General features: G+C 42.8%; 99 protein-coding genes and 1 other annotated feature (1 of these 100 running past the window's edge). Of the genes, 61 read left to right on the forward strand and 38 right to left on the reverse strand.

What is annotated here, in order from left to right:
• Positions 1-553 precede the first annotated feature (553 nt).
• The 6 genes from rimO (at position 554) to DWW81_RS06420 (ending at position 7,680) form a co-directional block, all read left to right on the forward strand.
• A complete protein-coding gene (gene rimO / locus DWW81_RS06395) occupies positions 554-1,882 on the forward strand; it encodes a 30S ribosomal protein S12 methylthiotransferase RimO (RefSeq protein ID WP_117897076.1) in 1,329 nt (442 codons plus the stop codon).
• 16 nt (positions 1,883-1,898) lie between these two features.
• The gene (pgsA, locus tag DWW81_RS06400; protein WP_117863260.1) at positions 1,899-2,477 is read left to right on the forward strand and encodes a CDP-diacylglycerol--glycerol-3-phosphate 3-phosphatidyltransferase; all 579 of its coding nucleotides are present in this window, start codon (positions 1,899-1,901) and stop codon (positions 2,475-2,477) included.
• Positions 2,478-2,727: 250 nt separating this feature from the next.
• On the forward strand, positions 2,728-3,444 hold the full coding sequence (cysE, locus tag DWW81_RS06405) for a serine O-acetyltransferase (protein WP_325206966.1): 717 nt from the start codon (positions 2,728-2,730) through the stop codon (positions 3,442-3,444).
• A gap of 25 nt (positions 3,445-3,469) precedes the next feature.
• Positions 3,470-4,885: a cysteine--tRNA ligase gene (cysS, locus tag DWW81_RS06410; protein WP_117897075.1), complete on the forward strand. Its 1,416-nt coding sequence runs from the start codon at positions 3,470-3,472 to the stop codon at positions 4,883-4,885.
• Between the two features lie 11 nt (positions 4,886-4,896).
• The gene (locus DWW81_RS06415) at positions 4,897-5,778 is read left to right on the forward strand and encodes a peptidylprolyl isomerase (RefSeq protein ID WP_117897074.1); all 882 of its coding nucleotides are present in this window, start codon (positions 4,897-4,899) and stop codon (positions 5,776-5,778) included.
• A 465-nt stretch (positions 5,779-6,243) separates the two neighbouring features.
• The gene (locus DWW81_RS06420; protein WP_117897073.1) at positions 6,244-7,680 is read left to right on the forward strand and encodes a hypothetical protein; all 1,437 of its coding nucleotides are present in this window, start codon (positions 6,244-6,246) and stop codon (positions 7,678-7,680) included.
• 153 nt (positions 7,681-7,833) lie between these two features.
• On the opposite strand, the gene DWW81_RS06425 is transcribed toward DWW81_RS06420, so the two are convergent.
• The 8 genes from DWW81_RS06425 to DWW81_RS06460 form a co-directional block, all read right to left on the reverse strand.
• Positions 7,834-9,426 carry an FAD-dependent protein gene (locus DWW81_RS06425; protein ID WP_117897072.1) on the reverse strand — a complete coding sequence of 531 codons (1,593 nt, stop codon included), beginning with the start codon at positions 9,424-9,426 and terminating at the stop codon, positions 7,834-7,836.
• Between the two features lie 60 nt (positions 9,427-9,486).
• Entirely contained in the window at positions 9,487-10,758 is a 1,272-nt protein-coding gene (locus DWW81_RS06430; protein ID WP_046440777.1) for a CdaR family protein, read from the reverse strand.
• Positions 10,746-11,627 (reverse strand): diadenylate cyclase CdaA, encoded by an 882-nt coding sequence (gene cdaA / locus DWW81_RS06435; protein WP_117876473.1) that lies wholly within the window; start codon positions 11,625-11,627, stop codon positions 10,746-10,748. The genes DWW81_RS06430 and cdaA overlap by 13 nt, the downstream gene beginning before the upstream one ends.
• 164 nt (positions 11,628-11,791) lie before the next feature.
• Positions 11,792-12,652, reverse strand: a complete 861-nt coding sequence (locus tag DWW81_RS06440; protein WP_117897071.1) for a YitT family protein — start codon at positions 12,650-12,652, stop codon at positions 11,792-11,794.
• A 30-nt stretch (positions 12,653-12,682) separates the two neighbouring features.
• Positions 12,683-14,152: a DUF2130 domain-containing protein gene (locus DWW81_RS06445; RefSeq protein WP_117897070.1), complete on the reverse strand. Its 1,470-nt coding sequence runs from the start codon at positions 14,150-14,152 to the stop codon at positions 12,683-12,685.
• 283 nt (positions 14,153-14,435) lie between these two features.
• Positions 14,436-15,998, reverse strand: coding sequence for a hydroxylamine reductase (gene hcp / locus DWW81_RS06450; RefSeq protein WP_117897069.1), 1,563 nt, complete (start codon positions 15,996-15,998; stop codon positions 14,436-14,438).
• A 67-nt stretch (positions 15,999-16,065) separates the two neighbouring features.
• Positions 16,066-16,584 carry a nucleoside recognition domain-containing protein gene (locus DWW81_RS06455; RefSeq protein ID WP_041337233.1) on the reverse strand — a complete coding sequence of 173 codons (519 nt, stop codon included), beginning with the start codon at positions 16,582-16,584 and terminating at the stop codon, positions 16,066-16,068.
• Entirely contained in the window at positions 16,571-17,122 is a 552-nt protein-coding gene (locus tag DWW81_RS06460) for a nucleoside recognition domain-containing protein (protein ID WP_207661176.1), read from the reverse strand. Before DWW81_RS06460 ends, DWW81_RS06455 begins: the two co-directional genes overlap by 14 nt.
• A 227-nt stretch (positions 17,123-17,349) precedes the next feature.
• Here DWW81_RS06460 and DWW81_RS06465 point away from each other — a divergent pair, with 227 nt between their 5' ends.
• Positions 17,350-17,598 carry an AbrB/MazE/SpoVT family DNA-binding domain-containing protein gene (locus tag DWW81_RS06465; protein ID WP_022288275.1) on the forward strand — a complete coding sequence of 83 codons (249 nt, stop codon included), beginning with the start codon at positions 17,350-17,352 and terminating at the stop codon, positions 17,596-17,598.
• A gap of 112 nt (positions 17,599-17,710) precedes the next feature.
• On the opposite strand, the gene DWW81_RS06470 is transcribed toward DWW81_RS06465, so the two are convergent.
• The 10 genes from DWW81_RS06470 to DWW81_RS06515 all read right to left on the reverse strand — a co-directional run bounded on the left by DWW81_RS06470 (position 17,711) and on the right by DWW81_RS06515 (position 28,041).
• The gene (locus DWW81_RS06470; protein WP_117897067.1) at positions 17,711-18,574 is read right to left on the reverse strand and encodes a GH25 family lysozyme; all 864 of its coding nucleotides are present in this window, start codon (positions 18,572-18,574) and stop codon (positions 17,711-17,713) included.
• Entirely contained in the window at positions 18,546-19,004 is a 459-nt protein-coding gene (locus tag DWW81_RS06475) for an Rrf2 family transcriptional regulator (protein WP_022288277.1), read from the reverse strand. The genes DWW81_RS06470 and DWW81_RS06475 overlap by 29 nt, the downstream gene beginning before the upstream one ends.
• A 16-nt stretch (positions 19,005-19,020) precedes the next feature.
• Entirely contained in the window at positions 19,021-20,121 is a 1,101-nt protein-coding gene (gene rpoD, locus DWW81_RS06480) for an RNA polymerase sigma factor RpoD (protein ID WP_022288278.1), read from the reverse strand.
• Positions 20,122-20,163: 42 nt separating this feature from the next.
• Positions 20,164-21,927: a DNA primase gene (gene dnaG / locus DWW81_RS06485; RefSeq protein ID WP_181982685.1), complete on the reverse strand. Its 1,764-nt coding sequence runs from the start codon at positions 21,925-21,927 to the stop codon at positions 20,164-20,166.
• A gap of 23 nt (positions 21,928-21,950) precedes the next feature.
• The gene (locus DWW81_RS06490) at positions 21,951-22,946 is read right to left on the reverse strand and encodes a deoxyguanosinetriphosphate triphosphohydrolase (RefSeq protein ID WP_117897065.1); all 996 of its coding nucleotides are present in this window, start codon (positions 22,944-22,946) and stop codon (positions 21,951-21,953) included.
• Positions 22,947-23,065: 119 nt separating this feature from the next.
• Positions 23,066-23,686, reverse strand: coding sequence for a YigZ family protein (locus tag DWW81_RS06495; protein ID WP_117897064.1), 621 nt, complete (start codon positions 23,684-23,686; stop codon positions 23,066-23,068).
• 55 nt (positions 23,687-23,741) lie between these two features.
• Positions 23,742-23,942 carry a 50S ribosomal protein L31 gene (rpmE, locus tag DWW81_RS06500; RefSeq protein WP_022288282.1) on the reverse strand — a complete coding sequence of 67 codons (201 nt, stop codon included), beginning with the start codon at positions 23,940-23,942 and terminating at the stop codon, positions 23,742-23,744.
• 425 nt (positions 23,943-24,367) lie between these two features.
• The gene (gene pyrE, locus DWW81_RS06505; protein ID WP_117897063.1) at positions 24,368-25,030 is read right to left on the reverse strand and encodes an orotate phosphoribosyltransferase; all 663 of its coding nucleotides are present in this window, start codon (positions 25,028-25,030) and stop codon (positions 24,368-24,370) included.
• A 45-nt stretch (positions 25,031-25,075) separates the two neighbouring features.
• Complete coding sequence (locus DWW81_RS06510; protein ID WP_117897062.1) at positions 25,076-27,328, reverse strand: sialidase family protein; 2,253 nt, start codon at positions 27,326-27,328, stop codon at positions 25,076-25,078.
• Between the two features lie 11 nt (positions 27,329-27,339).
• Positions 27,340-28,041 carry an ABC transporter ATP-binding protein gene (locus DWW81_RS06515; RefSeq protein WP_181979656.1) on the reverse strand — a complete coding sequence of 234 codons (702 nt, stop codon included), beginning with the start codon at positions 28,039-28,041 and terminating at the stop codon, positions 27,340-27,342.
• Between the two features lie 149 nt (positions 28,042-28,190).
• Here DWW81_RS06515 and DWW81_RS06520 point away from each other — a divergent pair, with 149 nt between their 5' ends.
• On the forward strand, positions 28,191-28,727 hold the full coding sequence (locus tag DWW81_RS06520) for a nitroreductase family protein (RefSeq protein WP_117897061.1): 537 nt from the start codon (positions 28,191-28,193) through the stop codon (positions 28,725-28,727).
• A 210-nt stretch (positions 28,728-28,937) separates the two neighbouring features.
• Here DWW81_RS06520 and DWW81_RS06525 read toward each other — a convergent pair whose 3' ends face one another.
• The 3 genes from DWW81_RS06525 to glgB form a co-directional block, all read right to left on the reverse strand.
• Entirely contained in the window at positions 28,938-29,936 is a 999-nt protein-coding gene (locus DWW81_RS06525) for a GGGtGRT protein (RefSeq protein WP_022288287.1), read from the reverse strand.
• Between the two features lie 15 nt (positions 29,937-29,951).
• Positions 29,952-30,644, reverse strand: coding sequence for a hypothetical protein (locus DWW81_RS06530; RefSeq protein WP_022288288.1), 693 nt, complete (start codon positions 30,642-30,644; stop codon positions 29,952-29,954).
• Between the two features lie 119 nt (positions 30,645-30,763).
• Positions 30,764-32,548, reverse strand: a complete 1,785-nt coding sequence (glgB, locus tag DWW81_RS06535) for a 1,4-alpha-glucan branching protein GlgB (RefSeq protein ID WP_117897060.1) — start codon at positions 32,546-32,548, stop codon at positions 30,764-30,766.
• 187 nt (positions 32,549-32,735) lie between these two features.
• On the opposite strand from glgB, the gene DWW81_RS06540 reads away from it, so the two are divergent.
• Positions 32,736-33,296, forward strand: coding sequence for a TetR/AcrR family transcriptional regulator C-terminal domain-containing protein (locus tag DWW81_RS06540; RefSeq protein ID WP_022288290.1), 561 nt, complete (start codon positions 32,736-32,738; stop codon positions 33,294-33,296).
• 118 nt (positions 33,297-33,414) lie between these two features.
• Here the strand turns inward: DWW81_RS06540 and DWW81_RS06545 are convergent, their stop codons facing one another.
• The 3 genes from DWW81_RS06545 to galT form a co-directional block, all read right to left on the reverse strand.
• A complete protein-coding gene (locus tag DWW81_RS06545) occupies positions 33,415-35,934 on the reverse strand; it encodes a YfhO family protein (protein ID WP_117897059.1) in 2,520 nt (839 codons plus the stop codon).
• Positions 35,921-36,733 (reverse strand): PIG-L family deacetylase, encoded by an 813-nt coding sequence (locus tag DWW81_RS06550; protein ID WP_117897058.1) that lies wholly within the window; start codon positions 36,731-36,733, stop codon positions 35,921-35,923. The genes DWW81_RS06545 and DWW81_RS06550 overlap by 14 nt, the downstream gene beginning before the upstream one ends.
• A 62-nt stretch (positions 36,734-36,795) precedes the next feature.
• Positions 36,796-38,301 (reverse strand): UDP-glucose--hexose-1-phosphate uridylyltransferase, encoded by a 1,506-nt coding sequence (gene galT / locus DWW81_RS06555; protein WP_117897057.1) that lies wholly within the window; start codon positions 38,299-38,301, stop codon positions 36,796-36,798.
• 286 nt (positions 38,302-38,587) lie between these two features.
• Positions 38,588-38,821, forward strand: a binding site (T-box leader).
• A gap of 88 nt (positions 38,822-38,909) precedes the next feature.
• On the opposite strand from galT, the gene DWW81_RS06560 reads away from it, so the two are divergent.
• Entirely contained in the window at positions 38,910-40,580 is a 1,671-nt protein-coding gene (locus tag DWW81_RS06560; RefSeq protein ID WP_117897056.1) for a 2-isopropylmalate synthase, read from the forward strand.
• Positions 40,581-40,667: 87 nt separating this feature from the next.
• Here DWW81_RS06560 and ppk1 read toward each other — a convergent pair whose 3' ends face one another.
• Positions 40,668-42,812 carry a polyphosphate kinase 1 gene (ppk1, locus tag DWW81_RS06565; protein WP_117897055.1) on the reverse strand — a complete coding sequence of 715 codons (2,145 nt, stop codon included), beginning with the start codon at positions 42,810-42,812 and terminating at the stop codon, positions 40,668-40,670.
• A gap of 167 nt (positions 42,813-42,979) precedes the next feature.
• Positions 42,980-43,261 (reverse strand): hypothetical protein, encoded by a 282-nt coding sequence (locus tag DWW81_RS06570; protein WP_117897054.1) that lies wholly within the window; start codon positions 43,259-43,261, stop codon positions 42,980-42,982.
• Positions 43,262-43,571: 310 nt separating this feature from the next.
• Here DWW81_RS06570 and DWW81_RS06575 point away from each other — a divergent pair, with 310 nt between their 5' ends.
• From DWW81_RS06575 to DWW81_RS06620, 9 genes are all read left to right on the forward strand, one after another.
• The gene (locus DWW81_RS06575; protein WP_117897053.1) at positions 43,572-44,015 is read left to right on the forward strand and encodes a MarR family transcriptional regulator; all 444 of its coding nucleotides are present in this window, start codon (positions 43,572-43,574) and stop codon (positions 44,013-44,015) included.
• Between the two features lie 9 nt (positions 44,016-44,024).
• Positions 44,025-44,219 carry a DUF6472 family protein gene (locus tag DWW81_RS06580; RefSeq protein WP_022288298.1) on the forward strand — a complete coding sequence of 65 codons (195 nt, stop codon included), beginning with the start codon at positions 44,025-44,027 and terminating at the stop codon, positions 44,217-44,219.
• A gap of 516 nt (positions 44,220-44,735) precedes the next feature.
• Positions 44,736-44,972, forward strand: coding sequence for a hypothetical protein (locus tag DWW81_RS06590; protein ID WP_117897051.1), 237 nt, complete (start codon positions 44,736-44,738; stop codon positions 44,970-44,972).
• A complete protein-coding gene (lepB, locus tag DWW81_RS06595) occupies positions 44,959-45,561 on the forward strand; it encodes a signal peptidase I (protein WP_022288300.1) in 603 nt (200 codons plus the stop codon). Before DWW81_RS06590 ends, lepB begins: the two co-directional genes overlap by 14 nt.
• Positions 45,562-45,605: 44 nt before the next feature.
• Complete coding sequence (locus tag DWW81_RS06600) at positions 45,606-51,356, forward strand: Cna B-type domain-containing protein (protein WP_147338969.1); 5,751 nt, start codon at positions 45,606-45,608, stop codon at positions 51,354-51,356.
• Positions 51,357-51,384: 28 nt separating this feature from the next.
• Complete coding sequence (locus DWW81_RS06605) at positions 51,385-52,971, forward strand: isopeptide-forming domain-containing fimbrial protein (RefSeq protein ID WP_117897049.1); 1,587 nt, start codon at positions 51,385-51,387, stop codon at positions 52,969-52,971.
• 63 nt (positions 52,972-53,034) lie between these two features.
• Positions 53,035-53,958, forward strand: a complete 924-nt coding sequence (locus tag DWW81_RS06610) for a class C sortase (protein ID WP_046440730.1) — start codon at positions 53,035-53,037, stop codon at positions 53,956-53,958.
• On the forward strand, positions 53,948-54,928 hold the full coding sequence (locus DWW81_RS06615; RefSeq protein WP_181982686.1) for a Cna B-type domain-containing protein: 981 nt from the start codon (positions 53,948-53,950) through the stop codon (positions 54,926-54,928). The genes DWW81_RS06610 and DWW81_RS06615 overlap by 11 nt, the downstream gene beginning before the upstream one ends.
• A gap of 43 nt (positions 54,929-54,971) precedes the next feature.
• Entirely contained in the window at positions 54,972-55,607 is a 636-nt protein-coding gene (locus tag DWW81_RS06620; protein WP_117897047.1) for a sortase, read from the forward strand.
• A gap of 39 nt (positions 55,608-55,646) precedes the next feature.
• Here the strand turns inward: DWW81_RS06620 and DWW81_RS13235 are convergent, their stop codons facing one another.
• Entirely contained in the window at positions 55,647-55,823 is a 177-nt protein-coding gene (locus DWW81_RS13235) for a hypothetical protein (protein ID WP_181979829.1), read from the reverse strand.
• 349 nt (positions 55,824-56,172) lie between these two features.
• On the opposite strand from DWW81_RS13235, the gene DWW81_RS06625 reads away from it, so the two are divergent.
• Entirely contained in the window at positions 56,173-56,850 is a 678-nt protein-coding gene (locus DWW81_RS06625) for a VTT domain-containing protein (protein ID WP_117876498.1), read from the forward strand.
• Positions 56,851-56,896: 46 nt separating this feature from the next.
• Here the strand turns inward: DWW81_RS06625 and DWW81_RS06630 are convergent, their stop codons facing one another.
• The 3 genes from DWW81_RS06630 to DWW81_RS06640 are packed head-to-tail and all read right to left on the reverse strand — an operon-like array spanning position 56,897 to position 57,982.
• Positions 56,897-57,493: a manganese catalase family protein gene (locus tag DWW81_RS06630; RefSeq protein WP_041337261.1), complete on the reverse strand. Its 597-nt coding sequence runs from the start codon at positions 57,491-57,493 to the stop codon at positions 56,897-56,899.
• Complete coding sequence (locus DWW81_RS06635; RefSeq protein ID WP_041337262.1) at positions 57,493-57,756, reverse strand: spore coat protein CotJB; 264 nt, start codon at positions 57,754-57,756, stop codon at positions 57,493-57,495. Before DWW81_RS06635 ends, DWW81_RS06630 begins: the two co-directional genes overlap by 1 nt.
• Entirely contained in the window at positions 57,740-57,982 is a 243-nt protein-coding gene (locus DWW81_RS06640; protein ID WP_117897079.1) for a spore coat associated protein CotJA, read from the reverse strand. Before DWW81_RS06640 ends, DWW81_RS06635 begins: the two co-directional genes overlap by 17 nt.
• Positions 57,983-58,295: 313 nt before the next feature.
• On the opposite strand from DWW81_RS06640, the gene DWW81_RS06645 reads away from it, so the two are divergent.
• The 6 genes from DWW81_RS06645 to DWW81_RS06670 all read left to right on the forward strand — a co-directional run bounded on the left by DWW81_RS06645 (position 58,296) and on the right by DWW81_RS06670 (position 63,870).
• On the forward strand, positions 58,296-59,498 hold the full coding sequence (locus tag DWW81_RS06645) for an ABC transporter substrate-binding protein (RefSeq protein WP_117897046.1): 1,203 nt from the start codon (positions 58,296-58,298) through the stop codon (positions 59,496-59,498).
• 219 nt (positions 59,499-59,717) lie between these two features.
• The gene (locus tag DWW81_RS06650; protein ID WP_022286764.1) at positions 59,718-60,599 is read left to right on the forward strand and encodes a branched-chain amino acid ABC transporter permease; all 882 of its coding nucleotides are present in this window, start codon (positions 59,718-59,720) and stop codon (positions 60,597-60,599) included.
• A gap of 143 nt (positions 60,600-60,742) precedes the next feature.
• Positions 60,743-61,762: a branched-chain amino acid ABC transporter permease gene (locus tag DWW81_RS06655; protein WP_081856082.1), complete on the forward strand. Its 1,020-nt coding sequence runs from the start codon at positions 60,743-60,745 to the stop codon at positions 61,760-61,762.
• A gap of 1 nt (position 61,763) precedes the next feature.
• Positions 61,764-62,522, forward strand: coding sequence for an ABC transporter ATP-binding protein (locus DWW81_RS06660; protein ID WP_041337266.1), 759 nt, complete (start codon positions 61,764-61,766; stop codon positions 62,520-62,522).
• Positions 62,523-62,535: 13 nt separating this feature from the next.
• Positions 62,536-63,246: an ABC transporter ATP-binding protein gene (locus tag DWW81_RS06665; RefSeq protein WP_022286767.1), complete on the forward strand. Its 711-nt coding sequence runs from the start codon at positions 62,536-62,538 to the stop codon at positions 63,244-63,246.
• Positions 63,247-63,258: 12 nt separating this feature from the next.
• On the forward strand, positions 63,259-63,870 hold the full coding sequence (locus DWW81_RS06670) for a cytidylate kinase-like family protein (protein WP_117897045.1): 612 nt from the start codon (positions 63,259-63,261) through the stop codon (positions 63,868-63,870).
• A 57-nt stretch (positions 63,871-63,927) separates the two neighbouring features.
• Here DWW81_RS06670 and DWW81_RS06675 read toward each other — a convergent pair whose 3' ends face one another.
• The gene (locus DWW81_RS06675; protein WP_117897044.1) at positions 63,928-65,307 is read right to left on the reverse strand and encodes an NAD(P)/FAD-dependent oxidoreductase; all 1,380 of its coding nucleotides are present in this window, start codon (positions 65,305-65,307) and stop codon (positions 63,928-63,930) included.
• 105 nt (positions 65,308-65,412) lie between these two features.
• Complete coding sequence (mgtE, locus tag DWW81_RS06680; RefSeq protein ID WP_117897043.1) at positions 65,413-66,780, reverse strand: magnesium transporter; 1,368 nt, start codon at positions 66,778-66,780, stop codon at positions 65,413-65,415.
• Positions 66,781-67,215: 435 nt separating this feature from the next.
• Between mgtE and DWW81_RS06685 the strand changes: the two genes are divergently transcribed.
• Together DWW81_RS06685 and DWW81_RS06690 are read left to right on the forward strand one after the other, a co-directional pair.
• The gene (locus DWW81_RS06685; RefSeq protein WP_117897042.1) at positions 67,216-68,460 is read left to right on the forward strand and encodes an adenosylhomocysteinase; all 1,245 of its coding nucleotides are present in this window, start codon (positions 67,216-67,218) and stop codon (positions 68,458-68,460) included.
• A 152-nt stretch (positions 68,461-68,612) separates the two neighbouring features.
• Positions 68,613-69,059, forward strand: a complete 447-nt coding sequence (locus DWW81_RS06690; RefSeq protein ID WP_242989573.1) for a putative ABC transporter permease — start codon at positions 68,613-68,615, stop codon at positions 69,057-69,059.
• A 186-nt stretch (positions 69,060-69,245) separates the two neighbouring features.
• Here the strand turns inward: DWW81_RS06690 and DWW81_RS06695 are convergent, their stop codons facing one another.
• Positions 69,246-70,214 carry a hypothetical protein gene (locus DWW81_RS06695; RefSeq protein ID WP_117897041.1) on the reverse strand — a complete coding sequence of 323 codons (969 nt, stop codon included), beginning with the start codon at positions 70,212-70,214 and terminating at the stop codon, positions 69,246-69,248.
• A gap of 3 nt (positions 70,215-70,217) precedes the next feature.
• On the reverse strand, positions 70,218-71,069 hold the full coding sequence (locus tag DWW81_RS06700; protein ID WP_242989572.1) for a putative RNA methyltransferase: 852 nt from the start codon (positions 71,067-71,069) through the stop codon (positions 70,218-70,220).
• Between the two features lie 26 nt (positions 71,070-71,095).
• Here DWW81_RS06700 and DWW81_RS13395 point away from each other — a divergent pair, with 26 nt between their 5' ends.
• From DWW81_RS13395 to DWW81_RS06745, 10 genes are all read left to right on the forward strand, one after another.
• Positions 71,096-71,368, forward strand: coding sequence for a hypothetical protein (locus DWW81_RS13395; RefSeq protein WP_147339766.1), 273 nt, complete (start codon positions 71,096-71,098; stop codon positions 71,366-71,368).
• A gap of 54 nt (positions 71,369-71,422) precedes the next feature.
• Complete coding sequence (alaS, locus tag DWW81_RS06705) at positions 71,423-74,080, forward strand: alanine--tRNA ligase (protein ID WP_117897040.1); 2,658 nt, start codon at positions 71,423-71,425, stop codon at positions 74,078-74,080.
• Between the two features lie 62 nt (positions 74,081-74,142).
• On the forward strand, positions 74,143-74,484 hold the full coding sequence (locus DWW81_RS06710) for a histidine triad nucleotide-binding protein (protein WP_022286776.1): 342 nt from the start codon (positions 74,143-74,145) through the stop codon (positions 74,482-74,484).
• A 60-nt stretch (positions 74,485-74,544) separates the two neighbouring features.
• Complete coding sequence (locus tag DWW81_RS06715) at positions 74,545-76,545, forward strand: ComEC/Rec2 family competence protein (RefSeq protein ID WP_117897039.1); 2,001 nt, start codon at positions 74,545-74,547, stop codon at positions 76,543-76,545.
• The gene (gene holA, locus DWW81_RS06720) at positions 76,514-77,572 is read left to right on the forward strand and encodes a DNA polymerase III subunit delta (RefSeq protein WP_041337271.1); all 1,059 of its coding nucleotides are present in this window, start codon (positions 76,514-76,516) and stop codon (positions 77,570-77,572) included. Before DWW81_RS06715 ends, holA begins: the two co-directional genes overlap by 32 nt.
• Positions 77,573-77,575: 3 nt before the next feature.
• On the forward strand, positions 77,576-78,199 hold the full coding sequence (locus tag DWW81_RS06725; RefSeq protein WP_117897038.1) for a DUF4093 domain-containing protein: 624 nt from the start codon (positions 77,576-77,578) through the stop codon (positions 78,197-78,199).
• 34 nt (positions 78,200-78,233) lie between these two features.
• The gene (locus DWW81_RS06730) at positions 78,234-79,580 is read left to right on the forward strand and encodes an MBOAT family O-acyltransferase (protein WP_207661177.1); all 1,347 of its coding nucleotides are present in this window, start codon (positions 78,234-78,236) and stop codon (positions 79,578-79,580) included.
• A gap of 20 nt (positions 79,581-79,600) precedes the next feature.
• A complete protein-coding gene (locus DWW81_RS06735; RefSeq protein WP_117897036.1) occupies positions 79,601-80,698 on the forward strand; it encodes a DHHW family protein in 1,098 nt (365 codons plus the stop codon).
• 109 nt (positions 80,699-80,807) lie between these two features.
• Complete coding sequence (gene pyrB / locus DWW81_RS06740) at positions 80,808-81,896, forward strand: aspartate carbamoyltransferase (RefSeq protein WP_242989571.1); 1,089 nt, start codon at positions 80,808-80,810, stop codon at positions 81,894-81,896.
• A 210-nt stretch (positions 81,897-82,106) separates the two neighbouring features.
• On the forward strand, positions 82,107-83,117 hold the full coding sequence (locus tag DWW81_RS06745) for an N-acetylmuramoyl-L-alanine amidase (RefSeq protein ID WP_117897035.1): 1,011 nt from the start codon (positions 82,107-82,109) through the stop codon (positions 83,115-83,117).
• A 68-nt stretch (positions 83,118-83,185) separates the two neighbouring features.
• On the opposite strand, the gene DWW81_RS06750 is transcribed toward DWW81_RS06745, so the two are convergent.
• The gene (locus tag DWW81_RS06750; protein ID WP_242989570.1) at positions 83,186-83,485 is read right to left on the reverse strand and encodes a hypothetical protein; all 300 of its coding nucleotides are present in this window, start codon (positions 83,483-83,485) and stop codon (positions 83,186-83,188) included.
• 194 nt (positions 83,486-83,679) lie between these two features.
• On the opposite strand from DWW81_RS06750, the gene DWW81_RS06755 reads away from it, so the two are divergent.
• From DWW81_RS06755 to DWW81_RS06820, 15 genes are all read left to right on the forward strand, one after another.
• Positions 83,680-84,675: a LacI family DNA-binding transcriptional regulator gene (locus DWW81_RS06755; RefSeq protein WP_117876513.1), complete on the forward strand. Its 996-nt coding sequence runs from the start codon at positions 83,680-83,682 to the stop codon at positions 84,673-84,675.
• An 87-nt stretch (positions 84,676-84,762) separates the two neighbouring features.
• The gene (locus DWW81_RS06760) at positions 84,763-86,223 is read left to right on the forward strand and encodes a sodium:alanine symporter family protein (RefSeq protein ID WP_117897034.1); all 1,461 of its coding nucleotides are present in this window, start codon (positions 84,763-84,765) and stop codon (positions 86,221-86,223) included.
• Between the two features lie 236 nt (positions 86,224-86,459).
• Positions 86,460-87,887: an ABC transporter substrate-binding protein gene (locus tag DWW81_RS06765; RefSeq protein ID WP_117897033.1), complete on the forward strand. Its 1,428-nt coding sequence runs from the start codon at positions 86,460-86,462 to the stop codon at positions 87,885-87,887.
• Between the two features lie 175 nt (positions 87,888-88,062).
• Complete coding sequence (locus DWW81_RS06770; protein ID WP_117876516.1) at positions 88,063-88,770, forward strand: response regulator transcription factor; 708 nt, start codon at positions 88,063-88,065, stop codon at positions 88,768-88,770.
• Positions 88,745-91,213, forward strand: coding sequence for a HAMP domain-containing sensor histidine kinase (locus DWW81_RS06775; RefSeq protein ID WP_117897032.1), 2,469 nt, complete (start codon positions 88,745-88,747; stop codon positions 91,211-91,213). Before DWW81_RS06770 ends, DWW81_RS06775 begins: the two co-directional genes overlap by 26 nt.
• A gap of 168 nt (positions 91,214-91,381) precedes the next feature.
• Entirely contained in the window at positions 91,382-94,033 is a 2,652-nt protein-coding gene (gene cas3, locus DWW81_RS06780) for a CRISPR-associated helicase Cas3' (RefSeq protein WP_117897031.1), read from the forward strand.
• The gene (gene casA / locus DWW81_RS13695) at positions 94,030-94,443 is read left to right on the forward strand and encodes a type I-E CRISPR-associated protein Cse1/CasA (RefSeq protein ID WP_117897030.1); all 414 of its coding nucleotides are present in this window, start codon (positions 94,030-94,032) and stop codon (positions 94,441-94,443) included. The genes cas3 and casA overlap by 4 nt, the downstream gene beginning before the upstream one ends.
• A 34-nt stretch (positions 94,444-94,477) precedes the next feature.
• Positions 94,478-95,617 (forward strand): type I-E CRISPR-associated protein Cse1/CasA, encoded by a 1,140-nt coding sequence (locus tag DWW81_RS06790; protein ID WP_278307885.1) that lies wholly within the window; start codon positions 94,478-94,480, stop codon positions 95,615-95,617.
• A 24-nt stretch (positions 95,618-95,641) separates the two neighbouring features.
• Positions 95,642-95,800: a type I-E CRISPR-associated protein Cse2/CasB gene (locus DWW81_RS13245; RefSeq protein WP_181982689.1), complete on the forward strand. Its 159-nt coding sequence runs from the start codon at positions 95,642-95,644 to the stop codon at positions 95,798-95,800.
• A gap of 5 nt (positions 95,801-95,805) precedes the next feature.
• The gene (cas5e, locus tag DWW81_RS06795) at positions 95,806-96,558 is read left to right on the forward strand and encodes a type I-E CRISPR-associated protein Cas5/CasD (RefSeq protein WP_117897028.1); all 753 of its coding nucleotides are present in this window, start codon (positions 95,806-95,808) and stop codon (positions 96,556-96,558) included.
• 8 nt (positions 96,559-96,566) lie between these two features.
• On the forward strand, positions 96,567-97,190 hold the full coding sequence (gene cas6e, locus DWW81_RS06800; protein ID WP_117897027.1) for a type I-E CRISPR-associated protein Cas6/Cse3/CasE: 624 nt from the start codon (positions 96,567-96,569) through the stop codon (positions 97,188-97,190).
• Complete coding sequence (locus tag DWW81_RS06805) at positions 97,190-97,498, forward strand: hypothetical protein (RefSeq protein ID WP_117897026.1); 309 nt, start codon at positions 97,190-97,192, stop codon at positions 97,496-97,498. The genes cas6e and DWW81_RS06805 overlap by 1 nt, the downstream gene beginning before the upstream one ends.
• Before the next feature lie 134 nt (positions 97,499-97,632).
• Entirely contained in the window at positions 97,633-98,052 is a 420-nt protein-coding gene (locus DWW81_RS06810) for a hypothetical protein (RefSeq protein ID WP_117897025.1), read from the forward strand.
• Positions 98,053-98,085: 33 nt separating this feature from the next.
• Entirely contained in the window at positions 98,086-98,532 is a 447-nt protein-coding gene (locus DWW81_RS06815) for a DUF4869 domain-containing protein (RefSeq protein WP_117897024.1), read from the forward strand.
• Positions 98,532-98,969 (forward strand): hypothetical protein, encoded by a 438-nt coding sequence (locus DWW81_RS06820; protein WP_117897023.1) that lies wholly within the window; start codon positions 98,532-98,534, stop codon positions 98,967-98,969. Before DWW81_RS06815 ends, DWW81_RS06820 begins: the two co-directional genes overlap by 1 nt.
• A gap of 453 nt (positions 98,970-99,422) precedes the next feature.
• Here DWW81_RS06820 and DWW81_RS06825 read toward each other — a convergent pair whose 3' ends face one another.
• The 3 genes from DWW81_RS06825 to DWW81_RS06835 form a co-directional block, all read right to left on the reverse strand.
• A complete protein-coding gene (locus tag DWW81_RS06825) occupies positions 99,423-101,945 on the reverse strand; it encodes a heavy metal translocating P-type ATPase (protein WP_117897022.1) in 2,523 nt (840 codons plus the stop codon).
• A 14-nt stretch (positions 101,946-101,959) separates the two neighbouring features.
• Positions 101,960-102,289, reverse strand: coding sequence for a metal-sensing transcriptional repressor (locus DWW81_RS06830; protein ID WP_117897021.1), 330 nt, complete (start codon positions 102,287-102,289; stop codon positions 101,960-101,962).
• Positions 102,290-102,451: 162 nt separating this feature from the next.
• Positions 102,452-103,834 carry an LCP family protein gene (locus tag DWW81_RS06835; RefSeq protein ID WP_051706880.1) on the reverse strand — a complete coding sequence of 461 codons (1,383 nt, stop codon included), beginning with the start codon at positions 103,832-103,834 and terminating at the stop codon, positions 102,452-102,454.
• Between the two features lie 364 nt (positions 103,835-104,198).
• On the opposite strand from DWW81_RS06835, the gene DWW81_RS06840 reads away from it, so the two are divergent.
• The 8 genes from DWW81_RS06840 to DWW81_RS06875 form a co-directional block, all read left to right on the forward strand.
• Positions 104,199-105,827 (forward strand): CTP synthase, encoded by a 1,629-nt coding sequence (locus tag DWW81_RS06840; RefSeq protein WP_117897020.1) that lies wholly within the window; start codon positions 104,199-104,201, stop codon positions 105,825-105,827.
• A 150-nt stretch (positions 105,828-105,977) separates the two neighbouring features.
• Positions 105,978-106,517, forward strand: a complete 540-nt coding sequence (gene rbr / locus DWW81_RS06845) for a rubrerythrin (RefSeq protein WP_117897019.1) — start codon at positions 105,978-105,980, stop codon at positions 106,515-106,517.
• Positions 106,518-106,628: 111 nt separating this feature from the next.
• The gene (gene recG / locus DWW81_RS06850) at positions 106,629-108,707 is read left to right on the forward strand and encodes an ATP-dependent DNA helicase RecG (protein WP_347502991.1); all 2,079 of its coding nucleotides are present in this window, start codon (positions 106,629-106,631) and stop codon (positions 108,705-108,707) included.
• An 88-nt stretch (positions 108,708-108,795) separates the two neighbouring features.
• Entirely contained in the window at positions 108,796-109,362 is a 567-nt protein-coding gene (locus tag DWW81_RS06855; RefSeq protein ID WP_117897017.1) for a hypothetical protein, read from the forward strand.
• 287 nt (positions 109,363-109,649) lie between these two features.
• Positions 109,650-110,846: a type II secretion system F family protein gene (locus DWW81_RS06860; protein ID WP_117897016.1), complete on the forward strand. Its 1,197-nt coding sequence runs from the start codon at positions 109,650-109,652 to the stop codon at positions 110,844-110,846.
• A gap of 102 nt (positions 110,847-110,948) precedes the next feature.
• Entirely contained in the window at positions 110,949-112,433 is a 1,485-nt protein-coding gene (gene pilM / locus DWW81_RS06865) for a pilus assembly protein PilM (RefSeq protein WP_117876524.1), read from the forward strand.
• Between the two features lie 2 nt (positions 112,434-112,435).
• Positions 112,436-113,152: a type II secretion system protein GspM gene (gene gspM, locus DWW81_RS06870; RefSeq protein ID WP_117897015.1), complete on the forward strand. Its 717-nt coding sequence runs from the start codon at positions 112,436-112,438 to the stop codon at positions 113,150-113,152.
• Between the two features lie 147 nt (positions 113,153-113,299).
• A protein-coding gene (locus DWW81_RS06875) for a hypothetical protein (protein ID WP_117897014.1) crosses the window boundary here: on the forward strand, positions 113,300-115,343 show its 5' portion. The gene runs 152 nt beyond the window's last position; the window shows 2,044 of its 2,196 coding nt (coding positions 1-2,044); the start codon lies at positions 113,300-113,302; its stop codon lies beyond the right edge, outside the window.

Raw genomic sequence — 115,343 nt, forward strand, 5'->3', positions numbered from 1 at the left:
ATCTCTCTTTTCTTTTTTCTTAATTTTGTCCAATATCTATTGTAGCACTACAGAGAAGAAAAACTGACGGCGCAAAAGTGCTTGACAAAATAAATTGCGTGGTGTATAATATAGGTAACCACGAGATTGATTGTGTTCACAGTGACACACAAATGAAACCCCCGAAAGTTGCAGCTTTCGGGGGTTTCTCTTCGGGCTTGTCGGTACTATTTCTTTCTGCCAAACCACTTGGTAATTAGGTTACCAACCACACTACCCACGACAGAAAGCACGAGATCGATTATGTATATCACAGTTTCCACCTCCTCCCTGACGGAGAAGACCGACAAGCATATTATATCACATATTCTGCCTGACTTCAACATATTTTTACTAAATCAGGACGGGTTGACTGTAGGCTGCGGACTTTGTGGAAATTTCATAAATATTTTGATTTTTGTCATACAATAGTGACTAAAAGGGCTTGACAAAACTGTGTAAAAGTGAGATAATAAGATAGATTATTGTGATACTTTATGCCGTCCGTTGGCGGTGTAGGATTGGAGATTTTTTCATGGCAACTAGAGTGGGAATGGTTTCTCTCGGATGTCCTAAAAATCAGGTGGACGCTGAGCATATGCTCTATGATCTGCGCAAAGAGGGTTTTCAGATAGTTTCTGACGCAGCCCTTTCTGATGTGGTCATTATAAATACCTGTGGATTTATCGAGTCGGCTAAACAGGAGGCTATAGACACTATACTTGAGTTCTGTACTCTCAAGCAGGAGGGCAGGATAAAGGCGGTAATAGCTACGGGCTGTCTTGCTGAAAGATACCGTGACGAAATGAAAAAGGAGATCCCTGAGCTTGACGCTGTTGTGGGAATAGGCTCTAACGGAAAAATTTGCGATATTATAAGAGAGATACTGCTGGATAAGCAGGCGGTCTGTTCTTATGGCGCAAAAACTGAGCTTTCAATGGAGGGCGGAAGAATTATTTCTACTGAGCCTTTCTATGCGTATATAAAGATAGCCGAGGGTTGCAGCAACAACTGCACTTACTGCGCTATCCCGTCTATAAGAGGAAAATACAGAAGCAGACGCATGGAGGATATCGTCAAGGAAGCCAGATGGCTGGCTGAGAACGGCGTGACGGAGCTTGTAGTTGTGGCGCAGGATACAACACGCTATGGCGAGGATATATACGGCAAGTCTATGCTCCCTGAATTGCTCACGGCTCTTTGTGAGATAGACGGCTTCAAGTGGATAAGAACGCTTTATTGCTATCCAGAGAGGATAACGGATGAATTGCTGGACGTTATCGCTAAAGAGGACAAGCTTGTAAAGTATCTTGATATGCCTATACAGCACTGCGACAAGACCATACTTAAAAGAATGAACCGCCATGGGGACAGAGAGACCCTTACGGCGCTTATAAAGAAGATAAGAGAAAAGATACCGAACGTTACGCTGAGGACTACTCTTATCACAGGCTTCCCAGGGGAAACTAAGGAACAGTTCGAGGAGCTTTGCGAGTTTGTAAAGGAAATTCGCTTTGAAAGGCTCGGCTGTTTTGCTTACTCGCCTGAGGAGGGTACGCCTGCGGAGAAGTTTGAAGATCAGGTGCCTTTAAAGGACAGAGAGCGCAGAGCGGAGATAATAATGGAAGAACAGATGATTATTTCCGACAGCCTTAACGAGGCTGCTCTCGACAGCGAAGTCGAGGTGGTTTGCGAGGGCTTTGACAGATATGCCGAGTGTTACTACGGCAGAAGTCAGGCGGACGCACCTGAGATAGACGGAAAGATATTCTTCCTGAGCGAGGATAAAGTTAGGGTCGGCGAGTATGTCAAGGTAAAAATTGACGATACTATGGATTATGACCTTATCGGCTCAAAAATGTAGATGAAAGGAACTTGATATGAACCTGCCAAATAAACTTACAGTGCTTAGAGTAATATTGATACCGTTTTTTCTGCTGTTCGTGCTGCTTTTCAAGATACCGCATCACATGGTGTTTGCGCTTATCGTGTTCGCTGCGGCTTCAATTACAGACTGGTTTGACGGCAAGATAGCAAGAAAGCACAATCTTGTTACAACTTTCGGAAAGTTTCTTGACCCGCTTGCAGACAAGCTTCTTGTTATGACGGCGCTTATCTGCTTCACATTTGAACGTTGGATAGACCCTGTTGCGGTGGTACTGATACTTGCAAGAGAGTTTATGGTAACGGGTCTTAGACTTGTTGTGGCAAGCGAGGGCGTTGTGGTCGCTGCAGGAATATGGGGTAAGCTGAAAACGGCTTTCACAATGGTGGCACTTATTGCTATAATGGTTTTGCAGATCGTTAATCCTGCGGAAAAAGGAAGCCCTGATTTCACTTGGGGAACACCGATATTCCTTGTAAACGAGATACTCATTTGGATAGCTGTTGTGCTGACAGTCATTTCTGGCGCAGTTTATCTCAAGGGATACTGGAAGTATATAGATTCGGGCAAATAATGTGGCCTGCCGACGTGTTGCGGCATATGATAACTTAATATATAAATGCGTATCAGCAAGAGTAGCTGTGAGGTAATTTTCAGAGAGGAGCCGTTTGGTGCAAGGCTTCAAGGACTTTCAGTGAAGTGCGGCTGACAGCAGGGAGCGAACAACGGCGAAAGCTTAGTATTCCTCTTCGTAGGGTCTGCGTTAAAGATATTGAGCTGTACAAAATTTTGTACAGGAAATCGGAGTGGGACCGTAGATCATAATCTGCCTCCGGAGTGGTGAAACGCCATTCCGGAGGTTTTTTCTTAGAAAGGGAGAGATAGATATGACGATTTTGGAAAACATAAAGCATGATATTCAGACTATAAAGGACAGAGATCCTGCGGCAACTAGCACGCTGGAGATCCTCACATATTCGGGGCTTCACGCTGTGGCTTTTTATAGGGTGTCGCACTGGTTCTATGTTCACAAGCACAAGGTCATCGCAAGATGTATTTCGCAGTTTGCAAGAATGTTGACAGGTATCGAGATACACCCAGGTGCTAAGATAGGCAAGGGTCTGCTTATCGACCACGGCTCGGGTGTTGTTATAGGTGAGACCGCTGAGATAGGCGATTACTGCCTGCTGTATCAGGGCTGTACCCTTGGCGGAACAGGTAAAGACCACGGTAAAAGACACCCGACCCTTGGAAACAATGTTATGGTAGGCTGCGGTGCAAAGGTGCTTGGACCATTTACTGTGGGGGACAATGCAAAGATAGCCGCAAATGCGGTAGTTCTTGAGCCTGTGCCTGCAAACTCAACGGCTGTGGGCGTGCCTGCAAGGATAGTCAAGCAGAACGGCAAACGCACCTGCGACCTCGATCAGGTGCATATCCCTGATCCTGTGGCTCAGGAGCTTTGCCAGACAAGAATACAGATAGCTAAGCTGGAAAAGAGAGTGGCTGAGCTTGAAAAGATCGGAAAGAAAGAACAGTAAAATATAAGGAAAGAGGTAAAGATAAATGAACATTTATAACACGCTTACTCACAAGATAGAAAAATTTGTACCAAACGAGCCGGGCAAGGTGTCAATGTATACCTGCGGTCCTACAGTTTATCACTATGCCCATATCGGCAATCTGAGAAGCTATATAATGGAGGACGTTTTGGAAAAGTATCTCCGCTATGACGGTTATGACGTAAAGAGAGTAATGAACATCACTGACGTTGGTCATCTTACTTCTGACGGCGATACAGGCGATGATAAAATGCTCAAGGGCGCAAAGCGTGAGCATAAGACTGTTATGGAGATCGCAAAATTCTACACTGACGCTTTCTTTGAGGACTGCAAGAAGCTAAATATCAAAAGGCCTGACGTTGTTGAACCTGCAACGGGCTGTATTGGTGATTTTATCAAGGTGATATCTGCTCTTATGGACAAGGGCTATGCTTATGAGGCAGGTGGAAACATTTATTTTGATACTTCAAAGCTGAAGGAGTATTATGTTTTCCACAACTTTAATGAGGAAGATCTTGAGGTCGGCGTTCGTGATGGCGTTGAGGAGGACACAAACAAGCGCAACAAGGCTGACTTTGTACTGTGGTTCACAAAGTCTAAGTTCGATGATCAGGAGCTTAAGTGGGATTCCCCTTGGGGTGTGGGCTATCCTGGCTGGCATATCGAGTGCTCTTGCATTTCAATGAAACATCTTGGCGAAAGACTTGACATTCACTGCGGTGGTATCGACAACGCTTTCCCACACCACACAAACGAGATAGCACAGTCTGAGGCTTATCTTGGTCACAAGTGGTGCAACTACTGGTTCCATATCCTGCACCTTAACACAAACAGCGGAAAGATGTCAAAGTCAAAGGGCGAGTTCCTTACTGTTTCACTGCTGGAGTCAAAGGGCTATGACCCACTGGTATACAGATTTTTCTGCTTGCAGTCACACTACAGAAAGTCACTTGTTTTCACATATGAGAACCTTGACAATGCAAAGACAGCATACAACAAGCTCACTGCAAGGATAGCACAGCTTATGGCTGACAAGAAGCCTGACGAGGTGGTGGAGCTTGAGGATTTTGAGAAGTTCAAGGGTAGCTTCAAGGCGGCACTTGATGACGATATAAACACTTCAAATGCTATCACTGTTCTGTATGACGTTCTTAAAGCTGACACTAACAATGAAACAAAGCTTGCCCTTATCGAGGATTTTGACAAGGTGCTTTCACTTGGTCTGATAGAAGCTGCAAAGAAGCTCAGTGCTGACGGTGAAGAGGATATCCCTGAGGAGGTCAAGGTGCTTGTTGAGGAGCGTAAGGCTGCAAGAAAGGCAAAGGACTTTGCTAAGGCTGACGAGCTGAGAGATAAGATAGGCGAGCTTGGCTATATCGTTGAGGAAACAAGACAGGGCACAAAGATAAAGAAAAAGTAAAGGAGCGTTAAATGAGCAAAAATAAACAGGATCTGGGTCCATACCGCAGAAAACAGTTTCAGACGTATTTTCAGTTTTCACTTATAGCAATTTGCTTTGTTATAATCTTTGTTCTCTTTTACGCCTGCACCGGCAGCAGCAAGAACGATATAGACTATACTGACGCAAAGGTGATACAGATGGACGAACCTGCCGATGACAGCCCTGTGGTGGTTTTTGAAACAAACAAGGGAACTTTCAAGGCTGTGCTTTTCCCTGATGAAGCACCGAACTATTGCAAGTTTTTCACTGGACTTGTTGAAAAGGGCTATTATGACGGCACTTATGTGAGCATGGTGCAGGACGGTGTGTATTTTATAGGCGGAACAAAGCAGGCTGACGGTCAGACAACTTCTGACACTGACACTACCACTATCGAGGCGGAGTATTCAAAAAACCTGTGGCCTTTAAAAGGTGCGCTTTGTGCATACACGCAGGAGCAAGGTCACTTGTTCAGCAAGAAGAAGGTTTCAAACAGCTATCTTCTTTTTGTTGATAACTATGACCTTACCAAGGAGGAGCAGGCGGAGCTTGACAGCAAGCTTGCAGACAGCAACAATATCCCTGAGGATATCACCGATGCTTTTGAGAAATATGGCGGTGTGCTGAATTTCTCTCAGCAGTATACTGTTTTCGGTCAGGTATATGATGGCTTGGATATTTATGACGAGATATGCGGTGCTGATGTGGCTGATTCTGAGACGCTGAAGCCTAGGGAGGACATACAATTCACAAAGGTGTATATGTCTACCTACGGAGAGAATAAAAATAGCAATGCTTTTGCAGGCAGTGCGGATAGTTCTGAGGTTTCTGAGAGTGCGGTCGACAGTGCAGACACAAGCTCGGAGATGTAAATTAATCATATCAATTAAAGCGAACGGGTGGATGCCTGTTCGCTTTTTATATTCACTGAAAATTCATTGTTTATTTGTTTATTTCACTATAAATTTGTATTAAGCTCTGCTATACTACTCTTTAGAACATAAAGATTTTAACATTGTTTTTGTATGAGCCAAGGCTTAAAATCAGAAGATTTTATACTTAATATAAGAATATGAAACATGAATTTATTATATTAGGCATGACGGCTTATATTGTAAATTACATTAATAACGTTAGCCGAGCCACAGTTCTTGACTTTATGAGCCTATTGTGGTAAACTTAAAACCAAGTCAATGTGTGAAAAAATTCCGGCAGTGCTTAGCTTTTATGTGCGTTGAGCCGAGGGTTGAGCTTGCAAGGGTGTTGGACGATATTAACGAATTTTTTAGTAACAGAATAGGCAGGAAAGTCCTGTCTTTAAAATAGGAGGAAATTTTATGAGCGAATACAAGATCTATTCATTGCATATGGGTAAGGCAAAATGTGCTGTTGATTTGGGCGACGGCTCTGAGCGTGGAGAGTATGTAAATCAGGATTACATTCTTAACAAAATGGGCAGACCACACAGAAGCATAAGCCTTATGTACTGCTACTATCCGTTGGATAAGGAGTTCCCCGGAAGAATTTCTGAGGTAATGAAAGACGAAGATATTTCTTTTGCATGGGATTATCCATATGACGATTATTTCACATACAAGGGCGGTCTTGAGGGCAACACAGAGGGCGAGCCTTTTACCTTCATGAGAGATGTAAGACGTCATGGACAGGACGTTACACTCACACTCACAGTTGACCCACACGTTTCAGACGAACAGCTTATCGCTATCGCAAATGACCTTAGACCTTTCGGCAGACTTCTTCTTAGAATAAACCATGAAGCTACAGGCAACTGGTTCTCATTCAACAAGAGATGCACTTATCAGGAAGTTGCTGATTTCTACTGCCGTTTCAATAAGATACTTAAAGAGCATGCACCAAACGTTTCTACTATTCTTTGTATCGGTGGCATTGAAGATCTTAACAAGAAAGAGATAGAAAAGGAAGCAGAGTTTTCACAGGCTGTCAAGGAGACAGACATCTGGTCTGTTGACAAGTACATGGCTCTTCACTGGGGTTGGCCTTATGACGTTGCTGAAAGAGGCGGCACAAGCCACAGCAGAAGCAAGGTCAAGGACATATACAATATGACAAAGCGTTCTTTTGAGAGATTCAAGGAGATAAACGGCGGCGTTACAAAGCCAATGGTAATGAGCGAGTTCAACGCTGACGGTGATGTTACAGGTCCATACGATCAGGCAGCAATGGTAAAGGAATTCTGCGATATGCTCAAGGCTGACGGTGAGAATTGGTTCTCAGGATTTACTTTCTATCAGTTCAGAGACAGAGGTCGCCTTGGTCTTGAAATTCAGGACCCTAACTATGCTGACTGTGGTATCGAGCAGCCTGTTATGAAGACATACAAGGAGATTATCCACGATGATTTCTTCAAGCCTGCAATGACAAGAGGCGACGAGGTTACACTGCCATGCACGCTTCGTTGGGGCGGTTCTGAGGACGCTGAGGGTCTGGAGATCCCTCTCCACTTTGAAAAGAATCCACACTTCTGCGAGGTTACATTTGATGATGATTCAAACATCATGATGGAGATAAACGGCAAGTGGTTCTACAAGTCACCTGAGGCAAAGACGATCGACCTTATGGCAGCTTTCTTTGAGAAGCCGCTGGAGGGTGAGGCTGATCTGACTCTCAGACTTTTTGCTCCTCCTGCAAGCGGTGAGAACGATCTTTCTATTGAGGACGGACTTATGAACAGCTACACAGAGATCAAGAAGCTTCCTGATATCCGTATCAGATTCGAGCCTGTTGAGCTTTAATTTCAGACATAATTTAAGGGACGGTTTTGCCGTCCCTTTTTGGTTTATTGGGTGACAAATAATGCAAACGGGACGTCGGGGGCGCCGTCCCCTACAAAGTAAAAAGGTTGTATACTGTACAAAAAAGTGTACAGTATACAACCTTTGTCTTTGTTATTTATCGTAAGGAGCTTGTCTTGACATTATCTGCATTGCGGCTTTAAGACCGTCAACGGCGGCGGACATTATGCCTCCTGCATAGCCTGCACCCTCGCCGCAGGGATAGAGATTTTCCACTGAGAGAGATACCATATCTGCGTTTCGTGTAATGCGAACAGGGGAGCTGGTACGGGTTTCAGGCGCGGTGAGCATTGCACCTTTATCGCCGAAGCATTTCATTTTTCGTGAGAAATTCTGCAAGCCACCCTCCAGCATATCAGTCACGAATTTAGGGAATACATCACGAAGCTCTGTCGCCTTACAGCCAAGTGCGTAGGTGGGTGAAACTGTGCCTGCTATTTCAGGCTTGCCATCAAGAAATCCGCCAACTGTCGTGCCTGCGCCTTTATATGAGCCTGTGAGAGTATAAGTTTTTTGCTCTATAGACCGTGCGAAAGCCACTCCGTCAAGCGGGCAGTGACCAAAGTCGTCAGGGGTAACGGCCACGACAACTGCGGCGTTTGCGTTTTCACCGTCACGGGCAAACTCGCTCATGCCATTTGTGACAGTGCCTCCGCTTTCGGAAGCTGACGGTACAACTGTACCGCCCGGACACATACAAAAAGTGTAAACACCTCTGCCGTTTTTATCACGCCATGAAAGCTGATATTCACCCTTTGGAAGCAGTGGATTGCCTGCATGGTCACCGTATAAGCTTTCGTCAACAGCCGCCTGCTTATGTTCTATTCTTGCGCCAACAGAGAACGGCTTAGGCTCTAGGAAGATGTTTTTGCACTGCAAAAGCTCAAAAGTATCCCTTGCGGAATGACCAATAGCAAGTATAACGGCAGACACTTTTTCGTCCTTTTCACCTGCTGATATAGTCTGCACTTTGCCGTTAGCGATAGCCAGATCAGTGAGGGCAGTGTCAAATCTTACCTCGCCCCCAAGCTCTATTATCCTTTTTCGGATAGCCGTGACGATATTTCGCAGATTGTCAGTGCCGATATGCGGTTTAGCTTTTGTGAGGATCTCTTTCGGCGCACCGAAATCCACGAAGCGTTCAAGAACATATCTGCAAAGAGGGTCTTTTATTCGTGTGGTGAGCTTGCCGTCAGAAAATGTGCCTGCACCACCTTCACCGAATTGCACGTTGCAATTGGTGTCAAGCTCGCCTGTGAGCCAGAATTTCTGTACCGATGCAGTACGTTTATCCATTGAGCTGCCACGCTCTAAAATAATCGGTCTATATCCCTGCTCGGCAAGGGCAAGCCCTGCGAACATTCCTGCTGGTCCAAAACCTGCAATGACAACTTTGCCCTCTGCTTTTTCTGTGGATATGACAGGCTTGTAAACACTGCGCTCAACATAGGTCAGGGAAGTATTCTTCTCACAAAGATTCTTTTCAAGGTCGGCACTGTCAAGTGTCACGAAAACTGAGTGGACAAAGTGAATGTCGTTGCGCTTTCGTGCATCAAGAGAGCTTTTGTGTATCTCGCAGTCTATGGCGTGCTTTGAGGCACTGCCTAGCTTTTTCAGAGCGGTGGAGATAACTTCCTGCTCTGTTGCGTTAAGGGGGGAGCTTATTTGATTTACTATTATTGGCATATATCCTCCTGCGTTTTTACCGAAAAATCGGGACGAATATATCGTCCCGATAAAATTCTATTAGTCTGAAACAACTATCTGTATCTCGTTTTTGCCGAAACCCCAAACGTTGTTGTAGGTCGGTGAATAGATTATAGCCTCTCGAGCATAAGAACCAGAGTCAATTATGTCGCTGAGATTGACCTCAGCGTATAAGTCGCTGTCTTTAAGATTGTTTATCACATCTTCAGGACCGTAGACCTTGACGTTTGTGAGCTTTTTTGTTTCTATCTCAGTGGACTTGCCTGACGGCTTGCCCGTTGCGATGATATGGTCTGATGTTATGGTGAACTCCTTCGAGGTGTATCCCTCTGAGTCAAAGGATACACGAACGTTTTCATCGCCATTCATATTGATCTCACCTGAGTTGAGAGGGATCTTGAAGCTGAACACTTTTGCAAGGTTTATCTCTGAAAGTTTTATGGAGCCGATAGTGAGCGTTTCTGTATCTGAGTCGTCAAGATTTGGCGATACCACAGATATCTCTTCCTCGGAAAGCTTCAGTGGCAGTGAGCTGACATCAAAATTATCCGTACAATTAGAGATATCTACCTTTAGCTTTGCTGTCTTTTTCTTGTAGATAACAAAATTCACGTCAACAGACTTTGTATCCTTGACTTCTATTTTAGATGGATCAACAACGTTGTCGTCATCGTCATAGAATACGATATCCTGTGTGTTGATAGTCGTGTCCTCGGATATTTTCTTTGATTTTGAGATCTGTGCCACCGCTTTGCTTATGTTGTCAAGGTCATTTTTCGGACCTTCAACTGTTATCTCGCTTGGTGATGTGGTAGTTTCTTTAAGGATATAGCCCTCCTCAGCGCTTATGAGCGGGGCTTCTGCGGTGAGTGGGATAGTCTTTGTGGTAAGTCTGTCAAACTCCACAGAAACAGTGTCAGGGTTGACAGAAACTACAGTTACCTTGTCGGTGGAATGTGATGACTTGACATCAATGTCAAGGTCGTAGGTACCCTCTTTTGTTACGTCATCAAGATTGACAGTTGCCACAAGATCTGCGGCAGTATAGCTGCCTATCTCATAGTTCATGCCCTTTATCTCAACGTCTACGGAGATATCCTTATAGTTGAGTGCGGAAAGTCCTTTTTCTTTTGCCTGCGTTCCGTCAAGTGAGAACACAACAGGAACGTTTGTTATAGTCTTGTTTATTGTAGGATACTGAGTGATAGAAAGGGCGAACCATATTATTACAGCAATGATTATGGAAAGTATTCTCAGACCAAAGTCTGCACCATGGCGATTTTCTTTTTTAGCCTTTTTTACTTTTTCCATTTTGAAATCACCCTTCCTGCAAAAGAATTTTCTCTAATGGAATTAGCGTCCTTTTCAGGCAAAAGACGATTGTCCAGAAGTCTTTTCAGAGAGTCCTTTGAATATCCTCTGGTAAGCTCTCCGTTTTCGGCAACTGAGATGTTGCCTGTTTCCTCAGATACCACGACGACTATTGCGTCAGAGTTTTCGCTCATTCCGATAGCTGCACGGTGTCTTGAACCGAGTTGTTTGTTTATAAGTTCGTCTTTCTGCGGTCTTGGCAAGAAACAGCCTGCCGCAAGTATTATTCCGTCTCTGATTATTACAGCACCATCATGGAGCGGTGTATTCGGGAAGAATATGTTTCCGAATATTGCTGTTGACGGTATGCAGTTGAGTATCGTTCCTGTAGCTATCTGTTCCCCAAGCTTTGTCTTTCTCTCACAGATTATAAGCGCTCCTGTTTTGGTGGAAGAAAGACTTGCGGCAGAATCACATATAGCGTCAATAGCTTTTTTCCAATGTTCGGTGTTGTCGTCAGAGTCACTTGAGCTAAAGAAATTAAAGCCACCCAGACTTGTTCGTCCAACCTTTTCAAGAACACGTCTGAGTTCAGGCTGAAACATTATGATAAGAGCAAGGAAGCCCCACTGGAAGCAGATCTTCAGCAAAAATCTGATAGTTTGCAAATTAAAGAATACTGCAAGCAGGTAGCAACCTATAAGTATAAGGATACCTTTTGTGAGCTGCTGCGCCCTTGTTTCGCGAATAAGCTTTATGCCGTGGAATATCAGAAAGGAGAGGATAGCAATATCGACAATGTCATTAAGACCTATTGATGTAAAAACGCCCCAAATAGCGTTTATAACATAAGCGATACTGTCAAGCATAGTTCACACCCTTTCGATAATTTCTGTAAATGTAATGAAAAAAACAAAACAAATACAGATGATTTTATATATATTAATAGTATATCATATTTTTTCGCAAAGTACAAGGGTTGAACAAGATTTTTTTTTAATAAAAAGCGGACCTTTTTCAGTCCGCTTCTATATCAGCTCTCTTTTGGCAGATAAAATCTTCCTGAGAGTTTTTGTGTTTTTACTTCATTTATGAAGGCTTTCGGATCGGCTTCTTTTACAGCGTGTATGACCTTTTTGGTCTGTGCCGCTGATACTACTGAATAGACGATCTGTCTTTCGCAGTGTTCATAAGACCCTTCGCCGTCAAGTATGGTCGCGCCATGCTGGCTCACTGCATAAATAGCGTCTGCTATCTCTTTGGGCTTGTTTGTTACGATAAGCAAGGTGCTTTGCTGGAATTTTTTGTAGAGCATATGCAAAACGGTTGTTGAAGCATATTGAAAGATGATAGAATACAGTGCCTTGTCCCAGCCGAACATAAAGCCTGCAACGCACAATATGACCGCATTGAAGCCAAGTATAACATTGAAGGTGTCCATATTGCTTTTCTCTGAAAGATAAATGGATATAAAGTCCGTTCCACCTGATGTTGCACCACGATTAAGGCAGAGGCTAATGGCAACGCCGTTTATCATTCCTCCGAAGATGCTTATGAGAAGCACGTCCTGAGTGATTATGTGGTCGGGGATAAGGTCGGTGAAAAAGCTGTTGAGCAGTATCATCACGCAGGAAAAAGCCGTGAACTTTTTGCCGATAAATCTGAAACCGATATACACGGGGATTATGTTCAGAGTTATGTTTATGATGCTGAACGGAAGCATTATGCCTGCAAGCTGTTTCACTGCACGCTGTATGAGTATGGACATTCCTGTCATTCCGCCTGGGTAAAGACCGCCTGTGTTTACAAAGGTCTTTGTGTTTAGCGCCATTAGAAAGGCGGCGACAGTCACGGCGATAATTGTGAAAATGTCTTTTCTGATATCTTTTTTCATGGCTTTGCCACTCCTTTCATATGTCAGCAATTATTCTCCTTTAAGCTCGGCAAATTTTTTCTGCATGGTAGGGTTATTTTTGGTAAGGCTCTTGATAGTGAGAGCGTCAGCCTTTTTGTTAGCAAGGCGCAGATTGTTTTCTGATGAAATAAGATTTTCTTTTATCTTTGTGAGATGTGCTATAGACTTGTCTATTTCTGTGATAGCTTCCCCAAAACGTCTGCTTGCAAGTTCATAGTTTCGGGCAAAGCCCTCCTTGAAAGTGTTGATGTTTTGCTCAAACATTGTGATGTCGATATTCTCGTTGCGTACCTTTTCAAGCTCTTCCTTATAGGAAAGGGTATTCATGGCGGCATTTCTCAGTATGGTGATTATCGGTATAAAGCACTGAGGTCTGACTACATACATTTTATCATAAGCATATGAAACATCTGTGATGCCTGCGTTATAAAGCTCGCTGTCGCCTTCCAAAAGTGAAACAAGTACAGCGTATTCGCAATTTTTCTGATGTCTGTCCTTGTCAAGCTCTTTGAAGAAATGCTCGTTCTTTTTCTTGGTGGAGGTGGTGTCCTGCTCGTTTTTCATTTCAAACATTATGGATATTATCTCCACACCGTTTTCATCACATTCACGGTAGATAAAGTCGCCCTTGCTTCCTGAGCTTGCGTCGTTATCCTTGTCAAAATAAGCGTTTCTGAATGCGGTAGCTCTTATCTTGTTGAACTCGTTCATGCAGTGCTGTTCAAGACTCTCGCCCACCATTTTTGTAGACAGACGGCTTTTTAGGTCTTTGTAGTATGCGATAGCTTCGTCCTTGCTTTTTATCTGTGCATTAAGCTCTGCAATAGTGGAATTTTTCTCACTTTCCACTTTTGAAAGTGCAGTGGTAAGCTCCAAAGCCTTTTCAGTATCCTTATTTTTGATATCTGTTTCAAGACGAGTTATCTCCGCTTTATATTCATTTTCTGACTTTTGCATTTGCAGAGTATGCTCAGAATTGAGCTGCTGTATCTGCATATCACGCTGAGATATCTCCTGCCTGAGCTTATCCTTTTCACTGTTGAATTGCGATCTTGCTTTCTCCACAGCCATTGATATGGCAAGTTCTTTTTCTGTGGTCATAGATTTGGTCTGAGCGGTAAGCTGTGCAATAAGCTTTTCGTTTTGACTTATCTGCTCCTTTAGCTGCTCAAGCGTTTTTTCATACTCGGCTCTTGTGCTTTCCTGCGCCTTTGTGACTGCAAGTGTCTTTTCACTCTCACCGTTAGCCGCAGCCGCTTTCAGCTTTTGTATCTCCATATCCTTATCATTGACAGCCTTTGTATACTTGCTGTCAAAATCAAGCTTAGCAAGTTTCAAAGCCTTGTCTTTTTCATCAGCCACACGCTTGTCAAGCTCTTTATCAAACTCCGCAGTTTTTACCTGTGCCACGATAGCTGCATAGCCCTGTTCATCAACTTTGAATACTTCTCCGCAGTGGGGACATTTTATTTCAGACATTTTATGTACCTCCGATTTTTTTGTTTTTTCTTTAATATGATTATATCATATTTTATTCTCCTATACAAGAAATGAAGAAGATTTTTTTACGACAAAAAAGCAGGAACGTATTATCACGCTCCTGCCAATTTGTTGAAAAGCCCAATAGTTAGCGAGCGACCAAAGGTTGCCCCTACATAAAATAGCTACGTCATTTGTAGGGGACGGCGCCCTCGACGTCCCGCTTGCTTGTTTTTTTTCAGCACTCTCAGCAGGAACGTAAAAATCACGCTCCTGCGAAAATTTAGCCGAGTATTTTCTTTATATCTTCCTCTGGTGTGCTGATAGGTGTAAGCTGGAACTTATCCACCAAAACGTCAAGCACGCCCTTTGAAACGAATGCAGGGAGGGTCGGTCCGAGGTAGATGTTCTTTATGCCCAATGAAAGCAGGGTGAGAAGTATGCACACTGCCTTTTGCTCATACCATGAAAGCACAAGTGTCAGCGGCAGATCGTTCACTCCGCAGTCGAACGCCTCGGCGAGTGCAAGGGCTATCTTTATGGCTGAGTATGCGTCATTGCACTGTCCGCAGTCAAGTATCCTTGGTATGCCGTCGATAGTGCCAAGATCCATATCGTTTATGCGGTATTTTCCGCAGGCAAGAGTGAGGATAAGGCTGTCAGGCGGCGTAAGCCTTGCAAGGTCGGAATAGTAACTTCTGCTCGGTGACGCACCGTCACAGCCGCCTATGAGGAAGAAGTGCTTTATTCTGCCCTCTTTCACAAGGCTTATTATCTTTTCGGCATTTGACAGCACTGCGTTGTGTGCAAAGCCTGTTGTTACTGTGTGACCGCCGTTCATGCCTGTCATTTCTTTGTCCTCATCATAGCCGCCGCACTCAATGGCTTTTTCTATAACAGGCGTAAAATCCTTGTCGTCGCCAATGTGCACAAGCTCAGGATATGACACGATAGAGGTGGTGAAAACTCTGTCGCAGTAGCTTTGACGGACAGGCATTATGCAGTTTGTTGTGAAAAGTATCGGTGCAGGGATATTGTGAAATTCCGACTGCTGATTTTGCCAGCCTGTGCCGAAATTGCCCTTTAGTTGCGGATAGGCTTTGAGCTTTGGATAACCATGGGCAGGGAGCATTTCACTGTGAGTGTAGATATTCACTCCTTTATCTTTGGTCTGCTCAAGGAGAAGTTTCATATCGTGCAGGTCATGACCGCTCACGACGATAAAAGGCCCTTTTTCAATGGTCAGTGGAACTTCTGTAGGGACAGGGTCTCCGTATGCGTCAGTGTTTGCGGCATCGAGAAGCGCCATACATTTCAGGTTCACATTACCTGTTTCAAGCACCAGCCCCAACAGCTTTTCAGGGTCGTTCTCACTGCCTATGGCACGCAGAGCCTTGTAGAAAAAGCTTGTCACCTCGCTGTCAGTTTTGCCAAGTGCCTGTGCGTGATAAGCATACGCCGCCATACCCTTTATTCCGAAGAGGATAAGTGATTTCAGCGAGCGGATATCCTCATGATCGTTCCACAGTTTTTTCATGTCGTAGTCATCAAACTTCTGAGAGTTGATGCGGTTTCGCTCAATGTGTATCTCCTCTGTGAGCTGTTTTATGGTGACATTATTGAAGTTCACGTTCGTGATAGTCGTAAAAAGCCCTTTGAGTATGAGCATATCTGTTTTTTCAGTTGACGAGCCATTTTCTGCGGCGTTTGCAAGGGCGATAAGTGCACCGATAAGCTCGTCTTGATAAACTGCTGTGTCGGCTTTTTTGCCGCATACGCCTACTTTTCCGTCACAGCCTGTGTTGTGTGCAGTCTGCTGACACTGGAAACAAAACATATCTTTCATTGGTAAGACCTCCGTATATTTGTGATAGGTCTATTATGTACCGATATGTGAAATTTATTCCTGCGTTTTATGAGAAAAACAGCCTTACAGCCAGTGCAGAGAACACAAATCCCATAAGGTCTGAAAGGCACGCCGCCGCAAATACCGAGGGATAAGCCTTTTGTTTTATGGCTGAAAAATATACTGCTATGGTGTAGAATGTCGTTTCCGTTGACCCCATTAAAACGCTTGCCACACGTCCACTGTAGCTGTCAGGGGAAACGCTTGAAAGAATGGTTTCAAGGCAGGCGAGTGCGCCGCTCCCTGAAATGGGTCTGACTATGGCAAGGGGTATGCACTCTTCTGGAAAGCCTAGAAAAGTGGTCACAGGTCGGAGCAGTTTTGCTATAATATCAGCCGCACCTGACGAGGTGAACATTCCCACTGCTGTCATAAGCAGAATGAGCATTGGTATCAGCCCCACGGCGATTTTGAGGTTTTCAGTTGCACCCTCGCAGAACACATTCACTATATCCACCTTTTTCACAAGCCCATAGCAAAGTATAAAAACCATAAGCGCAGGCACGAAAATGTCACCGAAATTCATGGCGTTCGTCCTTTCTGAGGTTGAGGGCATAGACCATAAGACAGCCTGCGGTCACGGAGATAAGGGAGGAGAAAATGATAGCAGGCGTTACGTCAAAGGGGGATACTGCACCGTGTTCAAGGCGCATTGCCGCAATGGTGGAGGGAATAAGCTGAATGGAAGCTGTGTTAAGCACCACAAGCATAGAAATGCACTTCTTTCGTGCCGCAGGCGGAAGCTTCTGCATGGCTTTCACGGCGGCTATGCCTGAGGGTGTGGCGGCATTGCCTAATCCTAAAAGGTTTGCGGTCAGGTTCATTGTCACGGCATTCATGACCTCGGGGCAGTGTGCGGCATCTCTGAATAGTAGCCTTGTGACAGGGGATAGCATACGGGCAATGACCGCTGTTATGCCAGCCTTTTCACATATCTTCATAAGTCCGCCCCAAAGACACATCGAGCCACTCAAGTATATGACAAGCTCCACCGCTTTGTTACAGCCTTCAAGAGAAGCCACTGATACTGCTGTCATGTCGCCTTTAAGAAAACCGCATAACAAGGCGGATAGGGACAATATCACAATTATTACGCTTAATATAATTAACACTCCTTTCAATTAGTATTCATATCAAGTTAATATATAAAAAACTTTGACAATAAGTGTGAAATTTTGGTGATAACGCTTGACAAATGTAATTATGTTTGTTATAATATGTTTATCATAAGATTTATGTTAAATGAAATACTATTTTTGTGTTTCAAATTAATTTAAAGGGGATTGATTTTATGAAATCTACAGGAATTGTAAGAAAAGTTGACGAGCTTGGAAGAATAGTACTTCCTATCGAGCTCAGAAGAACCTATGACCTTGCTGTTAAGGACGCTATCGAGATCTATACAGATGATGACAAGATTATTCTGAAGAAGTTCCAGAGAACTTGTATCTTCTGCGGAAGCGGTGAAGAGTGCGTTGAATACAAGGGCAAGACAATTTGTGCAGCTTGTATGGCAGAGCTCAAGGGTGAAGCTAAGTAATTACATATTTGTAGTAATATTATGAAACAGACAGGACGGACATGAAAGTGTTTGTCCTGTTTAATTTTATGTATGAAAAAAAGCGTGTATGCAAAAAAACATACACGCTTTTTTATATTATAAGCTTTTTGAAATCATCTTCGCTGCCGTTGAACACAGTCATGTGAAGATATTCGCCGCTTTCATAGAATGAGAATTTTACACGGTTGGTATAAGTCCAAAACGTCCAATCCATATCCTCGTCAGGCTTTGAAAACAGGCTCTCATACCATATCTTGTCCTTGTTAAATCTGCTGTCTGAAGCAACGATGTTTTTGTACGTCCGTTCTGTGCAGTATATGACAGGTCTTACGCCGTATTGCTTTTCTATCCTGTCGCAGAAGTCTGCAAGGTTATCTGCGGCTTCGTAATAGTCAGGGGGCAGAAGTCTGTAAAGTCCTCTCAGTCTTACCTCCACTGCAGGGATAAGCCTGCCGCTTAGATCCTCGCCCACGGCATTTATGAAATGCTCTGCCTGCTTAGTGCCGTCAGTATCAAGCTCAAGCACATGATATGCTCCCACTGATATATCAGTGTCCTTTGAGCCGTTCCAGTTGTCACGGAAAGCGCCGTCCTCAAAGGTAGTGCCTTTGGTGGCTCTTATATAGGCGGTCTGGATATTCTGCTTAGCAAAACTCTTCCAGCGTATCTCGCCCATTGACTCTGTTACAACAGGTCCTCTTATTGGATAGTCACGCTTTTTCGGCTCATTGAACCACAGTCTGCCTGTATACAAAAGCACCGCAAGGTTTATCACAAGCACAACTGCACACAGTATTATCAGCCGTTTTACGAGCTTTTTCAGAAATCTGTGACGCGGCTTTTCTTCCTCGTAGACCTCGTAATTTGTGTAGTTTGAAAGGTCACGATCATCATACTCGTTGTCTATTTTGTTTATAGCTTCCTTGTCAAGCTTGAATTTCTTGCTGCGTTTCATTAGCAGTATCCTCTCGGTTAAATTCCTCAGAATTTGCGATAAGCTCCGCAAAGGTATATGTGTCAAGCTTGTTCCTTACCATTTCAGATATCTCGTTAAAAGCCTTCTGATAACAGCAGATACCGTCTGCACCTCTGTTGCAGGTGCAGTCTGGGGAAAGACATCTTGAAAAATAATATGTACCTTCTATGGCTTCAAGAACGTCTTTCAAGGTAAGCTGTGCAGGGTCTTTATTTATGATATAGCCCCCCTGCGTGCCTTTATATGACTTCACTATATCAGCCGCAACAAGCTTTCTCAGTATCTTCAGCGCAAATCGAAGTGTAACGCAGGCGTCATTGGAAATGGTCTTTGCGTCCATTTTGTCTTTTTCGCGGCATAGAACGGATACTATTCTTACTGCGTAATCCGCCTCAAGTGTTATAAACATTTATTTCCTCCGAAACTTAGTCAAGATAATCTCTTACCTTGTTGCTCCTGTTAGGGTGACGGAGCTTTCTGAGAGCCTTTGCCTCTATCTGACGTATTCTCTCACGGGTAACATTGAACTGCTGACCTACTTCTTCAAGAGTTCTTGAACGTCCGTCCTCAAGACCGAAACGCAGTCTGAGCACCTTTTCTTCTCTCTCTGTAAGAGTGGAAAGCACCTGATTTATCTGCTCTTTAAGAAGCACAAGTGAAGCGGCTTCTGCCGGAGCCGGAGCGTCATCATCAGGGATAAAGTCGCCAAGATGTGAGTCCTCCTCCTCACCGATAGGTGTTTCAAGAGAAACAGGATCCTGAGCGATACGCATTATCTCTCTTACTCTTTCAACGCTCATATCAAGCTCTTTTGCTATTTCCTCAGGTGACGGATCATGACCGTTCTTGTGGAGCAGCTGTGAGGATACTTTCTTTACCTTTGTGATAGTTTCTACCATGTGTACAGGTATTCTGATAGTTCTTGCCTGATCGGCGATCGCTCTTGTTATAGCCTGTCTTATCCACCATGTGGCATATGTGGAGAATTTGAAGCCCTTTGTATAGTCGAATTTTTCAACGGCTTTGATAAGACCCATGTTGCCTTCCTGGATAAGGTCAAGGAAGCTCATTCCTCTGCCCACATATTTCTTTGCGATAGAAACAACAAGTCTGAGGTTTGCTTCTGCAAGTCTTTTTCTTGCTTTTTTAGCGTCCTTTTCATTGCCGCTAGACATCTTTTCTGCTAGCTGTATCTCCTCCTCGGAGGTAAGAAGCGGCACTCTGCCTATTTCCTTAAGGTAGATCTTAACCGGGTCGTCGATAGCGATCCCGTCAGTTGAAAGGGAAATATCAACGCCGTCCTGATCCAGATCGTCTTCCGGGTTTACCATGTCAAGGCTGTCGTCGGTGATGATATCATCAATTATCTCAATGTTATTTGCGGCACAGCTATCATAGAAGCTGTCCATTTGCTCAACGTCATAGTCGAGCTTTTCAAGAGCGTCAGTTATCTCTTTTGTAGTGAGCTTGCCTGTAGTTTTGCCGTGTTCCATAAGGTTATCAAGTATCTGTTTCTTGTCTGTCATTTCAAACACTCCAATCTCAATTTTTACATCGGTTGATCTTTGCTAATTCTTTTTGCGCATTTCTTCAAACTTTTTGAAAAAGTCATCGTCGGATATATCCTCCTGTTTCTCCTTCGGCTTGTAGTTTAAAAGCACATTTATATAATCCTCAGCGACCTTGGCGTCAATGCCCAGTTCGCTGTATTTTTCCAGTATCTCCGTTATCTTACCCACTTCCTCGGGTGAAAATTCACCATTAAAAGATGATACAGAGCAATCCTGCAAATCGGTTATCTTGCTCGTCAGGCTTTCGTAAACACGCCTATTGAAGCTGGTAACGAATTTGTCGGGCGGAAGCCTTTTGAGAACATCTCCGCAGGCGTCATGATTATTGTAGAGATAATATATGATACCCGCTTCGGCGGCGGATTCTCGTCTGTGTTCATTGGCTTCGGGGTTTATGGTGTCACGTTTGTCAGCGAAAGTTATAGTGCGAGTCCATTCCTTTTTGCTATACTGGTAGCGACGGTTTTTAAGTATAGCATTAAGTTCTGCATTGACAGTTGTGATGCTCACATTCTGTTCAGCCGCCACCTTTTTTGCGTATATCTCACGCTCAGTAGGGGAGCTTATATCCGCAAGGACTTTATAGGCTTTTTTGAGATAATCTATCCTGCCTATATCAGTGTCCATATCAATGCCGTCTTTGCATTTGTCTAGCTCAAACTCTATTGCACCGTCTGATTTTTTCAGCAAATGGCGAAAGTGGTCTGCTCCGAATTTGTTTATGTACTCATCAGGGTCTTTTGCACCGTTCATTTTTATAACGGTGGTCTTGAGGCCAGTTTCACCTAGAATTTTTATTGCTCTCGTTGTGGCTTTCTGACCTGCGCCATCTGCGTCATAGCATATGACAACGTTGTCTGCATAGTTGGATATTATCTTCGCTTGCTCAGGGGTGAGCGCAGTTCCGCAGGAAGCTACGGCATTCTCAAAGCCTGCCTGATTAAGGGAAATAACGTCAAGGTTACCCTCGCACAGAAGAATGGTCTTATCTTTCACTGCGGCGTTTTTGGCGAAGTTCATGGAGAAAAGAAATCTGTTTTTTGAATACACAAGGGTATCTTTTGAGTTAAGGTATTTTCTCTTATCGTCAGGTGTGAGCGCTCTTCCGCCAAAGCCCACTATATGACCTGCAAGGTCGATAAAAGGGAACATTGCACGATTTACGAAGAAATCGAACGTATTTCGGGTATTCTTCTGTGAACGTGAGATAAGCGAGCCTTGCTCCAATTCTTCCTCGGTGAAGCCCTCAGAGAGCATATAGCTTTTCAAGGCAGACCAACTGTTTGGAGCAAAGCCCATTCCATATTTCTTTATGGTTTCAATACTGAGCTTACGTTTGTTTATAAGATAGTCAAGACATTCCTTGCCCTGTGGTGTCTTTAGCTGATGATAGAAAAACCTTGCGGCTGTTTTATTCATTTCATAGAAGCGCTTTCTGGTATCGGTTCGCTTGCTGTCATAGCCGTTATCCTCCGGAAGCGGCACTCCGCCACGTTCTGCAAGGAGCTTGACAGCTTCCCAATAGTCCAGATTATTGTACTTCATTGTAAAAGTGATAACATCTCCGCCTGCTCCGCAGCCAAAGCAGTGAAAATACTCTTTGTCAGGGTGAATATGGCAGGACGGGGTTTTTTCGTTGTGAAAAGGGCAGAGGCAAACATAATCTCTGCCTGTTCTTTTGAGGGTGACGTAGCTGCTCATGACCTCTGCGATAGGGTTGGCAGCTTTAAGTCTTTCTATAAAATCTATAGGCAGCGGCAAATTTCTTCCTCCTTGGGTATGCGCTAATACTTTGTCCACCCCAATGGGATAAACAGATTTTTAAAGGTCTCAATGGCAAAGCCGTCTGTCATGCCTGATATGTAATCGCAGATAGCGCGGTCAATTCCGAACTGATAGGCGAGATTCATATAAAAGGCAGGCAGCTTTTCTATATGATGAACATAGTAGTCATAGAGCTTTGCTATCATGTCTTTAGCTTTGACTTCTTCTGATTTGCACTTTGGATTTGTGTACACAAAGTCAAACATAAATCTATGCAGTGCAGTGTAGGCGTCACTCACTTCGTCGTCCATATGCAGGCTTTCAGCTCCGCCCTTGATAAGCGATGTCACAAGAGTGGTTATCCTCTCAGACTTGGATCCGCCAAGAACCTTTGTGATGTTTTTCGGGATATCCTCCTCGGTCATAATGCCTGCACGAACGGAATCGTCGATATCGTGATTTATATAGGCGATAACGTCTGCAAATCGCACAACATATCCCTCTTTCGTGTCGGCTATCATGTTAGTGTGCTTTAATATTCCGTCACGGACTTCTTCTGTGAGGTCAAGACCCTTGCCGTCTTTTTCTAAAATATCCACTACACGCAGGCTTTGCTCATAGTGGTGAAAGCCGTCAGGGCTAAGCTCGTTGAGAGCCCTTTCTCCTGCATGACCAAAAGGTGTATGACCAAGGTCATGACCCAGTGCGATAGCTTCGGTGAGATCTTCGTTGAGCCGCAAAGCCCGTGAGATAGTTCGTGCGATCTGACTTACCTCAAGGGTATGAGTAAGTCGTGTTCTATAATGGTCGCCTGCAGGGGACAGATAGACTTGAGTTTTATGCTTCAGCCGTCTGAAAGAGTTGCAGTGAAGTATCCTGTCACGGTCACGCTGGAAACACGTCCTCAGCGGACAAGGTTCGCAAGGCTCTTTACGCCCTTTTGAATCAACAGACAAGCAGGCGTTTTCGCTCAGAAATTGTTTTTCAAACAACTCGGTTTGTTCTCTCGGCAGCACAAAAATTCCCCCTTACAGTATATAAAACATACTAACTCTATATAATATATACTATAATAGTTCAAAAAAGCCTTTATTTTTACATAAAGGCTGAATGTTTTTGTATAATCGCACAAATCTCACGCAAAATCGGCAAGAAGATTTGTTTCTTCTGACAATTCAAGCTTGCCGCAGGATATATCCGTAAGCTGTTTTTTTAGATTGTCTGCAAGCTCAGACTTCACAAGAAACGCAAGGTTTACAGAGTCTGCAAAGTCCTCTTTTTCCATTATCACGCTATATTCAGGCAGCGCATAGCTGAACTTGCCATAAAGTGTATAGTCGCAGGAAAAGGATATTCTTGAACACTCACACATTTTCATTTTTCTTGCAGCGTTCACCGCCATTGAACAACCCTGAGAATAGGCTCTTGTAAGACCGCTTGCCCCCAAAAGTATTCCACCGAAATATCGTGTCACCACCACACAAACGTCTGTAAGCCCAGATTTGTTTATTACATCAAGCACAGGCACTCCGCCTGTACCCTGTGGCTCGCCGTCGTCGCTGTATCGTGAAACGTTGCCCTCTCTCACCACATAGGCATAGACGTTGTGCCTAGCCTTGCGGTTTTCGGCTTTTATCCTGTTTATAAATGCGACAGCCTCATCAGCGGTGCTGACAGGTGCGATATGCCCGATAAATTCGGACTTTTTCTCCGTAAAGCTCGCCTGAGCTTCCTCATAGATTGTTGTATATCCCATTTGGTTTCCTCATATAAAAGAAAAAAGGAACGGAATTATCCGTTCCCTTTGAAAATTAGTCAAGATTAAATCTCTTCTTGAATCTGTCAACACGTCCGCCTGTATCTACGAGCTTCTGCTTACCTGTGTAGAATGGGTGGCACTTAGAACAAATTTCAACCTTGATATCCTTCTTTGTAGAACGAGTATGGATAACATTACCGCAAGCGCAAGTAATTGTTGTTTCCTCATACTTTGGGTGAATTCCTTCTCTCATTTGACTTCCTCCTTCCAAACTAAAATTATGACTCATAGAAGCCCATCATTTCAGTTTAGACAGTAGTTCTATGTAGTATTTATCAATATGCTGAACAAATCAGCTTTATTATTATACCATTATATACGCCACTTGTCAAGCACTTAACACTTTTTTTACATTTATCCTGCTCATTTCGACAAAACAAAAAGGCAACCCATTGGCTGCCCTTTGCTTGTGTAAAAATTTTGGAGAGGATGAAACGAGCTAAGAGTTTAATCTTAGTGTTTACATTCTTTTTTCTTTCTCTGTTCTACATTACATATTATAGCCTTTAGGGGCTGTAACTTCAAGAACAGACAAGTTACATTTCACTACAATACTGTTACAAATTATTTCAATTTGTAACTTTAAAATAACCTTAAATTTTTCTCAAAGCAGGCTTATTATTCGTGGTCAACTCCGTATGTTGCACGGTATTCCAGCATTTTGTCAAGATACTCTTTGCCCTCAACAACACCGTCCTGAATAGCCTTGATAATATCGTTGATGTTTACGATAGAGTATACCTTTACGCCAAAGTCTTTATAAGCCTGTTCAACAGCTGAAAGGTCAGTATCCAGTGCTTTTTCCATTCTGTCAACTGTTATCACCATGCCTGTTACGTTTACGTCTGCGGCACTTTTGAGCTTTGGCATTGACTCTCTGAGAGCCTTGCCAGATGTCATAACATCGTCGATGATTATTACCTTTTCTCCGTCTGCAAGCTTCTTTCCAACGAACATTCCGCCCTCGCCGTGATCCTTAGCTTCCTTTCTGTCAAAGCAGTAAGAAACGTCAATGCCATACTTGGTTGCAAGCGCGATAACGGCTGAAACAGCAAGAGGGATACCCTTATATGCAGGTCCGAAAAGTGTTTCAACAGGTATTTTGTTGTCTGCTATGCAGTCAGCGTAAAAGCCGCCCAGCTTTGCAAGCTGTTCGCCTGTTTTATAGTTTCCGCAGTTGATGAAATATGGAGCTTTTCTGCCGCTTTTGAGAGTGAAGTCGCCAAACGTGAGAACTCCGCTGTCTACCATAAATTTTATAAATTCTTCCTTGTAGGTCATATTGAACTTCCTTTCAATTATGTTACTTTGATTATACCACATTTTTCACGGCTTTGCAAGGTTTTTTTGTCTGCCGAACATAAGTCCGTGAGAGCCTGTGGCAAGGCAGAAAACGCCGTGTTCACGCATATCTCCGCATATTGAGTGTATAACGCCGTATTGCTGTCTATCGGTATTTATACGTGCGAAGCTTTCGCCCAGATCATCAGAAATATAAAAGCCGTATGCGCCACTGATATTTCCTGTGACATACATTGCAGGAGTTTCTTCAAGTCCTTTTCCAAAGCCTATGCAGTTTATCCTGTCCTCAGGGAGAATATCGCTTATACCCACGCTGTCACTCTTTATCTCAAAGCGGTAAAGTCCCTTTATGCCGTTTGCAAGCCAGAATACTCCGCTCTTGTCAGGCTGTCTTGAAAGCTGATAGTGAGCGTATCGCGGACACTTTATGTCCGTTTTTATGGACACTTCTCTGAAAGTTGCACCTTTGTCACGGCTGATGTAAAGCCCCAGATTTTCTCGTTCTGCTATGGCGAAGAAAAGATCGCTGTTGTAATAGTCCGAGAATATTTTTACGTTGTGTTCATCTGCAGAGTTTCCGCTGCTGTCCGTAAAAATGGACTTTTGCCATGTTTTTCCCTCATCGTCGGTATAGCAGACAGCCTTGTTAGAAAAGCCTCTGCCGCCTGCAACAGCCCACATTATGCGTTTGCCGTCGGCAGATATCGCTGTCCAACCTGAGTCTACATTAGGCTTTTCGATGTTGTCAAGTTTTTGGTCTATAAACTCAGAAAGCCCACGGGGCATGGGAAGCTTCTCCCACGTTGAACCGCAATCTTTGGATAAGATCAGACCACCTTTTGTTTTGCCCGTCCAGTTGCCACGGGGAGTTGCGGCTATGTATTCTGGTCTTTGGAGTGTGAAGTCTGCGTTTAGGCAGGTGATGTAGCGGTCTCCTTTTTCGTTTGCAAAGGAATTTTCGCACTCACTGTCATAATCTTCAAAGGCAAAGCCGCCAAGGTCGCCAATGATATCTATAATGCGATTCCTGCCATGGGGAGTGGTGTATACATTAAGGTGAACAGTTTCCTCAATGCCCTCGCAGAATGGTTTGACAAGCACATCTCCGCTTGCAAGACCTGTTATCATGAACAGACCTGTGCCTGTGTTGAACAAGGCTGTGTCGCTGTCAAAAGGTGAAAGCTTTATGTCGCTTATCCAGTGGACGCAGTTTCCGCCGCCGTTGTATCGTGGTTTCATGTATGGGATATTCCAATCGAAGCGGCTATATTCAAGCCTGTTCATTATTTTCTTCCAGCTTTCACCGCTGTCGGTACTTGTATAGATCATATCTCCGCCATTTTTTCGGCAGACAGTTGATAGCAAGAGCATTTTGCCGTTGGAACATATTCCGCTGTAGCCGCATGGGATATGGTCCTCGGGGGTGATGTCTTTGTCAAAAACAGTCACTCCATTTTCGATGCGGTATCTGTATACCTTGCCGCCTGAAAGCGAGCCTGTGTCGCAGGCATAAGCACCCATGCCGCCGTAGAATACTTCTCCGCTTGAAGCGAAAGTGATGTATATATATCTGCTGTCGCTGGTGATACGCTGTGGCACGAAGCCATAATAGGAGGAGTTTTCGTATTTCACAGGGTCGGGGGCGGTGAGGGGAACGAAGCTTTTCAAGCCGTCTGTGGAGCAATACAGAGTGTGACCTCTTGTTACACCGTCAGGGGAGTTTGCTTCACCTGAACAGCCTGCGATAAAAAGTTTGCCCTCACTGTCTGTCCATATAAGCGAGATGTTTTTCTCACCAAACAGGTCTATGCTTTGCCAGCTTTCGCCCATATCCTCAGAATAGATAATACCTGCGGTCTGAGAGCCAAAATACAGCCTGCCGTTTTTGTAAATAAGTCTGTCACCTGTGGCTCTGCCAACTTCGTTTCCGTGAACGCTGCATGGCAGTGTCTTTTGTATTATATTTTCTCCCATGTCATCAGATATGCAGAGATAATTTGAGCGTTTATCTCCGCAGGTGAAAAACAGCTTATTTGGGTCGTTTTCGTCAAGGGCTATTGCAAGGGGATAGGTCTGTGCAGGGTCGTCTGCGGTAACTTTGTCTGCCAGATAGACCCAAGTTTGTTTATCAAAGTCATAGCGATAAACGCCACCGATGTCGGTGCGTATATAAAGCGTTCTGCTGTCGGTGGGGTGGAAAGTGATACCTGTCACAAAGCCGCCTCCGCCTATTTTCAGATTGCCATATTCGTATTTGATAGGTGAAAGAATTTTCATATATTTCTCCGTTACCATTCGATAGTAGAAACGTCAACAGGGTCTTTATTTATCTCGACCTTATCCACCTTGCTGTTTTTGACGGTTATAACTCTGTCAGCCATTGGTGCGATAGCGGAGTTGTGGGTGATGACTATAACTGTCACACCGTCATTTCGGCAGGTATCTTGCAAAAGTCTGAGGATATTTTTACCTGTGTTGTAATCAAGAGCGCCCGTTGGTTCGTCGCAAAGAAGAAGCTTAGGATTTTTCGCCAATGCTCGTGCGATAGAAACACGCTGCTGCTCGCCGCCTGAAAGCTGTGAGGGGAAGTTGTTCATTCTGTCCTCGAGTCCCACTTTTTTCAGCACTTCTTCAGGCTGTGAGGCATGTGCGCATATCTGTGTGGCAAGCTCTACATTTTCCTTAGCAGTAAGATTATTCACAAGGTTATAGAATTGAAAAACAAAGCCTATGTCATATCTGCGGTATGTTGTGAGCTGCTTTTTATTAAAAGTGGCAATGTCCTTGTCGTCAACAAGGATCTTGCCCTCATCGCAGGTATCCATGCCGCCGAGCATATTAAGTATAGTAGTTTTTCCTGCACCGCTTGCGCCCACGATAACGGCAAATTCGCCTTTTTCTATCTCAAATGAAACACCGTCTGCGGCATTTATGGTTATCTCGCCCATTTTGTATCTTTTATAAACGTTCTCGAATTTTACAAAGCTCATAGTCTGCACCCCCATATTGTCTTTACGTTATTGTATCACAATAATATGAACATTTCAAGGGCTTTTGCTACTTGAAATGGTGGAAGTGATATGTTATAATTGTATCTGAAACAGGCGTGAGCCTCACATTTTGACAAGGAGAGATATAAATGGAATTTCAGAAGCTTATTGAAAGCAGAAGAAGCATAAGAAAATATGACGGCAGTAAAAAGGTAACAAAAGAGCAGATAGAAACGCTTATAGCTGCCGCAACAGAAGCACCATCGTGGAAAAACTCTGAAACTGCAAGGTATTACTGCGTTCTCAGCGACGAGATGACAAAGAGGGTAAGAGAGGAGTGCTTGCCTGGATTTAACAGAGAAAGGTCTGAAAATGCGGCGCTTCTTGTAACGACTTTTGTACATACAAAAGCAGGTTTTGACAAAGAGGGTGATCCTGATAATGAAGTCGGCAATGGCTGGGGATTTTACGATCTTGGTCTGCACAATGAGATACTTCTTCTCAAAGCGGCTGAGCTTGGCTTAGGTTCGCTTGTAATGGGCATCAGGGACGGAGAAAAGCTCCGTGAGGTGCTTGAAATACCTGAAAGCGAGATTGTAGTATCGGTTATAGCCGTTGGCTATCCTGCAGAATCCCCTGCTAGACCTAAAAGGAGAGCTGTTGAGGATATCGCAAAGTTCTTTTAATATGGTCGTTATGCAGTTTTTAGCTTGTATTTGTGATATTGACCTTCCTGCGCTTTAGTTTGGTCATCAGACCTTTCTTACAGCATGGGGAGGTCTTTTTTTGCATAAAAATAAGGCGTTAGAACAAAATCTAACGCCTTACTGATATTCTTTTGAACACGAAGTCTTATCGTTGTTCACATTACAAGACTTGTGAAGTGGCTTAAAACCTTACTTCATAGCCTCTTCAACTGCAACTGCGCAAGCAACGGTAGCACCAACCATTGGGTTGTTGCCCATGCCGATAAGACCCATCATCTCAACGTGTGCAGGAACTGAAGAAGAACCAGCAAACTGAGCGTCGCTGTGCATTCTTCCCATTGTATCTGTCATACCGTAAGAAGCAGGACCAGCAGCCATGTTATCTGGGTGCAGAGTTCTACCTGTTCCTCCGCCTGATGCAACTGAGAAGTACTTCTTGCCCTTTTCAAGTCTTTCCTTCTTGTATGTACCTGCAACTGGGTGCTGGAATCTTGTTGGGTTTGTTGAGTTACCTGTGATAGAAACGTCAACATTTTCTTTCCACATGATAGCAACGCCCTCGGTAACATCGTTAGCACCGTAGCAGTTTACCTTAGCTCTCAGACCATCAGAGTATGCCTTACGGAATACTTCCTTAACTTCGCCTGTGTAGTAATCCATTTCTGTTTCAACATATGTGAAGCCGTTGATTCTAGCGATGATCTGTGCAGCGTCCTTGCCAAGACCGTTAAGAATAACTCTCAGAGGCTTTGTTCTAACCTTGTTAGCCTTCTCAGCGATACCTATAGCACCCTCAGCGGCAGCGAATGATTCGTGGCCTGCGAGGAATGCGAAGCACTCTGTATCCTCTTCAAGAAGCATCTTGCCGAGGTTACCGTGACCAAGACCAACCTTTCTCTGGTCAGCTACAGAGCCAGGGATACAGAAAGCCTGAAGTCCCTCACCGATAGCAGCAGCAGCGTCAGCAGCTCTTGTGCAGCCCTTCTTGATAGCGATAGCGCAGCCTACTGTGTAAGCCCACTTAGCGTTCTCAAAGCAGATAGGCTGAATGCCCTCAACGAGCTTATAAATGTCAAGACCCTTAGCCTTGCATACGTCAGCACACTCTTCGATAGTGTTGATACCGTACTGATTGATAACAGCAAGGATCTGCTTTTCTCTTCTCTCATATGATTCAAATAAAGCCATTGTAACAAATCCTCCTTATTCTTTTCTTGGGTCAACGATCTTAACAGCGTCAGCTACTCTGCCGTACTGACCCTGTGCTTTCTCAAAAGCAGTGTTAGCATCGTCGCCAGCCTTGATGAAGTCCATCATCTTGCCGAAGTTTACAAACTTGTAGCCGATGATCTCGTCATCTTCGTTAAGTGCAAGACCTGTAACATAGCCGTCTGTCATTTCAAGGTATCTAGGACCCTTTGCAAGTGTACCATACATAGTACCTACCTGTGAACGAAGTCCCTTACCAAGGTCCTCAAGACCAGCGCCTACTACAAGACCGCCCTCAGAGAATGCACTCTGTGAACGACCGTAAACGATCTGGAGGAAAAGCTCTCTCATAGCTGTGTTGATAGCGTCGCAAACGAGGTCTGTGTTAAGAGCCTCGAGAACTGTTCTGCCTGGAAGGATCTCTGATGCCATAGCAGCAGAGTGTGTCATACCTGAGCAGCCGATAGTTTCAACGAGACATTCCTGGATAACGCCCTCTTTTACGTTAAGTGTCAGCTTGCAGCAGCCCTGCTGTGGAGCACACCAGCCGATACCGTGTGTAAAGCCTGAGATATCCTTGATTTCCTTAGCTTTTACCCACTTTGCTTCTTCTGGAATTGGAGCTGCACCGTGAGCAACGCCCTGAGCGATAGGGCACATTGTTTCAACTTCGTGAGAATAAACCATTATTTACATAACTCCTCTCAAATGATTTTGGTGTAAATGTTGTATATTACATACACTCATATTATAACGCATATTTCGCCATTTTGCAATAGTATTTTATGATTTTTAATATTTTTTTCTCATTCTGTGGTAATTATAACGCTGCTGAGAGGTGCGAGTCTGAGTGGCAGCTTATAGTTTGTGGTGTAAAGACCGCTGTTTATGCAGTTTGAGCCACTATAAATATCACGGTCAGAGTTGAGAAGCTCTTTGTAGGCTCCGTTTTGCTCGACCTTCAGGCTATAGTTCTGATAGCTTCCGGAAAAATTGAACACCATATAAAGCGTCTTGCCGGAAGGGTCGCTTCTGCGGTAGGCATAAATGCACTGATTTTTGTTGTCTGCGTCTATCCAGCGGAAGGATGTGGAATTATAGTCGGACTTATACAGTGCAGGCTGTTCAAGATAAAGCCTGTGGAGTGCTTTCACATACTCGTGTAATGAATCGTGTATAGGATATGTGAGCAAATTCCAGCCAAGCTCTTTTTCATCACGCCATTCAAGATATTCGCCAAGCTCGTTGCCCATGAAGTTGAGTTTCTTGCCAGGGTGAGTGAACTGGAAAGTATACAGTGCTCTTATGGTAGCAAACTGCTCCTGCTGACTGCCGAACACCTTATCCACCATGGTTTTCTTGCCGTGAACTATCTCGTCGTGGGAATAAGGAAGAATGAAAAGGTCATTATAGAAATAACTCATGGAGAAAGTCATTTTATTGTGATGATTTCTGCGTTCAAAAGGCGGAGTCTTTATATAATTGATGGTATCGTTCATGAAGCCTAGATCCCATTTATAGTCAAAGCCAAGACCGCCGAACTCTACAGGGGCAGTTACCTTTGTGTAGTTTGTGGAATCTTCTGCGAAAAGCATAACGTCAGGGTGCATTTTCTGAATGGTGTAATTAGTGTTCTTCAAGAACCATATACCGCTGTCGTTCACAGCGTCATCAGTGTGGCCGTGACGATATATAAGGTTTGCAACTGCGTCATATCTCAATCCGTCAACATGATATTTTTCTATCCAGAAATTAACTGAGGATTTTACAAAGCTAAGCACATGAGGCTTTGTATAGTCAAACAGGGCAGTACCCCACTCGGAGTATCTGTCATACTCGTTGTCGCTTTCAAAGAGGAAGCCTCCGTCATAGATGTGCAGGGCATAGAAATCACGGACAAAATGTACGGGAACAAAGTCCAGAATAATGCCGATATTTTCCGCATGGCAGGCGTCTATGAACTTCATAAGCCCTTTAGGGTCGCCGTAACGGCTGGTTGCGGAGAAATATCCCGACACCTGATAGCCCCATGAGCCGTCATAAGGATATTCCGTCAGTGGCAGAAGCTCGATATGGGTATAGCCCATTTCCTTTACATAAGGTATGAGCAGGTCTATCATTTCTTCATAGGTGTAAAAGCGGTCGGTTTCTTCTTTTCCCTCTTTTATGCGCCACGAGCCGAAATGTACCTCATATATGTTCATAGGCTTTTCATAGCATTTGTCACGCTTTGAGAGCCATTCTTGGTCATTCCAGCTATAGCTGTTGATATCATACACCACAGACGCATTTTTCGGTCTTACCTCGCTGTACACCGCAAAAGGGTCTGAGCGGTAGTGCTTTTCAAGAGTAGGCGTTGTGATAACATACTGATAAATGTCGCCCTCTTTTGCAGGGCGTTCAACGCTCCATACCCCACGTTCATCACATTCCATAGGGATAATATCTCCATTCAGGCAAAGCTCTACCTTCCTTGCGTGAGGCGCATAGGTGGAAAATCTTATGCCGTTCTCTGTTTTTACTGCCCCCAGGGCTTCATATGCTCTACAGCTTTGACCATTTATAAATTCTGTGATGATATTGTTTTTCATGCCGTTTCCCCCTGTGAAAAATATGATAATGATAAAATATTTATAAAAAGTTATTGAATTTTCATAAATTTATGTTATAATAGAGATTAGCACAAATTGTCTGCTTTTTTGACATAAACGTGTCTTAGTCTGATTTTTCTTCAAAAAAGACCTTTTGTCGTTATGAATCTGAAAGGAATGTAGTTAAATGTCAAGCTCTGCGATAACCAAAAGTGCTTTGTGTGATTCACTGAAAAAACTCTGCGAGCAAAAACCCTTTGATAAAATATCCATATCCGATATAACAGGTGAGTGCGGTCTTAACCGCCAGTCTTTTTATTACCATTTTCAGGATAAATATGAGCTTTTGAGCTATATATATCTTCACGAGCTTTTCGCTGACATCACCAAAGGCGTAAACTACGACAACTGGTATGAGCGTCTTGAAGGATTTCTCGTAAATATGCTCAAAGACAAGCGCTTTTACTCAAACACGCTAAAAAGCAACGAAAAGATATTCGAGCATTATCTTTTCAGAAGTATGCACAAGCTGTTCATCAGATTTTTCTATCACGCTGTTGCTATAACCAGAAAGCGTTCCGATAAGGCGAAATTCTTTGCCGATTTTTATTCTCATGGTTATTGCGGAATAATAATAGATTGGGCAACGGGCGGAATGAGAGAAACTCCACATGACGTAATGCTGAAAATGCGTGAGCTTGCATACGAAAATGTTACCATTGGTGAGGGATTCAGACAGAACCTTTGACAAAAGTCACACAATCACTTTGTTATTTTATCATATTTTATGTAATAAGTGAATAGACAAACCTAAACATACGACAAAAAAAGCGACAGATCCAGATTTCTGTCGCTTTTATTTTTTTCTACTTTGAAGCTTTTGATTTTCTTCTGTCAATAATAACGAATGCTATGAATATCAGCAAGCCTGCCCCTGAGAGAACTATGCCCTTGTGGAGCAACGGTGCGGTAAAGGTTATCTTTATGCTGTGGCTGCCTTTTGGTATCTTAAAGCCAAGGAATGCAGTGTCGGTCTTTTCACACTGCACCTCTTTGCCGTCGATCTCAGCGGTGAAGCCGTCGGTATACGGAATGGAGATGGTGAAATAGCCGTCATTTTTAACGTCTATAGCGCCGTTTATCACATCTCCGTGAGAGGTCTTCTTGTCTATCATGAACGGGTCAACGTCACGCACAAGGCTGTCTTTGTCGATGACATAACAGCGAACGTTGGTTATCTCATACTTGCCGTCAGAGAAATTCACCTTAACGCTGTCTACACTATAGTCCTGACCTGTGGTTATGACATATTCAAAACGTCTGTTATTATTGTAATACTTCCAATCAGGTGCAGTGAGCTTGTTTTTATTGCCGTTTATGGACACCCAAGCGTCCTTTCTGCCTCCCTTTATATCGTTGTTCACATTGAAAGATACAAACATTATCTCATTGTTCGTGAGCGTTTCGGGAAGCGTTATCTCCTGAGTGAAAGGCTTTTTGGCGTCAATGGTGTATTTTCCCCATTCACGCTTTATCTGGTCGCACTCTGTAAAGTTGATGGAGCGTACCTTTTTGATATCAGATGAAAATGACTTTTCCGTCTTATCCTCAACTATTATATTATTGAAAAGAGCTTCCACTGAGTATGGATAATTCAGGGAATTATATTCTTTTCTGCCGATAAGAGCATTGGTAGCATATCCGAAAGGCAGAACGTCATTGTTTTCATAAAGTGAAAGGCTTCCGCTCTCTTTTATCTTCTTGTAGCCTGACACTGCCTTTGCGGGGTCGTCAGTGATAAGATATCTGTTTGAAAAATACATATCAGCAATAAGGCTTCGTGTCTGAGTGGTCAGGGAAGTGTTGCGGTATGAATTTTCGTTGTATATCTCGCTGTAATAAAATTTGTTGTAATCTTTATTGTGCAGTGAGGAATATATTGACATGGTGTAATAATCTGCATTATATATCATGTTCACTGTGTTCACTTCGTCAACGCAGTTTGAAGTCCTCGATATCTCCTCTTGCGAGCCGACATAATCTGCAAGCGTATTCATATCACTGCTGTTGTCATATTCAAGCTCTCTTAAAGGCACAAGCTCGTCTGCAAAGTTTGCATATACTGTGGATACCACGAGGCAAAGGGACATTCCTATATTAAGTATGAACTCTTTTTTGCAGCGTCTGTATACAAACAGACTCGACATAAGCACAACAAAGTCAAGGATAATATAAAACTCCACTTTTTTGGTGGTCTTGAACCAGAAAACTCCTGCCAATGCAACTAAAAGGGTTATCACTGCAAGTGGTTTAAGCTTTAGCTTTCCTCTTATTATATCAAAATAGGTGTGTCCGAAAAGGAGCATACCAAGAGGAAGGAAAGGTATAAGAACTTTCGGGTCAACATACAGTGTGCCGTTTAACATATAGACTATTATAGGGCAGGTGGCTATTACCATCATAACGATCCCGAGAAATCTTCTATAGCGTTGTTTTGAGAACACTGCCGATATTATGCTAAGCACTGTGAAAAGGCAAAGCCCCATTGAGTAGTGATAATAGAGCAGGAATTTCAAGTTTACCCCAGGTATGAACGACTTGAGATCAACATGGCTGTTGCCTGCCTCTCTGCCTGAGAGCATACAGTGCAGTGTCGGCAGGATAAGCACGCACGCCATTATCACTGCTAGGATAAGCCTGAAAGCGAATGCTGTTCCGTCGTTGCAGAACTTCTTGAAAGTTGGCTTTTCATTTATTTTCAGCCAGCGGTAAACACCATACACTGCCATTGCCGCAAGACCCGACACTGCAAAGAAATAGCTTGTCATGAGCATCAAAAATGCCCAAAGCGTCACCATGTATTTTCTCTTGCCCTCGAAATAATCCTCGATAGCCATAAAACCTAAAAGCAGGAACGGCATATAATTCACGAACATTATGTGCCTGTGACTGTGGAAGATAAGGGGCGCTGAAAAGAGAAACACAAAGCTCAGTGCAAACGCTGTGTTGTCTGTGAATTTCTGCCGCATCCATATATAGAATATCCACAGGCTTGCTATAATGCCTATTATGGATACTATCTGTATATAGGTGGACATTTTCACAAAGGGCAGAAGATAAGAAAAAAGTATTATAGGCGAATAAAGCCCATAATATGACAGATTATAGATGTTCTCACCACAACCTATGTTCGGAGCAAAGGAGGGAAAAAAGTCCCCTGTTTTGTAAAAGAGCTTTCTGAAATAATCAGGGATAGCATAGTGCTGTCCGCCCCAATCAAGCTCAGAGCCATAGGCGTATTTAAACCTTGTGAGCGCAAGGACAAACAGAAGATATATCCCTGTAAGCACACACAGATGTATTATATTTTTCTTACTGAGCCTCATTCACAGCCACTCCCAGCGAAGTTGCAGTTTGTTTTTTCATTTCAGGGTGTTCGCTGTAGCGTTTATACAGCGTCCAATCCTCATAATAAGCCATATGCCACAGCTTGTCTACAGTTTTCTCTTGAGAGGTATACATATCCGCAAGCTTTTTCTTGAACTCGTATCTCTCTTTTGATATCTTTGGCAAAGTGTTGCCCACCACTTTCAGACGGCTAGCCTTGTAATACTTGCCAAAGCAGTAAAGGTCGCACTGGATATCGTTTTTATCGTATATCTCAGTGACGTAATTATGCACGTTTACATGGTGGATATGACCATATTCGCCTTTTTGATTATGCACAGCTATAAGCTTCCAATCCTTGCAGGTCATTATCTTTTCAATGTCAGATTCGATACCGTCCTTAACAAGCGCCCAATCGTCACGCTTACCCCTGACTTTATCAGGATATTCAAGCATTATACACTCGTTGCCCGAGGCTTTCACCACGTCCTTGAACTCCTGAGAACGCACCTTGTTTCTTCCGTTTGTTACACACACAACAAGATAGCCTTTATCATAAAGATGTCCTCCGCCCCAAAGCACTTCGTCATCAGGGTGAGCCACTATCATAAGCTTATCAGCCTTTGATGACGAAGCAAGCTGTAACTGTATGGCGGATATAGGCGCAACGTCATAAGCCTGATTGACGGTATCTCTTATATGTCTTTTGTAGCCTAAAAACCACAGTGTGCCTATAAAAAGGACTATTGCCAGAATTATTGCTGTTTCCTTTATATGCCGTCTTGTAAATTTGAGCATAAAAATGCCCGCACCCTTGCAGGATCTCTTCTGCGAGACACGGGCGTTCACCTCTTTCTTTATTACTTGTTGTTCACATAGTCTATAAATCTTTCAAATGCAGCTTTTCCGTCTTTGTTTCTCTTATAAACGCCTGCATGTTCAAGCACCTTTGCGAACACGATGCCTATTTCTTTCTGCAAGACCTCGTGAACGTTCTCAGCTGTAATATTGTTTCTCTTTGATATTTCCTCAGCCCAATCAGCGTGCTTTTCGATCATCTCGTCACGGCGTACACCCTCTATGCCCTCTGTGACCAGAACCTGAGCAAGCTTCTCCATTTCGCCTTTAAGTCTTGACGGAAGCACTGCAAGACCCATTACTTCGATAAGACCGATATTCTCTTTCTTTATATGATGAAGCTCCTGATGCGGGTGATAAACGCCAAGGGGATATTCCTCGGTGGTGATGTTGTTTCTAAGCACAAGGTCAAGCTCATATCTGCCGTCCCTCATTCTTGCGATAGGTGTGATAGTGTTGTGCGGCTCGCCTTCAGTTTCAGCGTAAATGAACGCTTCTTCGTCGGTGTAGCCTCTCCAAGCTTTGAGTATCTTGTCAGCAAGGTCAACGAGAGCGGTTTTGTCCTCGCTGTTTATTCTGATAACTGACATAGGCCATTTAACGATACCTGCGTCAACGTTCTCAAAGCCCTTGAAAACTATCTTTTCTTCAACAGGGGCTTTTGCCATTGCAAAAGTATAGTGACCGCCCTGAAAATGCTCGTGTGAAAGGATAGAGCCGCCAACGATAGGCAGGTCAGCATTTGAACCTATGAAATAGTGCGGGAACTGTCTGACAAAGTCAAAAAGCTTCTCAAATGCCGAACGGTCTATTACCATAGGAGTATGCTTTTTATTGAAAAGGATACAATGCTCGTTGTAATAAACATATGGGGAATACTGAAGTCCCCAGTCTGTGCCGTTTATTTTAAGGGATATAACACGGTGGTTCTGTCTTGCAGGGGAGTTCACTCGTCCTGCATATCCCACGTTCTCATAGCACAGCAGGCACTTAGGATAACCCGACTGCTTTGCAAGCTTTGCCGCCGCAATGGCTTTCGGGTCTTTTTCAGGCTTGGAAAGATTGATAGTTATATCAAGGTCGCCGTACTCTGTTGGAGCTATCCAGCGCATATCTTTCTTAACTCTGTATCTTCTTATGTAGTCCGTGTCCTGTGAAAGCTTGTAGAAATAGTCAGTTGCGACCTTTGCAGACTGGTGGTTGTAAAGTCCCCAGAACTTTGTGTCTACCTCTGACGGTCTTGGAGTAAGAAGCCCCATGAGCTTTGTGTCAAAAAGATCTCTGTATACAACTGAATCTTCTGTAAGGCCCTTTTCCACGGCGTAATCGAGAAGCTCTTTGAGAGTGCTTTCAAGATCAACGTCAGAAAACTCCTCCGCTGGTTCGTCATATTCCTCAAGGTCAAGGGCTTCAAGAAGCCTGTTTGTGGTATAAACTCTGTCGCTCTCCTCAATAAGTCCGCTTTCCAGACCATATGTTACAAGTTTTTTTATGCTTTCAAATATCATGTTACAGTTCCCCTTTTGTACAAAAGTATGAGGGGTCACCCCCTCAGCCAGCTCTATTATTATAGCCCATTGCTTATTCTTTGTCAACCGACAGAAAGGCTAATTAAGATACTTTTAAGCATTTGAAAAGTGTAATAAGAATATTTTAAGATTATTTTGCAGGGGACGCCTGCACCTGCATTTAACGTCAGGGAAAACGATTTAGCACCGAATATTAACAAATTGTTAAATCGGCAATTGTCCTATTGACAAAAGCGGGAAGTATGGGTATAATAAAAACAATATGACAAAGGCGTTGACAGGAACAAAAGCAAAGTTCTGACATTACAGAGAGCCGTCGGTGGGTGCAAGACGGTATGCGGAATTTGTGATAACTCGTCCTCGAGCTTGAACGGTGAAATCTTATTAGCCGCTCACGGGTTCTCCCGTTATAGAGATACGCATTGATAGATGCGGCTGAGATATGCGGTGCGAACCGTATATGAATGAGAGTGGTAACACGGCAAAGCTCGTCTCTCCTTATTGGTAGGAGCGGCGATTTTTTTATGCCCTTTTCCACATCACTATCAAAATAATTATCGGCTTTATATTTATAAGGAGGAACTGACATGAAAAACGTAGAAAAGTATGAGAGAGGCTATTATATGCCTCCTGTAAAGTGCATGAAGTGGGCTGAAAAAGAGTATGTTGACCATGCTCCTGCATGGTGTTCTGTTGACCTGAGAGACGGAAATCAGGCTCTTATCATTCCTATGAGCCTTGAAGAAAAGCTGGAGTTTTTCACAAAGCTCGTTGAGATAGGCTTTAAGGAGATAGAGATAGGTTTCCCTGCAGCCTCTGAAACAGAGTATGAGTTCTGCCGCACACTTATTGAGAAGAACATGATACCTGATGATGTTACTATTCAGGTGCTTACACAGTCAAGAGAGCATATCATAAAGAAAACATTTGAAGCTATCGACGGCGCAAAGAACGCTGTTGTCCACCTTTATAACTCAACATCTGTTGCACAGAGAGAGCAGGTTTTCCGAAAGTCTAAGGAAGAGATAATCAAGATAGCTACAGACGGTGCAAAGCTCTGTAACGAGTATAAGAAGCACGCAAAGGGCAATATCGTATTCGAGTATTCTCCTGAGAGCTTCACAGGCACAGAGCCTGAGTTTGCAAGAGATATCTGCAACGCTGTTATCGACATCTGGCAGCCTACACCTGATAACAAGGTCATCATCAACCTGCCTGTAACAGTTGAAATGTCAATGCCTCATGTTTATGCTCAGCAGGTAGAGTATATGTGCGACACTCTTCACAACAGAGAGAACGTTATAGTTTCACTTCACCCACATAATGACAGAGGCTGTGCAGTGGCAGACTGCGAAATGGGTCTGCTTGCAGGTGCTGACAGAATAGAGGGTACTTGTTTCGGCAATGGTGAGAGAACAGGCAATGCCGATATCGTTACTATCGCACTTAATATGTACACTCACGGAATTGACCCTAAGCTGGACTTCTCAGATATGCCTGCACTGGTAGAGCTTTACGAGAGAGTTACAAGAATGAAGGTTTATGACAGAAGCCCATATTCAGGCGCACTTGTATTCGCTGCATTCTCAGGCTCACATCAGGACGCTATCGCAAAGGGCATGAACTGGAGAAAAGAAAAGAGCTGTGACAAGTGGACAGTTCCTTATCTTCCTATCGATCCACATGACGTTGGCAGAGAGTATGACGGTGACGTTATCAGAATAAACTCACAGTCAGGCAAGGGAGGAATAGGCTTTATCCTTCAGAACCAGTTCGGCTACGATCTTCCAAAGAAGATGAGAGAGGACTTTGGCTACAAGGTAAAGGCTGTTTCAGACCACAAGCACAAGGAGCTTATGCCTGATGAGGTATACAAGATATTCAAGGACGAGTACCTCAACAAGTGCGCACCTGTTGACATTCCTGAAGCACACTATGTTCAGAAGCAGAACGGCACTATCTGCGCCGCTATCACAGCGTCTGTAAACGGCGTAACAGACGATCATACAGCAGAGGGCAACGGACGTCTTGACGCTGTGGCAAATGCTATCAAGCAGGCTTTGAACTTTGATTTTACCGTGGAAACATACACAGAGCACGCTCTTGAAAGAAAGTCAACATCTGAGGCTGTTTCGTATGTTGGAATTTCCTGCGGTGATAAGATGTATTGGGGCGTCGGCAGACACTCAGATATCATCGTATCTTCTATCAAGGGTCTTGTTTCGGCTATCAACAACGCTTTTTCAGATAAGAAGTAATGAATAAAAATTTAAGGGACAGGCGAAAGTCTGTCCCTTTTTTTGTACAAAAAAATGCAGCCATATAGAATATGACCGCATTGTATATTATTTCTTTTTTCTTCTGAAAAGCCTTTTGAGCCAGCCTAAAAAGCCCTTTTTCTCCTTTTCAGGCTCGACAGCCTTTGAATCATTAACAGGAGCAGGCTTTGGTGCATTGGCGTATGCTTCAGCGTAAAATCTGCTTTGTGCGTCAATGGCGATATCTCCACGCTCTGCACGGACATATTTTCCGTCAGGCTGCATTATCCTTGCTTTTACGTTGTCCTGCATCTGGGTGTCAAAAATATCGAGGACACGTTTTTTTACTTCTTCACTGAGGATAGGTGCGGCGACCTCAACTCGCCTTGTGGTGTTTCTTGTCATATAGTCTGCGCTGGATATGTATACCTTTTTGCGAACACCTGTGCCGAAAATATATATCCTTGCGTGTTCAAGATATCTGCCCACTATTGAGCGTATCTGAACATTGTCAGTAACGCCCTCCACGCCTGCCACAAGGCAGGATATACCTCTTATAACAAGCTCTACCTTCACGCCTGCCTGAGAACATTCTATTATCTTGTCCATAAGCACCTTATCAGTAAGAGAATTGAGCTTTGCGGCAACATATCCCTCACCGCCTGCTCTTGCAATGCTTATCTCATTATCCATAAGCTCCACTACCTTATTTTGCAGACAGTGGGGAGCGACCATAAGTGCCTTTGAGCTTTCCACAAGCTCGCCCATTGACAGCGTTCTGAACACCTCGCAAGCGTCCTGAGCAATGTCATTGTTTGATGTCATAAGGCAAAGGTCGGTATAAAGCCCTGCGGTCTTTTCGTTGTAGTTTCCTGTACCCACCTGAACAGTGTACTTAACGCTGTCGCCAACTTTTCTTGTAATAAGACAAAGCTTTGAATGGACTTTAAGTCCCTGCGGACCATACATTACATGACAGCCTGACTCCTCGAGAAGTTTTGACCACCCTATATTGTTTTCCTCATCAAAACGTGCCCTCAGCTCCACAAGCACAAGCACGTCCTTGCCATTTTCTGCGGCGTTGCACAACGCCTTTATGACCTTGGAGTTCTTCGCCACACGATACAAAGTCATTTTGACAGACGTAACGCTTTCGTCCTTAGCCGCCTCGTCAAGAAGCCTGATAAAAGGCTTTATGGACTCATAAGGATAGTGCAGAAAAAGATCTTTTTCGTCTATCTGCTCTATCATTGACCTTGACGGGTCTATCATAGCAGAGGGCTGCGGCTCGTGCTTCGGGAAAAAAAGCTCTTTTCTGTCTGCCGCCTTGTCAAACACAGCGAACACATAGGACATATCAAGGGGAGTTTTCTCCACAAAGACTTGCTTTTCTGAAAGCTCCAACCTTGAAAGCAGTTCGTTCAGCACAGTGTCGGATATTTGCTTTGAAAGCTGTAATCTCACAGGACAAAGGCGTTTACGCTTGTTGATAAGCTCAGACATATTTTGTCTGAAATCAAGTTCCGAGTCAAAGCCCTCGTCAACGTCGATGTCGGCGTTTCGTGTCACTCTCATAAGAGCCTTTTCTTCTATTTTATAGCCCTCAAATGCCTTGTCGGCATAATGGAGAATAAGCTCTTCTACAAGGATATAGCTTATGCACCCCTCGTCATCAGGAAGAAAGATCACACGCTGGAATTTCTCGTTACAGCTAACGATACCAACTGTGACGGCGGATTTTGAAGCGAGTTTGGCGACCGCATAAATACTTTGATTTGCAAGAAACGGGAAAGGGTGTCTTTTATCGATAATAAAGGCGTTAAGAAACGGCTTGACCTCATAGGCATAATAAGCTTCAAGAAATTTCTTATCCTGTTCAGTGAGAGCCTTTATGTTTTTATGTACTATATTTTTAAGCTCCAGTTCCTCACAGATAGCTTTGTATGTCTTATCTTTTATTGGTATAAGCTCATGAACACGCTCAAATATTGCTGAAAGCTGTTCAGATGGACGCATTTTGGACTTGTTGTCTTTATGATCGTCGTCCACAAGCGAGGAATCATAAAGTGAACCCACACGCACTCTAAAAAACTCGTCAAGATTGCTTGCAAATATCGACTGAAAAAGCAATCTTTCAAGAAGCGGTGTAGCACTGTCCTGAGCTTCTTCAAGAACTCTCTCATTAAATTTAAGCCATGATAACTCTCTGTTATCGTAGACCTTGTTATTCATATTCTTATTTCTCCTAACTCCTATCGTAAGAAAGGCATCTTATATCATACTGTATTATTATACCGCCAAACGAATATGATGTCAATGCAGGTGCCGTAAAAACCTTGTAAAATCGCCATAAAACAAAAAAACTCCCGCCTGAAGGCAGGAGCAGATCGTCTTGAAGATCAGATCCCGATATATTCCTTAGCGGTCTGGCATATATTTGCACAGTTATTCGCAAGGACGCTGTTGTCTTGTGGCAGATTTGGCAACATGATAAGCCAAAAAAGAATGAACACCATTATAAGCATAAGCGTAGCACCAGTCACAAGTATCAAAGCGGCTGAACGCTTTGATTTCAGTGTTGTATGTACGTCGCTGCACACTTTCTCGGCGGGCTGTGCATTTTCTTTTTCCTCGTTAGGAATACGTTTTTCTTGCTCTTTTTTACACTCAGTACACAACATATACTTTAAACCTCCATAATCTGTTTTTACTTCATTAACTATTATACCACATTCTTACCGTCTTGTGTTAAGCTGGCAGCTATAATTTACAGAAATTTCGACTGAACTTTTTGTTAATATGTAAAATTCTAAAACTTGTCGCGCGCATATAATCTACCTTCATCAACAAAACCCCTAAAAGAATAACTTAACAAAATCAAATATTGATATAATTCTGCTATTGACAAATGAGAAGTGTATGTTATAATTACTGTGTGTGGAAAAATCAACGAAAATACGTTGTAATTAGCTTTATGTGGAGGAAGTAAAAATGGTAGACAATGTACGTCGTGAATGTATCATGTCAATGTATGAGATATACCCTCTCAGCAGAAAATTGGTATTTGATACGTTTGATAAGAAAAAGTATGATATAACAAGAACTCAGCAGATAATAATGCTGTCACTATGTATTGAGGGAACGCTCACAATGTCACAGCTTGCAAGCAAGATAAACACTTCTAATGAGCAGGCAACAAGGGCTGTGGCACAGCTTGTTGACAAGGGCTTTGTTATCAGAATGCAAAACCCCGATAATCGCAGAGTTATCAACATCAGGCTCACTGACGAAGCTATGCGCTTTATGGAAAAGATGAAAAACGAGATACTTGATGATATACTTGGTAAATTTTCCGGTGTTTCAGATAGTGATATGAAAAAAATGAAGGACGCACTTGTATTTATAAATAGTATACTTAAAAAGGTGCTTAAATAGGAGGCTGTTATGACAAAGGCGAAGAAAATAGTCAGCCGTTGCGAAAGCTGTGTGAATTACGTTTTTGATGAGGATTGTGAATGTTACTGCTGCATGGTCGATCTTGATGAGGACGAAGCATACAGATCAATGAGCGACAGCGAATATAGCTGTCCTTATTACAGGCTTGATGATGAATATGCTGTTGTGAGAAAGCAAAATTGATGATAGATCGGTGAATACATGAAATTTGCCGATTTTTCTTGTTTTAATGGATGTGTAAAGTTTAAAGGCTTGTCAATGTAGCTGTGTAAAGCCTGCTTGCTTTGCAGTGGTTATTTGACGCAGAATAAGTATCGATCCGGGGCTGAATATGTGTTTGGCTAATGATAGAAAGTTATTTATCAAAGTTTACAAAATATTAATAAATACAGTATTAGTATACAATGTTAAAATATTGACTATGCAGGCTGCTATAATCAAAATAGGAAAGATTTTTTGGGGGAAAGTTGCAATTAGCGTAAAAACGCAGGTTTCGTATTGTTTCATGTTCAAGGCTAATAAATATGCCGTTTTATCAACTGCCGGCACTGTGAAAATGATAAATCAATATTGTGCGAACTATCGGTATATTTATATGTAATAAAATACAAATATGATATATTGTGGGATTGACAAATGGAAAATCAAGTGATATAATACTTGTAATTATATAGGCATATTGAGTCGGAGGTGAGGCTTTTGAAGGATAAGGCGCTTGAAAAATTGTCGAAAAATGAGCTGCTTGAGTTAATGCTTTATCTGCGAAAAGAATATGATAAGCTTAACGCAGAGAATGAAAAGCTTCTTCAAAAGCTTGAAGATAAAAAAAGTATCACTGACCGACTTGACAGGCTGGAGCGGCAGGTAGCTGCACTGACAGGTCACAAGCTGATTGTTGAGCAGCCGGTAGTGGAGGAAGATCATGGCGGCAGATAGCAAGAACGAGGTGTTAAAAAAACCTGAGCTTCCTGATGTCCAGACACTTGAGCGGGTGGTAAAAAAGCATCATGAAAGGCGGGAATATCTGAGGATACTCCGCAGCACCGTGGCGTCGCTTCTTGTTGTGGCAGCGGCGGCAGTGATCATATCAATGTTATTTTTGCCTGTTTTGAGAGTAACGGGTACAAGTATGACGCCGACCTTGCATGACGACGAGCTGGTGGTGTGCAGAAAGCGTGGAAGCTTTCAGAAGGGCGATATAGTTGCGTTTTATTATAATAATAAGATACTGTTGAAGCGTGTTATCGCTACAGCAGGAGATGTGGTGGATATCAAGGAGGACGGTACTGTTATCGTCAACGGAAAAACCTTGAATGAGCCGTATGTTGACGGCAAAGCTCTGGGAGAATGTGATATCGAGCTGCCTTATCAGGTGCCTGACGAGAGAATATTCGTTATGGGCGACCACAGATCTACGTCTGTTGACAGCCGTACAAAGAGGATAGGCTGTATTGCTGAGGAAGCAGTGCTTGGAAAGGTCTCACTGAGGATATATCCTTTTAAAAGGATAGGCACAGTGGACTAGCGTTTATTATAAATAGTGTATAATTTCGGAGGGAGTGATCCGTTTTGCAGAATTTTAACGGTAAAGTTCGGCAATATCTAAAAGAAAATGAAAGGAAAAAACGCAGCCGTTTGTTCGGTGTGGTGCTGTCTGTTGTTATGACAGTGTCAGTGCTGGCAAGTCTTGTTATGCCTGCAATAAGTGCCACTGAGGGTACTTCTGTGGCAGGGGGAAATGTTTCTTATAACGGCGGAAGCTATTCTTATAAGGATGCGAATAGTGTCACGATAAAATCCTATGATGCGGTCGGTTCAGGAAAAGACCAATCTAAAAAGATCGAATTCAATGTGGAATTTGATTTTGATAAGGGCGAAATGACCAATAGGTATATTTATTTCCCTATCGATGATAATGTTAGCCTGCCCGAGGGCGGTATACCGTCAGACGGAACCTGGGGCGATGTCGAGGATACTCACTTCGATGAAGGACATGGAATTTCAGGTAAGTACAGAGTCGACGAGATAGATGGAAAGAAGTATCTTTTTATTGAGTTTGACGAGCGATATAAACAGAAAAATGAGAAGGACGCTATAAGCGGTAAGGCAAGCTTTGAGGGTAATGTAAAGCGTAAGGATACAGATACAGGCGATAAGACCACTGTTGAGATAGGCGGTCAGACGGTTGAAATAGGCGGTTTCACTCCGCTCACTATGTCTGCCGTAAAGGACGCAAGCGAAACTGCAGACGGAGTTAAGTGGACTATCACAGTGAACAATCCTGCAAAGAAGCCTCTTGACAGGATCGAGGACAAGCTTTTTAAGGACGCTGTAGACGGCAGTTTTGTTGTTTCACCTGAGGGTGCGGGAAGCTATGACGCTTCAAGCGGAAAGTTTGTTTTCAGCGATGGATTCAGTGAAGAAAATGTTATCATAAGCTACACTACCCCATATCCTACAAGCGACCCGAATTTCGTTATGTCAGGTAAGGTGGAAAACAAATCCACTACATATGACAAAGACGGAAATGGAGTAAAAGCAGATAAAACTATTTATTCCCAATCAAAGAAGGATAAGATCTCAAAAACTGGCAAAAATGTTGACTACGACAATAATGAAGTCACGTGGGAAATTGTTGTAAGCAACCCTAGCGGTGCAGACCTCAAGGGCTATCACCTTTATGATGAAGCATTTCCTGATGCAAAGCCGGGAAGCTTTACACTCAAAGCTGACGATGGCTCAGATGTAAAGTACACACTTGACGGAAACACGCTTACGTTTGACGATAAAACAACAACGTCAAAAATTACTATCGAGTATGTGACAGCTATTGATCCTGACAAGGCGGAAACTACAAATACAGTTAAAATGCAAAGACCTGATAAAAGCAATCCATGGTCTGATATCACATCAAGTGAAACTGTTTATAATAAGTATCAGATATCAAAAAGTGGCTGGATAGATAATAACACATTAGGTATAATTAAATGGGAAGTAACTGTTAAATGTAATGACAAAAATTCCAACCTTAAAGGTAAGACAATAACTGACAATATGCTTAAAGCAGGACAGAAGGTCAGCATTAAAATAGGAAACGATACTATTGATGCAACGGTTGCAAGTGACGGTGAGCTTGTTTTGCCTGACAGCATAGGCGACAATAACGAGGTAGTTATTTCTTATGAAACAAAGGTCGCTGATTATGATCTTGGCGACCCTGACAGCAGTGGATATTATTCAGTGAAAAATACTGCAGGTATTGACGGCTTCCATTCTGACAAGACGGTTTATTATAAGCCTGTAAACGAGAAGTCAAAAACAGTTCTTGACATTTCTCAGAACGGGAGCAAGGTTACATATAAGTGGCAGGTAGAGGTCAAGCAGACAAACGGTTCCTTCAGGGGCAAAACTATAAGCGATGTAATGAACGCTGCGTCAAATGACGGCAAGTCAATAAAGAGCGTTCTTGACCCTGATTCCATTATTATGTATGTTCAGAGAAATGGAAAAGGAAGCTATGAAACTCTTAACAGTTCAAATTACACTGTAGTACCTAATGCCGACAACACTTCGTTTGAGATAAAGTTCAATGATAGTGAAGAATTTGACAATATAAACCTTGTGCAGATACAGTATAGCAGTACCGTAGATGTAACAGGTCTTGATGCAGGTACTATTATAGATGTAAATAATAAGGCTGCTTATAAGGGCGAAACTTTCGGACCTAGTGCAGATAAGACTAGGTTTACTATAGGTGACAGCTCCAAAGCGCCTTATGAAAAGTATGACGCTGCAAGCAGTACAGCAGGCGACACAGTGCATGATCTTAACAGCCTGCCTGTTGTTACTGTAAATGGCGTTGAGTATTACAGGTTTGATTGGCGGCTTGATATCAACAAGGACGGCACTTATAAGCGTAACGATAATGTCGAGATCGTGGACACGCTTCCGGCGGGAATGATATTCTACGAGAACAAGGATTATCTCAGGTATTCATTTGGAAATAGTTCTGATAAGTATGATTTTGCACAAACAAGTCAGTTTGAATATTTCTATGATAAGACAGCCAATACAGTAACTTTCAAGACTGTATGGAATCAGCAGGACGCTTGGACTGCTTACTACAGTACACTTATAAAGGTCGAAGATGTTAAGAACGGCATTTACAAGAATGGTACTGCAGCGTTCAAAAACACGGTTCAGGATAAAGCTGGAAAATATCCAGAGAGAAGCCAGACGCAGACAGTTAAGGAAAAGAACTTGAAGAAAACTTCTTCTCCGAAGTCCACCGGCTGTGAGATAACTTATACCATTGATGTTAACCCTAAAAAGCTCAAATGTTCTACAAGCGGAATGATAACTCTCAACGATGTTATCAAGTGCGGAGGCACGGCTGTAGTTAAGACAAAGGACGCTCAGGGTAACATTCAGACAAAAACGGTAAGCATAAATGGCAATTCCGCTGTTGATATGGATCTGAAGTCTATCAAGGTATTTGACGCAGATACGGGTGCAGAGCTTGCTGTGAGTGATTACAGTTATGTGATATCAGATCCGGAGGTAGTTGACAGCACAGTTTCTTGCAGTGCAGACGTTATTACCAACGAAAAGGGCAAGTTTGTCGCTAACTTTATTCCAAGTGAAAGTATTGTTGGCGCTAAGGGTACTATTGATCTGACTTTGCCTGAGGGCTACGAAAACGGAAATATAAAGAGTTACTATGTGGCTTATGGCTATATGGACGGCAACAGCTTCAAGGAAGTAAAGGCATTTGCCGATAAGAGCGGCGAGTGGTCAGATTTTGGCAAAAGCATATCCGTTCCTGTGGAAGAGGTTTCTTCTGAGAAGGCGGGCGGTGTTTTCAGAGTCGAATATGAATACAGGGATAGCAGCGGCTTTTCAAACACTGAAGTCAGCAATGAAAAAATGCTTTCGGCTGTAAAGTGTTCCGCACTGACAGCGAAGACACGAGATTTTGTAAAGAAACTTGAAATAAACGTTCCGGATCAGCGTCACCTGAAATTAGTATACATTTATACAGGCAGTCCTGCAAATGATGAGGACGCTGAGAACGATGGCTATAAAGTTCATGTGTTCAATAATATCTCATTTGACACAAACGGTTCAGCTGTAAATGACAGTGAAGATAATGATTCTGAGTTTGAGCTGATAAATCAGTCAAAGGCATCATCAACAACTGTTGAGCCATTTAAGCTTATGAAGGTAGACAGCGGAGACTATAGTATTATGCTCAAAGCTTCTTTTGAGATCTACAGATATACTAAGCTGGAAAATGGCACATACGATTGGCTCCCGGCAGTAGATTTCAAAGAAAATGCTGCGAAAGACAGAAGATCAGTTATTTGGGGAAATTCGGCACAGGATAAGGCGCAGACATTTAATGTAAATGCTGACGGTTCATACAATCTTGACCTTGAACCTGTCGCAGGCACCGGAAATACTGAGGGTCATCTTTATAAGCTTATAGAAAAGCAAAGTCCGGAGGGTTATCTTCTTGACGAAACTCCTATATATTTTGCTTTTAAAGTGCGTCCGGCTGTAGTTCCAAGTGAAGTCGGTGAGGACGGATATCAGTTCGTGAAGAACGGAGATATGTTCAGAGTAACAAATCTGCTGAAAGAATTTAAGATAACTGCAAGCAAGGTTTGGAGCGATGGAAACGGCAATCATTCGGCAGAGAGCGTAAAGTTCCTTCTTGGCTCGTCTACAACTAAGGTTTTAAGCGGTGTTCCAGATGATATTCAGTGGGGCAGTGATGAGGTAACTCTTAACGAAGCTAATAATTGGAAACATGAGTGGTCAAAGCTTCCTGGATATACGAAGGTCGGCAATGATTACAAGCAGCTTTACTACTATATCAAAGAGATCGACCTTGCAACAGGATATGAGGCTGTATACAGTGCAACGGCAATGAGCAAAAACACTGATGTTACAGTTACGAACGTCAAGGGACTTAACATTACGAAGGAATGGCGTGATGAGCTTGGAAACAAGCTTGCTGACAGCGAGCTTCCTGCCGGTATCGACAAGATCGAGGCAGATGTTTATGAGTCCTCTGTTGCACCAAATTCAACTTCAAGAGTGAATGGAGATAATGGAATACCAACAGATTGCAAACTTATAAAAACTGTTTCTCTGGAAAAGTCTAAGAATTGGACGGTAACTCTTGACGGTCTTGACAAGGACAAGTATTACTATGTTCTTGAAAAGAATATACCTGACGGCTTTGGCGTTACATATACTTATTCAAATAACGGCAGTGCCACGGGCTTTGATACTATCGTAAATACCAAGACCCCGCAGAAGGTAGAAAATATGGACGTTCGCCTGCAAAAGGCATGGTCTGACGGCGATAGCAATACCCATACCAATGATAAGGTAACGTTCAATATCTATAGGTCAACAAATAAGGCTGACGTGCCTGAAAAATATAACAAGTTTACAGGCACAATGGATAAGGGACAGAATGTTAAATTCAAGATCCTTACAAGCAATGGTGCAGAAATGGCTCAGAACGGAAGCTTTGCCTCTGAGTATACCATGTATGGCTCGGCTAGGTTCAGTTTTGATATGACAAAGTCATGGATAAATATCGGTGAAACTGAGGGACGTGTTAGAGTTCTTGACAGTTCAGGAGCTGTTCTGGCTGACATCTATAAGTCAGGTGAAAATTGGGTGGACGGCAAGGCTATACCTATATGGAGCGGTGATAGCAAGTATGTCAGCGTTAGTGATTACGTTACACCGTCTTGGGACAAGAGTCAGTTTGTTCTAAATCTGAATAATATCACTTCAGATATTACTGTTGAACTTACACTTAAGGGCGATAGTGGCTGTTCATACGCAGTAACAGCTGAGGATCTTGGCACACCTGAGAAGACGAACGTTACACCTGTTCCTAATAAAGATGCGATACCAAGCAGTGAAATATTCTTGTGGAAGCAGATAACGCTCACGGCGGATAACAACTGGTCAACTGCCGTTTCTCTTGAAGAAAATAATGTCAAAGGAAACAAGTATTATTATTGGTTTGAGGAGATAGATGTGAACGGTCAGCCGATAAGCACGTCATCATACAAGGCTTACTACAGATACAATGGCTCAGAAAATGAGAATTGTATTGATATGACAAAGAACGGCGATCAGTATGTTCAGGTCTATAACAACTCTGAGGAAACCTTAGGAGAGCTGCCTGAAACAGGCGGCATGGGTGTTATCCCATTCGTGGCAGCAGGCGGAACAGTCACTGTTGCTGCAACATTACTTTTAGTTACAAAGCGTCGCAAAAAAACGCTGTAAATAAACAAATATGAAAGGATAATTAATTATGAAGATGAAGAAATTCGCAGCTCTTGCTGCTGCAACCGTTATGTCAGTTTCAGCTATTGCTGCAACATCAGCATTCGGAGTATTTGCTACTACTGATGCTGGCGTTAATAACATTGTTATCAAGGATTCTGATACAAACAGAGTATATAAGGCTTATCAGATCTTTGACCAGGCATCTGCAACAAATACTATCAAGTGGGGCAAAGGCATTAATGGCGACGCTCTGCTTACCAAACTGAAAACTTCTGACCTTAACACTTATATGTCACAGTTTGACAGTGCCGAGAGTGCAGCAGACGTTGCAAAGATAATCTCAGATGCAGATCATTGGACAAAGGAAGATACTGCCAAGTTTGCAAAAGTCGCTTCTGGCTGCATCATCGACAGTAAGTCTGTAACTGCTCATGAAGCTAACGGTGAGTACACTATCAATGTTCCAAGTGCTGGCTATTATCTCGTTGTCGATGCAACAGAAAATAATGGTGTTGATAAGGCTAACTCAGCTCTTATCCTTAACGTTTCAGGCACAACAGACGTTACTCCAAAGAGGACAAAGCCAACACTTACAAAGCAGATCAAGCATAATGAGAATGACTCATGGGGCGATGTTGGCGACAACGCAATTGGTGACGATGTAGAGTTCAAGATCACAACAACTATACCAAGCGACGTATCAGCTTATGACAAGTATACATATACAGTTCGTGACCAGCTCAGCGAGGGCTTTACATTCAATGATAATCTTACATACAAGTATTATGACGCTGACGGTCAGGAGATCACTTCTGTTACAGTAGGCCCTAACACAACAGTTGGCGACGACAGCAGTACGACCGACTATAAGGAGTCTTTCTATGTTACTTTCGATATCAAGGAGCTTGTAAAGAACTATCCTACAGTTGCTAAGATCGAAACTTATTATTCTGCTAAGCTCAATGAAAAAGCTAAGGTAGCAGTTACTGCTCCTGACAGCGTGAACAATAACCCTAACACAGCTTATCTGACATATTCAAACAATCCTCAGGACACAACAGGTAAGGAGAAAGGTGAAACACCTAAGGTTACGGTTTATGACTGGACATTCTCACTTGTTGGTAATAAGGTAGACGAAAAGGGCGAGCCTCTTGCAGGTGCTAAGTTCCAGCTTAGAAATGTTCATGGCGATGCTATCAGACTTGTCAAGATAGAAGACAATGTTTACAGACTTGAGATTGGCGATGAGGCAGGCTCTGTAGATACTATCTGGACAGACTCAACAGGTAAGTTCACTATCAAGGGCATTGATGATCAGACAACTTACAAGCTTGTTGAGATAGAAGCTCCTGCTCAGTATAACAGAGCTGATCCATATGAGTTCAAGTTTGACACAACATATGATCCTGCTAATACGCTTCAGTCCATTCGTATGCTCGACGGCACTGATTCAGGCACAAGCGGTTCAACAGTTAAGATCATAAACCAGAAGGGCGGCTCACTTCCAACAACCGGCGGTATCGGTACTCAGATCTTCTACGGTGTAGGCGGAGCTATCGTACTGGGCGCAGGTGTGCTTCTCATTGCTAAGAAGAGAGCTAAGAACGACTAATTTTTGAATTTATTTTTACCTTTGTCCTGCCGATCTCGGTCGGCAGGCATCAGGGAGGACTCCATGAGGAAGAAAAGCGGTAAATCAACTACAATTTTATTGGTCTTGTTATTGCTTGTGGGGCTCTCCGTGATGTTATATCCAACAATAAGCGATTGGTGGAACTCCAAAACGCAAAGCCGTGCGGTGGCGACTTATCAGAAAGCGGCAAATGACCTTTCTGACAAGGAGAATGAAGAGATACTCAGCCGTGCCAGAAAATATAATGAAGAGATAGCAAAACTTGCCCGACCTTTTGTGGATTATGATCAGGTCAAGGGCTATGAGGATATCCTAGATATCACGGGGACGGGTGTTATGGGCTATATTTCCATTCCTACTATAAGGGTGGAGCTGCCTATTTATCATGGCACAAGTGACGGCGTGTTAAATGTCGCTGTGGGACATCTGCAAGGTTCGAGCCTGCCTGTTGGCGGAGCGGACACTCATTCGGTCATTTCAGCACATAGAGGTCTGCCGTCAGCAAAGCTTTTCAGCGACCTTGATAAGCTTGCGGAGGGCGATGAGTTCACTATAACAGTGTTGAAAGAGGTCTATACATATGAGGTCGAGGCTGTTTATATAGTTCTGCCTAATGAAATGGATAAGCTGAACATTATTCCGGGTGAGGATCATGTTACGTTGACTACCTGTACACCATACGGAGTCAATTCTCACAGGCTTCTTGTTCGTGCAAAGAGAGTTGAAACTGCGGACGATACAAAGAGTGTTTCAAAAATAACGGCAGACGCTGTTCAGCTCGATTCTCTTGTGGTCGTGCCTTTTGTAGCAATACCATTGTTTGTGGTACTGCTTGTGTGGTGGTTTGTGGATTCAAAACGCAAAAAAATCTCTCATGATGAGCTTGTGGCAATGCTAGATAAGCCAGAGAGTGACGATAATGTTGAAAATCTACCTGATAAGGAGAGTAGCAAAGATGAAACTTAAATTTTCTCAGCTTGCAAAGGCTGTTTTGTGTACAGCGGCAATGGCTGTTTCAGCCTTGGGAAGCATGACGATCTCAGCTTCTGCAGCAGATAATATCAATGTGGATATAGTGTGCAAAAATGATACAACGACTGTTAGTAATGCCGAGTGGAGTATATATAAGGTCGGTGAGCGTAAGGAAGCTGACTTTGTCCTTACCGGTGAGTTCAGCGATTATCCTATAGATATGTCTGATTTTACTGACGCTTCAAAAATGCAGGCTGTCGCTGATACGCTCGACAACTACGCAAAAACGGATAACATTACACCTGTTTCAACAGGCAAGACGGACGCAAACGGTGAAGTAAAGCTTTCTGCTGATTCTGTGGGTCTGTATCTTGTTTCAGGCAAGAGTTTTGAAAACACAACAGCTAAGTTTACACCTTCCCCGTCACTTATCGAGATAGATAAGGATATCGTTGCTGAGGGTCAGATAACAGTTTACACCAAGTTCACATACGAAGAGATCCCGGCAGGGGACAGTGATTATGGTGTAAGGAAGTCGTGGATAGTTCCTGATGGTCAGAAAAAGCTCATACCTGATAATATCAAGGTGGAGATCTATCGTGATGGCAAACTTTTTGATACTGTTACTCTTAGTGCTGACAACAATTGGGAGTATTTCTGGAAAGACGATACTGCAGCTGAGTGGTCAGTTAAGGAGATAGATATTCCTGTCAACTACACAGTTGTTACCAAAAACAATGACAAGCTGTTTCTTATAGAGAACACATATAAGTCAGACAGTTCGAGTAATACAGATAGTAGTTCAAGCACACCTGACAGCAGCTCGTCAGGCTCTGATTCATCAAGCTCAACGCCTGACAATATACCACAGACTGGTTCGCTCAACTGGCCGGTGCCTGTACTTATAGGCGGTGGAGTTATCCTTATCGCAGCAGGCTGGAGAGTAAGCAGAAAAGAGAAATAAAGGCGAAACCACATAGGCTCGCCTTTACAACAGGAGAAAAATAGTGACTAAAAAAAAGCTAGGACTTTTGTTGATAATAATGGGGATAATGCTGATAGCGGCGGCATTATCCCTTAATTATTACAACTATTTTCATGAAAAGCAAAGTAATAAAAGGATGGAGTCTGTGCTGAGTGACCTGAAAACGCAGATCTCAGACAGTTCAGATGATAGCGACAGCAGTTCACCCTTTGACATTTTCGACGATAGTCGATCCACGAACAGCGAGATAGATGACCCGGATAAGGATATCGTGCTTGACGGCAACTCATATATAGGCTTGATTTCATTCCCGACACTGGGGCAGGAGTTTCCTGTGACTCGTGGCTGGAGCTATGCTGCAATGAATACTGCAGCTTGTCAGTACAGCGGCAGACGTGTAGACAATGACCTTATAATCTGCGCTCACAATTACACAGGCTTTTTTGATAAGCTGGATAAGCTCAGCTCAGGTGATGAGGTCATTTTCACCGATGTTTATGGCAGAGAATTTAACTATACTGTCACAAACAGCGAACTGCTGAGCGGCTGGGATTCGCCATCGCTCATAAAAGGTGGTGGCAGCGACTGGGATCTGACCTTGTTCACCTGCACATGGAGCGGTTACAGCAGAGTGACTGTAAGACTTGTTTATTCATAAATACATCAAAAACGCACAGAGTTCTACACCCTGTGCGTTTTATATTCCTGCGGCTAGTCTTATTTTTTTTATATCAAAAGTTTTTAGTTTGTCATCGTATATGCAGTGTCGTCTTGACTTTCTTGGGTGGCGGCGTGTATAGTCAATGGCTTCTACAAGGTCATTTGTTTGAAAAACTGGACGTTTCATTGCTTTGTTGTAAACTGTGTATCTCATAAAAATACCTCCCAAATAATTGTTATAATTAATTATAACATTAATTGGTACGTTGGTCAATAGCAATATTGTACAAATTTAACCTATTAATCAGATATACATAAATTAAAACAGAAATCGACTTGTTTAAGAACACTTCACGACATAAGACGACATAATTCTACTTATAAAAATTATAGTGATAGTGGGATATTGTGCAAAAATGAGAATGGTTGGTCAATTTGACGAACGATAAAGTATAAATTTGTTTTGACAGCGAAAGTTGTAACACAGTTTTCATTGATTGATAATTAATTGAACATTCAAATATGGTATAATACCCTAAAGAATCGGAGAGGAGCGAGGAGTTATGGATAGGTTTGTGCGAAAATATGGAAGATATGTACCCTTTGCTTTAACTATTATCATAATAATTTGCTGTGCTCTTTTTCTGAAGGACCATGAGTTTTCTGAGATACTCAGTTATTGCCCGGACAATTTGTGGCTTGCCGCATTTGTTATTCTGGGGTTTTATGGATTGAAGTCCTTGTCGGTGGTATTCCCGCTTGCGGCTATTTTTGTGTGCGTGGGTGCAATATATCCGTTCTGGGTGGGCATTTTGTTGAACGTAATAGGACTATCGGTTTGCTTTACTGTTCCTTATCTTGTGGGAAGGATATCGGGTGGCGATATCATGCGTGTTATTGAGATGAAATATCCTAAGGCACGAAAGCTTGTAAATTATGGGCATGACAATAATCTGTTCGCCTCCTACATTTCAAGGGCAGTGGTAGTTGTGCCGGGCGACCTTGTTTCAATGATACACGGCGCACTGCGAATGCCTTACAGACCATATCTTCTTGGCTCAATAATGGGAGTGATGCCTGAAATGCTTGTGCAGACATATATTGGAGCACAGTTGAAGCATTTGACAATAAAATCAGTGCTTGTGATGATAGCACTCATAGCTGCAACGCTGGCTTTTTCGCTGATACTTAATAAAAAGGTCAGCAGGAGCGGCAAGCAGATGGACAAGGAAGATTTTTGATATATGTACAAAAAAGCGGACTGATAACAACAGCCCGCTTTTTTTATTATTTGTCAAAGCTAGGATTGAAAGCGTAGAAATTTTTGCTGTCAAGCATATCCTGAATAAGTCTTAGTCCTTCGCCGAAGCGCTGGTAGTGGACTATCTCACGTTCACGAAGAAACTTGATAGGGTCACGGACATCGGGATCGTCAGCAAGCCTGAGAATGTTGTCATAGGTCAGGCGGGCTTTTTGCTCAGCAGCAAGGTCTTCGTGTATATCAGCAATAGCGTCACCGGTACTTTGGAAGATTTCCGCAGAAAATGGTACACCAGAGGCAGCTATAGGGTAAACGCCTGTAGTGTGGTCAACAAAATAGGTGTCAAAGCCACTGTCTTTTATCTCCTTGAGGGAGAGGTCACGGGTCAGCTGATAGATAATAGTGCCGATCATTTCGATGTGGGCAAGCTCTTCTGTGCCGATATCGTTGAGTATTGCCTGCACTTCACGACAGGGGGCTGAGTAACGCTGATTGAGATAGCGAAGCGCTGCACCAAGTTCGCCGTCAGGGCCACCAAGCTGCGAGATAATGACCTTAGCCAAAGCAGGATTAGGGTTAGCGATCTTAACGGGGTATTGCAGCTTTTTTTCATATTGCCACATTAGTCAACACTCCTTTCCCACGGAAAAGGTGATGTTACCCATTCCCATTTCTTGGACGAATTGTTCTGCGTGATCGTCAATGGTCCGTATTTCTCATTGTATTGAGCAATAAGCTTCTCTTTTTCTGCCTTGTGGCGTGCAAAATATGCCAGACCATCTCTGCAGGTAGGGTGGCTGTCGAGGTAAAGATTAGCCTCTACAAGGGCAAAGCTGCACGCCTGTATCTTTCTAAGAAGCCTCTCCTTTTCACTTAGTATGGGCATTCTTTACAGCCTCCTCTCCTATAAAAGGTTTGTCTATGGACGGGAAGATAGTTCCTCTTGAAAGTCCTACATCTGCCTCATAAGGCTTCTCCCACATCTGAAAAGGCACATATGCCATTGCCAGCGGCGTGTCCTCAGGAAATCTTCCTTTCGGAAAAGGGCAGGCAGGTGTGTTATCCTCTGTGTCGTCAGCAAGTATCCTGCCTAACGACAAACTGTCAAACATATCCAAATAAGTTCACTCCTTATGTTGTCTGAATCTCATATACCACAGGTTTCGTGTGGCTGTTTTATCATATGCAGCTTATAAGTCAGTGGTGTATGTATGCAGGATATTATCAAAAAACTTGCAAATCGTTCATTGAAAATACACGAAATTAATTTTCTGTGAACGCTAATATTTTTTGTAACAATAAACATACTGTAAATAACGCTAAATTTGTAAGATTTAATATTGACAAATCGGGCTTCTGCGTGTTATATTAATACTATTAAAAAAAGCATATGCAGTGACATATGTGATCAGAGGAGAGATTATTATGAAAAATGTCAAGAGAATTCTTGCATTAACAGTTTCGGCTGCCCTTGCAGTTTCTTGCTTTGCAGGTTGCGGAAACGGTGCAAAGAAGAACAGCGATACTATCGTTATCGGCTGCAGCGGTCCGCTCACAGGTGACGCTGCACAGTACGGCGTTGCTGTTAAGAATGCTATCGAGCTTGCTGTCAAGGACGTAAATGACGCAGGCGGAATAAACGGAACAAAGCTCTCATACGTTTTCGAGGACGATGAGGCTGACTCAGGCGATAAGGCTGTAAATGCTTATAACGCACTGAAAGACAATGGTATGCAGGTAATGGTCGGAACAGTAACAACAGGTTCTTGCCTCGCAGTTATTGAAAAGACAAAGCAGGATAACATCTTCCAGCTCACACCTTCTGCATCTGCTCAGGACGTTATCAAGAACGATAACTGTTTCCAGGTTTGCTTTACTGACCCTAACCAGGGTAAAGGTTCTGCCGACTATATCGCAGAAAATAAGCTTGCTACAAAGATAGCAGTAATTTATGACAGCTCTGACGCTTATTCATCAGGTATCTTCAACACATTCAAATCCGAGGCTGAGGCTAAGGGTCTTGATATCGTTACAGAGCAGTCATTCACAAAGGACAGCAAGACTGACTTCTCAGCTCAGATCAGTGCAGCTAAGAACGCAGGCGCAGACCTCGTGTTCCTGCCTATCTACTATCAGCAGGCTTCACTTATCCTTACACAGTGCAAGTCAGCTAACTACAACCCAACATTCTTCGGTTGCGACGGTCTTGACGGACTTCTTTCTATCAAGAACTTTGATACTTCACTTTGCGAGGGCGTAATGCTCCTTACACCATTTGCTGCCGACGCTCAGGATCAGGCAACTCAGGACTTCGTTAAGAAGTATAAGGACGCTTACAAGGGCGAAACACCTAACCAGTTCGCTGCAGACGCTTATGACGGCGTAATGGTACTTGCAGAACTCATGAAGAAGGAAGGCATTACAGCTGATATGTCTGCTTCTGATATCTGCGATAAGCTCAAAAAGGCTATCACTGATAAGGACTTCTCATATGACGGACTTACAGGTACAGGCATGAAGTGGGGCGAAGACGGTGCCGTATCTAAGGACCCTAAGGCTGTTATCATCAAGAATGGTGCTTATTCAGCACTGACAGCTGATGACATTGCCGCTTCTACTGCTCAGTAATAGCTGAAATGAAGTGCGTACAAAAAGTACGCTTAATATGAAAAAACCGGCAATTGCGAAAAATTGTCGGTTTTTTTGATTTATTTCATTAAAATGTGTTGCAAAAACTACGGGGTTATGTTATAATTTATTGTATATTGTGTTTATGACAAGGACAGATGTAATATATGTGATTACATCTTGTGTTTTGTCTATTCCAAAAGGAAGGAATGTTTGTATATGGGTTTTCTTAATAACCTCATCAACGGAATAAGCCTCGGCAGTATATACGCAGTTATAGCTTTGGGCTATACGCTTGTATACGGTATTGCCAAAATGCTTAACTTCGCACACGGCGATGTTATTATGGTAGGCGGATATGTTATATTCACCTGCATGACCACATGGGGACTAAACTCTTGGCTTTCCATAGTTCTTGCAGTTATTGCCTGCACACTTCTCGGTATAGTCATCGAAAAGGTGGCGTATAAGCCGCTCAGACAAGCTACCTCGCTTGCGGTGCTTATCACTGCCATAGGCGTCAGCTACTTTTTGCAGAACACCGCACTGCTTATATTCGGTGAAAAGCCTGTAAACTTTACATCAGTTGTAAACGTGCCGAGCATCAAGCTTTTTGACGGACAGATAGTTATTTCCGGAGAAACATCAGTTGCAATAATCGTATCTATACTCATTGTAGTTGGTCTTTCATTATTCATCAACAAAACCAAGAGCGGACGTGCAATGCTTGCAGTATCTGAGGACAGAGGTGCAGCTCAGCTCATGGGCGTAAACATCAACCGCACTATCTCTCTTACATTCGCTATCGGCTCAGGTCTTGCCGCAATTGCAGGCGCACTGCTTTGCTCAGCTTATCCTACGCTTCAGAACACCACAGGCGCAATGCCTGGTATCAAAGCGTTCGTTGCGGCGGTATTTGGCGGTATCGGCTCAATACCGGGCGCTATGATCGGCGGTATCCTTATCGGTGTTATCGAGATACTTGGACGTGCCTATATCTCACCGCAGCTTGCCGACGCTATCGTTTTTGCTGTTCTTATACTTGTGCTTATCATCAAGCCTACAGGTATCCTCGGCAAGAAGATCAGCGAAAAGGTATAAAAGTCAACTTAAAATTTTCGAGCAGACTTGCTTTGCAGTTCTGTTTTATCTGAAAGGATTGGTTTTTTGTGAAAAAAGAAGGGGCTAGCGCAAAAACAAAGTTTTTTAAGCCGCAGACCAGAAAAAGCTTTATCACATACGCAATGGTAATAGTTGCCTTTGTGGTAATGCAGATACTCAGCAGCGGCGGATATATCTCAAGTATGCTCACAGGACTTCTTGTTCCTCTGTGTGTATACTCTATACTTGCAGTATCCCTTAACCTGACAGTTGGTATACTTGGCGAGCTTAGCTTGGGTCAGGCAGGCTTTATGTGCGTTGGCGCATATACAAGTGCGATATTCTCTATCGTTACTTCTGAAACTATTGAAAATGTGTGGATCAGATTTCCTTTGGCTATACTTATAGGCGGAATAATTGCCGCAGTGTTCGGCATACTTATAGGAATACCTGTTCTCAGACTTAAAGGTGACTATCTCGCTATCGTTACACTTGCGTTCGGTGAGATCATAAAGAACGTTTTTGCAGCACTTTACCTTGGTTATGATTCTAAGGGTGTTCACGTTTCTCTCAAAAGTCTGTCAAACCTTAACCTTGAGCCTGACGGAAAGCTTATACTGAACGGCCCTCAGGGTATAAGCGGCACACCTAACGATTCTACATTCATTATCGGCGCTGTTATGTTGCTTATCACTCTTATCATTGCCTATAACTTTGTATATTCAAGAACGGGAAGAGCAGTAATGGCTATCAGAGATAATGTTATCGCAGCCGAGTCTGTAGGTCTTAATATCACAAAGTATAAGCTTGTTACTTTTGCATTGACTGCATTCCTTGCAGGCTGTGCAGGTGCGCTTTATTCTCATAACTTCTATACGCTCCAGGCTTCTAAGTTCGACTATAACCTGTCTATCCTTATCTTGGTATTCGTTGTTCTGGGCGGTATAGGCAGTATCAGAGGAAGTGTTATCGCAGCTATCGTGCTTGTTCTGCTTCCAGAAATGCTAAGAAGCATAAACAGCTACAGAATGCTTATCTATTCTATCGTTCTTATCGTAATGATGATAATAACCTCAAATGAAAAGACAAAGACTTTTATCAGTGCAAATACTGCTAAGTTCAAGGCTTTGTTCAAGCGTGAAAAAGTAAAGGAGGCTGAGTGATATGGCACTTCTTGAAGTAAAAAATCTCGGCATCTCATTCGGCGGACTCCGTGCAGTTGACGAGTTCAGCATAACAATAGAAAAAGGTCAGCTCTATGGTCTTATTGGGCCGAACGGAGCAGGAAAGACCACTATCTTCAATATGCTCACAGGCGTTTATAAGCCAACAGACGGCACAATCGTTCTTGACGGAAAGAACATTACCGGCAAAAACACTATCGAAATAAACCGTGCAGGCATTGCCCGTACATTCCAGAACATCAGACTTTTTAAGGATATGACGGTGCTTGACAACGTCAAGGTCGCACTTCACAATCATTATAAATACAGCACCTTTACAGGCGTTTTCAGACTGCCTAGATATTTCAAGCTTGAAAAGGCAATGGACGCAAAGGCGCTGGAGCTTCTGAAGGTTTTCGAGCTTGACGATAAGGCGAGTCTGCTTGCTTCCGGACTTCCGTATGGCGATCAGAGAAAGCTTGAGATCGCAAGAGCCCTTGCAACACAGCCGAAGCTGCTGCTTCTTGACGAGCCTGCTGCGGGTATGAATCCAAACGAAACAGCGGAGCTTATGGATACTATCCGCTTTGTAAGAGATAATTTTGATATGACGGTGCTGCTTATCGAGCATGATATGAGCCTTGTTTCAGGTATCTGCGAAAAGCTGTCAGTGCTGAACTTCGGTCAGCTCCTCTGCGAGGGCAAGACAGCGGAAGTGCTTAAAAATCCTGAAGTTATTACCGCATATCTGGGCGAATAAGGGGGTAAGTAAAATGGCAATGTTGGAAATCAATGATCTGCACGTCAATTATGGCATGATAGCCGCTTTGAAAGGTATCTCCTTTGAGGTAAACGAGGGCGAGGTCATTTCCCTTATCGGCGCAAACGGAGCAGGAAAGACCACCACTCTGCACACCCTTACAGGTCTTATCTCTGCAAAATCGGGTTCTATCAAATTTAACGGCGTGGAGCTTACAAAAACTCCTGCCCACAAGATAGTGGAGATGGGTATAGCACACGTTCCTGAGGGAAGAAGAATATTCCAAAACCTCACAGTGCTTGATAACCTTAAGCTTGGAGCATTTACAAGAAAAGACAAGGAGAATATACCGAAGGATATTCAGGATATATACGAGCGTTTCCCTAGACTTGCAGAAAGAAAAAATCAGATAGCAGGTACTCTTTCAGGCGGTGAGCAGCAGATGCTGGCAATGGGCAGGGCGCTTATGTCAAGACCTAAGATAGTTGTAATGGACGAGCCGTCAATGGGTCTGTCACCGATCCTTGTGTCAACCATATTTAAGATAATCGAGGACATAAGAAAGAGCGGCACAACTGTACTGCTTGTTGAGCAGAACGCAAAGAAAGCCCTTGCTATCTCAGACAGAGCTTATGTTCTTGAAACGGGTAAGATAGTTCTGTCAGGCAAGGCGTCTGATCTTATCAATGATGAGTCGGTCAAGAAAGCATATTTAGGTGAATAGGAGTTGAGCTTTATGGCAAGGATCATAACCATTGCAAGGGGCATCGGCAGTGGCGGAAGAACTGTAGGAAAAATGCTGTCAGAGGATATGGGTATAAAATATTATGATAAGGAGCTTATAAAGCTTGCAAGCGACGAAAGCGGTATAAATGAACGCTTTTTCGGGCTTGTTGATGAAAAACTGAAAGGTTCTTTTCTTAGAAAGGGCGGAGTTTACAAGGGTGAGCTTCTTGACCCTGATGATCACGACTTTACTTCTGACAGAAATCTTTTCAATTATCAGGCGAAGATAATAAAGCAGCTTGCAGACAGAGAGCCTGCGGTAATAGTTGGCAGATGTGCTGACTATATCCTCCGTGACAGAAAAGACGTGCTTAAGGTTTTCATATATTCTGATATGGAAACTGCGGTCAAGAATATCGTCGATCTGTATGGTGTTTCTGAAAAAGAGGCTGTCAAGATAATCGAAAAGACAGACAAGGAGAGAAGCGATTATTATCGTCATTACACAGGCAGGGATTGGACAAATGCGAAAAACTACAATCTGTGTCTTGATACCAGCGACATGAGCTATGACAAGTGCGTTGATATCATTAAGGGATATATAAAGCTTCTTGAAGGGTAAGGCATAAAAATAAAGCCGCATTGCTTTTTGGCAGTGCGGCTTTTGTGATATATGAAATCAGTTGAATTTTTCTGAAATAGTCCTTGCGGCAAATACTCCTGATGCAGAAGCCTGCGACAGAGAGTGCGTAACGCCTGAGCCGTCGCCAAGGACGTAAAGACCTTTGACAGCAGTTTCAAGGTTCTCGTCAACGTCAACTCTTGAATTGTAGAACTTGACCTCAACGCCGTAAAGAAGCGTGTCGATATTCGCCATACCCGGAGCTATCTTATCCAGAGCGTATATCATTTCGATAATATCGTCAAGCTGTCGCTTTGGGATAACAAGGCTCAGGTCGCCCGGAGTAGCTTTGAGAGTAGGGTTCAGGAACGTCTGACCAAAGCGGTGTTCATTTGTACGTCTGCCTGCAACCAGATCACCGAAACGCTGAACAAGCACTCCGCCGCCAAGCATATTAGACAGCCTTGCGATAGACTCACCGTATGCGTTTGAGTCCTTGAAAGGCTCAGAGAATGTGTTGGATACCAGCAGAGCGAAGTTTGTGTTCTCAGTTCTCAGCGCAGGGTCAGCATAGCTGTGTCCGTTTACTGTGATGATGCCGTTTGTATTCTCGGTAACTACTTCACCATATGGGTTCATGCAGAATGTTCTTACAAGGTCGCCGTATTTCTTTGTGCGGTAAACTATCTTGCTTTCGTATACCTTGCTTGTGATATGCTCAAAAACAGCCGCAGGTATCTCAACACGAACGCCGATATCAACTCTGTTTGAACGCCTTTTGATACCAAAGTTGTCGCATATCTCAGATATCCATTTTGAACCGCTTCTGCCTGCCGCAACAACAGCGTTTGAGCAGTGATACTCGTCCTTGTCTGTGATAACAGTGAAGTCGTTCTCCTTGCCTGTTATACCCTGAACACTTTCATAAAATTTTATGTCTATCTTGTCCTTGACAAAGTCATAGATGTTCTGGAGTATCTGCATATTTCTGTCAGTGCCAAGGTGTCTTACCTGAGCGTCAAGGAGGTGGAGGTCATATTTCAGAGCCATTGCCTTGATGTCGGAAGAAGTTGTGGAGTAAAGCTTAGCGTCCTGACCGCCCATTTCAAGGTTTATCTTGTCAACATACTGCATAAGCTCGATAGCCTTTTCCTTGCCGGTAAATGTGTAAAGGTCACCGCCGAAATTGTTTGTGATGTTATATTTGCCGTCCGACATTCCGCCTGCACCGCCGAAGCCGTGCATAATGGAGCATACCTTGCAGTGAATGCAGGACTTAACTTTTTTGCCATCTATAGGACACTTACGCTTGCTGACAGGTCCGCCCTGATCAATAATGCAAACTCTTATGTTTTTGTCAAGCTTGACAAATTCGTATGCCATGAATACGCCGGCTGCACCTGCACCGACAACAACTACGTCATAATTCTGAGCCATAACTATTTCCTTTCAAATCAAAATCCAATTTATTTTTATCCATAAAACGGGCGGCCGCACCTTTACAGAAGATAGCCTGAAAGGAGATAACCGCCATATTTTTTTCTATTTTATATCAAATACGATAGTAGCCAATGTGAAGAATATCAGTGTTGAGCAAGTGTCAACGATAGTGGTGATAAGCGGGGCAGCCATGATAGCAGGGTCAAGATGCAGCTTCTTGGCAGCCATTGGGAGCATACAGGCGATGAGCTTTGAAAGCACAACAGTTGCCATGATAGCCATACTTACTGTGAACGCAAGCTTGTAGCAATCCACAGATGTGTCACCGTGATACACCAGAACTATTCTTATAGCATTGACTATAGCGAGGATAACGCTGCAAAGAAGCGCGACTCTGAACTCTTTCCACATGACCTTGAAAAAGTCTTTCATTCTTATCTCACCAAGCGCCATGCCTCTTATAACAAGGGTCGAGGTCTGAGAGCCGCAGTTTCCGCCTGTGCCACTAAGCATTGACAGGAACGATACCAAAACAGGCACAGCCGCAAAAGCAGACTGGTATTTGTTTACTATAGCGCCTGTAAGGGTAGCCGACAGCATAAGTATCAAAAGCCATGCTATTCTGTTTTTCGCATGAGTGAAAACAGATGTCTTGAAATAGGAATCGTCACTTGGCGCAACGGCAGCCATTTTCGAGAAGTCCTCAGTGGTCTCCTCCTCGATAACGTCCATAGCGTCGTCGAATGTGACGATACCGACCATGCGGTTTTCTCTGTCAACAACAGGCAGGGAAATGAAGTCATATTTTGAGAACATGGAAGCAACATACTCTTTATCCTCAAGAGTATCAACGGAAATAACGTTGTCCTCCATTATGTCCTCTATTTTATCGTTATCATCAGCAGTTACGATATCAAGCAGTGAAAGCACGCCCACGAGCTTTCTGCTCTCTGTGACATAAAGTGTATTTACAGTTTCCTTGACCATACCAACGTGTCTTATCCAATCCAAAGCTTCCTTGGCGGTGTAGCTTCTGTGAAGATAAACGTACTCGGTGGTCATAATAGAGCCTGCGCTGTCTTTAGGATATTTGAGTATCTGATTTATCTGCTTTCTCGTTTCTGTGTCAGCAGACTTGATTATCCTTGCAACAACATTTGCAGGCATTTCCTCGATAATATCTACCGTATCATCAAGATAAAGGTCGTCAACGATCTCCTGAAGCTCCCTATCCGTAAAGGCATTGATAAGCATCATTTGTGTATCGCTGTCCATATAAGCGAAAACGTCAGCCGCAACGTCCTTGTTCAAAAGACGGAACAGCAGCGGAAGCTCGTATTTCTCGACCTCGTGATCGTCATAAAACTGCTGCAAAAGAGCAGCCACGTCGGCTTCGTTCATATCCATAAATATTTCACGGATAGCCTTGTAGTTTCTTTTCTTTAACAGCTCCAATACTGTGTTAAACATAATGTTTCCCCCTAACAGCAGCGGCAATAAGCACAACAGTACAAATAATTGTACTTATACCAACTCTGTACAAATATAAGGATCTACCAAAACACAGATCGTCCTATTCAATTAAAATTGATATTTAGATCACAAAAAGGCTGCCACAAACGGGCGAGCCGCTCTGCAATCGAGGGGCGATCGTATTCTGACTGGCGTCGTCCATTTGTACACACTCCTTAAAAATCATGATTTATGCACGTTTTTACTATTCGCACACATAATATTATTATACGCTTACCTTGTTTTTTTGTCAAGAAATTGTTTAATTTAATTTTATGAACGTGCTGTAAATTTGCGAAGTATAATGAATTGCTTTTGACCTCTTGCCAAATGGGGAAAAATAGGGTATAATTATAATATTGATCGAATAATAAACCGAAAGGAATTGATAAAATGAGCGAAATAAGAGATGAAAGTTTGTGGGAAAGCGGTAAAAGAAAGATAGAATGGGTAAGACAGAATATGTCATTACTCAGAAGCGTTGAGGAAGATTTCAAGAGAGATCAGCCTTTTAAGGGGCTGAAAGTTGCACTTTCTATCCACCTTGAAGCTAAAACTGCTTACCTCTGCAAAGTCCTTGCAGCAGGCGGTGCTGAAATGTACATCACAGGAAGCAATCCGCTGTCTACTCAGGACGATGTTGCGGCAGGTCTTGTGCATGACGGCTTGAACGTTTTTGCATGGCATGGTGCAACTGACGAGGAGTATCACAGACATATATCCGAGGTAGTCAAGGTAGGTCCAAACATCATTATCGACGACGGCGGCGACCTTGTAAACCTTATCCACAATGAATACCCTGAGCTGATACCGAACGTTATCGGTGGCTGTGAGGAAACTACTACGGGCATTATCCGTCTTATTGCAATGAACAAGGACGGTCAGCTCAAATTCCCTATGATGCTTGTAAACAATGCAAAGTGCAAGTATCTTTTTGATAACAGATACGGCACAGGTCAGTCTGTATGGGACGGAATAAACAGAACAACTAACCTTATCGTTGCAGGCAAGAACGTTGTTGTTGCAGGCTATGGCTGGTGCGGCAAGGGCGTAGCGATGAGAGCAAAGGGTCTTGGTGCAAGCGTTATCGTCTGCGAAGTTGACCCTATAAAGGCTATGGAAGCTGTTATGGACGGCTTCAAGGTAATGAAAATGGTTGACGCCGCTAAGGTGGGCGACTTCTTTGTTACTGTAACAGGCTGTAAGGACGTTATTACTGAGAAAGCTTTCATGAACATGAAAGATGGTGCTATTCTCTGTAACGCAGGTCACTTTGATTGCGAGGTAGACGTGGCTGGACTTAAAAAGCTGTCTGTTGAAAGCAAGCTTGCAAGAAACAACATCGACGGCTATAAGCTTCCGAACGGTAATTGGTTGTATGTTATCGGCGAGGGCAGACTTGTAAACCTTGCCGCAGGCGACGGTCACCCTGCCGAGATAATGGATATGTCCTTTGCTATCCAAGCCCTTTCCGCGGCTTATCTTGTTAAAAACAAAGACAAGCTTACGGACAAGATAGTTTATGTTCCTGATGAGATAGACAAGGAAGTTGCAAACAGAAAGCTTAAATTCTGGGAGCTTGAGATAGATAAGCTTACAACTGAGCAGGAGAAATATCTTAACAGCTGGCAGGTATAAAATATCATATTAGTACAATAAAACGGACAGCTTGAGTTGTCCGTTTTTTGTATCTTGAAATTGCCATAAATTTATTTTGTCTTCAAGGTTTTAAATCTCTGATTTCTGTACATTTTAATATTAGGGCGATAAAAAAACAGGGCGGTGAGAATGTGGCGGCAAAGATGTATAAGATACTTACGCTTTTTTCAGTGGGCGCAATATGCTACGGCTTCATGGAAATACTTAACAGGGGTTATTCTCATATCACAATGGGGGTGCTTGGGGGAACTTCAATGCTGGTTATCCATATCATGAATGGCGAGCGCAGGCGAGGAGTGAGCCTGCTGTCTGTGCTTGCAGTGTCGGCAGCATTTATCACTGCCATAGAATTTCTTGCAGGGGAGTATCTCAACCGCTATCTCGGAATGGGCATATGGAGCTATGAGGAAGTGCCGCTGAATTTTGACGGACAGATATGCCTGCCATTTGCTTTTGTGTGGTTTGGGTTATCCTATATTGGTGTGCTTGCGGATAATTTTATACGCAGACATATTTTCAAGGAATACCCTGTCATTGTTAAACGAGGAAAAGAAAAAATACCTGCGGCGGTTGGATAAGAGTACGATTATTTGTACTGTTCGGAATGTAAAAATATAATTAACTGGAGACCTCAGGTCGCCCATACGCAAAAATCGTAAATATAGGGGACGGCGACACGCATACATTCGCCCGTCATTCACCAACGCATATAAAAACAAATGGACTGTTTATCCAATGATAAACAGTCCGTATTTTTGTACATATCAATCTTTTGTGTACCACTTTTTCAGCACTTCTTCGCCAAGCTTGCCATAAACTGTGAAGTCACGGTTCTCTTTGGCTTTCTCTATTGGCGGCAGGATAGCTTTCCAGTCCCACCAGAAATAGCCGCAGAACCAATCCAGATCCCAAGTTGCTTCCATTGCAGTGTCGTAGAAATCTGCCTGCTCCTGCTCGTCAAGTGGCTTGTCGAGCCTGTCATGGAAATCCCAAGGATACTGCGTGCAGCCCTCCTCGTTTCGCACGCCTATCTCAGCGAACATTATAGGCTTGTTGAAATGCTTGTGAGCCTTTTCAAGGGAGCCGACAACTTCGTTCCAGCGACTGAGCATATGTTTCTTGCCTCTGTTCACGCCGTCTGTAACAGGGTAGTAGCCTGAGATGCCAATGATATCCACGTCGCTGAGCCAATCGAAACGCTGTTCATCGCCGTGATTGATGTTGTGCATAACGATACCGCTGTAGACCTCTCTCACCTGTGCGATAAGCTTTCTGCATCTGTCGGACTGCTTGTCCATTCCTGCCATTTCACAGCCTGTGCAGAGCATTTCACAGCCGAGCTTTTCTGCAAGCTTTGCATAGTGAAGCATGAAAGCTGTGTATGACTTGAACCACTTGTCCCAATATTCAGGGTTCTCAGGCGGGAAGTCTATCCTTGCACGCCATGAATGGTCAAGGCAGTCCACCATAGGTTTAAGGCAGACTTTAAGTCCCAGTGACTTTGCTTTTTTTATAGCGAAGGCAATGTCCTCGTCAGATTGTGTTCTCTCATAATCACTGAAAACTCTTGTGCTTGCAAAGCTTTCCTGCAATGCGTTTACAGGAATACATATCCAGTTCAAGCCGTTTGAAGCAAGCCTTTCCATTGACTTTTCTGCCGCTTCCGTCTGAAAATCACCTCTTTTGGAGAAAAATCCCCAAGTATATCCTTTGCAGAAAATATCTTTATTCATGTATCAAAAACCTCTCTTTTTCGTAAATGTCCTGATAGAAAAGCCACAGGTAAGCTCAAGCCTGTTCACTTTTTTAAGCTTCTCCACCGCCTCGGCAGATGTTTTGTAGTAATACGGAGTCATTGTAAAAAGATTGAAAATATCCTCCTGACTTTCAAGCACCACAGGATATTCAAAAATCATCTCCTCTGACTCGTCAAAATTATTAAGTCCGTATACATTGGGCTTGTTTTCGTAAGGCTTCTCATAAAGCACTTCTTTAAGCTCAAACAGATGTCTTGGGGACGGAGAAACTACCACAAGCTTTCCGCCGTCTTTCAGCACCCTTGCGTATTCGTCATTTGAAACAGGTGCAAATGTGCATACGATAAGGTCTGCAAATTTGTCTATAAACGGAAGCTGAAATGACGATGCCACTGCAAATTCGCAATTTGTGATATTCCCGCAATGTATCCTCGTCATGCAGTGGGCAACTGCCGCCTTTGATATGTCAATGCCGTAAAACTTCGCCTTTGGCAGTGCCTTGGCATAGTTCACAGTGTAAAAGCCCTCACCACAGCCACTGTCGATAATATAAGGCTGTTTCACATTTTCAAGCAGACCGCCCATTACCTCAGCCGTTTTCTTCGCAAGAGGCAGATAATAGTCACGGTCGAGGAAATCCGTTCTCGCCTTTACCATTTCCGCATTATCCCCTGCGTTCTTAGGGTTTCTGCCCTTTGTGGTAAGCAGATTTACATATCCTTTTCTCGCAATATCAAAGCTGTGACCGTTCTGACAGTGCCATACGTTGTCAAGCTTTCTGAGCCGTTTTTTGCATATCGGACAAACATACATATAAATCACCCTGAACATTATAGCATTTCCCTCTGCTTTTAGCAATGGATATTTTATTAATAAAAAAGTGCTTGACAATCGTCGGGTTATGCTTTATAATATCAATATATGCAAAATGCGGTGACGGAATTATCCGAAACAGTGTCGGTAAAGAGAAAAGGCGGTGGGTGAAAGCCTTTGCGGCAAGTTCGGTGGCTAACCTGAGCGGTGCTGAAAACAGCAACGTATGCTCTGCGTTAAAGGGCTTCGAGTGGTCGAGCGATGAGTTCGGCAATTTGGGTGGTAACACGGAACTGTCGGTTTCGTCCCATGTTTAGGGACGAGCCGTTTTTTTATTTTGCGAATTATTTCATTTGGAAGGATCTGAATTTATGGAATGGACAGGACTTAATGAACTGCGTGAATCTTATCTGAAATTTTTTGAGAGCAAGGGCTGCTTGAGACACAAGAGCTACCCTCTCGTACCTCAGAACGATAACAGCCTGCTGCTTATCGTTGCAGGTATGGCGCCTCTGAAGCCTTACTTCACAGGTCAGGAAACACCTCCGAGAACAAGAATGACAACTTGTCAGAAGTGTATCAGAACTGGCGATATTGAAAACGTTGGTAAGACGGCAAGACATGGCACATATTTTGAAATGCTTGGTAACTTCTCATTCGGCGATTACTTCAAGAAAGAGGCCATTGCATGGGCTTGGGAGTATGTTACACAGGTACTCAAACTGCCAAAGGACAGACTTTATATCTCTGTTTATGAGGACGATGACGAGGCTGAGAAGATATGGCATGAGGACGCTGGCGTTCCAATGGATCATATCATAAGAATGGGCAAGGAAGACAACTTCTGGGAGGCTGGAACAGACGGCCCTTGCGGTCCATGCTCTGAGATATATTTTGACAGAGGAGAAAAATATGGCTGTGGCAAGCCTGATTGTAAAGTCGGCTGCGACTGCGACAGATACATGGAGTTCTGGAACCTTGTGTTCACACAGTTTGAAAGACATGAGGACGGCACTTATACTCCACTTAAACAGAAAAATATCGACACAGGTATGGGTCTTGAAAGACTTGCTTCTATCATGCAGGACGTTGACTCTATCTTTGACGTTGACACAGTAAAGGCTATCAGAGATCATGTTTGTAAGATAGCAGGCTGTGAGTACGGTAAGGAGTACAAAAAGGACGTTTCTATCAGAGTTATCACAGACCATATCCGTTCTGTAACATTCATGGCATCAGATGGAATCCTGCCGTCAAACGAGGGCAGAGGATACGTTATGAGACGTTTGCTCAGAAGAGCCGTTCGTCACGGAAAGCTTCTCGGCATAAACGGACTTTTCCTCAAAGACCTTGTAAAAACTGTTGTTGACTGCAACAAGTGTGAGTATAACGAGCTTGAAGAAAAGTATGACTATATCGTAAAGGTGCTCACAACTGAGGAGCAGAACTTTAATGCCACTATCGACAGAGGTATGAAGATACTTGACGATCTTATCGCACAGATGCAGAAAGACGGTAAGACGGAGCTTGACGGTGAGAGCTGCTTCAAGCTTTCCGACACATACGGTTTCCCTATCGACCTTACAAGAGAGATCCTTGAAGAAAAGGGCATGACCTGTGACGAAGAGGGCTTTGCTGAGTGCTATGCAAAGCAGAGAGAAACAGCCAAGAACGCTCATGCTGCAACAAAGTATATGGGTGCAGACGAAACTGTTTTCCATAAGATAGATAAGAATTTCCACACAGAGTTCATCGGCTATGACAAGCTCGAGGGCGACAGCGAGATATCATTCATCACAACTGATGATGAGCTTATCGAAAACGCAAAGGCTGGGGACGAAGTATATATCGTATCTTCACAGACGCCATTCTATGCAGAGAGCGGCGGACAGGTGGGCGATATCGGTACTATCGTTACAGAAAGCGGTAAGTGCAGAGTCGTTGATACACAGAAAGTCGTTGCAGGCAAGTTCGCTCATAAGGCGGTTGTTGAAGAGGGCGAGATAGCTGTAGGTCAGAAGGCTCACTTCACTGTTGACAGAAAGACACGTTATGCTGTTATGAGAAACCATAGCTGCGCACATCTGCTTCAGGCTGCACTGAGAAAAGTTCTCGGTGAACACGTTCATCAGGCAGGTCAGCTCGTTGACGCTCACAGACTTAGATTTGACTTCTCTCACTTCAACGCAATGACAGCAGAGGAGAAGCTCAAGGTCGAAGCACTTGTAAACAAGTATATCCTTGAAGCTCTTGATATAAAAATGGAAGAAATGCCTATCGCAGAAGCTCAGAAGCTTGGCGCTATGGCTCTGTTCGGTGAGAAATACGGTGAAACTGTAAGAGTTGTAACAATGGGTGACGGTGTCGAAACAGCTTCTATCGAGTTCTGTGGCGGTACACATCTTGACAATACTTCAAGAATAGGTCTGTTCAAGATAATCTCCGAAAGCTCTGTAGCTTCAGGCGTAAGACGTATCGAAGCCGTAACAGGCAGAGGCGTTCTGGAGCTTGTTGAGGAAAGAGCCGCAACTATCCAGCAGGCGGCTGAAAGCCTTAAGCTTTCAAATCCACTGGACATCGTAAAGAGATGCCACACTATCATGCAGGAAGTCAAGGATCTTGAAAAGGAAAGAGACGCTTTGCAGGCAGAGATAACAAATCTCAAAACAAAGTCGCTGTTCGATAACCCATATGAGGTCAACGGCGTTAAGGTAGTTACTGCAATGCTCACCAATACAAGACCTGATATGCTCAGAAAAATGGGTGACGATCTTAAAGCAAGAGAAGCTGACGCAGTTGCAGTTGTTGCAGGCGTTGACGGTGAAAAGGCAAATCTTGTTGTAGTTTGCGGCAAGAATGCTGTTGCAAAGGGCGCACACGCAGGCAAGATAGCAGGCAAGGTAGCAGCACTCACAGGCGGTAAGGGCGGCGGACGTCCTGACTCTGCTATGGCTGGTATCGGCGACAGATTCAAGATCGACGAGGCACTTGACAAGGTAAACGAAATAGTTGGCGAATTTGTAAAATAATATGGGCAAAGGCTGTGCAAAATGCTGTGCAGCCTACCCCTTTTTGAAAGGCGGAGAGATAAATGGAAGATTGTCTTTTTTGTAAAATTATTTCCGGGGAAATACCCTCAAAGAAAATATACGAGGACGAGCTGACATACGTTTTTGAGGACATCGCTCCTACAGCTCCGATTCATTATCTTGTTATCCCTAAGCAGCATATTTCAAAGCTTGACGAGATAACCCCTGAGAACAGTGCAGTTATCGCACATATCTATGAAGTTATCGCAAAGCTTGCCAAAGACCTCGACCTTAAGGACGGTTTCAGAGTTGTTTCCAACTGCGGCGAGCAGGCAGGACAGAGTGTTTTCCACATTCATTTTCATCTTCTTGCAGGCAGACCACTTGCTTGGCCAGCCGGTTAAAGAAATAAAACGGGCGGGTAAATTTCTTATCCGCCCTTAGTTTTAAGGGGGACGGCGGCAATGGTGAGAAAAAGCTGTTATATCGGCTTTTCGTATTTTGCAGGACTTTTTCTCTGTACCATTGGCTGGGGCAGGAACAATACAGTTTTCGCACTTGCGTCAGCGTGTGTAGCCATTACAGCCTTTGCGCTTTTTAAGAGATACCGAAAGCATATAGCTCTCTGCTTTGTTTCGTTCCTGATAGCGGTGGGAGTCAATACCGCTTATACTCACATTTTCTATGATAAACTGACAGCTTTAGACGGAAAGACCGTCACAGTTAGAGGCGAGATAACCGACATAAGCTATATAGGCTCTGACACCTGTCGACTAAGTGTCAATGGTACTGTTGGGGGAGTAAAAGGCAGGTTGACCTTTTATGCAGATGACATTGAATATGATTACTATGACAATATCGTGGCGACAGTAAAGGTCAGCAGGATAAAAGACAGCATCAATTTCAAATCAGAGCAGTATGACCGGCCTAAAGGCATTTTTCTCCAAGGCTCTACCGCTGAAAGCATAGAAGTCACAGGCGGTGGAAACACCATTTTACGCAGTATAATGCACTATCGTGACAAGATGTTCATGTTGATAAACGATATCATAAGCGGAGATGAGGGCGGTTTTGCTGCTGCAATGCTCTGCGGAGATAAAACTGAGCTTTCAAAGCAAACGAAGCTCACGGTCTATCGTAGTGGCATAGGTCATATATTTTCCGTGTCGGGAACTCATGTGGTCATAATAAGTGCCATGACAGGCTGGCTCATGCAGAAACTAAGCAAGGATAAGCGTGTGATATTTGCCGTCCAAACTGTGGCAATGTGGGCGTTTGCGGTCTTTGCAGGATTTTCAGTATCCGTTGTGAGGGCGGCTGTTATGCTGACCTTGGTCACTGCCGCACCGCTCCTTTACCGCAGACCAGACCCAGCAAATACTCTCTGCCTTTGCGCTATTGTAATACTCACTCTTTCGCCCTATGCGGCGGCGGACTGCTCGTTTTTGCTGTCATTCACAGCAACATTTGTGATAGGCACGGTCTGCCCGAAAGCAGCGGCACTTGTAAAGGGCGAAGGCATTTTGTACAGCCTTGAACGGCAGGCAGTAAATGCGGTGACGATACTTTTTTGCACAATGCCTGTTCAGCTAATGTTTTTCAGTGAAATATCTCTTGTTGCACCACTATCAAATATCCTGCTGGTGCCTGTCTGTACCCTTGCTCTGGGTCTGACGGTAATAACTGCGGTAACAGGCGGTGCGTCAATAATAGCTTATCCGGTGTTGACAGTGGTAAAGTATCTTCTGAAAGCCGTTCTGTTTCTTGCGGGTCTGTTTTCAAAATTCAGCTTTGCCTATCTTCCTCGTGGAGTAAGACCACTTGGTCTTGTAATGCTTGTTACCTGCCTTGTGCCTGTGGCGGTCATGTTTCTGAGAAAGTCAGTAAAGCTTGGGGCTTTTTGCACTGCTCTAATGCTTGTATGTTGGACAGCGGTGTATAATTTTTCTCTTGCTTTTGGAGGCTCGGTAAAGATAGTTGTAATGCCAAAAGGAAATGCAGTGCAGGCTGTGCTGTATGATAAAACAAAAGGTATGGTTTTCGATATGGGCAGTAAGGGTAAGCTCAACAGCGGTATGGAAAGCTTTTTGGAGCTTTACGGCATAAAAGACCTAAAAGGCGCATTTATAGAAAGCGAACAGTATTACACTATAACGAAATATAACGAGCAGATGACTATACGACCTGACAGATTTTATATAAATGACGAGCCTGATAATGACAGCGAACTGCCATTCATAACAGGCGCACAGCTTGATTGGAACGGTGTTAAGATAGAAGCATTGGAGGACGGCTATAAAATTACCACCGAGGGCTGTGTGGTCACTATAGAAAAAGGTTCTGTCACCATAAACGGCAGAAACCTTGACACAACAGATGAAGAATACCCATTGATGATAGATATGAAAAATTCGCAGATAAGGAGGACGGACTATGGCTTTGCTTACGGCTTCGGCTCTTGGTAAAACGATAAGAGAGAATGATATCGACAGCCTTTATTATTTTTACGGACATGATACAGCGGCACTTGAAAGCTTTACAAAAAGGCTTGTGAACAAGCTTTGCCCTGCTGACGCTCAGGTCATGAACTTTCATAAGCTTGACGGCAAAAATCTTGATTTTCCAATGCTTACAGACGCTTGCGAAGCTCTGCCTTTTATGGCTGAACGTGTGGTGGTGACTATAAACGACCTTAATATAGACGCAGTGACTAAGGACGATCTGGACGATCTGAAAAAGATCCTAGGCTCTCTTGGCGAAACCACCACAGTGATAATCTATGCCACAGGAGTTGACCTTTTCAAGAACAAAAAGTATCTTACAGACAAAAACAAGCGCTTTGCAGATTTCTGCGAAAAGCACGGCACTGTCTGCAACTTTGAATACAAAAGGGCTTCCGACCTTGGAAAGTCTATATCCACCTATCTTGCAAAAAGCGGCTGTACCATAACAAAAAGCAACGCAGAGTATCTTGCAAACCTCTGTTTGTGCGACACTGCATTTATCAGCAAGGAGCTTGAAAAGCTTTCGGCTTATGCAGAGGGCAGGGAGGTAACAAGAGAGGATATCGACCTGCTTTGTATCAGGCGTATCGAGTCGGACGGATATTCTCTTGCAATAAATATCCTCAGAGGCAATGCGGCAATGGTCTTCACACGTTTGCGTGAACTCGATGTGCAGAATTATGAACCATATGCTATAATAGGAATAATCGGCTTTTCCCTTGCGGATATCTATAGGGCGAAGCTTGCACGTTCCTCTGGCAGGAGCGTTGCAGACGTGGCTAAAGATTTTTCCTATGCGAAAAACAGAGAGTTTGCAGTAAAAAACGCCTATTCCGAGTGCGGAAATATCTCGGCGGAGCGTATAAGAAAAACGCTTGAGATACTTTCTGAAACCGACCTTATGCTCAAAACAAGGTCACGGGGAAAAGACGGAGATATGCTCACCCTCGAGCAGGGACTTGCAAGGTCAATGGCGTTAAGGTGTTAGTAAATGGAAAAACTTAAAATATCAAGGGCAATAATCGTTGAGGGAAAATATGATAAGATAAAGCTTTCGTCCATAGTTGACGGCGTTATAATCGTCACTAACGGCTTTCGTATCTATAAAGACCCTGACAAGGCAGCACTTATAAGATACTATGCTCAGCATGGCGGAATAGCAATTCTTACTGACTCTGACACAGCAGGCTTTCGCATAAGAGGGCATATAAAGGGTATCGTCCCCAAAGGCGATATCGTGAACGTGTATGTTCCTGAGATATTCGGCAAAGAAAAGCGCAAAACAGAGCCGTCAAAAGAGGGCTTGTTGGGGGTCGAGGGCGTTCCTGCGGATATTATCAGGGAAGCCTTTGAAAAAGCAGGCATTATAGGCGAAAAGGTTGCAGACAGAGAACTCATGACCAAGCTTGACTTTTATGAGCTAGGTCTAAGCGGCAGACCTGACAGCAGCAGGCTCAGACAGCTTGTGTGCGAAAAGCTGTCGCTGCCCAAAAAGCTCACTGCAAACGCACTGCTTGAAGTGTTGAACACAATGCTCGATAAAGAAAGCTTGCAAGCACTCATAGAGAATTTGACCTCAGAAAACAATAAAGACAAGGAGAATAGCGTTGGTTAGTCTTGAATTTTTATATTTCTTTCTTCCTGTTTTTATGGGAGTATACGCTTTGTCAGGGGTGCGTTTCAGAAAAGCCGTGTTCCTGCTTGGAACAGTTGTGCTGTGTCTGTGGGTGTCCACATGGGGGATAATACCAATGGCGGTGTGTGCTGTCGTATCATACTTTTGCGGCAGGCTTATCCACCGCTTTGCAGACAAAAAAGGACTTAAAAGGCTATGGCTCATATTATCGGTGGTAGTAAATATGGCAGTGCTTCTTGTATTCATAAGAAGCGGTCACAGCAGCTATGATGTGACGTCTATATTTACAGGCAAAGGCGCAATGCTAAAGCTTTTTCCTGTGTGGGGAGCAGGCGTTTTCACTCTCCATGGCATTTCCTACTGCATGGATATCTATAGGAAAGAAATAGAGCCTGAGAAGAATTTTCTTTTGGTATCTCAATATATATGCTTTTTTCCATGCTTTAGCTGTGGACCGATACTCAGATTTTCGGATATGAGCGAACAGCTTAGAAAACCTGTCATAACCTCCGGAAAGCTTGCAGAGGGCATAAAGCTTATGCTTATAGGCTTTGCGGAGAAGCTTTTTCTGTCGGATCCTATGTACGAGATGTGGCAGCACATAAGGGGAGTAAGTACAGATTCGCTCTCCGCCGCTTGTGCATGGCTTGGGATAATAGCTTTCTCCTTTGCGTTCTACTATGAGCTTAGAGCTTATTCGCATATTGCACAGGGTATTGGTTCAATGCTCGGCTTTGAACTTCCTGATAACTTTGATCTGCCGTTTATGTCAGCAGGCTTCAATGAGCTTATAAAACGATTTGCCTGCACCTTTTATAGTTGGGTGAGAGATTATTTCTACAGACCTATATGTAGAAATAAAGACAGCGTTTGCCTTTGGGCATTGATACTGTCTGTGCTTGCAGGCTCGGTTTGGTATGGCTACGGCAGACACACAATGCTGTGGGCAGCGTTTATTTGTGTTATGCTTGGCATAGAATATCTCTTGAAAAATATTCTTGCGGCTGTGCCGACAGGGATAAGATGTGCGGTGATGAATGTTCTGTTTCTTATAGGTCTGCCGTTTCTTGCGATAGACAGCCTGCCTTCAGCCTGCGGATATGTTGCCGCAATGCTCGGCGGGGGAAGCTTTGCAGGAGATGTTCTTGCATCGTATGTGATAAAAACAGGAGTTGTGATGTATCTTATCTGCGGCTTTTTTGCAACAGGTATCGGCAGATATCTCAAACGCAGGATAATGCAGCTCAATACTAATATAGTTTACATAATCGAGCCAATGCTCACTATAGGATTTCTGCTTATCAGTACAGCGTTTCTTGTGGGTGGAGGTAATTCGTCTATGAATTTGTTTGTGAGATAAAATGGGAGGAGTGAACATTAATGAAAAAGGCTGCTGATTATATCGCAGTAAGCGCATTTTTTGTAATAGTCATAATGTTTGCGGCATATACTCTCGTGATGGGCAGACATGGATCTGAAAGTGAAAAGGCAGACAGTTCAGATATAAGACATAACGTTCAGACCTATGTTAGCAGTAATTTTCCTCTAAGCTCAAATTGGAAGTCGCTCAGAACGACCATGTTTGTGATGACTGGTAAGAAAAATTTTGATAATATCTATATCCTTAAAGATCGTCTTGTAGAGATCACAGATTTTGATAAGGACAGGCTTGATAAAAATATCTCGCAGATAAATGATTTTTCAGAAAACACAGATACACCTGTATATGTTATGTTAGCTCCGACTGCCGCAGGTATCTATTCTGCTAAGCTGCCTGCTTATACTTCAAACACAGACCAGCGTGAAATGATAGATAATATCTATTATGACTTAGATAGCAGGATAGACACCATAGATACGTTTTTTCCTATGTATTCTGCAAGAAATAATTACGTTTACTATCGTACAGATAGGAAGTGGACTTCCTTCGGGGCGTATTTTGCCTATGCAGACGGCATAAAAGAGCTGGGTTTTGAGCCGGTCGCTCTGTCCAATTACGATCAGGAATATACTTCAAATTCTTATTATGGGGGACTTTACAGTGAACTTTGCTATAACAGCATAGGCGCAGACAGAGTGAACATCTTCCGTTCAAAGTATAAGACCACTGTGGATTCTGTGGAGCTTTACAGAGAAGATCAGGTGCTTACCTCAAAATCTGTTTATTTTAGATCTGCACTGAAAACAGCAGATAAAACGGCTATCTTCCTGCAAGGTGACAACTTTACTAAGGCAACGGTCAAGACAACTGCAGAGGACGCACCAAAGCTTCTTATCATCAAAGGAAGCTATGCCAATACCCTTGTGCCGTTTCTTACCCCACACTACAGCGAGATAACCTTGGTAGACCCTGACAAGCTCAAAGAGGAGGGCAAGACCCTTTCTGACGTGGCAGATACGAGTGCATATGACCAGATATTATTTATGTATGACTGCGACCAGTTTGCAGATGAAACAAATTTTGACCTACTCAAATAATATGGGCTATGTACTTGAAAAAATGGAGCAGGTGTGATATAATAAAGAAAATGCCGTACAAGGAATGTGCGGCATAATGTATGTCTGAATATTTGAGAGGGTGTTTGATGTGAGTGAGCAAAAAAACAGACTTGATCTTATTGATCTTAATGACTATCCTGTATCTTGGTGGCTGAAACTTCTTGATCTCGGTCATAAGATAGTTCAGGACCCTGCCGCCTACAGCGAGGCTTGCAAGGGCAAGATAATGGGTACTCTTTTCTATGAGCCGTCAACAAGAACGCAGATGTCTTTCCAGACCGCTATGCTCCGTCTTGGGGGAACGATAATAGGCTTTGACAATCCTGCCACTTCTTCCGTTGCAAAGGGAGAGAATATCAAGGATACCACAAAGATAGTTTCCGGCTATGCCGATATCATGGTAATGCGTCACCCTACCGCTGGATCGGTAAAGGCTGCGGCACTCACTGCTGATTGCCCTGTTATCAACGCAGGCGACGGCGGACACCTCCACCCAACACAGACACTTACAGACCTGCTTACACTTAGAGAAGAAAAGGGCAGACTTGATAACCTGACCATAGGCTTCTGCGGTGACCTTAAAAACGGCAGAACAGTCCATTCCCTTATTAAAGCAATGGTATGTTTTCCAAACAATAAGTTCATATTAGTTTCAACTTCTGAGCTTGCTTTGCCTGTGTATGTAAAGGATATCCTTGAGGCAGCAGGTATGGAGTATAAGGAGGTCACCGACCTTGAAGAGGTTATCGGTGAGCTTGACGTGCTATATATGACAAGAATACAGAAAGAGCGTTTTGCTTCTGAGGAGGAGTATCTGGCTCAGAGCGGAAATTACATACTCGATACAAGAAAGCTTTCAATGGGAAAGCCTGACCTTATCGTGCTTCACCCTCTGCCAAGAGTCGATGAGATAGCTATCGAGGTGGACGACGACCCGAGAGCAATGTATTTCAAGCAGGCAAAATACGGTATGTATATCAGAATGGCACTCATACTTACAGTTATAAACGGCGATGGTGCTTCACAGCCGCTTATGAAGGGCAGAGTGCATAAGCACATTGATTGTTCAAATCCTAACTGTATCACTCACCACGAAAAGTATCTGCCACATTGGTTCAAAGGCGACGGCACAACGCTTGTTTGCGAATATTGTGACGAGAGAACATTGGTGGAATAAAATAAGAGCTTAATGGGGTAAACAAAGGCTGTGTGTCAGTCTTTGCTTGCCCTTTTTTATTGTGCAGATAGCGTATATTAATAGCCTTGTGATATGCAAAATCGTTAAAAGTAACGAAATTCTTACAACATGGTAACAAACAGTCTTGAATTAACGTTGAGCGTGTGGTATAATTAAAATGGATAAATTTTTTACAGGAGCTTTGATCTAATGAATACACTTTCAGATGAGGAGTTTGAACAGATCTACGGACGAAAGCCTGTCAGAAGGGTGAAAAAGAAAAAAATATACTGGAACAGAATTATTATTGCATTGATAATACTTATCGGCATTGTGACTGGTCTGGTAAAGCTGACAGCCTTGGTAGTATCAAAGATCAAAGGAGACGATACGCAAAAAACAAACAAGGTATTGAATAATACATCTTCTGTCGCTGTGAAGGAGGACGCTTCTTCTGCTGAGGATAAAAAAGACGAGCCTGCGAAGTATTCAAATATGAACTTTACAGTGTGTGTTGACGCAGGCCACGGTGATTATGACGGCGGCACAACTGACGCCTCAGGAAAAAGATATGAAAAAGACGATAACTTAAAGGTCGCACTTGAGGTGCAGAAATATCTCGAAAAATACGGCGTCAATGTGGTGATGATAAGAGATGATGACTCTTTCCTAGAGCTTGACGAAAGATGTGCAAAGGCAAATAACGCCAAGGCTGATATGTATGTTTCACTTCACCGAAACAGCTATGACGGTGATATTTCGGGCGTTGAGGTTTGGGTGAACAATTCTGAGCCTGAATATGACACAAAGCTTGCACAGAATATACTTGATGATCTTGAAAAGGTAGGTATATCTGAAAATAGGGGAGTACAGTATGGCTACGTTGGCAATTCCGGTGTAAACTACTACATAAATGCCGACACTGTTATGCCAAGCTGTCTTGTGGAGCTTGGATTTATAACCGAGGATGTCGACAATAAGCTTTTTGACGAACACCTTACCGAGTATGGACAAGCTATTGCTGACGGTATAGTTCAGACAGCTGTTGATGTTGGTCTTGTTGATGAAAGTGGCAAAAGACTTATGTCTGAGCAGCTTATCTCACCTGAGAAGCCTGTGAACAATAAGGATTCTTCATCTGCGGCTGACGCTATGACAACGCCGATGGAGACGGATTCTTCTGCTGACGTTTATAATACTCAGGAAAACGAGTGGTATTGATAAAAAAAATAAAAGCGAACACAGTTCGTTTCTGCTAATGCAGAGAAACCGTGTTCGCATTTTTGTTGTCAAAGCTCTTTTCTGATGAGTTTGAATTTTTCAAATTCTTTCGTCAGGTCTGCCAGAACGTTTTCAAGACCCTTTTCAGAGTATTCTTCGTGATATTCTGCCACAAAGTCTGTTACCTCCGTGACGCACTTTGTGCCGTACCATACTCTGACATAAAGCTCTTTTTCATCGCCGAGAACAGGGTCTATGCGGTAGCTGAAATTGGTGTAATTGCTGCCAGACCAGGTGTTTTTTTCTTCAAAATAGTGAAATGTGGGTATATCAAAATAACCATGGAGCATTGCGTATTTTCCTTTCAAAAATCATTCGTTTATGATATTATAGCATATCACTGTTCCTTTTTCAAGCATTTAGTCTGCTTCTTAATTAAATTAACCTAAAAAACGTTTACAATTTTGTTAGGAATGTATATTGGAGAATTGTTCAAAATATGTTATAATTGATAACGGTATGACTATTTCAGCGGTATGCTGTCGCAGAAAGGATAAGATCTATGAGCATTACAATAAAAGATGTTGCCAAGGAAGCCGGTGTTTCAGTGGCGACAGTGTCAAGGGTTCTCAACGGAAGCTGTAACGTATCAGATGAGTCAACAAAAAAAGTCAATGAAACTATTGCAAGGCTCAACTATTCTCCGAATTTTCTGGGAAGAAATCTTAGAAAGTGCGAAACGAATGTTATTCTTGTAATTATGCCGACCTCTGAACATTCCCTTTATTCAAAGATAGTCATGGGTATGCAGGAATATGCAGGAAAAGTCGGATACGATATCATAACCGCAGTTTCCTATTCAACCTCGACCGCTGAAACAAGGCAGATGAATATGCTTTTTAACAGAACTGTTGACGGTGTTATCCTTCTTGGCACTCAGTATGACGCAGCTTCGCTTAATAAGCTCGCAGAGAATTATAACGTTGCTCTGTGCTGTGAGGGCGTGGAGGGCGCAAATGTGCTTACTGTCGCTGTTGACGATGAACAGGCTGCGTTTGACGCTGTCGCTGCTCTTATCAAAAAGGGTCATAAAAGGATAGGCTTTATCGGAACGAACTCTGCGGCTATCTCCTCCACTGCAAGAGAGAACGGCTATATAAGAGCATTAAAAGAATATGGCATAGAGATAAAGAATGAATATATCTATAAAGAGTCCTATGACTATGACTGCGGAGGCAGAGCGTTTGAATATTTCAATGCACTTGCTGAGAAGCCTACGGCGATTTTCGCTGTGTCAGACTTGCTTGCTATCTCTGCAATGCACAAGGCAATAGATATGGACATTGATGTGGGCAAAGATGTCGCCATAATGGGATTTGACAATATATCCATGTGTGAGTGGATAATCCCTACGCTTTCAACGGTTGAACAGCCTTGCTCAAAAATGGGCGAGCTTGTTGTGGCAAAGCTTATTGAAAACATGAATAAGACTACTAAGGATAATCATTATTATACTGTTGACCACAGGATAATTCTAAGAGAGTCCACAGGCGACTAATTACTTTTGTAAAAATAGATAGGGGAGAAATAAGGCAGTTTTTCCGTAAAAACTGCCTATTTTCTGTAAGAAAGGATTTTTTAGGGCATGGAGAAATTTACAAAAATACTTGAAACGATAGATGGCTATGTCTGGGGCATACCACTTATCGTACTCATTATGGCTGTGGGAATATTCCTCACCTTTAGGCTAAGGCTTCTTCAGATATTCCACCTGCCAAAGGCTTTGAAATTTATGTTTCAGAACGAAAATGGTGGCAAAGGCGAGATATCGAGCTTTGCAGCACTATGCACCGCACTTTCCGCAACCATAGGTACGGGAAATATCGTCGGTGTTGCAACAGCCATTGGTGTGCTTTCAGGCGGACCTGGAGCGCTCCTTTGGATGTGGATAGCTGCACTCCTTGGTATGGCGACAAAGTATTCCGAGGGTTTTCTTGCTATCAAATACAGACGTATGGACGCTGATGGACACGTTTGCGGTGGACCGTTCTATTACATAGAATACGGCATGGGTAAGAAGTGGAAGTGGCTTGCAAAGGTATTTGCGTTCTTTGGTGCTTGCGTTGGCCTTTTTGGTATCGGTACTTTCTCTCAGGTGAATGGTATCTCATCGGCAGTTCAGGCTTTCTTTGATCCTAAAAAGGAACATACAGTGAATATTTTGGGTGCTGACTATACATTGGCTGTTATAATCTCTGGACTTTTGATAACTGTTTTTGCCGCACTTGTTATTATCGGAGGCATAAAGAGGATCTCAAGTGTTTCTCAGGTAGTTGTGCCTTTTATGGCGGTCGTTTATATAGTTGCTTGTCTTTCACTTATTGTTATAAACATTCAGAGGCTCCCTCACGCTGTTGCTCTTATTTTTGAACAGGCATTCAGCTTCAAGGCTGTCGCAGGCGGATCTCTTCCTACAATATTCATTGCTATACAAAAGGGTGTTGCAAGAGGAATTTTCTCAAATGAGTCAGGTCTTGGTTCGGCACCTATCGCAGCCGCAGCCGCTCAGACAAAAGAGCCGGTAAGACAAGGTCTTGTTTCTATGTGCGGCACATTTATCGACACTATCGTTGTATGTACTATGACAGGTCTTGCTATCGTAATGATGGGAAGCTACGAGGCTATCAACCCAGTAACAGGCAAGCCTTTTGAGGGCGTTGAGGTCACAAATCACGCTTTCCAGAACGGCTTCTCGTTCCTGCCGTCAATGATACCTGCATTTATTCTTATGGTCTGCCTTGTGTTCTTTGCTTTCACAACTATCCTTGGCTGGAACTATTACGGTGAAAGGTGTATGGAATATCTTTTTAACAGCAACATGAAGGTGGTCATGGTCTACAGATATCTCTATATCCTCGCTGTATTTATCGGACCATATATGACGGTTTCTGCCGTTTGGACGATCGCTGATATTTTCAATGGACTTATGGCACTGCCAAACCTTATAGCGTTGCTTGCTCTCAGCGGTGTTATCAGTAAGGATACAAGGCGTTATGTGGCGAAGTATTCCAGAGCAAAACGAATCAATAAGCTGGTAAGAGCATAGATATCGTATTTTATATGAAGCGGAAACGGCTGAATGTTGTTTCCGCTTTCTTTATGCTGTAGGCTTAATCACCAAAAAAATGAATGGTTATTTGTTGAAATCACCAAAAGTATTTAAAAGAATGCAACAGTGGTTGTAACTTTGTTGACAACGATTACATTCAGTGATATAATAGCTTTGTAAGAATCAAGGAAACGTTTTCTAATGAAAACGATCCGTTACGGAGGTTATATATAATGAAAAATTCCAAGCGTGTTATTGCCGGTGCAATGGCTATCTTGTCAGCAGTGAGCGTAGCTTCATGCGGTAGCTCATCAGGCAGCGATTCAAGCAGCTCTTATGTTGATAAGGTAAAGGTAGCAAGCACCGACGATATTGCTACTATCCCTGATGGTTCGGAAAAGGAGTTGGAGTGGCTTTCTTATTTTGACATAAACCCAACTAAGAAAGAGCCGGAAAAGAGAACCGACCTTACTCTTTTTGAGGAAAAGGGCGGTAAGATCAAGTATTCTCAGACATCATCAATGAACAAGTATGATAAGCTCGCAGCAAGACTTATGTCTAACGATCCACCGGATATGTTCTGGTATGAGCAGTCTATGACATTCCCTGCAAACTGTATCAAGGAAATGTTCCAGCCTGTTGATGATATCGTTGATTTCGACAGTGCTATGTGGAGCGATGTCAAGAACGTTGCAGAGCAGTTCACTCTTAACGGCAAGCACTTTGTTGCACCTATCAACTTCCTGCCAGGCTCTGTTATCACATATGATAAGTCTATGATAGACGCTGCCGGTCTTGATGATCCATATGAGCTTTATCAGAACGGCGAGTGGGATTGGAACGCATGGTATGATATGATGTCAGAATATGTTGAGGGCGCTGCTGCTGACGAGGAGAGATACGGCATAAACGGTTGGTTCGCACCATTTATCTTCCAGTCAACAGGTAAGACTCTTATCACATATGACGCTGATAAGGATGAGTATGTTTCAAATCTTAACGACGCTGACTTTGTAAGAGCATCTGATATGCTTTATGATATCGCAAAGAATGGTATGTACTATCCTGATTGGGTAGGACAGGCAGGCGACGCATTCAAGAAGAATATCCTCTTCTATGCAATGGGTCCATGGGCGTCAACAGGTACACACTCACCAAAGGACGGCGATAATTGGGGCGTAGTTCCAATGCCAAAGGATCCTAACTCTGATACGCTTTATACAACTATCGACATGAATGCGTATATGTGGGTGAAGGGTTCGACAAAGAATGACGCTATGAAGTGCTGGCTCGAGTGTGCAAAGATAGTTTATACTCAGGATACATATAAGGATATCGAGAAGGAGAAGTTCTTTGTAAACAATCCTAACTGGACAGAAGATATGTATAACGTAGCTTACGTTGACCTTGTTACAGACAAGTTCACTAAGATATTTGACCCTGGTTATGGTATCTCCACAACTCTGTCAGATAATGACGCTGCAACAAATGATACTAAGGAAGCTGTTATTCCTTATCTGTATACTTCAGTTATGAAGACAGACGAGAACGGCTCACAGTATACATGGACACAGCTCAAAGAGCAGTATAAGGGTACGGTCGATTCAGAACTTAAAACTCTCAACGAGCAGTATCACGCATATTTGGAAAAGAATAAGTAATGTAACTTGCCATATAAAGACGGACGGAATTTATTTCGCCCGTCTTTTTGTTGTAATGTCAGAAAAAATGTGATATAATCATAGAGTACATTAAGATTTAATTAAGAATTATGTTGAGCTGTTTTTAAAGAATGTGGCTTATAATAATAAACGTAAAAGAAAGGATCGTGCCGATATGGAGATAAAGGAGCCTGTAATCCTTGTTGTAGATGATGATAAAGATATAGTGGGAGCTATCGCAAAGCTGCTTGAAATGGAGGGCTATAAGGTAATAAAAGCCTATGACGGTCTTGAGGCTTTGGAGAAGCTCACTGAGAACAGCATACAGCTTATACTCATTGACGTCATGATGCCTAAGCTGGACGGACTTTCTACAATGATGAAAATAAGGGCAACGGAGAATATCCCTATACTTGTGCTTTCTGCAAAATCTGAGGATACAGATAAGGTGCTTGGGCTTTCAATGGGTGCTGACGATTACATAACAAAGCCTTATAACCCTATGGAGCTTGTGGCAAGGGTAAGAAGCAACCTGAGAAGATATATGCAGCTTGGCGCTATCGACACGGCAAACAAAACGGATATTATAGAAATAGGCGGTCTGGAGCTTGACACTAAGGCAAAAAGCTTAAAGGTTGACGGAGAACCTGTCAAGCTCACCGCCACGGAGCTTAAAATTCTTGAGCTTCTTATGAAAAACGCAGGCAGGATATTTTCTGCCGAGGAGATCTATTCAAAGGTATGGAACGAGGACGCTTATGCCGTTGAAAACACGGTAATGGTACATATTCGTCACATCAGAGAGAAAATAGAAATAAACCCTAGAGAGCCGAAATACTTGAAGGTGGTGTGGGGAATTGGCTACAAAATCGAGAAAATTTGAGCAGGCAGAATGGTTTAAGATATTCTCAGCTAAAAAGATGAGAATTATAGCATTTGTGCTTGCCTGCGTTATTGCAGGCGGCTTTTGCTTGTCTTTGGTGCTTTATGCTAACAGCCATGCTGACAGCAGCAGTAAGTCTTATCTTAAATCAGAAAGCTATAAGCTGGCTTCCAATGAAATGTATGAGGAACTGTGCGTTACAGCTTCGGCTTATCTCAGATATGTTGATGAGGATCGGAATTACACTCAGCCTAGACACCTGTTCAATGACTATCTGAATTATCTTGATTACAACCGCTATAAATACAAAAAGACAGAAGACGGTATTCAGCTTATTGACAGTCAGTTTGATTACTATGTGGGGATTACTCAAAATGGCGAAACAAGATATCTGTCAAATATAAAAGATATAGAGAATTATGACAGCGAAACGGATAAGATAAATGCTTTTAAATCGTCGCACAAAAACTATATACTCCGCCGTGATAACGAGGTCATGAGCGACAGAACTTCATCGGGACAGATAGTTGATTACTATTACAATACAGCGGAGTATCAGGATAACGTGACAGAAGAGTTTTATGCCGACAATCTTGTGCCTGTAGGAGGAAGTTATTATGATAACTACGGCAGATATTTTTACAATTACGGCAATTATGATCCAATAGCTTTCTATAATGTAGACTCAAGATATAATGTTATTAAAGGTCTTGATTTGAAAAACGGTCTGAAATATTCCGACAGGCTTGAAGATGAAGAAATTGGTGACGATTATGACACTGATGACGGCAATGAATACTATGACTATGACAACGGCAGATATTATTATGAGGACGATTACGGAAACACATGGGCAAAATGTGAAAACCTCTATGACCTGCCTGATTACAAAGCGACAGACAATGACGATTCAGGTATAACGGTATTCTTTGCACCGAAAGCTGAAAAGCTTACGGCAATGGAAAAGGAATACACCGAGGCTTTGAATGATATGTATCGTGCAAAGCTTTTTGTGATTGTTTTAGGTGTTATTGAATTTATGCTTGTGTGCTATCTGCTCCTGATCTGTGCATATAATGCGGAGTCTGAGAGCGTTGAACGCTGGAAGCAAGGCAATTTTCTAAAAAAAGTGCCAACGGAAGTTTACCTTATCCTAATGGTATTGGCTATTACATTTGCTTTTGTATTTGGCGCCTGCTGGAATTATTATGTGAGCATCACAAAAAATATTTTTGACAATGCTTTGGCTAATTCCGTTTTTAGAAATATCCTTGCTGTAGCGTTGTTTGCATTGGCATATTTTGCAGGCTTCGGCTCGCTTATGGAGTTTGTTGGCAAGATAAAGACAAGAAGCATATTCAAAGAAAGCCTTATTTGCAGATTATGTAAGTTCCTATGGCGCAAGTATAAGGAAACCTCCCTCTATCACTATTTTCATGGACTTCCGCTTGGAATAAAGCTTACTTGGAAGTTCATACTTATATTCGTTGGAATTTTTGTTGTGATGTCTAGTCGATTGACGATGTTAATTTTGTTGGCGGTAGAAATTGTTCTGTGTATATCAATGCTTCGTGACTTCTCACAGCTTTCAAAGCTCAGCAAACAGATAGACAGCCTTGGAGAAGAAAAGCCTTATGAGGGCGAGATAAGAAAAACTTCGCCTGTGTATGCTGAATCTGAAAAACTCAACTCAGTTCAGGATAAGGTGAGAGAGTCTGTGGAGCAGCAAATACAATCGGAGCGTTTGAAAATAGAGCTTGTGACAAACGTTTCACACGACCTGAAAACACCGCTGACTTCCATTATCAGCTATATCGACCTGCTTAAGAAAATGGATCTTGACGATGAAGCTTCGAGCTATGTGAAGATACTTGATAAAAAGGCGCAGAAGCTCAAAGGCATTGTGTCCGACGTTTTCAGCATAGCAAAAGCCACAAGCGGCGTTGATGTAAACCTAACAAAGCTTGATTTTGTGATGCTGTTAAATCAGTGCATCGCAGACGCAGAGGACAAGATAGCTGACAGTGGCAAGATAGTAAAGATAAACATAAATGCCGACAGCGCAATGGTAATGGGCGACGGCGACAAGCTTTACAGAGTGTTCCAAAACATTGTAGACAATGCTCTGAATTACTCTATGGACGGCACAAGGATATTCCTTGATGTGTACAAAAAAGCGGACAGAATAGTATTTGCCGAGAAGAACATTTCGGCAACGCCGATAAACTTCACAGAGGAAGAGATACTTGAAAGATTTGTGCGAGGGGATAAGTCACGAACAGACGGCGGAAGCGGTTTGGGATTATCCATATCAAAGAGCTTCACGGAAGCCTGCGGTGGTATCTTCAATATCGAAATAGACGGAGATATGTTCAAGGCGATAGTAGAAATGCCGATAATTCAGGAGGATACGGCAGAGAAAACCGATGACAAAACGGAATAGCGTAAATAAAAATAGCGGTGCATTGAGTTGCATCGCTATTTTTAATGTCGGAAAATGTAGATAAAAAATTAAAATATACCAATATTTTTTTGACAATTTGTTGAAATTTATATACTAATATGTTATAATATAGAAGTTAGGTGATCTTAGCGGACGGGAAGTGACATAATGAACTTTACAGAACAGATACTGTATTCGCTAATGGCGAAAACAGGCAAAAATTCGTCTGAATGGCTGCCACTTTTGCAGCATTTGCAGGATACGGCAGATATCATGAGCTGTTTGTGTGATGAATTTCTGTCGCCGTCATTTGCAAAGGCTTGCGGATTAGAGGAGAATGAGTTCAAAAAGTTAGCTATTTTTCTAGCAGCAGTTCACGATATCGGCAAAGCAATAGTGGTATTTCAATATAAAATAGGTGATAAACTTCCTGAGAGAAAGTCTGCACTTGAAGCGTCAGGTATCAATTTTAATGCTTCTCACGATAAAGGAAAAGCCAAACAAACCCCTCATGCATTTGCAGGTGAGGAGATCCTTAATTTGTTGGGTTGCCCTGAATGTGTAAGCACTGTTGTTGGCTCTCATCATGGTGTACCTGCTGAGAGCGTACAGGATTTGTCATGGCCACAAGAGGATATAGCTTTCTATGAAAACTATTATGGACGTGACAAAGAAAATGTTGAAGTTTTGCAGGATATTTGGCAGACGATATTTGATATGGCACTTGATTATGCAGGCTTTTTAGATGTTAGTGAGTTGCCGGATATAGACCGTTCGTCGCAAATGCTTCTGAGTGGTATGTTAATAATGGCGGATTGGCTTGCAAGCAACACTGAGCTTTTTCCTCTTTTGTCAGTGGAGGACCTCAAACCTGACGACAAGCTGAGGGCTGAACGCGCTTGGGCAAAGCTCGATTTTCCGCAGATGTGGAACCCTGAGAGATCGGTAATATCTAATGAGGACTTTAAAGAAGCTTTTGGTTTTGAACCACGTTTGGTGCAGTCAGAAGTCCTTAAAATAGTTGAGAATTCGGAAAATCCGGGAATATACATATTTGAAGCGCCAATGGGCTGTGGCAAAACAGAAACATCACTTGCGGCAAGCGAGATATTGGCATCGAAGTGCGGCAAAAACGGCGTGTTTTTTGGACTTCCAACTCAGGCAACTGCAAACGGCATTTTCCCAAGAATACTCAGTTGGGCTGAAAAGCAATCTACAGAATTTTATCATTCTGTTCAGCTCAACCACGGAAGCGCAGTACTCAATCCTCTGTTTCAGAACATACAAAGGGGCATACCGCAGGAGGAAAGCGACAGCGGATTAATTATCCACAATTGGTTTTGTGACAGCAAAAAAGCGTGCCTTGCAGATTTTGTGACGGCGACAGTAGACCAAATGCTCATGCTTGCATTGAAACGAAAACACGTTATGCTCCTTCACCTTGGATTATCAGAAAAGGTCGTTGTCATTGATGAAGTCCATGCTTATGACGCATACATGAGCGAGTATCTTGAAATGGCTTTGCAATGGCTTGGAAGCTACAACACCCCTGTTATCCTGCTGTCGGCAACGCTGCCCTCAGCAAGACGAATGTCACTTGTCCGTGCCTATCTTGGAATAAAAAAGTCTGATGATAGATTTGAAAAAGAGCAGGGCTACCCTCTGCTCACATGGACAGACGGCAAAGATATCCGCCAGCAGCGACTCAGCTATGACGGAGTACATAAAACTGTGTCAGTCAAGACCTGCGTTAGTGACGATGTTGTGCAGCTTGTGAAAAATGTAACAGAGAATGGTGGCTGTGTAGGTGTTATAGTAAATACCGTAAGACGTGCCCAGATGTTCGCCGAGCTTTTGCAGGATAATGCAAAAGTGCTTTTGTATCATGCTCAGTTCGTGCTTCCTGACCGTGCTAAAAAGGAGAAACAGCTTGTTGACCTTGTCGGCAAAAACAGTACGCCTGAAAGCAGGAGCGGTCTTGTGGTAGTTGGAACGCAGGTGCTTGAACAATCACTTGATATTGATTTTGATATGCTCATCACGGATATGTGTCCTATGGACTTGCTGTTGCAGCGAATGGGCAGACTTCACAGGCATGAACGTGGAGTGCGGCCTGATACAGCACAAACCCCTGTCTGCTATGTTATTACAGATGAGTATACAAATATGGAATCAGCGTCAAGAAAAATATACAGCCATTGGCTTATCAATAAAACGGCTGACACTTTGCCCGACAGCATCACTCTTCCTGACGATATCTCACCACTTGTTCAAGAGGTTTATAGTGTTACGAGTGATGAGTGTTATGATAAGTATATAAATGAGCAAAAGAAAAGCAAGAGCAGGGCTGACTGCTTTAGGATAAGTAAGCCAAAAGGAAAAAGTATCCATGGACTGCTTTCAAAGCCTGTTGAAACTGGTGATGAACAGCTTGCACAGGCGGCTGTGCGTGACGGAATCTCGTCATTTGATGTGTTGTTGATGCAGCTAAGTGCTGATGAGAAAATTCATTTTCTGCCTGACCAATATGGCGGTGCAGAGGTATCAGAGTGCCCTGATGATGAAGAATGTCGCCGAATAGCTGAACAGAAACTTCGACTTCCGACAATGTTTTGTCAGTCATGGAATATAGATAAAAATATAAGAGAACTTAAAAACAACTGTATGAAGTATATTGCAGGTTGGCAAAATTCCCCGTGGCTTAAAAACCAGCTTGTATTGTTTCTTGATGAGGACCTTAAAGGTGAGCTGAACGGATATGATCTTCATTACAGCTTTGAAAAAGGTCTGGAATTTACTAAGAAGGAGGAATGTGAATGAACGAAACAGAGTTTAATCTGCTTGATGAGCCGTGGATTAGAGTAATGGACGACAATTGTCAAATAAAAGAGGTGTCACTAACAGATGCACTTTTGAATGCGCATAAGTATAAGGCTCTGAAAGGCGAAATGCCTACGCAGGATATAGTTATACTTCGTCTTATGCTTGCCATAGTGCATACTGTCTTTTCAAGGGTAGATGCCGACGGCAATGAAGCAGAGCTAGAGGAAGAGGACGATGCGGTGGATAGGTGGGAAAGTCTATGGAACAACCGAAAGATTCCCGAAAAGCCCGTGAGAGAGTATCTTGAAAAGTGGCATGAACGCTTTTGGCTCTTTCATCCCGAAAGACCATTTGGGCAAATGGCCGGGCTGACCATACGGAACAGAATATGGTGCGTCAAAGCTTAATGGCGAGATATCAGAAAGTGGCAACAAAACTAGGATATTTTCTGCATATTCAGGCGAACAGAAAAGCCACCTTACATATGCTCAGGCGGCTAGGTGGCTTTTGACTTTAATTTCATTTGATGATTCAGCAATAAAGCCCTCAAAGGAGGGAAAAGAGAAAGCTGGTGGTAAGCTTCCTCCGTCTGGTGTTGGTTGGCTTGGAAAATTAGGGTTAATTTATTTGAATGGCAGTAACTTTTTTGAAACGATTATGCTTAATTTTGTACTAATTAATAATGATAATATTGAATGTGATGAACAACCAATGTGGGAAATGGATGATCCTGTAAAAGAAGAACGTAGGAAAATACCTTATCCGACCAATCTTGCACAGCTTTATACGTTACAGTCTCGACACATTTTGCTAAATAGATGTGGCGATAAAATAATGGGATATATTGCTATTAGGGGAGATTCTTTTACTGATAAGAACGCATTTATAGAACCCATGACAACATGGAAAATAAATAAGACTGATTATTTTCCAAAGAAACATTGTGCGTCGGAACAGATGTGGCGTGAGTTTTCTAATATTTATAATAATTCTAATGGTAATCATGTTCCTGGGGTTATAAAGTGGTTTAAATTCATATCAACAAAGGTAAAACTACCTATGATGAGGACTACCGTGTTGTCTGTAGACTATGATAAAAATAATTGTAGCATACAGAACGTTTTCGGTGATTCCCTAGAAATGAACGCACAAATACTATCAGAAGTAGGCAGGGGTTATCGTGAAGAAATAAAGTTTGAGATAAGCAGATGTGAAGAACTTGCGAAAAAAATAGGCAATCTAGCATGGAATATTTACCTTGCCTCTGGTGGAAATAAGAACAGTAAGCCAAAGGACATTGGCTCGATTTTAGACGCCAAGTCACAGCTATACTACCGCCTTGATATTCCTTTCCGCAGTTGGCTTTCTTCACTTGACCCGGAAAATGATGATAAGCTGGAAAAGTTTGAACAGTGGCAGAATACTGCAAAGAAGATAACTCTTGATCTTGGCAGTGAGCTTGTTGCGGCAGCAGGTGACACCGCAATGGTGGGACATAAGATAGATAAGACTATCTATTCTGCACCAAAGGCTTACAACATTTTCTTGCGTGATGTTTCAAAGATATACAAGGAAATTTAATGGTTTTTAAAGCGAGGTGAAAATATGGAAGAAGTAAAGCTCGTAAGAGAAGAAATGTACAAAAGAGTGCAGGAGCTTATCAGACAAAAAGGCACTAGCGGTGGAAGAGCTGCATTAGCAAATCTCCGCCGTGGCATAGGCAAAATGCCGGGTGAAATGCCTGAACTGTGGGGGTGTTTCTAAATAAAATGTCGCCTGAACTTTTCAGCAGAACAGGAGAGCCAAGCAGATCGGAGTGGGCAATATATATTTCGCTGACTATGTTTGCGCTTCATCAGCAGGGAAGTTCGGAAACAGTTCATTGTGAGGGAAGATCCCTTGGAAGTGCAGCCGCTGATCTTATGGAAGAGAAAACTGATGAAAACAGAGAACGTATCATGCGCAGATTTGGACCTGTTGTCACAGCGAAAGATATGCCTGAACTTTCACATCATATAGGAGGTCTTGTGCCGCTTACAACGCTCCGTTTTGGCGTTCGTGCCGATAAGGAGGGCGTTTTGCTTAAAGATTTTCATACTGTGCAAGTACCAGGAGAAAAACATCCTGAAGTATCATATCGTTATTATCTGTCAGACGCAGCGTTTCTTGTCGCACTTGAAAGTGATGATAAATCATTGCTGGAGAGTATAGCTTCTGCACTGCAAAAGCCTGTTTATCCGCTGTATCTTGGACGAAAGTCCTGTCCGCCAACTTTGCCTATCGTTCTTGGCGTTAAGGACGAGGATATTCTTACGGCACTAAAGACTGAGCCATATCTTTATAAGAACGCTCACCGAAAAAGCGTGCGCATTTCCTATGAAGTCACATCAGGCGGCGCAATGGTGCAGGATATTCCGCTGTCATTCTCACAGCTTCACAGAAAGCATGGCTGGCGAATGAAGCGTGAAGAACTTCTTGCTGTGGATAGCAACCCAGAGCATGACGCCTTTTCTGAATTGTGAGGTGCAGTATGTATTTAACAAGAATAAAATTAGATATGACAAAAACAAATACAATGAAGGCATTGGTATGCCCAAGCAGATTTCATGGAGCTATCGAAAGCGCTGAGCCTGACGGCAGAACAAGGAAGCTTTGGAGAATAGACGAGCTTGGCGGAGAGAAGTATTTGCTCATATTATCAGAAAAAGAACTTGATTTTTCAAATGCTTCAGATCAATTCGGAGCAGAAAGACCTCAAACTAAATGTTATGATACATTACTTGACAGAGTTAAAAATGGCGGTAAATGGCAGTTTCGTTTGAAAGCAAACCCTGTTATACATAAGAAAGATACTAATTCCCACAGAGGTCGCCCGGTTGCACTTATAGGAAATAAACAGCAGGAAGAATGGCTGAAAAAGCAGGCTTTGAAAAACGGCTTTTCTCTAGAGGACGGAATGTGGCTGGTAACAGAGTTTAAGTGGTATGATTTTAAAAAGGGCGAGCGAAGAAACCATGTGAGAATACTTTCTGTAACATATGAGGGCGTGCTTACAGTAACAGACGAGGAACTTCTTAAAGTTGCACTTACTAATGGTATCGGCCGTGAAAAGGCTTATGGTCTTGGAATGCTGACGATCGTCGGAGTAAGATAATGGCACAACAAAATGGGATAGAGAAGCCAGATCTCCAAGCACTGCCCACAATAAGCGACAGAATGACGTTTATTTATCTTGAACATTGCAAGGTAAGCCGTGAAAACGGTGCAGTCACCGCCACAGATCTTGACGGAACAGTGTATATCCCTGCGGCAGCCATAACAGCGCTGCTGTTGGGACCCGGCACTCTTTTCCCCACATACGCGGGGGTGATCCCCAGACCAAAGGGCATTCTGACGGAAACTGTTGCTTTCCCCGCATACGCGGGGGTGATCCTGCGTTGTACGATATGGGCAATGGCGTGACACACTTTTCCCCGCATACGCGGAGGTGATTCCAAACACAGTGGCGAAGTCACAGCAGCCAAGTCCTTTTCCCCGCTTACGCGGGGGTGATCCTGACTAATACTTTTAGTACACTAATTAGGTGAGGTATCATTATGAATGAAAAACAGAAATTATATATTGACGAACTGGCAGAAAGCCAAGGGGTAGCATTCTCAATGGCAGTTGAGCAAGATTTTGACCTGTGTTCATTTGCAAATATGTTTATGCTATCAGATGCAAGGAACCATATGGACAACGGTTCTGCATACTGGATGACAATGACACCATATATAATGATTGATAAGCTTAGTATGAACTCTGTAGACAAGGCTACTATGAACTACAGTAAAAAAATGGTTGAGTGGCTTGGTGAATTTTATGCAGGATACCAGTACTATACAAATATACCAAGTTCAAAAATAGTAAAAATCATAACACCGGAATTTATATGTAAAAGGTACAATGTACTGCATGATTTAGATATGGGCGTTGCAGTTAAGAAGTTATCAAAATCATTTGATAAACAGATATAATCATATAAAAATAAGTAACTGGAGGTAGGTAATATGCCATTAAACTTATATATTAAGAAAGAGGACGTTAATAAAACAGGTTTAAAACTAGAGGAAAGAAATGATGCATTCTTCAATTTGCATATAGGTACTACTAAAATATCGGATACAATAAAAAGTCTAATACTGAACATCGATCACTCAACATACTCATCAGGGTCTGATATTAGAACAAAATATGGTAGACTTGTGGACATCAGAAAAATTAGTACTGGCTGTAAAACAGCAATAAATATATACAGTAATCCGGATAAACTGTTCAATTGTGTTGAGGCTGGAGACAATGCACTGAGGTGCATATTGATGTTTAACAGAGGAAACGCATATATGCCATTACTGCCAAGCATCATAAATAATTTTAGTGTTGATGTTTTGCTGCACTATATGGGAAAAAAGATACACTGTACAAATGCATTACAAATACTGGAGGTGCTAGACTAATGGCAAAGCTACTTCATAAGAGGATAAAAGTTACAGACGGAGTATATTCATTCGATTTCTCATTTCACTCACCTGTTACAGTGATATTTGGCAACAGCGGAATAGGTAAGTCTTTGTTTTATGACATATTTTCTACATATTGTTCCAATATTAATGCAAAAGGCGTTGTATTCATAAACAGTTTGACATCTGCTGATATGGTTGAGTCTGCTCTTAAAACAGTTAAAGACAGTCTATTCATAATAGATAATGCAGATATAGTTATGGCGAATAAGACAAGAGATTTTTATGACATGGATAAGAGTAACCAATATATAGTATTTGGCAGAGTGACTGATAGGTATACACTCGATGATAAAAGTGAGGCTACAATAGTTGAACCACAGCTTGGGAAGTTTAACTTAGTCTATCCAAGTTTAAAAGGACGTGAACTATAATTATAAACATACTTATAGAAGGAACAGGCTCTGAAAGAGTATTCTGGAATCAATTACTAAGTCTTGTTGACAGGTCTAAGTTTAGGCTTATACCATATGGTGGTATACGTAATCTAATTACTGTGTACAGTAATAATTATAATGAGCAAGATGTATTCATAATTAGTGCAGATGACCCTGAAGATAATCAAATGGTACATTCTATATTACGAACCTTTAAGGCTGATACATACAGTATAAAAAATGTATTTGTTCTCATTTTACTCACCTGTTACAGTGATATTTGGCAACAGCGGAATAGGTAACTTTTCCCAGCATATGCGGGGATGATCCCTGCTTTGCGGTCTTGAAGTCCTCTTTTTCAAGCTTTTCCCCGCATACGCAGGGCTACACAATTTCCAAAAAAAGCGGTGCTTTCAAAGCACCGCTTTTTTCAAAATATACAGCTAAAACCTACTTTATCCCCTTTACCTTATACCCTGCGTCCGTTACCGCCTTAGAAAGCACCTCGTCAGCCACGTCCTTGTCAAGTGTGATGTAAGCGCGCTTGTCCTCAAGGGAAACATCTGCTGTAACGCCGTCTATCGCATTAAGCACCTTCGTTACTGTGCCTGTGCAGTGCGAACACATCATGCCGTCGATCTTCATTACCTTTTTCATTTTTCCGTCCTCCGTTTTAGTATTTATTTCAGCCTTTGCGGCTTTGTTTTCTCTGCCACTTTTAAAAAGATTGAGCCTTAACGCATTGGTCACAACGCAAACTGAGCTTAAACTCATTGCCGCTGCACCGAACATAGGATTGAGCTTCCAGCCAAGCAAGCCGTAGAATACTCCTGCCGCCAGCGGAATACCAAGCGAGTTGTAAATAAGCGCCCAGAAAAGGTTTTCCTTGATGTTCTTCATAACGCTCCTGCTGAGCTTGACAGCCGTAACAGCGTCATTCAGATCGCTTTTCATAAGCACGATATCAGCTGACTCGATAGCAATATCCTGTCCTGCACCGATAGCTATTCCAACATCTGCCGTTGTAAGGGCAGGAGCGTCATTTATTCCGTCGCCTATCATGGCTACCTTTTTACCCTGCTCCTGCAATTCTTTGATTATCGTAGCCTTGTCCTCAGGCATAAGCTGTGATCTTACCTGTGAAATGCCAAGCTTTTTCTGTATTGCTCTGGCTGTTTTCTCGTTGTCCCCTGTGAGCATTACAGTTTCAATGCCTGCCTTTTTGAAGCCTTCTATAGCCTCTGCACTTGTCTCTTTTATCTTGTCTGCAATGAACAGAATGCCTGCAAGCTTGTTGTCGATCGCTACATAAAGTGGTATCTCACCATTGTCAGCGTGAGCATGAGCCGTTTCCTCAACCATCGATATGTCAACTCCGCTGTTGTCCATAAGCCGCTTGTTACCGATAAGAACGTTTCTGCCCTCAACAACAGCCGATATACCACCGCCTGCTGTTTCTGTGTAGCTTTCAGCAGGGGTGAGTTCAATGCCATTTGTCTTGCAGTGGCCTGTAACAGCCTTTGCAAGTGGGTGTGATGAACCGCTTTCCGCCGAGCCACAAAGCTTTTTAAGCTCTGAAACATCAAAATCACCAAACGCTTGCGCTGAAATAAGCTCAGGCTTGCCCTCTGTGCAAGTTCCTGTTTTGTCAAGAACAACAGTGTCAATGCTGTGAGCAGTTTCAAGGCTTTCAGCGGATTTTATCAGGATACCGAACTGTGCCGCTTTACCTGTTCCTACCATTATTGCAGTGGGCGTTGCAAGTCCCAATGAGCATGGGCAGGATATAACAAGCACTGATATTGCCATGTTAAGTGCAAATGCGAAGCTATATCCAAGCAGCAGCCATACTACCAGTGAAATGATAGCTATAGTTATAACCACAGGCACGAACACAGCGCTTATTTTGTCTGCAAGCCTTGCTACAGGCGCTTTTGAAGCGGAAGCGTCCTCAACGAGTGCGATTATCTGTGAAAGTGTTGAGTCTTTAGCTTGCTTCTCACATCTTACCTTAGCAAAACCGCCAGCCGATACGCTTGCACTCATAACTCTGTCACCCACTGCCTTGTCTACAGGTATGCTCTCGCCTGTAAGTGCAGATTGGTCAACAGTGCAGTTTCCGTCGATAAGAACTCCGTCACATGGCACAGACCAGCCAGCTTTGAGCAGGAATACATCTCCCACCATTACGTTTTCCGCAGGAACTTCCACCTCCTCGCTGTCACGGATAACAACTGCCGTCTTAGGCGCAAGGCGCACAAGCTTGTTCACAGCGTCAGCCGTCTTGTTTTTTGAGCGAGCCTCAAGATATTTTCCCACAGTGATAAGTGTGAGTATCATGCCGCATGATTCGTAATACAGATTCATCATATACTCATGTGCTGAGCCAAGGTCGCCCCTGCCCATAAAGTAAGCCATTCTGTAAGTGCCGTAAACACTGTATATGAATGAAGCCGCCGCACCAAGAGCTATAAGGCTGTCCATGTTAGGGGAGCGGCGGATAAGATTTTTGAAGCCGTTTGAAAAATAGTGAAAGTTTATTGCAATGATATGCACTGTGAGCAAAAGCTGAGTGAGTGCATATATCATCATGTTTTTGTGCCCTGCAAAAATAGGAGGTATAGGTATGTTCGCCATGTGTCCCATGCAAATATAGAACAGCGGTATCAAAAATCCCACAGACCACCACAGACGTTTCTTCATCTTTTTGCTTTCGTCCTGAGCCGCCGCAACAGGTGATGCAGTTTTGTTTTCTTTGTCGCCTATCTCGCTTGCTCCATATCCTGCACTTTCAACAGCATTTATGACCGCCTGAGCGTTAGTTACGCCCTCGTCAAGATCCACCGTCATTTTGTTTGCAAGCAAGTTCACGTTTACGTCCATTACGCCATTGACCTTACTCACAGCCTTTTCCACATGAGCCTGACACGCCGCACAACTCATGCCAGTTACATTGAATTTTAACTTTTTCATAGATATTTGCCTTTCTATTTAAGCTTTTTCATAAGCTCTAATACTTCATCGACAACTTCGGTGTTGCCGCTTTGTATCTCCTCTGTCATGCAGGTCTTCATGTGTTCCTGCAAAATAAGATAGCCGAAGCTTTGCATTGCACTTTCAACCGCCGCCACCTGAATGAGTATATCTCCGCAGTAGCGGTTATCGTCAAGCATTTTGATAATGCCGTTTATTTGTCCCGAAACTCTTCTTAGCCTATTCTTTAGCTGTTTTATTTCCTTATCATCACGGGGAGTGTGCTTGTGCCTGCAAGTATCACAGCAGCCGCATGACAGTTCTTTATCATTTCTGTTGTCCATGTTTTTTGCCTCCTTATTATATCAAATACCCTTATGGGGTATCTTTTGCTGCATATATATTATATACTCCTTATGGGTATTTGTCAACCATTTTTTTATTTTTTGCACGAAGCCAAAAAAATATCCGCTCTCCCAAATGGAAAGCGGATATCAATTATTTAGTTAGTAGCCGTAATACCCAGTGTCATAGCTGTAATTGTAAGCATTTTCTTCCTGATACTGCTTGATAGCTTCGTCAATGTTTTTACAACTGCCGTAAACTATATATTGAATGAACGCAGAGTTTGCGGCAAAGTCCGGATTAAGCACGTCCATGCTATAGATGACTTCGTTTGTGAAATAGCCGTCAGCAGGTATTCTAAGCTGCTGGATATCATATTTCATATAGTCAAAAGCATTGAGGAGCAGATTTGCGATCTCACCATCAGTAAGGTCTGTGTTTATCTCAGGAAGGACTTTGTTCAGAAGCTTGTCAAGCTGAACAAGACTAAGCTTCTTGGATTCGGTTATGATCTCTGAGATAACACGTCTTTGACGTTCGGTACGCTCATAGTCGGAATTTCCTACATATCTAAGCCTTGCAAACGCAAGTGCCTGATTTCCGTTAAGATGAAGCTTTACCTTATCCTCATCACTCTTGCCCGCAAATATGTCGTTGCTTATATAGTCAGTGCCTTTCTTATTTTTAAGGTATTTGTTCTGTTCGGCCATCGGCTTCTTCATGCCCTCGGCTTCAGCCTTTGACACTTCCATGTCGATACCGCCTACAGTCTCAACTATATCTATAAACGAGTAGAAATTCACTCTTGCGTATCTGTCTATCTGGATACCGAAATAATCCTCAATACACTGTTCAAGATACTCACAGCCACCGTGCCAGTAAGCGCTGTTGAGCCTGTTGCCCTCGTCAAACTGCGCCATGTAAATGTACATATCACGCATAAGGGAGGTCATTGTAATAGTCTTGTTCTTGGTGTTTATGGAAATTATCATCATAACATCAGTATTTCCACGGCTCTCCTCTTCTGTATCACGGATATCCTCGCCAATGAGCAGAATGTTCGTTACGTCCTCGCTGGATATCTTGGAGGACTGCTTTTGTAGCTGAGCCTTAAGCTCGTCCTCTTTTTCCTTTGCGTCAAATGTATCCGCCTCACTTGTAAGCTCGCTGGAATTTATAGGCGCCTTGCCTGAATTTATCTTAGTGTCTTTAGTTCTGTCAAGCATTCCTGTGTAGTGGAAAAACAAACCTACGATAATGGCAATTATAATAATGAATACTACAAATATTATTCCAAGAGCAATACCCGTCTTTTTCTTCTTGCTCCAGCCTTTTTTCTTTTTTGGCGTCTTATCCTGCTTTGGATCAGACTCATGTATCGGATCAGCTTTCTGCTGTTCCTTTGAGGGGATAGGTATGACCCCCGTAGGTCCGTTTGAGTTTGAAGCATCAAGTATCTTTCTGTTTTCTATTGCATTGGATATTAGCGACTGTAAATCCTTATCTCCCTGAGTGTTGGAGGTGTTCTTGTTGTCGTTGTCCATAAAATAAACCTCGTTTCCGATTAAAGTCAGCAAGCCGGAAGTCTATAGCTCGTTTAAGCATAATACAATAATAGTATATACTATTTTTCCTCAAATTACAACATAAATTTCGTACGAATTTGACTTTAAAATTACCTCTATTTTTATAAAATCAAATAAAACCGCTTCAATTTACAACAATTTTACAAGAGATTATTGAAGCTATTTGATAATTTATAAAAAATTCAGAGAAAAATAGAAAAAACACTTGCCTTTTGTATAAAAATTTGTTATGATATTAGTAAGAGCGAAAAGGTGAGTTGTGTCCACATGATCTCACCTGATTTTTTTGTGTTTTATTTTTGATATATGGAGGAAAAATGATATGCCTACAAAATATGTCTTTGTAACAGGCGGTGTAGTATCAGGTCTTGGAAAGGGCATAACCGCTGCGTCACTGGGAAGATTGTTAAAAGCAAGGGGCTACAGCGTTACCATTCAGAAATTTGACCCGTATATAAATGTCGATCCAGGCACAATGTCACCTTATCAGCATGGTGAGGTTTTCGTAACTGACGATGGTGCGGAAACTGACCTTGATCTTGGTCACTATGAGAGATTTATCGACGAAAATCTTTCTATCAATTCAAATGTTACCACAGGTAAGATATACTGGACAGTTCTTAATAAGGAGAGAAGAGGAGATTATCTTGGCGGCACAGTTCAGGTCGTTCCTCATATCACCAACGAGATAAAGGATCGTCTTTACAGAGTAGGCAAATCAACTGACACAGATATAGTTATCACAGAGATCGGCGGAACAGTTGGCGATATCGAGTCCACACCATTCCTCGAGGCTATCAGACAGGCTTCTATCGAGCTTGGAAGAGAAAATTCCGTATTTATACATGTGTGCCTGCTGCCTTATATCTCAGGCTCAAAGGAGCTTAAATCAAAGCCTACACAGCATTCCGTAAAGGAACTGCTTTCTATCGGTATCCAGCCTAATATCCTTGTTCTTCGTTCTGAAATGGAGATACCTGAGGATATGAAGCAGAAGATAGGTCTTTTCTGCAACGTAAGAGCAGAGGACGTTATACAGAATCTTACAGCGCCATCACTTTATGAAGTGCCTCTCTGGCTTGAAAAAGAAGGCCTTGCAGATGTTGTTTGTCATCATCTTAAGCTTGAGTGCAGGCAGCCAGATCTTAAAGAGTGGCAGGAAATGATAGGCAGAGTTCATAGCTGTAACAAGAAAGTAACTATCGGTCTTGTTGGCAAGTATGTTGAGCTTGAGGACGCTTATCTTTCCGTAGCAGAAGCTCTCCGTCACGGCGGTTTTGAGAACAGTGCAGAAGTTGATATCAAGTGGATACAGTCTGAAAATCTCAATGAGAACACTGTAGCTGAAATGCTTCACGGCTGCGACGGCATAATCGTACCGGGCGGCTTTGGTGACAGAGGAATCGAGGGCATGATCGAAGCTATCAAATATGCAAGAGAACATAAGATACCAATGTTCGGTATCTGCCTCGGTATGCAGATGTCTGTTGTTGAGTTCGCAAGACACGTTGCAGGACTGGAAGGGGCAAATTCTTCCGAGTTTGGTGACACTCCATATCCTGTTATAGATATCATGGATTCACAGAAAGATATCACAGAAAAGGGCGGCACGATGCGACTTGGTCTTTATCCATGCAAGCTTGCAGACAATTCAAGATGTGCTGAGATCTATTCAGCACCACAGAATCTTATCCGTGAGCGTCATCGTCACCGTTGGGAGTTCAATAATGAATACAGAAAGCTTCTTGAAGATAAGGGTCTTATGCTTGCAGGCCTTTCACCTGACGAAAAGCTTGTTGAGATAGTAGAGCTTCCAAAGAATGTACACCCATGGTTCGTTGGTGTTCAGTTCCACCCAGAGTTCAAGTCAAGACCAAACAGAGCGCACCCTCTGTTCAGAGATTTCATCAGAGCTTCTATCGAGTATTCTGAGTTTGGCGAGAAAGAATAATCGAGTTTTTCAGGACAGGCATATTTTTGCTTGTCCTATTTTTTGTGCTGCTTTATGCGTTTTTAATGAAATACTGTTGACATTTGCTCGCGATATGGTATAATATATATAAATACTTCGGTATTGATTTTATATAAAGGAGAAAAAACAATGGCTGATTTGAAAGGTACAAAAACTGAGGCAAATCTGTTTGCTGCATTTGCAGGTGAATCACAGGCAAGAAATAAGTATACATATTATGCCAGCAAGGCAAAGAAAGAGGGCTATGTACAGATAGCTAATATCTTTGAGGAAACTGCTGCAAATGAAAAGGAGCACGCAAAAATATGGTTCAAGCTGCTCCATGATGGTATTCCGTCAACTGTGGAAAATCTTAAAGATGCCGCAGAGGGTGAGAACTATGAGTGGACGGATATGTATGCAGGCTTTGCTAAAGAGGCTCGTGAAGAGGGCTTTGAGCATATCGCTATATTGTTTGAAAAAGTTGGCGAGATCGAGAAAGAGCATGAGGAAAGATATAAGAAACTTCTTGCTAACATCGAGGGCGACCTTGTGTTCTCAAAGGACGGCGACTGCGTATGGCAGTGCATAAACTGCGGTCATATCGTTATCGGCAAGAAAGCTCCTGATGTATGTCCTGTCTGTGCACACCCACAGTCATATTTTCAGGTCAAAGCAGATAATTATTAATATCGGTCCTTCTGAGCAGGCTGGCGTGTTTGCGTGTCAGCCTGCTTTTTGGTATGAGCAACTTAAAAAATAACATAAAATATGCTATTATTGTGTTAAGAACAGTATCACATTACGGAATGTGCCTATAATAAAAGAGAGGAGGGCGTCACTATGCTCAAGGATCTTGAGAAACCAATAGAGTATCTAAAAGGCGTTGGCGAAAAGCGTGCCGAATGTTATGAGAAATTAGGCGTAAAGACAGTATATGACCTGCTTTGTCATTATCCGAGAAGTTATATTGACTATACCTCACCTGTTCCCATAGCAGATGCACCAACTAACGAGCCTTGCATAGTAAAGGGCAGAGTAGTTAAAAAGCTCCCAGAAGCCCGTATCAGAAAAGGTCTGTCAGTGTACAAAGTCATTTTTACCGACGACGTCACCGACCTTGTAATAGTTATCTATAACAGCGAGTATATGTATAAACAGCTTGAAGTGGATAAAGAGTATTACCTCTGCGGCAGGATAACAGGAAACCTTGTGCGAAAAGAGATAAATTCTCCTGTGATACTTTCTGCCGATACGGAAGATAAAGTCCAGCCTGTCTATCACCTCACAGAGGGTCTTAGTCAGCAAATGCTCAGAAAAACAGTAAGGCTCGCCCTGAATGTTTTTAATAAGAATATCTATGAGCCGCTGCCAAAAAGCATAATGCAAAGGTACAATTTCTGTTCTCTTGAATATGCTTTGGAGAATATACATTTTCCAAAAGATATGCACACCTGCGAACTTGCGAAAAATCGCCTTGTCTTTGACGAGCTTCTTGTTTTGCAGCTTGGTATGCAGCTTATGAAAAGCCGAAGCCGTGAAAAAAGCGGCTTTGTGCTGAAAACGCAGGATATGGACAGTTTTTATAACGCTCTGCCTTTTATCCTTACAAACAGCCAGCAAACCGCCATAGATGATTGTATCAGAGATATGCAGAAAGAACAGCCTATGAACAGACTCGTTCAGGGCGACGTTGGCTCGGGTAAGACCGCAGTTGCGGCAGGAGCGTCATATTTTGTGTATGAAAATGGCTGTCAGAGCGCACTTATGGCGCCTACTGAGATACTTGCAGAACAGCATTACGAGACACTCAAAGGCTTTCTCGAACCGCTAGGCGTAAAGGTTGCGCTTCTCACAGGCTCTATGACCGCAAAACAGAAAAAGCTTGTGAAAGAGGGGCTTGAAAACGGTGAATACGCCGTTGCAGTGGGAACACACGCTCTTGTTCAGCAGACAACTAAGTTCAAAAAGCTTGCCCTTGTCATAACAGACGAGCAGCACCGCTTTGGCGTTGAACAGCGAGCGGCACTTGCTTCAAAGGGTGAAAATCCCCATAAGCTTGTTATGTCAGCCACACCTATCCCTAGAACTCTTGCCCTTATGATATACGGCGACCTTGATATTTCTGTACTGAAAGAGCTTCCTAAGGGCAGACAGCCCGTTGAAACATATGCCGTTACAGGAAAGCTTCGCGAGCGTGCTTTTAACTATGTAAAAAAATATCTTGACGAGGGAAGACAGGGTTATATAGTCTGTCCAATGATAGAGGAAAGTGATATGGACTTGCAGGACGTTAAGACCTATGCTAAAAAGCTTTCTCAGGGTACGTTTAAAGATTACACTGTGGGACTTCTTCATGGCAGAATGAGCGGCGCTCAGAAAGAACAGGTCATGAACGACTTCAAGGAGCATAAAATAGACCTGCTCGTTTCCACAACAGTTGTGGAAGTAGGAGTTGACGTGCCTAATGCGGCAATAATGGTAATAGAAAATGCTGACAGATTTGGTCTTTCCCAGCTTCACCAGCTTCGTGGTCGTGTGGGAAGAGGTAAATATAAATCAAGTTGTATCCTCATTACAGACAACGTGAATGAGGAAAGCGTGAAAAGGCTTAAAATTTTGGGCAAGACTAACGACGGCTTTAAGATATCTGAGGAAGATCTTAAACTCAGAGGTCCCGGTGACTTTTTCGGAAGCAGACAGCATGGCCTTCCTGCATTGAAGATAGCGGATATGTCACAGGATATGGATATACTAAGAAAAGCACAGGAAGCCGCACAGCTTATCAGAAACGCAGACCCTAAACTTGAGCGTACAGAAAATATATATCTAAGAGAGCTTGTGGATAAACTCTTTGACAAAACTATGTCAGATAATTGAAAGATGTAAAGTCTGGAAACTTTATCGCGCAAGATGAGATGTAAAGCATAAAGACTTTATAAAGCAAAAGAATAAAACGGAGGTAGTTATGGAGGCAATAAAATTTTTAAAGTACATTCTGTCGAGAATTGGGATAATGATCGTTCTTACACTGTTTTCAGCCTTTGCAGGCATTGTGCTGATACCGGCTCTGGTTACGGTCTTTCCGTCAAGCACATCTGCTTTCAAGAGCTTTATGACAAATAGTAATGTAGACTCATTTATAGGCTTTGCGGTCATGCTTATATTTTTCCTAAGACTTTTTTATGACGACGGCAAACGCCATGCCGCATATGAAAATTGGAGCTGGGTCAATATTACAATAGTGTATCTTCTTATGCTTCTAGTGTATTTTATTCCTGCAATATTCAGGGATTCATTCAGTCAGGAGGGCAAGGGAGATATCTTCTATAAGGTGCTTTATTATCCGTGTATATGGCTGAATGAAGGCGTGGGCATGAACTACCTTGTAAGCGTGATAATCGGCATAGGACTTCTTCTTGCAGCGTCCTATTGTTTCTATCTGATAGCTTATAAAGTGTATGTTCATAAGCATCCTGTCATTCTCAAAAGTATGAAATCTTTTAGTGCGGGCAAGACGGATAACAATGTATAAATTGTGTCATTTGAACATAAAGAAGGTTATTTACTATCATAAAACTGTATGAACTCGCTTTAAATGTTAAATATAATTTAAAATGTTAGTTTAATTATTCTATTTGTACAAATTCGATAAATTTGTGAAGATTATTTTGTAAATAAATTAACGCTTAAAAAGCACTCAATCACTTGCGAAAAGATGAAAATAATGTTATAATTATAAAAATGCGTTTTGTGTATTTTTAAAGTTTTTTGTTATGAATGCACAAAATGTATAAATAAGTGGAGGTGTATCTACATATTATGAAGAAATTTTCCTATGTTGCTAAGGATACCTCGGGAAAAACCATAAAGGGTATCTATGAGGCTGAGGATGCACAGGAAGTACTGGACAAGATCCACGAACAAGGTCTTTTCTGTATAAGTTATACAGAAGCATTGGGCAGTGCAGGCAAACAATCTGTGCACAAGTTCAATACTAAGGAACTTGCTTTCTGCTGCCGTCAGCTTGCGGCAATGATGACATCGGGTCTTACCATTGTTAAAGCGCTCGACATTCTCTATAAGGAAGAGGAGAATAAGGGTGCAAAGGATGTTTGGAGAAGCGTTTATGACGATGTTCAGAAAGGTCAGAGCTTTACCGAGGCCCTTGATACAAGAAGGGGAAGCTTTCCGGACTTTTTCATTTCAATGGTAGACGCAGGTGAGACCTCAGGTACGCTTGATATGACAATGCAGCGTCTGAGCGATTATTATGCAAACTCAAACAAGTTGAACAATAAGGTAAAGAGTGCGATGACTTATCCTATCATACTTGGCGTTCTTTGTATCGTCATGGTAATCGGTATGTTTACGTTCATCATGCCTATATTTGCAGGTCTTATGTCAGAGGATCAGATGCCTGCACTTTCTAAGGCTCTCTTCTCGTTCAGTGACTTTTTCAAGGCAAAATGGTATATCATTCTTATCGTAGTCGTTGTTTTGATATTCGGTTGGATATACGCCTTGAAAGTACCGTCAGTCAGACTTAAATTTGACTACATAAAGATAAAGATGCCTGCCGCCGGAAAGCTTATGGTAAAGATCTACGAGGGGCGTTTCGCAAGAACTCTTTCATCACTTTATTCAAGCGGTATCCCAATGGTAGAGTGTCTTGAACGTTCGTCAAGAATACTTGGAAACGCTTATGTTGATAAGATGTTCATTCAGGTAGTTGATGAAGTTAAGCAGGGCGCACCGCTTTCAGCGTCACTTGCAAAAACAGAGATATTTGAAGGAATGTTTACTTCCATCATCTATGTCGGTGAGGAATCAGGTGCTCTCGATGAGATCCTTGAGAAAACTGCTGACTACTATGAGGAAGAAGCAGACGCAGCCGTTACAAGACTTGTAGGACTTATGGAACCATTGCTCATCGTATTCATGGGTGTTGCGATCGGTCTTTGCCTTGCGGGTATCTTCCCACTGCTCTACGGTTCATTGTCAGGTCTGGAAAACTAAGGGTCTGCATTTTATGTTCGTTAATTTTAAATATCTCCTCTCCTTTAAAACGGAGAGGGAAGATATTTGTTTTGAAAAATAATTTAAGAGGTGAAGGAATAAATGCTATCATTTGATATTTCTGATAGACAAATCAACATTGTTAAAGGTGATAACTCCTCTAACAAGATAAGGATCGAGAGATCTTTGCAGGTAGACGTTCCTGAGGATATGATCCTTAATGGTGAGGTCATCAACCTTTCAGGTCTGTCCGAGTTACTGCTCACTCAGATCAAGGCTGAGGATATGATGGATAAGGACGCTATCGTTACTTTTTCATCGAGCAACATCGTATTCAAGGAGCTTGTAGTTCCAAAGGCAAAGGGTAATGAGTTCCTGCTTATGGTACAGAACCATATGAGCCAGGAAATGGGTATCACAGATGAGTATTCTATCTCATATACAGTAGTAGGTGAAGCAGGCGAGGATAATCCTGGCGCAGTGAAGGTACTTGCAACAGCTTGCCCTAGTACGATAGTTGAAAGCTACAGAAAGCTTTATAACATTATGGGCATGAACCTCAGATCTGTTAACATCGGATGTAACTCTATCGCAAGAATCGTTCTTGCTGACAAGTCCAACATGGAGAAAATGCCACTGTTGGTTTGCCAGATCGATAAGAACTTCCTTGGTCTTACACTTTTTGAGAATGGACAGATGGCATTCGCCAGATACGTTCCTATCTCAGAAGATGATTATGATTCTGACGATTATATCACTGAAGCTCTTAACGAGAACATCTTCAGAATGGAGCAGTTCAATAAGGCAAGAGGCGGTTCAGGACTTGAAAATGTTATTCTCTATGGCTTTATTGAGGACTACATCAAACTCGTTGACGCTCTTGACGGTCTTGATATAAAGGCTTCCGTTCTCGGTGTGCCTGCTCAGATCACAGGTTTTGAGAACTTCGAGTTTACAGTATTCGCTAATGCTATCGGTGCTCTCTATAAGAGAAACAAGGCAACAGAGAAGATCAACCTTCTTGAAGTCGATCAGTCCACAGGTAAGGGCGGCAACAGCGGAATGGGTTCGCTGCTCATGACAGGCGGTATCTTCGCTGCGGCAGCCGCAGTGCTTATCGCAGGTGCAACACTTGTTATTAATCTCAGGAAGAGTTCTATCGAGAAAGATATAGACAAGACTAATGATAAGATAGCTGTTTGCAATGAGAAGATCGCCCAGAACCAGATACTTCACAATAAGATGAAGATCATGCAGGATTATTCAAACTATGTTACATCAGCAAATGCAGCTCTTGAAACACTTCCGGTCGTGTCAAGTGAGATGTTTGACGATATCAAGGAAGCCCTTGGTTCTTTCAAGTATGAAGGCTTTACATATAACCTTGAAGCTGGTACAGTAACACTTACTAAGGTTGAGCTTGATGATCAGTCAGATGTAAAAACAGCAATCGATGCCCTTGTAGGTACAGGACTCTTCCAGGAAGATGTAGGATACAACGGATATTCGATCGGTGAAGAAGGCAGCTCAGGCGTAACGCTTGATTCGCTGACACTTTATCTTAAAGAAGAGGGCGAGGGTGAATAATTATGAAGTTGAATTATCGTGATAAAATGATTTTGATAGTAGTATTCGTACTGCTTATAATTGTTGCAGGTTTTATGCTTTTTATTAAGCCTGCCATTGATGAGTGCAGTCAGGCAAGCAGTGATCTGGAATCAGCAAAGGTACAGCTCAGCGAGCTTGAAGATCAGGTAGACAAGGATAAGAACCTTGCCGCTGAGATTCAGACACTTTATACAAGCACCTCACAGGTCGCAGCTAACTTCTATGATTATCAGGTAGCATACAAGGCTACTGATAAGGTTCGTGAGCTTTTTAATGTTGATGATGTAAAGATCAAAAACTCCAATATGACTATTTCATCATACGGCAGCACAGTTCTTTCGCCTTTTGCTTATGAGTCAACAGCAACAGCTACTGATTTTGACACTAAGGTAGATGAATACAATAATGCAAGCACAACTGATTCATCAGCTGCAGACGCTAATGCAGATGCAAATGCAGCTGCAGAAGATCCTAATGCAGCAGCTGCACAGACAATAGGTTACTATAGCCTTAACATTCAGTTCAAAAGCTCGCTTTCAGGTTTCAAGAATTTTGCTGACAACCTGACGACAAACAACGAAAAGAGCATGGTTATCCAGAATGTTAACATTGAGAATGTCAACGAAAGCGAGATCTCCGGTACAATGACACTGAATATGTACGTTCTGAAGAAGCTTGCTGATCCTTCTGCCAGCTAAGAGAAAACTATTTGGTAGGATAAGGAATATTTCTTATCCTGCCAATTAGTGCTATATAATGATTAAAAATTTTATATAAGTAATCAACCTGTGTAAAATGAAAAAAGTATAGCATAAGTGATAATAAAACTAAGAAAGGTGGTTAATATGAAGAATACTCCGAAGAGGAAACAAAGAAACAAACCCGGAGTCGTGCTTTTCACAGCGGTTGCTGTCATGCTCATGCTGTCAATACTTTTGACTGCAACTGTTTCTTTTGTTTCGGTAAACAGGACAAAAACAAATGATAACTATAAGAGCAAACAGGCTTATCTGACAGCTTCATCTACTCTTGAAAGCTTTATTAATCAGATACAGACTGATACTGCTCCAACCAATGACCCTACTGCAAAGGCTCAGCAGAAAAAGGCCATAGATAACCTTAAAAAGCTGGCAAGTGCTAATAGCGGTAAGGGTACTACTACTACTGTAAGTTACAACGGCGGTGACGGTAAAAGCGATAATATCGGTACCACAAAGATAACTGTAGCACAGGAGGGTACAAGTGTTGCAAATATCGTTGTTACCTGTGAAACTACTTATCTGGGAAAAACTGAAAAGGTAGCAGCTCATATTTCCACGCAGTCAGTTACAAAGCCTGCCGAATATACAAATACTATCGAGCTTGTTGGTAACGGCGGCGCAGGTTATGATAACCTTAACGTTATCGGTGATATGGCTGGTATCAATAATACCACTGGTAAGGTCTATAGATTTACAAACAATACTAGTATCTATGGTTCTTATCTTATGTATGGTTCTTTGGAGGTTTCAACTCAGCCTCTTATCATGCTCAAGCCTAGTCTTGTAGATGAAAAGCAGGGTTCAACTGTTACAATTTCTGAAAACCTTGATGTTTCAAATGAATTCCGCATCAACTCCACAATGGCAAGAGCAGACGGATATAACTATGTTAATATCGGTCAGAAGCTTTCCACTTCAAACCATATGGACGTTGGTTCTTCAGGTTTTGATGTCGATTTGTTCTGTTGTGAAGCTAACATCGGCGGAAATGACTATACACAGTATGGTAACTTCTACGTTTATAAGGGCGCAGGTGCTTATAATGGCGATGCAACATTTGGTGCAAATGGTCAGACGATCAATGGCTCTCTCTATGTCGAGGGTGATCTTAATGTCACAAAGTCACTTAAGGTAACAGGCTCTGTATATGTTACCGGCACTATCACGGGTAAAGATAAGATCGTCTGCCAGGCTTCAAATATTCATGAAGGAGCTGTTCTTAGCAAAGCAGGTCGTGACGCAAAGCCACAGATACCTGTATCTGCTGATGCCTATGTATATTATCCGGAAGATTTCTTCATGAGCAATGATACTAATGTGACAACGATCTCTGATAAATATCAGGCTTTCTATGATGGCTCAAACACTAAAACTTTCAATACCTTTGCAAGCGATTGGACTAATGTTGACTACACGCTTACTGAGCTAATAGACCTTACAGGAACAGGAGCTAAGACTCTGGTTAAAAGCCGCTACAAATTGAGAATAACATCAAGCTGTACATGGGCATCTGATCTTTCGTTCAATGATTATGGCAATGGTTCAAGGATCCTCGTTGATGTTTCTGATTCTTCAGGCGATATTGTTATAAGACTTCAAAATGGTCTTAGTCTTGATTCAAGCTGGTCTCCAACTATAGTTGTCAGAAATCGTTCAACTATAATTGATACAACTACAGGTGACAGAAAATACAACTGCTATTTTGTTTCAGACTCAGGCAGTGCTATTACACTTAATGGTATCGACTCAGTAACAGGCAAGTCCAAGCATTCGGGTTCAAGCGCATGTAACTATAACTTTAGTGGCTTGAAAATATTTGATTATGACACTTATGTTCGTATGTATGACGCTGATACACTTAATAATACTAAGGGTAATCCTGGTGCTCCACAGAGCAGCTTCATCCTTAATCCAACATCAGTGGACGTTGCAGGCTCTTACAGACCATCAAACAGCAGTATCATTTTCTTATTTGCTGAGAACACAACGCTTAGCGCCACAAACAACAGTTTCTTCCAGGGTTCATTCTACTCACCAGAAGCAATGGTTAATATAGCAACAAGTGGTCTTAGTGGACTTAATGTTACAGACTCAGCAGGCGGAAAAATGACCGTTCAGTGCTGTGCAG

Source organism: Ruminococcus sp. AF17-1AC (assembly GCF_003461385.1).
GTDB classification, from domain to species: Bacteria; Bacillota; Clostridia; order Oscillospirales; family Ruminococcaceae; genus Hominimerdicola; species Hominimerdicola aceti.

Bases quoted from the DNA above. Each gene is read 5' to 3' on its own strand.
- rimO (WP_117897076.1), top strand. From the start codon at position 554: ATGGCAACTAGAGTGGGAATGGTTTCTCTCGGATGTCCTAAAAATCAG.
- pgsA (WP_117863260.1), top strand. From the start codon at position 1,899: ATGAACCTGCCAAATAAACTTACAGTGCTTAGAGTAATATTGATACCG.
- cysS (WP_117897075.1), top strand. From the start codon at position 3,470: ATGAACATTTATAACACGCTTACTCACAAGATAGAAAAATTTGTACCA.
- DWW81_RS06415 (WP_117897074.1), top strand. From the start codon at position 4,897: ATGAGCAAAAATAAACAGGATCTGGGTCCATACCGCAGAAAACAGTTT.
- DWW81_RS06420 (WP_117897073.1), top strand. From the start codon at position 6,244: ATGAGCGAATACAAGATCTATTCATTGCATATGGGTAAGGCAAAATGT.
- DWW81_RS06425 (WP_117897072.1), bottom strand. From the start codon at position 9,426: ATGCCAATAATAGTAAATCAAATAAGCTCCCCCCTTAACGCAACAGAG.
- DWW81_RS06430 (WP_046440777.1), bottom strand. From the start codon at position 10,758: ATGGAAAAAGTAAAAAAGGCTAAAAAAGAAAATCGCCATGGTGCAGAC.
- cdaA (WP_117876473.1), bottom strand. From the start codon at position 11,627: ATGCTTGACAGTATCGCTTATGTTATAAACGCTATTTGGGGCGTTTTT.
- DWW81_RS06440 (WP_117897071.1), bottom strand. From the start codon at position 12,652: ATGAAAAAAGATATCAGAAAAGACATTTTCACAATTATCGCCGTGACT.
- DWW81_RS06445 (WP_117897070.1), bottom strand. From the start codon at position 14,152: ATGTCTGAAATAAAATGTCCCCACTGCGGAGAAGTATTCAAAGTTGAT.
- hcp (WP_117897069.1), bottom strand. From the start codon at position 15,998: ATGAAAGATATGTTTTGTTTCCAGTGTCAGCAGACTGCACACAACACA.
- DWW81_RS06455 (WP_041337233.1), bottom strand. From the start codon at position 16,584: ATGAATTTCGGTGACATTTTCGTGCCTGCGCTTATGGTTTTTATACTT.
- DWW81_RS06465 (WP_022288275.1), top strand. From the start codon at position 17,350: ATGAAATCTACAGGAATTGTAAGAAAAGTTGACGAGCTTGGAAGAATA.
- DWW81_RS06470 (WP_117897067.1), bottom strand. From the start codon at position 18,574: ATGAAACGCAGCAAGAAATTCAAGCTTGACAAGGAAGCTATAAACAAA.
- DWW81_RS06475 (WP_022288277.1), bottom strand. From the start codon at position 19,004: ATGTTTATAACACTTGAGGCGGATTACGCAGTAAGAATAGTATCCGTT.
- rpoD (WP_022288278.1), bottom strand. From the start codon at position 20,121: ATGACAGACAAGAAACAGATACTTGATAACCTTATGGAACACGGCAAA.
- DWW81_RS06495 (WP_117897064.1), bottom strand. From the start codon at position 23,686: ATGGGATATACAACAATCTATGAGGAAGCTCAGGCGAGCTTTACGGAG.
- rpmE (WP_022288282.1), bottom strand. From the start codon at position 23,942: ATGAGAGAAGGAATTCACCCAAAGTATGAGGAAACAACAATTACTTGC.
- pyrE (WP_117897063.1), bottom strand. From the start codon at position 25,030: ATGACCTACAAGGAAGAATTTATAAAATTTATGGTAGACAGCGGAGTT.
- DWW81_RS06510 (WP_117897062.1), bottom strand. From the start codon at position 27,328: ATGAAAATTCTTTCACCTATCAAATACGAATATGGCAATCTGAAAATA.
- DWW81_RS06515 (WP_181979656.1), bottom strand. From the start codon at position 28,041: ATGAGCTTTGTAAAATTCGAGAACGTTTATAAAAGATACAAAATGGGC.
- DWW81_RS06520 (WP_117897061.1), top strand. From the start codon at position 28,191: ATGGAATTTCAGAAGCTTATTGAAAGCAGAAGAAGCATAAGAAAATAT.
- DWW81_RS06525 (WP_022288287.1), bottom strand. From the start codon at position 29,936: ATGGCTTTATTTGAATCATATGAGAGAAGAGAAAAGCAGATCCTTGCT.
- DWW81_RS06530 (WP_022288288.1), bottom strand. From the start codon at position 30,644: ATGGTTTATTCTCACGAAGTTGAAACAATGTGCCCTATCGCTCAGGGC.
- glgB (WP_117897060.1), bottom strand. From the start codon at position 32,548: ATGAAAAACAATATCATCACAGAATTTATAAATGGTCAAAGCTGTAGA.
- DWW81_RS06540 (WP_022288290.1), top strand. From the start codon at position 32,736: ATGTCAAGCTCTGCGATAACCAAAAGTGCTTTGTGTGATTCACTGAAA.
- DWW81_RS06545 (WP_117897059.1), bottom strand. From the start codon at position 35,934: ATGAGGCTCAGTAAGAAAAATATAATACATCTGTGTGTGCTTACAGGG.
- DWW81_RS06550 (WP_117897058.1), bottom strand. From the start codon at position 36,733: ATGCTCAAATTTACAAGACGGCATATAAAGGAAACAGCAATAATTCTG.
- galT (WP_117897057.1), bottom strand. From the start codon at position 38,301: ATGATATTTGAAAGCATAAAAAAACTTGTAACATATGGTCTGGAAAGC.
- DWW81_RS06560 (WP_117897056.1), top strand. From the start codon at position 38,910: ATGAAAAACGTAGAAAAGTATGAGAGAGGCTATTATATGCCTCCTGTA.
- ppk1 (WP_117897055.1), bottom strand. From the start codon at position 42,812: ATGAATAACAAGGTCTACGATAACAGAGAGTTATCATGGCTTAAATTT.
- DWW81_RS06570 (WP_117897054.1), bottom strand. From the start codon at position 43,261: ATGTTGTGTACTGAGTGTAAAAAAGAGCAAGAAAAACGTATTCCTAAC.
- DWW81_RS06575 (WP_117897053.1), top strand. From the start codon at position 43,572: ATGGTAGACAATGTACGTCGTGAATGTATCATGTCAATGTATGAGATA.
- DWW81_RS06580 (WP_022288298.1), top strand. From the start codon at position 44,025: ATGACAAAGGCGAAGAAAATAGTCAGCCGTTGCGAAAGCTGTGTGAAT.
- lepB (WP_022288300.1), top strand. From the start codon at position 44,959: ATGGCGGCAGATAGCAAGAACGAGGTGTTAAAAAAACCTGAGCTTCCT.
- DWW81_RS06605 (WP_117897049.1), top strand. From the start codon at position 51,385: ATGAAGATGAAGAAATTCGCAGCTCTTGCTGCTGCAACCGTTATGTCA.
- DWW81_RS06610 (WP_046440730.1), top strand. From the start codon at position 53,035: ATGAGGAAGAAAAGCGGTAAATCAACTACAATTTTATTGGTCTTGTTA.
- DWW81_RS06615 (WP_181982686.1), top strand. From the start codon at position 53,948: ATGAAACTTAAATTTTCTCAGCTTGCAAAGGCTGTTTTGTGTACAGCG.
- DWW81_RS13235 (WP_181979829.1), bottom strand. From the start codon at position 55,823: ATGAGATACACAGTTTACAACAAAGCAATGAAACGTCCAGTTTTTCAA.
- DWW81_RS06625 (WP_117876498.1), top strand. From the start codon at position 56,173: ATGGATAGGTTTGTGCGAAAATATGGAAGATATGTACCCTTTGCTTTA.
- DWW81_RS06630 (WP_041337261.1), bottom strand. From the start codon at position 57,493: ATGTGGCAATATGAAAAAAAGCTGCAATACCCCGTTAAGATCGCTAAC.
- DWW81_RS06635 (WP_041337262.1), bottom strand. From the start codon at position 57,756: ATGCCCATACTAAGTGAAAAGGAGAGGCTTCTTAGAAAGATACAGGCG.
- DWW81_RS06640 (WP_117897079.1), bottom strand. From the start codon at position 57,982: ATGTTTGACAGTTTGTCGTTAGGCAGGATACTTGCTGACGACACAGAG.
- DWW81_RS06645 (WP_117897046.1), top strand. From the start codon at position 58,296: ATGAAAAATGTCAAGAGAATTCTTGCATTAACAGTTTCGGCTGCCCTT.
- DWW81_RS06650 (WP_022286764.1), top strand. From the start codon at position 59,718: ATGGGTTTTCTTAATAACCTCATCAACGGAATAAGCCTCGGCAGTATA.
- DWW81_RS06655 (WP_081856082.1), top strand. From the start codon at position 60,743: ATGGTAATAGTTGCCTTTGTGGTAATGCAGATACTCAGCAGCGGCGGA.
- DWW81_RS06660 (WP_041337266.1), top strand. From the start codon at position 61,764: ATGGCACTTCTTGAAGTAAAAAATCTCGGCATCTCATTCGGCGGACTC.
- DWW81_RS06665 (WP_022286767.1), top strand. From the start codon at position 62,536: ATGGCAATGTTGGAAATCAATGATCTGCACGTCAATTATGGCATGATA.
- DWW81_RS06670 (WP_117897045.1), top strand. From the start codon at position 63,259: ATGGCAAGGATCATAACCATTGCAAGGGGCATCGGCAGTGGCGGAAGA.
- DWW81_RS06675 (WP_117897044.1), bottom strand. From the start codon at position 65,307: ATGGCTCAGAATTATGACGTAGTTGTTGTCGGTGCAGGTGCAGCCGGC.
- mgtE (WP_117897043.1), bottom strand. From the start codon at position 66,780: ATGTTTAACACAGTATTGGAGCTGTTAAAGAAAAGAAACTACAAGGCT.
- DWW81_RS06685 (WP_117897042.1), top strand. From the start codon at position 67,216: ATGAGCGAAATAAGAGATGAAAGTTTGTGGGAAAGCGGTAAAAGAAAG.
- DWW81_RS06695 (WP_117897041.1), bottom strand. From the start codon at position 70,214: ATGAATAAAGATATTTTCTGCAAAGGATATACTTGGGGATTTTTCTCC.
- DWW81_RS06700 (WP_242989572.1), bottom strand. From the start codon at position 71,069: ATGTTCAGGGTGATTTATATGTATGTTTGTCCGATATGCAAAAAACGG.
- DWW81_RS13395 (WP_147339766.1), top strand. From the start codon at position 71,096: ATGGATATTTTATTAATAAAAAAGTGCTTGACAATCGTCGGGTTATGC.
- alaS (WP_117897040.1), top strand. From the start codon at position 71,423: ATGGAATGGACAGGACTTAATGAACTGCGTGAATCTTATCTGAAATTT.
- DWW81_RS06710 (WP_022286776.1), top strand. From the start codon at position 74,143: ATGGAAGATTGTCTTTTTTGTAAAATTATTTCCGGGGAAATACCCTCA.
- DWW81_RS06715 (WP_117897039.1), top strand. From the start codon at position 74,545: ATGGTGAGAAAAAGCTGTTATATCGGCTTTTCGTATTTTGCAGGACTT.
- holA (WP_041337271.1), top strand. From the start codon at position 76,514: ATGGCTTTGCTTACGGCTTCGGCTCTTGGTAAAACGATAAGAGAGAAT.
- DWW81_RS06725 (WP_117897038.1), top strand. From the start codon at position 77,576: ATGGAAAAACTTAAAATATCAAGGGCAATAATCGTTGAGGGAAAATAT.
- DWW81_RS06730 (WP_207661177.1), top strand. From the start codon at position 78,234: ATGGGAGTATACGCTTTGTCAGGGGTGCGTTTCAGAAAAGCCGTGTTC.
- DWW81_RS06735 (WP_117897036.1), top strand. From the start codon at position 79,601: ATGAAAAAGGCTGCTGATTATATCGCAGTAAGCGCATTTTTTGTAATA.
- DWW81_RS06745 (WP_117897035.1), top strand. From the start codon at position 82,107: ATGAATACACTTTCAGATGAGGAGTTTGAACAGATCTACGGACGAAAG.
- DWW81_RS06755 (WP_117876513.1), top strand. From the start codon at position 83,680: ATGAGCATTACAATAAAAGATGTTGCCAAGGAAGCCGGTGTTTCAGTG.
- DWW81_RS06760 (WP_117897034.1), top strand. From the start codon at position 84,763: ATGGAGAAATTTACAAAAATACTTGAAACGATAGATGGCTATGTCTGG.
- DWW81_RS06765 (WP_117897033.1), top strand. From the start codon at position 86,460: ATGAAAAATTCCAAGCGTGTTATTGCCGGTGCAATGGCTATCTTGTCA.
- DWW81_RS06770 (WP_117876516.1), top strand. From the start codon at position 88,063: ATGGAGATAAAGGAGCCTGTAATCCTTGTTGTAGATGATGATAAAGAT.
- cas3 (WP_117897031.1), top strand. From the start codon at position 91,382: ATGAACTTTACAGAACAGATACTGTATTCGCTAATGGCGAAAACAGGC.
- casA (WP_117897030.1), top strand. From the start codon at position 94,030: ATGAACGAAACAGAGTTTAATCTGCTTGATGAGCCGTGGATTAGAGTA.
- DWW81_RS13245 (WP_181982689.1), top strand. From the start codon at position 95,642: ATGGAAGAAGTAAAGCTCGTAAGAGAAGAAATGTACAAAAGAGTGCAG.
- cas5e (WP_117897028.1), top strand. From the start codon at position 95,806: ATGTCGCCTGAACTTTTCAGCAGAACAGGAGAGCCAAGCAGATCGGAG.
- cas6e (WP_117897027.1), top strand. From the start codon at position 96,567: ATGTATTTAACAAGAATAAAATTAGATATGACAAAAACAAATACAATG.
- DWW81_RS06805 (WP_117897026.1), top strand. From the start codon at position 97,190: ATGGCACAACAAAATGGGATAGAGAAGCCAGATCTCCAAGCACTGCCC.
- DWW81_RS06810 (WP_117897025.1), top strand. From the start codon at position 97,633: ATGAATGAAAAACAGAAATTATATATTGACGAACTGGCAGAAAGCCAA.
- DWW81_RS06815 (WP_117897024.1), top strand. From the start codon at position 98,086: ATGCCATTAAACTTATATATTAAGAAAGAGGACGTTAATAAAACAGGT.
- DWW81_RS06820 (WP_117897023.1), top strand. From the start codon at position 98,532: ATGGCAAAGCTACTTCATAAGAGGATAAAAGTTACAGACGGAGTATAT.
- DWW81_RS06825 (WP_117897022.1), bottom strand. From the start codon at position 101,945: ATGAAAAAGTTAAAATTCAATGTAACTGGCATGAGTTGTGCGGCGTGT.
- DWW81_RS06830 (WP_117897021.1), bottom strand. From the start codon at position 102,289: ATGGACAACAGAAATGATAAAGAACTGTCATGCGGCTGCTGTGATACT.
- DWW81_RS06835 (WP_051706880.1), bottom strand. From the start codon at position 103,834: ATGGACAACGACAACAAGAACACCTCCAACACTCAGGGAGATAAGGAT.
- DWW81_RS06840 (WP_117897020.1), top strand. From the start codon at position 104,199: ATGCCTACAAAATATGTCTTTGTAACAGGCGGTGTAGTATCAGGTCTT.
- rbr (WP_117897019.1), top strand. From the start codon at position 105,978: ATGGCTGATTTGAAAGGTACAAAAACTGAGGCAAATCTGTTTGCTGCA.
- DWW81_RS06855 (WP_117897017.1), top strand. From the start codon at position 108,796: ATGGAGGCAATAAAATTTTTAAAGTACATTCTGTCGAGAATTGGGATA.
- DWW81_RS06860 (WP_117897016.1), top strand. From the start codon at position 109,650: ATGAAGAAATTTTCCTATGTTGCTAAGGATACCTCGGGAAAAACCATA.
- pilM (WP_117876524.1), top strand. From the start codon at position 110,949: ATGCTATCATTTGATATTTCTGATAGACAAATCAACATTGTTAAAGGT.
- gspM (WP_117897015.1), top strand. From the start codon at position 112,436: ATGAAGTTGAATTATCGTGATAAAATGATTTTGATAGTAGTATTCGTA.